Genomic DNA, 115,343 nt, shown 5'->3' with positions numbered 1-115,343 from the left:
ATTCAATATCATAAAACGAAATAATTTAATTGTATGGCTTTGGGGCAGTATATATTATCGATATGTTAGGCGTGATATCAGAAAATAATAAAATTTAAATCATTGATTAAAAATAAAATTGTAAAGGTTATAATAAGGATTTTTTAGAATGAAAGATAACACGATAAATATTGCCTTTTGTACAGATAAAAATTATCTTGAATTTGTAACGATATCTATTAAGTCAATTCAATTAAATAATTTGAATAATGATATTCAATTTCATGTGTTTTTGTATGATGTACCTGTTAATGATATAGAAAAATTTAAAAAATTAAATATTCCAATTAAAACTTATTTTATTGAAAAAGAACAATTGGAACAATATCAGACTGAGCATAAATTAAAGCATATTAATCGATCAATGTATATTAGACTTCTTGTTCCACGTTTATTGAGACATGAAGTTGATCGATTCATTTATTTGGATGCAGATGTATTATGTTTTAAAGATATTTCGTCGATCAATAGCATTAATATTGATTCAGTTGTTTGTGCGGTTGTTTCAGACTCTTTAAATAATAATAACCTGAAAAAAAACATTAATCGTTTGAAGTTAAATTCAACAAACTATTTTAACTCAGGATTTCTATATATTAATACTAAAAATTGGTGTGATTATGATATTGAAAGTAAAGTCAATCAGGTTTTATTAAACTCTGATAATACTCAACTTATCTATCCTGATCAAGATGCTTTAAACATAGTTTTAAATAATAAAGTTCTCTACATTGATAGTAAATGGAATTATCTTTTTACTTGGATGAATGAGGAAGAAAAACAAAATTTTTTTTATGATAGTGAGTTTTTACCATTTATTATACATTTTACAGGCGCTAGAAAACCTTGGTATAAAGAGCATGTTGGACTCGCACAGAACTTATATTTATTTTATAAACATTTTACACCGTGGCATGATACTCCTTTACAAAGTTATTTGCCTAAAATGAGAGTTAATGATTATCGTATATATGCAAAAAATTATTTTAAAAAAGGAAAAATTTTTAAAGGAATAAAATTTTTCACACAATATTTATTACTAAAAAATGTTAAAAAATAATAACAATAGTTAAGTTTTATAGGAAATCTTCAGTATGAGTCGTATTATGTGGGAAATAAAATTTATTCGAAAAAAAATTAAATTATACATTTCAAATTTATTAAATCGAATTGTGATGTTTTCCTTTCCTAAAAGGAAAGAAAAGTTTAATCCTGAAAATATAAAATCAATTTTAATTGCACGTAATGACAAAATTGGTGATATGGTTGTAACTACATCGTTGATTAAAAATCTTGCTCTAGCCGGCTACGATGTCTATGTTTCATCTCAACAATCAAGTTTAGAAATCCTTAAGAAGAATCCTTATGTTAAAGGAACGTTTAGTTATAATGATTATTCATATAAAGATTTATTTGAGTCAATAAAGAAAATAAGGAAGTTTCATTTTGATCTTGTAATTGACACAAGACCCTTCTATTCTTTTGAGATGAAAAAAATTATTTTTTGTGCATTTACTAATTCGACCCATTTAATGGGGTTTAATAAAAGTAATGTGAAATCATATAATATTTCAATTCCTTATTATAACAATGATTCACATATTACCAATCAATTGAATAAAATATACGATTATATAAATATTCAAAACTATGATAAAAGCTATGATTTATATATTGCTGAAGATAATAAAAAGTATATTAATAAATTTATAACAAAATATAATATAGCTAAATTTGTAATTATTAATCCTTTTGGTGGAGCAAAAAAGCGAGAATTATCTCAATGGCAAATGGAATATCTCGTTGAAATATTAAAAAAAATAAAGCCAGATCATACAATTGTTTTTATTGGTGAACAAAATAAACTTAAAAATATTGATCCTAATTTAGGATTAAAATTCCAATCAAACTCTATTTTAGATGTTATTGCTCTAATAAAAGAAGCGTCATATGTTGTAACGGTTGATACTTCCATTGTTCACATAACTTCAGCATTTGGTTTACCATGTTTAACAATTTATTCAGAATCAATATTATTTGAAAAAACAGATGATATTAATTTAACTATGCGGAAAAAGTGGAAGGAATACTATCGTAATGCATGTAATAATTTAGTTGATAAATCCTATTTAAAAAAGAATAATTTATTGGTTGAATTACCATATTGTTACGATCAGCTATGGTCTCCTAATAATCTAAATGCCAAACAAATTGTATTTTACAAATCTTTTTTAAGTAAAGTTGATAATGAAGAATTTAGTCAAAGGATATTATCTTGTATAAAATAGTAATACTATGAAATGATATTTATAATAAGTTGGTAAAATAGTTTCGATATTTGTTAAATAATTTCTATTTCTTATCATTAATAATTATAGTATTTTTTTATTATAAAAATGGTTAATTATCCAATTTCATGACTATTATTTCATGCCAATTTTATGAGGGCGTTATATTTTACTAACGTTAATTATTTCTTTAACAAATTTTCTAAAGTATATAAATAGGGCTTATCTTTTGATTAGGTGTATTTTAAGTGATTGATGATTTTGCAGAAAATGGTTTACTTGCGACGGCTATAGAGGGTTTTGTTGCAAGAGAACCACAAAGGCGTATGGCAAATAAAGTCACTGAAGCAATTAACGCACAACATTCGTTGGTGGTGGAAGCTGGAACGGGAACAGGTAAAACCTTTGCTTATTTAGTTCCAGCATTACGAAGTGAGAAGAAAGTCATCATTTCAACTGGCTCGAAAAATCTACAAGAACAGTTGTATAGTAAAGATTTGCCGATTATCAAAAAAGCGCTGGACTATACGGGTAAAATTTCACTCCTTAAAGGGCGGGCCAACTATCTTTGTTTAGAGCGTATGTATCACCAATATGCGGCAGCTGGCGATTTAGATAAGAGTTTACGCACAGATTTAGTTCGGGTAAAAAATTGGTCAATCAAAACTAAAGATGGTGATATCAGTAAATGTACAACGGTAACCGAAGATAATCCAATTTGGCCAATTTTAACTAGCACTAATGATAATTGTTTAGGAAGTGAATGCGAACACTATAATGATTGTTATGTGGTTAAAGCTCGTAAGCGAGCGTTAAATGCTGATATTGTTGTAGTCAATCATCATCTGTTTTTAGCTGATGTAGTGGTAAAAGATACTGGGTTTGGCGAACTGATTCCTAAAGCGGATGTAATGATATTCGATGAAGCACATCAACTTCCAGACCTAGCATGCCACTATTTTGGGGAACAGTTAACCAGCCGACAACTGTTTGATTTAGCCAAAGAGATAAATTTAGCATATCGAACCGAAGTCAAAGATATGTCTCAGTTACAGCAATGTGCTGATAAACTACAAAAATGTACTCAAGACCTACGATTATTAATCAGTCAGCAAAATAACAAAGGTAATCTTCGTTATCTATTTAATCAAGCTAACATTAAACAAGAATTATCTTATCTATTTGATGCTCTTGATTTTTGCAAAGAAGTACTTTTATTAGCGATAGGACGCTCTACTACCTTAGATAATTGCTTTGATCGCGTTAACCAGTATCAATTATTATTGAAGCGTCTAACAGAAACTCATGTACCTGGTTATAGCTATTGGTATGAAAGCACCTATAGCTCTTTTCTCCTTGCATTAACGCCATTATCGGTAACGGAAAAATTTGAGGAATTACTAATCCAGCGAAAAGGAAGCTGGATCTTTACATCAGCAACCTTATCAGTCGATAATCAATTAGATTATTTCACCAAACGTTTAGGGTTAACTAATTCTGACTCATTGATTTTAGAAAGCCCTTTCGACTATAACAACCAGACAATATTGTGTGTGCCACGTTATATACCATCACCAAATGAGCAAGGTAATGCTGAAAAATTAGTTAATATTCTATTACCTGTTATTGAAGCTAACAAAGGACGCTGCTTTTTCCTCTGTACTTCATATGCCATGATGAATGCTTTAGCGACACAATTTCGAGAATTGACTAAATTACCTGTGTTAGTTCAAGGTGATACCAGTAAAGTAAAATTATTGGAGCAATTTATTCATAGTGGTAACGCTCTATTAATTGCAACTAGCAGTTTTTGGGAAGGAATAGATGTTAGAGGTGACATTCTTTCTTGTGTTATTATTGATAAATTACCTTTTACTTCACCTGATGAGCCTTTAATTAAAGCTCGAATGGAAGATTGCCAAATGCAAGGTGGTGATGCATTTAATGAGGTCCAATTACCTGAAGCTGTTATTACTTTAAAACAAGGAGTAGGGCGATTAATTCGCCATCACAATGATCGTGGAGCAATTATTATTTGCGATAATCGATTAGTCATGCGACCATATGGCGCAACATTTATTAATAGTTTACCGCCATCACCAAGAACCCGAGATGTTAACAAGGTAATCGATTTTTTATTATCTAACAATGAACCTGATAATTTGGAAAGCAAATGAGTACTATTTTAGCCATTGATACTTCAACAGAAGCTTGTTCCGTAGCACTATTTTATCAAAATGAAATCACTCATGATTTCATTATTTCAGAGCGAGATCACACCAAAAAAATCTTACCCATGGTGGATAAAATTTTGCATCAAGCTGGGTGTAGTCTTTCACAACTAGATGCAATTGCTTTTGCTCAAGGCCCTGGTAGCTTTACAGGAGTGCGAATAGGGATCGGAGTGGCTCAAGGTTTAGCTCTCGGTATTGATGTTCCAATGATAGCTGTATCGACATTGCAAACTTTAGCACAAGGTGCTTATAGAACTAAACGTGCAACTAAAGTTATTCCAGCAATAGATGCTAGAATGGGAGAAGTCTATTTAGGACAATACCATTATCAAGATCAACAATGGCAAGCGATCATTCCTGAATGTGTGATTAAACCTGAGGATGTGGTAACTAAAATCCAACATATTGATAATGATGATTATTCGGCTGGCACTGGTTGGCAAACTTATCCTAATATGTTAGCAATGATTAAACCAAGTGAAGTGTTATTACCTGAAGCACAAGATTTGGTGGTTATCGCCCAGCAAAAATGGTTAAGAAAGGAAATGGTAAAAGTTGAAGATGTTGAACCAACTTATTTGCGTAATGAAGTAACATGGCATAAATTACCAGGTCGATAAGAGCAGATAAGCTATGGGAATGCGTTATCTGCTGTAAAATTAAGCTTAATATTTATTCTTGGAATAATCCCAAATTCGCTTTGGCATATGCTTCAAAGTCAGTACAGCCACCAATTGGTTTTTCATCAATGAAAATTTGGGGTACGGTTTCAACTGGTTTACCAACACTTTTTGAAAGATCTTCTTTGGTAATACCTTCAGCATTGATATCAACGTAACGATATGAAAAGTCATCTCGTTCTTGTGATAATTTTTCTGCTAACTCTTTAGCTCGCACACAATATGGACATCCTTGACGTCCGAAAATTACAGCATACATAGTTCACCTCTAATAGTTAAATTTAATTGTTGGATTAACTATACTTCAGTTTTAAATAAAAAAAAGTAGTTAAATCTAGTTGATATAATAGATTATACCTATTGACATTACGCTTGCAAAGTTAGCAAGGTATACGTTTTAATCATTTAGATACTTTATCGAGTATTTTGTCTGTTATGACAAAAAATTTTGAGGAAAGGGGGTTTTAAGCCTCAAAAATAGTGCTAATTTGATATTACTCGCTATAATTTTAATTTCAACCATTAAATGGATGTCAGTATGTTAAAAAAAATGATATTTATTTTGTCATTAACTTTATCGATAGCTACTTTTGCAGCACAAAAAGAGTGCCCTGTAAAACCAAGTTACGATATTGTGATAAATAAAGACAGTATCCATATATATAATAAATCAAATGATTTATCTATTATGAATGATGGCAAGGTGATATTAAATAAAAAAATAATATCACCAAATCCATCATTGCGAAAAAAACTTGATCAGTTTGAGAAAGGTTTACGCTCACAATTACCTCAACTAGAGCAGCAATCATTAAGTTTATTGTCTGAAGTGAAAGTCGCTTTTGATCAGGCAATCACCAAAAAGTTGAGTGATGATCGTGAACTGCATAGCGAGTTAAATAAATTATATAAAAGATTAGTGAAACTATTACATGGCTCTCTTATTGGCGAGAATGGCAGCACAAAATTTTATTATCAAAATTTTAATAAATTGAAAAAAGATGGGCATGATATTGGTGAACGTATTTTTTATAATGTTATTGGTGGTAGTATTTTAGATTTTAATTTGTTTAAAAACATAGCTGCGATTAAAGATATTTCGAAAAATGAATGGAAGGCTCAAAAACCAAAACTTAAAGCCTTTGATGCTCATATTTGCTCGGTTATTACGGATGTGGATCAACAATATCAACAGATTTTAACAGAACTTAATCAATCGGCCGACAAGTAAATAGACAATAATCAAAACTTTTGCGAAAATATCTTATCTACAATCATCAGGTAAAAGAAGTAATCAGCTTATGACAGCGAATATAATTGATGGCAAAGCGTTAGCATTGCAAATACGCAATGAAATTGCTCAAAAAGTAAAAAAACGTACTGAACAAGGTTTATCTGTTCCCGGTTTGGCTGTTATACAAGTTGGTTCGGATCCGGCCTCGAAGATTTATGTAAAAAATAAACAAAAAGCTTGTGATGATGTTGGTTTTGCTTCTTTTGCTTATGATTTTCAAGCGTCAACCACTGATGAATTATTAGCATTAATTGATGAATTGAACCAACGCTCCGATATTCACGGTATCTTAGTTCAATTGCCTTTACCGGATAATATTGATAAAACTAAAGTGCTAGAGCGTATCGATCCTCGTAAGGATGTCGATGGTTTTCATCCTTATAATATTGGTCATTTATTACAACGTGATCCAATACTACGACCATGTACACCATATGGTGTCGTTAAAATGTTGGAATCAACCGGTATTAATTTATCGGGGTTAAATGCAACAGTTGTTGGGGCGTCGAGTATTGTTGGTCGTCCTATGGCATTAGAGCTATTACTTTTAGGATGCACAACCACAATCACCCATAGTCGAACAGTGGATGTAGCAAAGCATGTCAGTAATGCAGATATTGTTGTGGCTGGTGTCGGTATACCTAATTATGTCAAAGGTGAATGGATAAAACCGGGTGCTATAGTGATTGATGTTGGTATTAACCGTTTGCCTGATGGGAAATTAGTTGGTGATGTGGAATTTGATGTTGCTAGCCAACGAGCCGGCTGGATTACACCGGTACCTGGTGGTGTTGGGCCGATGACGGTAGCAATGTTAATGAGTAATACATTAGATGCATGTGAAAGATTTAGTGAGTAAGCATATTAAAAGATATTGCTCACCTTTTAACAATTTTTACGTAATAGAATGAAATTAAGGAACATTTTATGATTATATTTCATACTTCATTAGGCGATATTAAGATTAATACTTTTGAAGATAAAGCTCCAGAGACAGTTAAAAATTTTGTTGAATATTGCCAAGAAGGTTTTTATAACAACACCATTTTCCATCGTGTCATTAATAATTTTATGATTCAAGGTGGTGGTTTTGAACCAGGTATGAAACAGAAAAAAACTAAAGCACCGATTAAGAACGAAGCTGATAATGGTTTAAAAAATAATCGTGGTACATTAGCCATGGCGCGTACCAGTGATCCTCATTCTGCGACAGCACAATTTTTTATCAATGTCGTTGATAATGATTATTTAAATTATCGCTCATCGGATATCAATGGCTATGGTTATTGTGTTTTCGCTGAAGTTGTCGATGGTATGGATGTAGTTGATAAGATTAAAGCGGTTAAAACTGGTCGTAGTGGCATGCATTCTGATGTTCCTGTAGAAGATGTCATAATTAAGAGTGTAACGGTTGAATAATCCGGTTCGCTTTTTTATTGCAGATATTCATCTTGCAGACAATCAGCCTGCTGTAGATCATTTTGATATAACAGCAGGTTTTTTATCTTTTCTTAAACAATTACCTAATCAATGTGAGCTTTATATACTTGGTGATTTGTTCGATTATTGGGTAGGTGATGATGTACAGTCAATATTACATAATCAAATTGCTGATGCCTTAAAAGAACTCTCCTTACGCCATATTAAAAAATTCTTTGTACATGGCAACCGTGATTTTTTAATTGGTAAGCATTACGCTAAACGCTGTGAAATGACTTTGCTAGGCGATATTAATTGTTTGTTGAATCAAAATAAAAATATTGTATTTTTGCATGGTGATTTGCTTTGTATTGATGATCCTCAATATCAAAAATTCCGCAAAATCATGCATAAAAAATGGCTACAAAAATTATTTCTATTACTACCATTAAAAATACGTTTAAAAATTGCCACTAAATTACGTAAAGAGAGCAGCCAACATAATCAAATCAAATCTGAAACTATTATGGATGTAAATCCAAAAGCTGTCATTGATATGATGATTGCCAATAACGCTAGTATTATGGTCCATGGACATACTCATAAACCTGCTACACATCATCTTTATATTAATGGCGAGCCTGCGACTAGAATTGTGTTAGGAGCTTGGCATGATGGCATTTCGTATATAAAACAAGAAAAAAATAGCACCACTTTAGAACTTTATAACCACTCTTTCAAATAATCACTTTGTAGAATTTGTTCAGTATCACCATAGATTTGTAATTTCCCTTGCTCTAAAACTGCTACTTGTTGTGCAATGCGTTTAACTTCATTGATATTGTGCGTTACATAAACAATAGGGATATTGAGATCATTTACTAGTTTATCAATATAGCTTAATAGCTCTTTTTTACGGGGCATATCTAAAGCTGAGAGTGGTTCATCCATTAGTAATAATTTTGGTTCTGCTAATAGCGCTCGACCAATGGCAACACGTTGTTTCTCACCACCCGATAACATTGCTGGATAACGATTGAGAAGTGAATCAATATTGAGCACCGAAACTATTTCGTCAAATTTTTCTGTATTCAATGATTTTGCACCATAAGTTAAGTTTTTTATTACTTTATAATGGGGAAAAAGCAATGCATCTTGAAAAACAGTACCAATTTGTCTTTTTTCTGGTGGAGTAAAAATTCCTTTTTCAGTATCAACCAAAGTAGTTTGATTTAGTTTAATATAACCGATATCTGGTTTAATCAAACCATTAATAAGGTTAATCAGAGTTGATTTTCCTGAACCGGAGACACCTAAAATTGCCGTCACGCCATGACAGGGAATTTCATGTTTAAACTGGAAAACAAACGAGGCGAATTTTTTGCTCACATTTATATTTAACATGATGAACTATCCTGTTAACTTCTTTTTATGCCAACGATTAAGCATTTCTGATAAAAATAAAGCAATTAATGATAATAGTATCGAAACAATGCAAAGCCGTAATGCACCGGATTCGCCATCAGGGATCTGTAATAAAGTATACATAGCTAAAGGAATAGTACGGGTTTCACCTTGAATATTTGAAACGAAGGTAATTGTTGCTCCAAATTCACCTAAACAACGCGCGAAACCAAGTACGGTTCCCATTAAAATGCCTGGAAATGCTAATGGTAATGTAATGGTCATAAAAACACGGAATGGTTTAGCACCGAGGGTTCTTGCGACTTTTTCTAATCTTGAATCAATTGATTCAATCGCTAATCGAATCGATCTGACCATAAGAGGGAATGCCACCACAGCAGAGGCTAAGGCAGCACCTTGCCAATTAAAACTGAAACTGAGATGGAAATAGTTATTTAACCATTCGCCAATAATACCATGACGTCCCATCGTTAAAAGTAGTAGATAGCCTAAAACAACAGGCGGTAAAACTAATGGAAGATGAACAATACTATCAAACAATGATTTACCTATGAATTGACATCTTGCTAAAATCCAAGCAGTTAAGATCCCTAAAGGTAGGCTAAAGATTATCGCTGCTCCAGCTATTTTTAAGCTTAGCAGCAATGTTTGCCATTCAAATTCAGTTAATATCATCTTTTCAGAATACTAATTAGTTAAAAAACCATATTTTTGAAAAATATTTTGTGCTGTTGGTGAATTTAAATATTGATAAAACTCTTTTGCTTCAGGTTTCAATAATGTTATTGGATATTTAATAGCTTTGAATGTATCAGCAGGAAAACTACCAACGACTTTCACTTTATCACTTACTTTTGCATCAGTGCTATACACAATCCCTAATGCAGCTTCATTGCGTTCAACTAACATTAACGCATCACGAACATTACTTGCTGGAGCCATTTGTGGTAACAATTTATCAAATACGCCTAAATTAGTTAAAGACTCTTTAGCATACAGTCCGGCAGGGACATGGTCAGGATCACCGACAGCTAATCTTTCGCCTTTGGGTAAAATTGTTTGCCAGTTAGTCTCTGTATTGATATCTACTTTGTCTAATTTAGATTGTTTTGGCGCTATTAAAACTAAGCCGTTTTTTAACAAATTTTGTTTTTCTGTTGTAATTTTATGTTCAATAAGATAATTCATCCATTTTTGATCTGCTGACATAAAAATATCTGCTGGAGCACCTTGTTCAATTTGTTTAGCTAAAACAGAAGAAGAAGCAAAGGAAAATACGATTTCGGTATCTTTATGCTCTTTTTTATAACTAGTTGCGATATCTTGCATTGCATTAGTCAGCGATGCTGCGGCAAATACTGTGATTTTTTGACTGGCTGTTGCAGATAAACTCACAAATAAAGCTGTTAATATTATTATTAAACAATTTATTTTTTTCATGTTATTTATTGTATTCGTTATATAAAATAATGTATAACGATGCTATCAAACTTTATCTATAATGTACATTTAATCTTTACTTGTTAGCGAAATTTTATTGTTCATAAAGAGATATTATTACAATTTTTGGTGGAAAATAAAAAAACGTCTACAATAGAATAACTTTACCATTAATAATGGTTTATTTAATCTTATAAGGCACAAAATAATGCTGTCACCAGAAATTTTATTAACTTTAAACTTAAATCAGCAATTATTTACTGATCCACGGCGAATTGCCCTACTAAAAGCGATAGATCAAACAGGTTCATTAAGTCAAGCCGCCAAACAAATCGGTATAAGTTATAAAACTGCATGGGATGCGATTAATGAAATCAATAATTTGGCACCAACCCCTTTTTTGATTACCGCTACAGGAGGAAAAAATGGTGGCGGTACCAAACTTAGTGCTTACGCAGTTAGATTTATACAACTTTACGATCTATTAACTCAGCTACAATATAATGCATTTAATATTTTAAATGATGACAATATTGCGCTGGATGATATTTTAAAAATCACAGCTAGATTATCATTGCAAACCAGTGCTCGTAATCAAATTTATGGTAGTGTTGCAAATATTGAAACTAGTAATATTGCCGGATTTGTAAAGGTTAAATTAAATGATAATCAAACGGAACTAAAAGCTTATATAACTCAGCAAAGTATTGAACATTTAAAAATAGATGTTAATAAAACCGTGCTTTTACTTATTAAAGCCCCTTTGATTGAATTGAATAATTTAAATGAAAATCAATTAACGGTTAAAGTTGAAAAAATAATCACTGATGGTCAGTTATCTGAAATTTCATTTTCATTGCCATCAGGTATGATACTTTACGCAAGCAAATTAACCAGCGAAGTTAATCATGTAAAGTTAATCGAAGGTCAGCAAACAACCATATCTATCGATCCTCAACATATTATCATTGCTACATTAGTTTAGTCATTTGAGGTATTTATGTTACAAATTGAAAATACAATATATAAAATTAGTGATTTCCGCGTTTTTACTATCGAGTCTTTGACGATTAATGCTGGTGATATTGTTGCTTTTGTCGGCCGAAATGGATCGGGTAAGTCAGTATTAGCTAAAGCATTAGCTGGTGATCAAACAGTATTATCAGGGAAGGTAATTAATCATTTTAAATCTGTTGCGCATATATCCTTTGAGCACTTACAGAAAATAATCGATGATGAATGGAAACGAAATAATACCGACATGCTAAGCGATAAAGAAGATGATACTGGATTAACTACGGCTGAGATTATCCAAGAACATAATCAAAACCAAGCACTTTGTGAAAGTTTAGCACTACAATTTGGTATAGCAGATCTTTTAAATCGTCGTTTTAAATATCTTTCCACCGGAGAAACTCGTAAAACCTTAATTTGTCGCACATTAATGAGTAAACCTGAACTATTAATTTTAGATGAGCCATTTGATGGTTTAGATGTTGCATCTCGAGCTAATTTAGCTGAAACACTCAGTCAACTATCAAAACAAAATATTACTATTGTAATGGTATTAAATCGTTTTAATGAGATTCCGCCATTTGTTAAATATATTGGATTACTGGCTAATTGTCAGCTATTGAAATATGGCACAAAAGACACCATATTAGATGACGTAACCGTTAAACAACTTGCTAATTTAGAACATTTATCTAATTTTACTTTACCAGAGCCTGATGAAGTTTCTGTGCCATTACCCAACGATTTAGATCGGATTATTTTAAATAATGGTTTTGTTCAATATGATGGTAAAGCAATTATTAATGGATTAAATTGGTTAGTAAAAGCTAATGAAAATTGGCAAATAGTTGGGCCAAATGGGGCAGGAAAATCGACATTATTGAGTCTAATAACGGGTGATCATCCTCAGGGATATAGTAACGATTTGACACTGTTTGGACGTAAACGAGGATCTGGTGAAACTATATGGGACATCAAGCGTCATATTGGCTATGTAAGTAGTAGTTTTCATCTAGATTACCGAGTTAGTTTAAGTGTGGAAAATGTATTAGTATCAGGCTATTTTGATTCAATTGGCGTATATCAAACAGCTAGTGATAAACAATTAAAATTAGTTAAACAGTGGTTGCAATTATTAGATTTAACCGAATTAGCTGAGAAACCGTTTCAATCGCTTTCATGGGGGCAGCAACGTTTAGTCCTAATTGCTAGGGCTTTAGTGAAACACCCAACGTTACTGATTCTAGACGAACCATTACAGGGACTTGATTATTTGAATCGTGAATTGGTCAAAAGTTGGATTGATAATTTAATTGATAGAGGTAATACACAATTATTGTTTGTTTCCCATCATACAGAAGATGCGCCAAAATGCATCACTCATCGATTAACTTTTGTGCCTAATGAGACTGTTGGCTATCAATATAAAATAGAAGGTATTAAAAAATTGTTTAGATAAAAACTATTAAATTAAGTTTTAAAAATAGGAATAATCAATAAAAAAAGTTTTTTAAATAGCTCAAAATTTAGTCAAAATTTGGAAAAAAGTTTATATTGATTATACTTAGCAAGTTATCCCCTATGCCTGTGGATAAGTCTGTGAATAGTTGATTGAAAAGTGTGTTAACCTCAATGCTCATCAGGTTTTTGTTTGATTTGATTACAACTTAATCATGATTTTGAATATTTATATATATCAATTAGTTATCATAAATCAAGGGTTGTTTGTTAAGGCGGCTTTACATTCTTTTAGCTTAACTGAACAAAAAATATAACATTTCTAAAGGTCAAGTGTTTTTTGGGGATAATTTTTATTAATAGGTAAAATTTTAGGTTGCGAGTAATGAGAAAATTTAAATTATGTTCTGATTTTAAACCTGCTGGCGATCAGCCCGCGGCAATTGATCGGATAAATCAAAATCTTGATGATGGGATAGCGCATCAAACATTATTAGGTGTTACAGGTTCAGGTAAAACATTTACTATGGCCAATGTCATTGCCAAGCATAATCGTCCAACTATTATTTTAGCACCTAATAAAACTTTGGCGGCGCAGTTATATGGTGAAATGAAAGCATTCTTTCCTGATAATGCGGTGGAATATTTTGTTTCTTATTATGATTATTATCAACCAGAATCATATGTGCCTTCTACTGACACATTTATTGAGAAAGATGCCTCAATTAACGAGCATATTGAGCAAATGCGTTTATCGGCTACTAAATCGTTATTAGAACGCCGTGATGTAGTGATTGTGGCTTCAGTATCAGCCATATATGGTTTAGGTGCACCTGAAACTTATATGTCCATGATTTTACATTTAGCAAGAGGTACCATCACTGATCAGCGTTCAATCTTAACGCGTTTAGCTGAATTACAATATACCCGTAATGAAATTGGTTTTAGTCGTGGTACGTTTCGGGTACGAGGTGATGTTATTGATATATTCCCTGCTGATTCAGATGAACTAGCTGTACGTGTTGAGCTTTTTGATGATGAAGTTGAACGGATAGTTATGTTTGATCCATTAACTGGCAATGCGATTAATGAAGTACCTCGTATTACAATTTATCCCAAAACGCACTATGTAACCCCAAGAAATATTATGGACAATGCGATTGCTGAAATTAAGCAAGAGCTTCAAGAACGCCAGAAAGTTTTGTTGGATAATAATCGACTTTTAGAAGAACAACGATTAACTCAGCGGACTCTATTTGATATAGAGATGATGACCGAACTTGGTTACTGTTCTGGAATTGAAAATTATTCAAGATATTTAGCTCAACGTAAAGCCGGAGATCCACCCGCAACATTGTTTGATTATTTGCCTGCTGACGGCTTATTATTTATCGATGAATCTCATGTGGCAATTCCGCAATTGGGGGCGATGTATAATGGTGATAGATCACGTAAACTTAATTTAGTTGAATATGGTTTTCGTTTACCATCAGCATTAGATAACCGACCGCTAAAATTTTCAGAATTTGAAAACATAATGCCACAAACAATTTATGTTTCAGCAACACCAGCTAAATATGAAATTGAAAAATCGGGTGGTGAAATTATCGAGCAGGTTGTTAGACCTACAGGTTTATTAGATCCGATTATTGAAGTTAGACCGGTTGCTACTCAAGTTGATGATCTATTATCTGAAATTAAAGTGAGAATAAATCAAGATGAGCGAGTATTAGTCACTACTTTAACTAAACGTATGGCTGAAAACTTAACTGATTATTTATCTGAACATAATGTTAATGTTAAATATTTGCATTCGGATATTAATACTGTAGAACGAATGGAAATTATTCGCGATCTTCGTCTCGGTAAGGTTGATGTGTTAGTCGGTATCAACTTATTACGAGAAGGATTAGATATCCCTGAAGTATCATTAATTGCAATTTTAGATGCTGATCGCGAAGGCTTTTTGCGTTCAGAAAGTTCATTAATTCAAACGGTTGGTCGTGCAGCTCGAAACGTGAATGGTAAAGCGATTTTATACGCCGACAAAATCACACCTGCTATGCAGAAAACGATCGACGAAACAGCGCGCCGTCGTAAAAAACAGGAAGATTTTAATGAAGCTCATGGTATTACGCCAAAATCAGTACGTAAAGAAATTAAGGATGTTTTAGATGCTGGTTTAAGCACGAAAAAAGCTACGGCTAAAGTACAAGCTTTTGAACCTGGTGGACAGTATAATTATGTTTCGGTCAAAGAAGTTCAAGCAAGAGTCAAAGAGCTTGAAGCCATGATGTATGAAGCTGCCCAAAATCTAGAATTTGAAAAAGCAGGTGTTTTACGTGATGAGATCAAAAAATTACGAGCTGATTTCATCAAAGTATCTTAATAAAAAATTTTTAAGGAAAATATAATGACAATTACTCGTATAGATCCCGAAGATAGATGGTCGGAAGCGGTGATTCATAATAATGTGATCTATTATACAAGCGTGCCAACAGATTTGCGTGATGATGCTTATACGCAAACCCAAAGTGCATTAGCGCAAATAGATAAAATTTTAGCGAGAGTGAATAGTGATAAAAGTCGCATTTTAGATGCGACCCTTTTTTTGGTAAATAAAAGTGATTTTCCAGCCATGGACAAAGCGTGGGATGAATGGGTAGCGAAAGGGAAAGCTCCAGTTCGTTGTACTGTTCAGGCAGGATTAATGAAAAAAGAGTATTTGATTGAAATTAAAATCGTTGCTGCGGTTAATCCATAAATTTATATGATTATCCGCCATATATTGGCGGATTTAATAACGTTATATTATGAGATTAATTTTTTTATTTATGCATTAGCTTAAATTGTTCGAATATTCAGTTTAACTTATTGATAAGAAGTCATACTTCTTGCTATCCCATTTATCAAATTTTAGTGTATACTTTCGACATTTAATATTTAAATCTCCTTATAATCATCTATGCATACTCAACCAAAAATTGCCATTGTAATGGGGTCGAAAAGTGATTGGGCTACTATGCAGCATGCTGCTGATATTTTAGATACTTTAGCCATTACTTATCATGTTGAAATTGTTTCTGCCCACCGTACTCCAGATAAATTATTCGAATTTGCTGAAAATGCTAAAATAAAAGGCTTCGATGTTATCATCGCTGGTGCGGGCGGTGCAGCTCATTTACCGGGTATGTTAGCAGCAAAAACCTTAGTACCTGTTTTAGGTGTGCCTGTTCAGAGTGCTGCATTAAGTGGTGTGGATAGCCTTTATTCAATCGTACAAATGCCAAAAGGCATTCCTGTAGGAACTTTAGCTATTGGTAAAGCTGGAGCCGCAAATGCAGCCTTATTAGCTGCGCAAATTCTAGCATTACATAACCAAGAAATTTATCAACGTTTATCGAATTGGCGATTAAGTCAAACTGATGAAGTTTTAAATAATCCTGATCCGAGGGTAGCAATATAATATGACAATTGGAGCTGTTTGTGTGTTAGGAAATGGCCAGTTAGGGCGTATGCTTCGACAGGCAGGTGAACCATTAGGTATTCATGTTTATCCGGTAGGACTAGATGTTGAACCTGTATCGATCCCTTATCAAGATTCTGTTATTACTGCTGAAATTGAACGTTGGCCTGAAACGCAACTTACGCAAATTTTAGCTAGTCATCCTCAGTTTGTTAATCGAGATGTATTTCCTATTATTGCGGACCGTTTAACTCAAAAACAGTTACTTGATGAACTGAATTTACCAACAGCTAAATGGTTTGCTGTTAATAATCAGCATGATTGGCCGAATTTTTATGAAAAATTAGGTGATTTACTAATTGTTAAGCGTCGAACCGGTGGTTATGATGGGCGTGGGCAATGGCGACTTTCTATAGATGATGACATCACTGTACCGAATGATATTTATAAAAATGCTATTGTTGAACAAGCGATTCCTTTTGAAAAAGAGCTGTCGCTGGTTGGGGCTCGAAATGCCAAAGGGGAAACTGTTTTTTATCCTTTGACTAATAATTTGCATCAAGATGGCATATTAAAAATGAGTGTTGCTATCCCATGTGAAAATGAGACATTACAGGCAAGCGCTGAGCAGATGCTAGCAAAGATTATGCATAAACTTAATTATGTTGGTGTTATGGCAATGGAATGTTTTGTCATTGGCGATAGCTTATTAATTAACGAATTGGCTCCAAGGGTACATAATAGTGGTCATTGGACACAAAACGGTGCTTCTATTAGCCAGTTTGAATTACATTTACGGGCTATTTTAGATTTACCATTACCTAAGCCAGATGTTTTTTGTCCATCAGTGATGGTGAATTTAATTGGTACCGAATTCAACATTAATTGGTTAGCGGTAGATTTAGTTCATTTGCATTGGTATGAAAAAGAAGTAAGAGTAGGGCGTAAAGTTGGCCATATCAATTTAAGCCATCAACATCGTCAAAAATTGATCGACGCTTTAAATCAACTTGCTTCTATGCTACCAGCAGAATATGGTTCACCAATCGAGTGGGCAAAACAGAAATTATAGCTGATTGAACCTCAGGTTGCGATATGATCGATTTTAATAAAAAAATTAATTATCAACGATATGCCAGTAAACAACGTCAAGCGTCGGATGAATATTCTGTCTTGCGCTTTTTTGAAAGTGATCGGGGTCGCATTCTTAATTCAGCAGCTATACGGCGTTTACAGCAAAAAACACAAGTATTTCCTTTAGAGCGTAATTCTGTTGTGCGAACTCGGCTTACTCATTCAATGGAAGTACAACAAGTTGGTCGTTATATCGTCAAGGAGATTGTCAATCGTCTTAGTCTCTCTGGAAAGTTAAAGACGTTTGGCTTAGATAAATCCGTCATGTCGGTAGAAAGCTTAGTTGAAATGGCTTGTTTAATGCATGATATTGGTAATCCACCATTCGGCCATTTTGGTGAAGCAGCAATCAATCAGTGGTTTAGTGCGCGTTTGGGAATTGATAATGATTCAATCTATCCAATACTTAATATCAATGAGAACGAAGAGCAATCACTCAAATCATTAAAATTAAAAATTCGCCAAGATCTTGCAAACTTTGAAGGTAATGCTCAAGCAATTCGATTGGTGCATACAATTCTTCGACTTAACTTAACTTATTCACAAATCGCTTCAATTCTAAAATATTCCAAACCTGCTTATTGGTCTAATGATATTCCAGATGAATTCAGCTATTTGATGAAAAAACCTGGATACTATCTGTCTGAAGAATCTTTTGTTAATGAATTATCACAGCAACTGGATATCCAACCATTTCATCGCTATCCACTTACTTATATTATGGAAGCGGCGGATGATATTTCCTACTGTATTGCCGATCTGGAAGATGCAGTAGAAAAGAAAATATTAACGGTACAACAGCTTTACCACTATTTAAAAGAAGCATGGGGCCCAGTTAAAAAAGGTGATTTATTTGATGAAGTTGTTAATAAACCTTATGACAATTTGAAAAAAAATGAATTTGAAGCGATAGGCATTGACCAATTCTTTATGTATTTACGGGTAAATACTATTGCTAAATTGGTACCTCATGCGGCAGAACGATTCATTGAAAATATTGAAACAATCTATCATGGTTCATTTAATCACGCTTTACTTGAAGATCATGAAGCTGAATATAAATTACTGAATATATTTAAAACAGTTGGATTTGAACATATCTTTAATCATGAGATGGTTGAAAATATTGAATTACAGGGTTATCGAATAATCACTGGTTTATTAGATATTTATAGTCCACTGCTAAATATGGCAACAGATGATTTTATTAACTTAGCCAAAACAAGTAATCATAAAAACTATCCTATCGAAACACGGTTATATCATAAATTATCGGCAAAACATTGTGTCGCTTATCAACAAGCTATTGCATTATTGGACAAAGAGCATTCTAGCTTTAAATGTTGGGAATTCTATTATCGTTGCAGATTAATTCAAGACTATATTAGTGGTATGACTGATCATTTTGCTTATGACGAATATCGAAAACTAATGGTAACATTCTGATTATTAATATCTATCGGCACCAAAAATAGGCATAAGCACCAAATTGGTGCGCTAGAAAGCCTATTTTTGTCTTTAAAAACCCTTTTCCTCAAAATTTTTTACATAACAATAATCATCAACCAATTTTAAAAATAACAAATATTTCAATGGTTAATCATTCTAGACTAATTTTGGCATGCTCCTTGCATTAACTTAAATAACATTAATAGTAATAAGGAGTAATGAATGAAATTTGTCACCGTAGTTATAAAACCTTTCAAATTAGAAGAGGTCAGAGAATCACTATCCAATATTGGAATTACTGGTTTAACTGTTACTGAAGTTAAGGGATTTGGGCGACAAAAAGGTCATGCCGAGCTGTACCGTGGAGCAGAATATAATGTCAACTTTCTACCTAAAGTTAAAATTGAGCTAGCAATTAGTGATGAATTGCTTGATGAAGTAATTAGTACCATCAGTAAAGCTGCTTATACGGGAAAAATAGGGGATGGGAAAATTTTTGTTACTCCGCTAGAACATGTCGTTCGTATTCGTACTGGTGAAACTGATGAGTCAGCACTGTAATTATCAATAAGGATATCATTATGTTGAAAAAATTTATTCTTTGTTTCGGATTGGCTTTAGCTAGTCCAGTGTTTGCCGATGAAATAGTAGTTGCAGATAAAGCTGATAATGGTTTTATGATGATTTGTACCGCATTAGTTTTATTTATGTCAGTACCAGGTATTGCACTTTTTTACGGTGGGTTATTAAGATCTAAAAACGTTTTATCCATGTTATCGCAAGTATTAGTGACATTTTCGTTGATTGCTGTGTTATGGATAGCTTATGGCTACTCTTTAGCCTTTGGTGAAGGTAACTGGTTTTTTGGTAATTTTGACCATTTTTTATTGGCTAATGTCGGTATTACTGATGTTTCTGGTTCGATCTATGAAATGATCTGGATTGCATTTCAAGGTTCTTTTGCTTGCATCACTTGCTGTTTAATCTTGGGGGCCTTTGCAGAAAGAATTCGTTTTTCGGCAGTTCTTATTTTTATGGTGTTATGGTTCACTTTCTCATATATTCCGATGGCTCATATGGTTTGGGGGGGGGGAATTCTTGGTGATGAAGGCGCATTGGATTTTGCTGGTGGTACTGTGGTACATATCAATGCCGCTGTTGCTGGTTTACTCGGTGCCTATATGCTTAAAAATCGTATTGGTTACAATCGAGAACCATTAAAACCGTTTAACTTACCTTATGTTTATTTAGGTGCAGCTATATTATATATCGGTTGGTTTGGTTTCAATGCCGGATCGTCAACACATGCTGATGAAATTGCTGGTTTAGCATTTATTAATACCGTTGCCGCAACTGCTGCCGCTGTTTTAGCGTGGTCATTTGCCGAATGGATATTACGTGGTAAACCATCATGTTTGGGGGCAGCATCAGGTGTGATTGCTGGATTAGTTGGTATCACTCCAGCTGCAGGATTTGTTGGTGTTGGCGGTGCAATGTTAATTGGTCTTATTTGTGGGGTTGCCGGTGTTTGGGGTGTGTCATCTTTAAAAAGGATATTAAAAGTTGATGATACCTGTGATGTATTTGGTGTACATGGTGTATGTGGTATTGTTGGTTGTCTATTAACTGGAGTTTTTGCTTCTGAGTCATTAGGCGGAACAGGTTATGCCGATGGCATCACTATGACAAGTCAAGTTGGTATACAGTTAATGAGTGTTATCACTTGTGTAATTTGGACGGCAATCATTGCTTATATTGCCTATAAAATTGCTGATTTTAGTGTTGGTTTACGGGTATCTGAAGAGCATGAACGTGAAGGACTTGATATCAATAGTCATGGTGAAAGTGCATTTAATAGTTAAAATTATTTAGAAGGTTAAAATAAAAAATCTACAGTATGTCAATACTGTAGATTTTGCCTTATTAATTATTGTTAAGTTTTTTTAGTCATCCCAAAGCATAATAGTATTATCTTCAGTTAAGACTAAGGGTGGAGCAAAAAGGTAATCTTTAAATCTGGTTGGTAGAGATTGAACATTATTCAAGTTAAATTGTATTTCAGGGTAAAACTTCGCAAATTCCTTTAAACGATCATTCAGCAATTTCTTTACTCTATTTGATTCTTTGGCAATTAAGAGCTCATCTTTCAACATACCAATTTGTTTTTTATGATGTTCTGATTCAAATATTTCTTGAAAAATAAAAGAAAAACCTGACTTATTATTTTGTTTATCATCATGATATTCCCTATATTCAGAATGGTGAAGTTTCAATTCCTTAATACGTAAACCAATAATTTCATCAATATGATCTGTATAATCATTTAATGTTGGGTCAAGATACGCTAAGGTTTTATGCTCAGGTATAGCATCATTGCTATGCACTAAGGTGAATAATGGTTTTTTATATGTCTTCATTCTGTAACTTCCTTTTAATTCAGGGTAAAAATAGAACAATAAATTTGACAATAAAACAGTGTTAATACTCATTATTGTCAAGGCATATCTGTTTAACTTTATGTTTACACATACAAAACAACTAAGACTGTTACTATACTGCTATTTACTACTGACTATTAAAACCAATGATTTAAGAAAAAATCATCTTGTTACGATATAAATAAGACTAACATGCTATTTAATAGCTTGTTTTAAACCTACTATTTTGCTGAGCCTCCTGTTATTTAAATGTTATTAAAATACAAGCCTTGGCTAATATTTACTATATCTATAATACATATAGTAATAACTATGTAGCTTTTATTAATTGGTTTAAGATAAATTAGATAAATCTTAATATGCTTGTTTATCAAGTTATTAATCTATAATAATAAACTGCATGTCTTAGGATGATGATTTAGATTTGAGATATATTGATACCTCGAATGCCAATCACTGGTTGATATAAGTCCATTTTAGAAGTATCAAACCTTCTGGAAAACGTTCACTAAAAAAGGATAGACTTTATTAAATTATCATATTGGACTTAATTTTATGTTATTACGCTACTAAAAATATCTTTTGAAAAACAACTTATTCTTATCAAAGAAACGCTAATCATTCTTAATTTAGAATATCAATAATGATATTGAGACGATCAATAAACTTTTCAATACCTACAGATAACATTACTTCATTTGTGTCATTTTACTAAATGTACTAAATAACAAAATATATCAACCACGGTAAAGACTTTATTTTATAGATATTAAAACTTATAAAAAATATAGATTACTTTTATCTAGTATCCTAGATAATACTACACTTTTTACAATAATAAATACTAGTATTTTTTGTTTTTTTTGTCTAGTATTTGACAAATGATCTATTGTTAACTTTGCATGAGCTAAATTGTTGCAACATAGACATCACATTAACCGGATAAAAAATAGTGGCTTTCCGAACGGTAATAGATTAGATTAGTAGAATGATCTTTTATAGTGTTCTTTGGGATCACTGCAAATGCATAGTGAAGATAAAGTATCAAATAGTAGCCGTTTTATTAATCGTTATCAGTTATCAAAGTTACATACATTTGAGTCTGCTGCTCGCCATTTATCTTTTGCTTCTGCCGCTGAAGAACTCTGTATTAGTCCAAGTGCTGTAAGTCATCAAATCAACAAACTGGAAGAAGAACTCAACTTTAAATTATTTAACCGATTTCATCGAAGGATAACTTTGACCAATGATGGTAAGAATTTATTTGCTGTGGTTAAAAAATCATTAAGTATTTTAAATCAAGAAATTGTCGATATTAAAAATAAGGAAGTTACCGGTGCTATCACTATCTACTCTTGCCCCTCTTTTATTCAAGAATATTTGCTCCCTAAATTATCGCAATTTACAGAACTTTATCCGCATATCAATTTGAATATGATATCAGGAAATGCACCTATTAATTTCAACCAATATCCAGTTGATTTAGCAATCTATTATGATTCTTTGCATTATGATGAATTAGATTGTGAACATTTAATTAGTGAAACACTTATTCCGGTATGTACCCCTGATTATGCTAAGCAATTTAATCTACTTTGCAATATCGAAAATTTAAAAAAATGTATTTTATTACATTATAATTCAGGTGATATGCTAGATTTTAGTTTTGATGAATGGTGCACATGGGCAAATTACTTTTCGTTATCTTTTGATTTTATTAAAATGCAAAATTTGTTATTCGATCGTTCAGACCATGTCATTGCTGCTGCAATCAATAATGCAGGAATTGCCATTGGTAGAAAGCAGACTATCAAAAAATATCTTGAATCGGGTCAGCTGATAGCCCCTTTTTTAGATATGGAAGCACCATGTGCACAGCGTTATTATATTTGCCGCTCACATGAAAGATATAATCCTAAAATAGATGTTTTTGTACAATGGCTTAAAAGCCATGTACAAGAGTAATTATGATACAGACAATTAAGTGCAGTAATTTTATTACTACACTTAATACATTGCAGGATTATTATTTTTTCAGGTGTTTTAAATTAGGTAAGGCAATTGCCAACAAAATAATGATCACCCCAATCCATTGGTTTAAATATACCGATTCTCTCAAATAGAAATAAGAGCATGTTACCGCAACGGGAAGTTCTGCCGCTGATAAAATAGCACTTAATGAGATGCCAATTTTTGGAATACCTACCGAGAATAAAAAAGGTGGTAAGACAGTACCTAATAATGCCAGTAAGAAACCTAATTGGTAAATTTTATCATCAATATTTAATTCAAAGAAAAATAGTGGTGGAAAAATAATAAAGGTGACAATACAAGCTCCGGTTATCATGAGTGCACTTTTTTCTAATTTTGGCAATTCGTTACCAATATTGCTACTAGTGGTAATAAAAAGCGAATACATTAAAGCAGCTAAAAAGCCAAATAAACACCCCGTTAAATTCAACTTAATGGTCTGATTGAATATACCTGCTGCTAAACAGCTTCCAATGATAATTGTAATGATAGTCACTAACTGAATAGGTGTTGGTTTATTTTTAAAAATAACAAAATCAATAATTACACTTATCCATAAATATTGCATAAGCAAAATAATAGCAATAGATGCAGGAACCAATTGCACGCATTGATAATAACAAATCCCAACTAAACCGGGAAATATACCAACGGCACATACATGCCATTTTTTAGTTGAGCTTTTTTTGTGTTTATTCGTTACTTTATTTTTATTGGTAGCTTTTACTATAAAATGGATCCCCCATAATATCAGCATACCTAAGAAACATTGAACTCCAGTCACTTGGCCAAGTGTATAACCTGATTTATAAGCGGTCTTGACAATAGAAGACAGAACGCCGAAGCTACAAGCGCCTAAAAAAACTAATAAACCACCTAAAAATTTTTCTTTCATAACTAAATCTCATTACTTTTAAAACTATATGTGTCGTCAATTATTGGCACATAAAAATTATAACCAACAAGAAATATCTTGTGGCTTTATGTCACTATTTTTACGGTATGGGAATACTCAAAAAAACAGAGGATAAATAAGGGATGGGTTATCCCTTATTTATATTGATAAGTTATTACTTCGCAGATTCGGTTTTATGTTGATCATAATTAAAGGTAAAATAAAATACTATACCTAAAACTAATGCGTAAGCAGCAAAACTTAACCATATTGAGTGCCAATCTTTTAATCCATCATGTGTATTGATATCAACCACAATACCACTAATAAATGAACCTATAATCGCACCGATACCATTAACCATGGTCATAAATAACCCTTGGGCACTAGCACGTATATTAGCATTAACTTCTTTTTCAATAAAGATGGAGCCTGAGATATTAAAGAAGTCAAATGCACAACCATATACAATCATTGATAGCATCAATAATACAAAACCAAATGGTGTTGGATCACCATAGGCAAAGAAGCCAAATCTAAGTGTCCAGGCAATTAAGCTGATCATTATGACTTTCTTTATGCCAAATTTCTTAAGAAAATACGGAATAGTCAAAATAAAAGCAACTTCAGCCATTTGCGATACAGATAATAATATCGCTGGATGTTGAACAATTATGCTGTCTTGAAATTCGGCAATTCTGCCAAAATCTTTTAAAAACGCACCACCAAAGGTATTAGTAATTTGTAATATAGCGCCTAACAACATCGAAAACAGAAAAAATATCAACATTACTGGTTTTTTAAATAACACAAATGCATCTAAACCTAAACGTGAAATCCATGATTGTTGTTGGTTTTTGGTGATTCCAATATTGGGTAATGTCGCACTATAGATAACTAAAATAATGGAAGCCCCACAAGCAATATAGAGCTGAGCATTGCTTATATCGAATTTCAGTAAACTGATGGTCCACATTGCGATAATAAAACCTACAGTTCCAAAAACACGGATTTTTGGGAATACCGTAACAGTGTCTAAATTACTTTTATCTAAACAGTGATAACTTAATGAATTAGATAATGCTATAGTTGGCATAAAAGCCATTGCATTAACCAGCATCACCCAATACAGTTGATTGGGTGTTGTTACTGAGGCTGCATAAAATAATGCAATAGCACAAATAGTATGACAAAGCATAAATAAGTATTTAGGTGGAATAAATTTATCGGCAATAATACCAATAATAAATGGCATAATTAATGCAGCAAAGCCTTTAGTACTGTAAACCAAACCAACGTCATAACCAGAAAAATTCAACGTATTGATCAAATAAATACCAAAAGTTGTTAACCAACTTCCCCAAATAAAATATTGGAAAAACATCATGACTTGTAATCTATGTTTTATGTTCATTATTTATATCCAAAATAAAGTGAACTGCTAATATAAAATTATAAAAAATTACTTTTTAGAATGACTTATTAAAAACTAAAAACGAGCAATTGTTTTAGTAATCAATTGTAAGAAAGTTGATTTAACTCGTTCAGCGGTTTCAATAACTTCTTCATGACCTAAAGGTTGATCTAAAATGCCACAAGCCATATTGGTTAAACATGAGATTCCGATGGTTTTAATACCTGAATGATGAGCAATGATTGCTTCTGGTACGGTTGACATACCAACAGCATCAGCACCTAATACTCTAATCATTCTAATTTCAGCTGGTGTTTCATAAGTCGGACCAGTCCACCATGCATAAACACCTTGTTGTAACGTGATATTAAGTTCTTTAGCAACTTCGCTAACAGTTGCGCGTAATTGTTTATTGTATACTTCGCTTACATCAAGAAAACGTACACCTAATTCAGGATTATTCGGCCCCATTAATGGGTTATTAGCGGTTAGATTAATGTGATCTGTAATTATCATTAAATCACCCGGTTTAAAGCTGGTATTAACCGCACCACAGGCATTGGTAATGATAAGTTTTTCTACGCCAAGCATTTTCATTACCCGAACAGGGAAGGTAACTTGATCCAATGAAAAGCCTTCGTAGTAATGAAAACGCCCTTTCATGGCAACAATGGTTTTATCGCCACAGTTACCAATAACTAATTCATTAGCATGACCGACAGCAGCAGATTTGGCAAAATGAGGGATATTGTCATAAGGAATATGTACTGCATCTTCAAGAGTATCGGCAAAAGGGCCTAAACCAGATCCAAGTATAATTCCAATTGTAGGTTTTTTATCTGTTTGTTGTTGAATATAGTTTACTGCTTGTTGTATATCTGCTGTTTGATGCATGACTCTATCCTTTCAAATTTAAGTATACGCTTAATTGATAACACGATTAAAAATCATTATTTAAGAAACTTTTTTACTAATGCTTTAATTTTAAATTCAAGAAAATCATTATGATTATTAATCAGTTATGTAAAATTATTTATAATATCAATAACTGACAATTGATTAAAATTAGAACAATCATTTAAAAAAGAATATATAATAAAAACAAAGTTGTTCTTATTTTCGGCGTATATTATGATGATCTTCGATAAATAAAGAAAGATGTGAAATAATATATATTGAACTAAATTTATTTTTATATTAAAAATCAATAAATTGAATGGTTAATTATTTTATTGGTTATGTAAAATAATTGTTTAGTCTGAATTTATTATTGATAGCTTATTTCTCAGTGATTCGTTCACTATCGGTATAAATTACTCCTTGGGTGTTTCTAAAAAAACCAACTAAAGTTAAATTACTTTGTTTGGCTAGTTCAATTGCCATTGTCGTTGCTGCTGATACGGCAAATAGAATTTCTACACCACAACGAGCTGTTTTTTGTACCATTTCATAACTAGCTCGGCTTGAAACAAGAATTATTCCTTGTATGTTTTGCTTAGTTTCTTGTTGTATTTTTGCTCGATAACCTAACAATTTATCTAATGCAACATGTCTGCCGATATCTTCAAATCCAGCAATAAAATTACCGGTTAAATCCAACCATACAGCCGCATGCGTACAACCGGTTTGTCCCCCAACAGTTTGAACTTGCGTTAGATAATCAAGGGCATGATGAAAATCAGATAAACGGATTTTATCGTTTGATAATAGAGGCTGAGTAAATTGACAGACTTGCTCTATTTGTTCTGTGCCACAAATACCACAACCAGTACGACCGGCTAAATTGCGACGCTTTTCTTTTAATTGCATAAAACGTCTTGACGATAGTTCAATATGGACTTCAATACCTTGTACTGTTTCAATAATATCAATGCCATAAATTTCACTAACTGATTCTATAATTTTTTCAGTTAATGAAAAACCAATAGCAAAATAATTGAGATCTTTTGGGGTTGCCATCATGACGACATGAGAAATACCATTATAAATTAGCGCCACTGGCTTTTCTGTGGCTACAGTATCATCTTCAGACGGCTGTAATTGACCATGTTTAAATTTATTTACATTAAAGCTTTTAATGCCCACTGTCATGGTTTATCTCGAAATAATTGTTTGACTAAATCTAGCTATCATTTTAAATATAATAACTTAGCTTAGCAGCAATAAAAAGGCCAATATTTAGGTTAGTTGATTTTGTAAGATTCTACCAATGATTAGTCCGATTAGAACTATCATATATTTGTTGTGTTAAAATAAAGTCTATCTAAAATAATTATGGTTGACAACTTTATGTCATTAAATGAAATTACGCATACGATTATGCAGTTTATTGAAAATCATCAAGTGTGGTCGCTGCCAATTATTTTTTTATTAGCATTTGGTGAATCACTAGCTATCATCTCTTTACTTGTTCCTGCTACCGCAATTTTATTAGGAGCCGGAGCTTTGATTGGAACTGGGGTGATTTCGTTTGTTCCTGTTTTGATTGCTGCATCATGCGGGGCTATTATCGGCGATCTAATATCTTATTGGTTAGGCAAACATTATCATCAACAGGTAATTGCTTCATGGCCATTGAATAAATATCCGAAAATGGTATTTCGTGCTGAACAGTTTTTTCAGCGTTATGGAACTTTTGGGGTGTTTATTGGCCGATTTTTTGGTCCTTTGCGAGCAGTCGTTCCTTTGATAGCTGGCACCATGCATATGCCAGCAACAAAATTCAATATTGCTAATGTGGCTTCTGCTCCTATCTGGGCATTTGTCCTATTGGCACCCGGAGCTTTTGGGGTGCCATGGTTAGAAACAATTTTTGGCTAAACTGTGCCAATAGTATAATTTCGGCGACCACTTTTACGACCAAGCGCTTCTAAGTTTGTTTGCAATGGTGGGAATGGTAAGGTCAGGTTATGACGTCGATAAGCATCCAGAATGAGTTTATGTATTGCACTGCGTAATTTCATTCGATGTCCCATTTCTGCCGCAAATACCCGTAATTCAAACAGTTGGATTCCTTCTTGAATATCAACTAAAAAGACTTGTGGTTCTGGATCGTTAAGTACAAATTCACATTCTTCAGAAGCTTGTTGTAAAAGCTTCATAACCAGTTCACTATCTGCATCAATGGTTGCAGGTATGGTTAATACTATACGAGTGATTGAATCGGATAATGACCAATTGACTAATTGTTCGGTGATAAACGCCTTATTAGGCATGACAATTTCTTTACGATCCCAATCGACTATAGTAATAGCTCGTGTACTAATTTTAGTGATATTACCAGTTAAATCTCGAATCGTAACGGTATCCCCAATCCTTACCGGTTTTTCAAACAAAATAATTAAACCGGAAATAAAATTAGCAAAGATTTCTTGTAGACCAAAACCTAAACCAACACCAAGTGCAGCAATTAACCACTGAATTTTAGCCCAATCTATACCAATGAATGAAAAAGCAATCATACAACCTATCATCAGAATAATGTATTTCGATACCGTGGTAATCGCATATCCAGTGCCTGGCGCTAAATCTAAATGCTGTAAAATGCCTAACTCAAGTAAGGCAGGTAAATTTTTAACTAATTGAACAGTAATGGTCATGACTAAAATAGCGATACACACTGCACCAAGTGTAATATGTTGTTCGATCTCATTACCATTGATAATGGTACTTGTGCCCCAAAGCTTTATATTATTCATAAAGGCAAAAGCCGAATGAAGTTCCGACCAAAGTAAGATCATACTAATTAAGGCTATTAGCATAATAATCGATCTGACTAATTGTAATGACTGAGCACTAATCGCATCTAAATCAATAATAGGTTCATCAACATTATCATTGATTGCAGTTATATCTTCTTCTATGCCTTTGGCGCGTTGCATTCGCTCTAATCGGCGCTGTTTAGTCCGTTCGAATTCAATACGACGTTTTTGTATCCACATCCAACGACGAATCATAAAATAAATAACTAATAAGCCAAACCAGATTATGACTGAGGCTTCTAATCTGCCCAGTAAAACTTCTGCTGTCGACAAATAACCTAAACAAGCAGCAATGATGGCTAGCCAAGGTGCACTTAATAGCATAAACCACAAAATATGACTTAATAAGTTATCCCCTGAACCTTTTTTATCAATATAAAGAGGGACGCCAGCTCTATGAATTGAATTAGTCATAAATACTAAAGCAAAACAGAGAATAATAAAGGCTATACGACCAATAGTTGCAGCAAATTGGCGATTACTAAACTGATCAAAACTCATCACAATGACAACTAATGGGATCACGACCCAAACAGATAGTTGATAGTATTTCATTGCGTGACGAACATTTTGTTTTGCCCAACCAAAGTGAGTGATAAACAATCCATTTGGGGAAGCAAAGTGTGCCGTAATAATGAATACCCACAAAATAGGTGCTGCGGCATTGACACCATAGCCTAAAGCAACAGCAACAGGGTAATCCCAATTAATTTGTAGTGCATAACCTAATGCGGCCCATAAAATAGGTACAGGTAATGCCATTATCAATGAAAAAATAATTACTTTTAAAGTCAGAGAATAACTATCTTGGGTGACTTTACCGACTCGAGTAGCTGATTTATTTAAAAATGTGTTGTATTTGCCACGCATTTTAAAATGCACATATACAAACATTATTGATAATACTAAAAAGAATAGTGGTTTTGGTGCGCTAAGCACTTCTAAACTAGCATTGTAGAGTTGTGATAGTGTATCAATTGAAACCGTGACATAAACCACATCTTTGGCTAAGTCTAAAGGAAAACTAAGTGAAATAGTGTTAACATCAGCAACCCAAAAGAAGTAACGATGAGCGGCATCATTAACTTCATCAATGGCATTGGTTAATTGTTTATTGGAAATTTTTAATTTAGTTAATTCAAGGATCGTGGTATCGGTCCCTGAAATTAATGTTTTAAGTAGTTCGCTTTGTTCGCGTAATAATCGTCGATATTGGCTGGCAGATTTAAGATTATTAAGAGGAATACTTAATGTTGGGTAATTCTCTAATCCGTTTAAGGTATTTGAATAATTAAGTTGTTGAACTTTTGCTTCAGCGATTTCAGCATCAAGTGGTTGTGACTTAGGTTTTTCTGGTAATCGCAATAGTTGTTGGCGCAGAGTTTCACCTAACGCCGTTGAAAAACTTAACCATTCACCTTGTTCTGCAAGGGTTGCAAGGGTATTTTGAACATGTGAAATTTGGGTATTAATATTATTTTGTTCATTAATAATGCTGGTTAAATGTGTTTTTTGGTACTCCATATTCTGACGAAGATCTTCATTCTTTTCATCGAGTTTAGTAATCACTTCTGCAAGTTGATCTTCATTATCAATAACAGGTATTGATTCTTCAGCTACAGCAAAGCATGAAATAGCCAGTAATATCCAACACAAAAAACCACGCATCAACATAGATTAGATCCTTTCGGCTAGTTTTTGACCTACTCGGGTAATATCACCATGTTTTAAATGGCTATCAAATTCAATAGCGTTGGAGGCAAATAAGGTGATAACGGTTGAGCCTAATTTAAAGCATCCCATATCTTGGCCTTTTGCTAATTTAACTTCACCAGCATAAGTCCAACGTTTCATCACTCCATCACGAGGTGGTGTAATTATACCAGCCCAATTTAATTCAATACTACCAACGATAGTCGCGCCCACCATAATTTGTGCCATTGGTCCAAATTCAGTTTCAAATAAACAAATTACTCGTTCATTTCGGGCAAAAATATTTGGAATACTTTCAGTTGTAGCTTGGTTAACTGAAAATAGAGAGCCTGGTACATAAATCATTTCACGTAATATACCATCACAAGGCATATGAAAACGATGATAGTTTTTAGGTGATAAATATGTGGTAGCAAAAGAGCCATTTTTAAAAAACTTTATCATATCTGGATGACAAGCAAGCAGAGATTCTAATGAGTAAAAATGACCTTTAGCTTGTAACAATAAATTATCTTGAATATTACCGAATTGACTAATTACACCATCTGCCGGCATGACAATTGAACTTTCTGAAGGATCAATAGGTCTCGCATCTTCATTGAGTTCACGAGCAAAAAAGTCATTAAATGTTGGATAATCTTTAGCATCAGTTAACTTCGCTTCACTTAGATCAATTTTGTATAGCTTACAAAAGCCAATAATCATCCATGTGGTGACTTTACCTAAACGTTTATTAGCTAACCAACCAAATATAACGGTTAATAACTGTTTAGGTAAAAGATACTGAATTATTGCTTTTAATTGATTTAACATAAATAGCTCTCAATTTATTTACTAAATGAACCATTATATCAATATTTGTTATGAAAGTATAAAAACACCACCTTTATTCTTATTTTGTGGTACAGATCACAAGCGTTTTAAAAATTTTGCCAAACTTATTTAACAATGGCCATCGATTAAAAGTGTAAATCAAAATAGTTCACTAGACTGTCTTCATTAGTAAAAATGAGGGTAGTTATAATGGCAAATAGATATATTGCTGCAATCGATCTAGGCGCATCAAGTGGCAGAGTCATGTTGTCGAGTTATCGATCTCAAACAGGAAAATTAACACTAACTGAGATACATCGATTTAGTAATGGATATAAGAGTGATGGTAAAAATTTTTGTTGGGATTTGACGTACTTAGAACAAGAAATTATAACCGGATTAAACAAAATTATTCAACAAGATATCAAACTCGATAGTATCGGTATTGATACATGGGGGGTTGATTATGTGTTGCTTGATAAACAAGGTCAAATTGTCGGCCCTACTTACTCTTATCGAGATCATCGTACTGACAACATTATGTCAAAAGTACAAGATGACATTGGTCTAGAAAATATTTATCAAAAAACGGGAATTCAGTTTTTAACCTTTAACACACTTTATCAACTTAGGGCAATGATGCTTGAATCACCAGAATGGTTATCACGAGTAACCGATTTTGTCATGATTCCTGATTATCTGATTTACCGATTAACCGGTGTATTAAATCGAGAATACACCAATGCAACCACCACACAACTTGTCAATGTGACGACTCAAGATTGGGATAAAGATTTACTTGATTATCTTGGTATACCACGTAAATGGTTTGGTGATATCAGTAAGCCTGGAAATCAAGTTGGATATTGGCAAAGTACCAAGGGAGATCATATCCCTGTAATTGCAGTCGCAAGTCACGATACTGCTAGTGCGGTTATTGCTGCACCAATCATCAATTTACATAGTGCTTATTTATGTTCGGGTACTTGGTCATTAATGGGATTGGAATCAAAACAACCACTGATAAGCAAACAAGCATTAAAAGCCAACATTACCAATGAAGGTGGTGTAGATGGTAATTATCGAGTATTAAAAAACATCATGGGATTATGGTTATTTCAACGGGTTTGTGCTGAAAATAATGTTAAAGATATTATTGAGTTAATCGCATCGGCAAAACAAGAACAACCTTTTACGTTTCTTATAAATCCCAATGATCCAAGGTTTTTAAATCCGGACTCCATGACAGAAACCATCAAACAGGTTTGTTTAGAAAGCAGTGGTCAAATTCCTGAAAACCTTCCTCAATTAGTCAGATGTATTTTTGACAGTCTAGCTCATTTATATCGAGATGTATTACACGAATTATCGACACTGAGTGGTAATCCTATTAAGACATTACACATTGTCGGTGGAGGTTGTCAAAATGCTTTTTTAAACCAGTTATGTGCTGACTTATGCAATGTTAATGTCACCGCTGGGCCTATTGAATCTTCGGCATTAGGAAATGTTGGCTATCAGTTAATTTCATTAGGTGAAATTGCGGATATTGATGCATTAAGACAGTTAATTTCACAGAATTTTGACACTAAATTTTATCAACCAAATTTTATTGAAAATTTTTATATTAATTAAGGAGTGCTACATGAACACTATTGAAAATGCTTATCAGATCGCTAAAGCAAGATTTGCTGAAATTGGGGTAGATACAGATGCTGCAATAGCAGCAATGGCAAAATTACCGATTTCAGTTCATTGCTGGCAAGGGGATGATGTTGGTGGTTTTGAAAAGCAAGAAGGTGAATTAACTGGTGGTATTCAAGCAACTGGTAATTATCCTGGTAAGGCTCGTACAGCTGATGAATTAAGAGCAGATTTAGATAAAGCCTTTAGCCTTATACCAGGCCCTAAACGACTAAATCTACATGCTTCTTATTTAGAATCAGATCAAAAAGTCGATCGTAATGAAGTTAAACCGGAACACTTTGCCAATTGGGTCAAATGGGCTAAAAAACATCAAATCGGTTTAGATTTTAATCCAACTTATTTTTCACATCCTTTAAGTAATGAAGGCACTTTAACCCATGTTAATCCAGAAATTCGACAATTCTGGATAGAACACGGCAAAGCATGTCGTAAAGTATCAGAATATTTTGGTAAAGAATTAGGTACACCTTCTGTTATGAATATCTGGCTACCTGATGGTATGAAAGATATTACTGTCGACAAATTTAGTCCTAGACAACATTTAGTTGAATCATTGGATGAAATTATTCGTGAAAAAATTGACCCAAAATATCATATTGATGCGGTTGAAAGTAAATTGTTTGGTATTGGTCTCGAATCTTATACCGCTGGTTCAAATGAATTTTATCTAGCTTATGCGACATCACGTAAAACTGCATTATGTCTAGACGCAGGGCATTTCCATCCAACGGAAGTGATTTCCGACAAAATTTCTGCAGTTATGCCGTTTGTTGAACATCTATTACTTCATGTCAGCCGCCCTGTTCGTTGGGATAGTGATCACGTGGTGCTTTTTGATGATGAAACACAAAATATTGCAAGTGAAATCATTCGAAACAAACTATTTGACCGTGTGCATATTGGTCTAGATTTCTTTGACGCTTCTATTAACCGTATTGCAGCATGGGTAATTGGTACTCGTAATATGAAAAAATGCTTATTAAAAGCATTATTAGAACCAACAGAAAGATTAAAAAAATATGAACATGATCGTGATTTTACCTCACGACTCGCATTACTAGAAGAACAAAAATCATTACCTTGGCAAGCAGTTTGGGATCAGTACTGTTTATTAAATGAAGTTCCAGTTGGTGGTCAATGGCTAGATGAGGTTCGTCAATATGAAACAACTGTCTTAACTAAACGATCATAAGGAACATAAAATGCAACAGATTCTTTCTTCTTGGTTTGTAAAAGGAATGATCAAAGCCACTTATGATATGTGGCTAAAAGGCTGGGATGAGCGTAATGGTGGTAATGTCAGTTTAAGGTTACTTGAAAGTGATGTGATCTCTTTTCAAAATGATTTTTATGAAAAACCACGTCATGTATCTTTGACGCAAGATGTCACTAAACTTGCTAACCAGTACTTTATTGTCACTGGATCTGGTAAGTATTTCCGCAATGTCATATTAGATCCTGCTGACACGTTAGCTATTGTTAAAATCGATGAACAGGGCAAAGGTTATTACATTATGTGGGGATTGATAAATGGTGGTTTACCAACGTCTGAACTAGCTGCTCATCTTCAATCTCATATCGTAAGAATTGAGCAAAGCCAAGGAAAAGATAGAGTCATCATGCACTGTCATGCAACTAATTTAATTGCTTTAACATATGTCCTAGAGCTTGATACTGCGGTAATAACCAGATGGCTGTGGGAAATGAGCACTGAATGTTTAGTTGTATTTCCGGATGGTGTAGGTGTGGTGCCTTGGATGGTTCCGGGTAAAGACGAGATTGGTTATGCCACTGCAAAACAGATGGCAAAACATAGTTTAGTTTTATGGGCTTTTCACGGTGTATTTGGAACAGGTCCAACCTTAGATGAAGCTTTTGGCTTAATTGATACAGCTGAAAAATCGGCAGAAGTTTTAGTCAAAGTGTTATCAATGGGAGGAAAACGTCAAACTATCACCTCGGAAGAGTTCAGATTGTTAGCTGAGCGTTTTGGTGTCACTCCAATGGAAGATGCTATAAACAGTAAAAATTGCTAATAAAAATATAAGGATATGGATATGGGTAGTTCAATTATTTTAGGCATATTCTGGCACTTTGTTGGTGCTGCTTCTGCTGCTTGTTTTTACGCACCACTTAAAAAAGTAAAAAACTGGTCATGGGAAACCATGTGGTCAATCGCAGGGTTATTTTCTTGGATTATATTACCATGGTCAATAAGTTATTTTTTATTACCAGACTTTTGGGCTTATTATGGTTCGTTTGGTTCAGACATATTAATTCCGGTCTTCTTATTTGGCGCAATGTGGGGAGTCGGTAACATTGGTTATGGCTTAACAATGCGTTATTTAGGTATGTCGATGGGAATAGGTATCGCTATTGGGATAACCTTAATCGTCGGCACTCTCATGACTCCAATATTACAAGGTAAATTTGGTGAATTATTGGCCTCGACAGGCGGTAAAATGACATTATTAGGCGTAGTCGTTGCTGTTATTGGGGTTGCTATAGTAACTTACGCTGGCTTATTGAAAGAAAAAACCTTAGGTGTACAAGTTGAAGATTTTAACTTAAAGAAAGGTCTTCTTCTTGCCATCATGTGTGGTATTTTCTCGGCTGGTATGTCATTTGCTATGAGCGCAGCAGTACCTATGCATGAAAAAGCGGCTGAGCTTGGTGTGGATCATTTATACGTGGCACTTCCAAGTTATGTCATTATCATGGGTGGAGGGGCAATTATTAATCTCGGTTTCTGTATAAGTCGACTCTGCGTTAAAAAAGACTTATCCTTCAAAAAAGATATCTCTGTTGCCAAAGCCTTATTAATTAGCAATATTCTTTTTGCTATCTTAGGTGGTGCAATGTGGTATTTCCAATTCTTCTTCTATGCTTGGGGGCATGCAAATATTCCAACAGAATATGGCTTTATGAGTTGGATGTTACATATGAGTTTCTATGTACTTTGTGGTGGGATTGTTGGTTTAGCACTAAAAGAGTGGTTTGGTACCGGTAAAAAACCAGTACGTATTCTTTGTATTGGTTGTTTAGTAATCATTGTTGCTGCCAATATTGTCGGTTTAGGAATGACTAGTTAATTAAAAGGAAAACATTATGGCTTATAGAATGATTTTAAATGAAACATCTTATTTTGGTGCAGGCTCAATCAGTCAAATCGTAGATGAAGTTAAAAAACGTGGTTTTAAAAAAGCGTTAGTGGTTACGGATAAAGATCTAATCAAATTCAAAGTAGCAACTAAAGTAACACAATTACTAGATAACAATGGTTTTTCTTATCAAGTATTTGATGAAGTCATGCCAAATCCAACCATTAGTATTGTTCAAAAAGGGGTTGAAGTTTTCAAACAATCTGGTGCAGATTATTTGATTGCGATTGGTGGTGGGTCACCCCAAGATACCGCAAAAGCTATCGGTATTATCATCAATAATCCAGAATTTGCGGATGTTCGTAGTCTTGAAGGCGTTGCGCCAACTCAAAAACCAGCAGTACCTACGATCGCAATTCCTACGACAGCAGGTACAGCTGCTGAAGTGACCATTAATTACGTAATCACAGATGAAGAAAATAAACGTAAATTTGTCTGTGTTGATCCACACGATATACCGGCTGTTGCAATTATTGATTCAGATATGATGACAAGTATGCCTGCTAGTTTAAAAGCAGCAACTGGTGTTGATGCCTTAACTCACGCGATCGAAGGTTATATAACTAAAGGGGCGTGGGAATTATCAGACATGTTCCACTTGAAAGCGATTGAAATTATTTCTCGCTCATTACGTGACTCGGTAAGAGGGATCGCAAAGGGTAGTGAAGACATGGCATTAGGGCAATATATCGCAGGTATGGGTTTTTCAAATGTGGGCTTAGGATTAGTTCATGGAATGGCACATCCACTCGGTGCTTTTTATGGTACACCTCATGGTGTGGCTAATGCCGTCCTTTTACCTCATATAATGGCTTACAATGCTGAATTTACTGGTGATAAATATCGCGATATCGCTAAAGCAATGGGAGTAGCTGCGACGGAAAACATGACTATCGAACAAGTTAGAAAAGCCGCTGTTAATGCAGTTAAACAACTTAACATTGATGTCGGTATTCCTGCAACATTAAAAGAGATCGGCGTAAAATTAGATGATATTCCTGCGCTAGCCCAGGCTGCTTTTGATGATGTTTGTACCGGAGGTAATCCTCGCGATACTAACGTAAGAGAAATTGAGCAACTATATCATTCTATTTACCAATAAAAATGACACAATGAAAGTGAAATAGGTTAAACACAAAGTTAACCTATTTCAAATAAAAAGGAATTATTATGATAAGAAAAGCGAGTATTATGCAGGTTCATCCTGATAAACATGCAGAGTATAAGAAGCGGCATGATGAAATATTTCCTGACTTAGTGAAGGAACTTAAAGCTCATGGAGCTCACAATTACTCAATCTTTTTAGACAGCAAAAGAAATCTACTTTTTGCCTATGTCGAAATTGAATCTGAGGAACGTTGGGATGCTGTAGCTAAAACAGCAGCTTGTCAAAAATGGTGGGCATTTATGAAAGATATCATGCCAAGCAATTCTGATAACAGCCCGATTAGTGAATCATTAACTGAAGTTTTTTATTTATTATAAAATATTCCTCTCTTTAATACACATAAAAGAGAGGAAACTAAATATATAATCATTTCTATACACTCAATTATCACTTCTTATCGTTAAATTGGGCTCGATATTCGGAAGGAGTCTGATTGGTCAGCTTTTTAAACACAGATGAAAAATAGTTACTATCATCATAACCACATTCTGCCGCAATCATACTAATCGAATAATCAGTAGTTCTAAGTAAAGACATTGCATCACATAGACGTCTTTTTTGTAAGTAGCCAGTAATAGTCATCCCTGTTTGACTTTTAAATAAGCGACTAAGTGAACGGCTTGCGATATGATTTTCTTTGCAAAAAACATCAATATTAAATGGCGTCGCAATACTGTTATGAAGAGCCGTGAACAATAAATCCAATTGATGAGTAGCAGTAGGTAGAGCTACCGTTGGAGCTTGTTTAATCCGATCTAACAAAATAACCAACTGTAAAAAAAGAGCCTCAGATAAATGAACGGAGGCTAAATTGTTTTTCTTAGACTCAACATCTAACTGTTCAATAAGTGGTGATAAAAGTTTAAGGGATGAAGGTTGAATACGCCAAGAACGTTCATTATGTCTAGCAGTCACTTTAGGTAAATAAGACTCAATAGTGGATGATAAAAATAGTGATTCTCTCAAATATAAAATATTATCCAATCTAAGGTCATTAACAGATTCATAGCCATGCACATCTTTCGGATTAATATATAAAATATCACCACTGGTAATAGGATAAACATATTCATTCCAATGATGCAGCCCATTACCAGAACAGACAATCACAATTTCATTAAAATCGTGGTTATGCAAAGGAAAGGGTTGTTGATGATCACGTCTTTCGACAGTAACAGTATTTATCTCCGAAATAAAATAGTCTTGTTTATATAAACGTAAACATTTTTCCATAGACTGTTCCTGATTGATTAATGATAACGTTTATCTGGATTATTACGTAATGTTTGTGGCGAAAACGTAAATTCTTGTTTAAAACAGGTTGAAAAATAAGCACTGTCATTAAAACCACACTCTTGTGCAATAGTTGTGATGGATTTATTGCTGTAAATTAACTGTGTGTAAGCATTAGCCAACCGTAGCTTTATTAAATATTTTTGTGGTGTGATACCAATTTCATTCTTTATATGTCGATGAAAAGAGCGTAATGATAATGAAAATTGCTCAGTTAATTGTGCCCAATTAATTGGCTCCTTAAAATTGATTTGTAACCAACGTAGAAGTTGTTTAACGCGATTATCATAGGAACCAGAACCCTGATTAACATAAAGATTATTATTAAAAATCAAAAGTAATTGTAAAAATAAACTCTCCTGAATAGCATTTGATTGATTTGGCGTTAATTGCTTAATAATCGATTGAATATTTTCATCAGTTTTTTTATCAAAAAAGTAATGCGATTGAATTGGATCAGGATTGGGGATTAATTGATTTATTCCATTGATAAAATGAAAATTTTTAGGATCTCTAAACAAAATATTGGTCAAATGCAAATCATGAACGCTTTCGTACAAATGACAGTCGGAAGCCTTAATATAAAACATCATGCCTGGATATAAATCAAAAAGTCGCCCATTCAATATGTGTTTACCGTATCCGCTAGTTACAATAACGATCTCATTGAAATTATGGGTATGTTCAGGATAAACAGGTTGTGGTGTTCGAGGCTCAATGGCGATATTTTGATCGCTAGACGAGAAAAAATCTTTATCAAGTAACATCTCAATCATTCTGAACCTCACTTCTTTTTAAAACTTACCACCACATTCTAAAAAGTAAATCGAAATCTCACCTTTAATATTTGGACAGCTAACCTAATATTTTGGCTATAAATTATAGCTATGCAGGACTTTTTATTAAAATTGTGCGAAACTTCACATTTTTAAAATTTTTCCGTTTAAAAGTTCATCAGAACGCGACTGAATACCAAGCAGTTGAAGTTTTTTATAGAATAAAATTCTAAAATTTTTATTTGTTTCGATAACGTTAGTTATAATATTTTTTGTTTTTCTGACTTGGTGAGGGTGTTTTTTTATACAAAATAGCAGAGCATTTTTAATTATCATCAAAACTTTCAGGTATATCTGTTTCCTTCAAAGTTCAAAAAAATAATTAACCGTGAACTAAAAAACTACTCCAGTTAATCTGACTTATTATGGAAGCGCGTATTTTTTTAGTTATAGTTTATATAGCGATATTAGCAAAGATGATAAAAGAGAAAAAATAACGTTTGTGCAATGCTTAAGGGGGGCACAAAGAAAGTGTTTTTAAATGTTAGCCTATCATTGTTACCCACACAAATTCATAGATGTTGCAATTGAAATTTATCTTAATGTTTCATAACGAACAATGGAACATTTACAATACAAAAAATACCAAATTATCAATAATAAATATTGGAATTAAAATCCCTATTGACCATTTCATATAGCCAAAAAAGCTTGGCATATTAATTTTATGTTGTGTGGCAATACTTTTAACCATAAAGTTAGGTGCATTACCAATGTAACTTAATGCCCCCATAAATACGGAACCCATTGAAATTGCCAATAGTGTGTCTGCATAAGTGGTCATTAAAGTAGTTGCATTACCGGATGCTAAATTAAAAAACACCAGATAAGTTGGTGCATTATCTAAAAATCCTGACAATGAACCCGATAACCAAAAATACATACTGTTTATTGGTGTGGCTTGTTCACTGGTGACCAATGATACTATTGAACTTAACGTGCCATCATTGCCGGCACGTAAAATTGCCAGAACGGGTACTATAGTAATAAAGATACCAATAAACAATTTGGCAACTTCTTTGATTGGATCCCAATTAAATTCATTGCCAGCTCGTACTTGCTTTGGCGTGATCAGTATTGAAAGAATCGTTATAGCAATAAAAAGGCCATCACGAACTAGATTTTCTAATTCAATTTGCGATCCTAATAGCGTGAAGTTTATCGCTGGATGCCAAATGCCAGATAAAAGCACACTAGCAATTATCGCCATTAGCAAACCGATATTTTTTAGACCGTATAATTTAACTACTTCTGATCTATAAGAAAGGGAAATATTGCCATATTGCTTAACATAATAATATCTATCGATAAAATAATAGATGATAAGTAATAAACCTGATGTAAAAATAACTGGCAATAACATATGTTTAACAGTCCAGAAAAAATCCACACCTTTTAAAAAACCAATGAATAATGGTGGATCACCTAAAGGCGTCAAACCACCGCCAATATTAGCGACTAAAAAGATAAAGAAAATTACTGTGTGAACTGAATGGTGTCGTTGCCGATTAGCTCGCAGTAATGGCCGAATCATTAACATCGCTGCGCCAGTTGTTCCCATAATTGAAGCGAATACCACACCAATGGCTAATAAAATAACATTTGATTTTGGCGTACTTATTTTATCGCTTTTGATAAGGATACCACCAGAAACAGTGAACAATGCCAACAGTAATAATATAAAAGGGATATACTCTTCAATAATGGCATGGGCTGTTAATTGAATTGTGGTAGATAAGCCGAAAGAAAATAATGCAGACCCTAGAAATAGTAACGTCCAAACCAAAACAATTTTGCCATAATGATGATGCCACAGCCGTGCTAAAAATAGAGGGCATAATGCGATAGAAAGCAAAATTCCAACAAATGGGATAGCCCAAAATAACGATAACGCCTGCCCATTAAACTCGCTTGCATGCAGTTGAAAAGAGATTAACATTAAACTAATAAATGGTATTATTGATAATTTGGATAGACGTTTCATTGCGTTATTATGTGAATCGAAAGTGGCAGATTATAACAAATCCACAATTAATTTTCGAATTAGTTACACTTAAATAAAATTTAGTTTAACAGTAATAAAAAATTTGAGGAGAGGGGTTTTTTTAACCTAAAAGCTTTGGCTATTTTCGCATATTTGCGTAAAAAGGCTATAATAGCCGGCAATTTTTCATATCGGATTATTCATGCAGACAACATCGCCAATGATTAATAAAGATGTTTTACATCGACGTAATAAGCATATTAATGGTTACCCATTTGATTTACTTATTAAAACGTTACCAGCATTATCTAACTTTGTTAAACCTAACCAATATGGTCGGGTAACGATTGATTTTTCTAATCCTGTTGCTGTTAAGATGCTAAATAAAGCACTTTTATTGCACTATTATCGACTCTCTTATTGGGATATTCCAGACGATTACCTATGCCCTCCAATTCCAGGACGAGCAGATTATATCCACTATTTGGCTGATTTATTAGCGCAAGATAATCAGAATAAGATCCCAACAGGTAAGAGAATTAGCATGTTAGATATTGGGGTTGGTGCCAATGCCATTTATCCAATTATTGGTTGTGCTGAATATGATTGGTCATTTGTAGGTAGTGATATCAATCCAACATCAATCAAGGTTGCGTCGTTAATAGCAAAATCTAATGAATTATTAAAAAATAACCTACAATGTCGTTTACAACCCAACAGCGATGCTATTTTTGCAAATATCATTAAGCCAAAAGAATTTTACTTGGCAACTTTATGCAATCCTCCTTTTCATAATTCAAAGCAACAGGCTCAAGCGAGTGCTCATACAAAACTACAAAAATTGGGTAAATTAAGTTCAGAAAAAGATCAAGTTGTGCTTAATTTTGGAGGACAACATGCTGAACTTTGGTGCAAAGGAGGAGAAAGTGCATTTATAGCCAAAATGATTGCCGAAAGTGTTAACTATAAAACACAATGTCTATGGTTTACTTCGTTAGTGTCGAAAAAAGAATCGCTGACAAGGATAAAACAACAATTAAAAAAAGCATCCGTAACTGAATACCAAATTATACCCATGGCTCAAGGTAAAAAAATTAGCCGTTTTGTTGCATGGACATTTTTCGATCGAGAACAACGACAAAAACAGGTCAAAAATTTTGAGGAAAGGCGAGAACTGTAATAAGAGTTTTTTAATTGTAAAATGAATAAATTGTCCATCAATGTAAAGTATTTCATTAACAAATTTTTACATAAAAAGTTATTACAAATCTAATATTTTACTTTACTATGTAACAGATGTATTTTTTTACATTCACCATTTAGAATAATATTATTTTTTTTATGATATTTAATGTATGTGTTTGAAAATTATATGTAAATTATAGCAAGGATTAGCGAAAATATGTTAAAATATGGTCTTAATCGGGCATCGGGCATCGGGCATCGGGCATCGGGCATCGGGCATCGGGCATCGGGCATCGGGCATCGGGCATCGGGCATCGGGCATATAAACACTTATCAATAAAAAATTTTAGTCAATTACGTATAAAGATACGTTATTCATATAAATCATCCAATTTAATTTATTCATTATATTTATTCTCCTTATTATTGAGCTTTAATATTAATGCTTTAACCGTTCAAACTGTTAACGTTATTCACGGGAATAACCCTGAAGTTATAAATACACAAATAGCTGCAGATAAACATGGTTTTATGGTAAACGGTGTATTTTATAGTGAATTTAGCGGTAATATCAAAGAAAACGAAATTAAAGAGTTTGATGCTAATTTAACTTTTAATCAATTTGCCATACAGCGATTTAATTATCAATCATTAGACAATCGAATGAATTATCAAGATCTAGACGGTGATGATATCGATCCTATTCAACCATTTCTAACCACGGAAACCACTTGGCAATGGTTTGATGCTAATGGCAATAAAATTTCTACTAGCGATAAAAATAAGATAATTGGTTGTGGAAGTGGTTATCCAATGCCATTAATGTTAGAAATAACTAATCAAGTACAAACTTTCTCGCAATATGGTCAACCGAGAAAAAGTGATTTTGTAACAATAAAAAAGGTCTACAAAATTGCAGTAAAATCTGAATTGTGTTATGCCAAACCTTATGCGACAGAACTAGTGCCTGAATATCAATGGGATGGTATCAACCCAGATGATAGTTATAGTTGGAATGATCCTAATTTTACGCAAAGGGATCCAAAGAATGGCGGTGGTTATTCAAGTGATTATATCCCTAATATGGGCTATAAAGTTAATCCGACTGAGTCATCAGGGAGAAAATTTCCAACTACAGGATTTTCTGGGGCAAAATTTCAGCTAGTTATGACGGGGTCTCAAACGGATTATCAATTTAGTATTCCAGTTAATCCTGATAATAAGGTCAGTATAGATAGTAGGGGTTATATTACATTAAATGATAAACCTACAGGACCAGTTACTGTACGTGCAACACTGATTCGAAATAATAATGTCATCCATGAGTATACTTTTAATCCTACTGATATATGGGTTATTCCACATATTGGGCAGATCACTATTGAGCAAGCAGTGCAGATTTGTGGCGGTCGTAATAATATGCTATCTATAACAGAACTTTCAGATTCACCTAGAGCTTATGATTTTTATAACCTAACCTCTTTAGATCATCTTAGTAATAGTGCTACCAGACAAATCGGGAAATCTGTATTTGGTGAGTGGGGATGGGTTACTAAGGATGGTTATCCTGATTCAAATTGGCAAAAAATGAGCGTTGATGTAAGTTCATTTGTTGGAAATTATTGGGCTAAGGAAATTAATAAGGATAATCCTAGATTGGGATTTGTAGTTCATAGTCATGATGGTTTTGTCGGTATACAACCATATGATTTTTTTGTTGGGCCAACATATCGTACTCACTATGCGAATGCTCTTTGTAGAAAATAAATTAGGTTATTACTTATTAGACAAGAATCATTATGAATATGTTACAAAAATTTTATCAACAAGATCAATTCAAAGGTATATTACTATTTAAAGAAGGTATGTTTTTGCGTGCTTATAATCAAGGCGCTTTTCTTTTAACTGAGCATTTAGGCTGTTGCCTAAATCTACGTTTTATGCAGTTTAAAAAATATCCTAATCGTCAGATTGTGGTGTGTGGTTTTCCCGAATCAAAGTTGACCGAGCGATTGCCAAAAGCGGTGAAAACCGTTTTTGGCGCTGAGCTTAGAATGGATTACGATACTGAACAATATCATCAGTGGTTAAAGCGACGTTGGCATGAAGAGAGAGTAGCGAACGAAATGTCAAAAGCCGACATCGAGCCGTTGAAAACGAGCAAGGCGTCGGCGTCGGAGCCAGCGGATATAGATAAAAAATTATACAAAATAGAATTAAAATTAAGTAAACAACAACTCATTTATTTAAAATATTGGCAAAGCGATAGTCATATAATCGATACAGATAAAGAGTTCATCAAAAATATAAAAAAACAATTATTCAAAACATGATCTAGTTACTTTCTGAAATTATTATTAAGTAGGTTATTTTTCGTATAATTTCAGATAAGTATGATATATAGGCACTATATATCAAATAGTTAGATTTATTAATAATTGGGTAATCCTCAAATTTTGAGGAAAGGGGTTTTTCAGTGACAGCTTAATAACGATATCGTTAATTAACTATAAATTAACTTATATTTTCATAGTCAAAATTAATAGTATTAGCTATTTTTTGTTGTATGATGTTTCTGTTATATCAGCAATATAAGGATCATCATATGCAAGAGAAGCCAAGAAAAGCAATTATTAATGCGTTATTAACAGTTATTAAAGTTGAACAGTTATCCCATAGTTTTTTACGTTTGCATTTTAGCTGTGATAAGCCGTTGATGGTCAACCCTAATTGGATTTGTCCTCATTTAAAATTACTCTTTGCTGATCCTTTGACTGATGAAATTACTTTTCCGCAATTAGACGAAAATAATAAAATCATGGTAAGTGATCGAATTTGTCAATTAGCGCGTAGTTATAGCATTCGTGGTTATGATGAATCCACCAATCAGTTAATCATTGATTTTGCTATTCATTCTCATGGATTAGCGACGTGTTGGGCTCAAAAGGCTAAAGTAGGCGATCAAGTTGGTATTGTTGGTACTGCAGGTAAATTAGAATTTGATAATCAATTTTTAGTTTTGATGGGCGATATTTCTGCAGCGCCAACTATATGTTATACCGTAGAAAATTTACCTAGTTCTCAAAAAGCATTAGCTTTTATTGAAGTTAATCACAAAACGGATATTGTTGAGCTCCCAATCAACAAAAATGTAACAGTTCAATGGTTCGTTAAGGATGTAAATGCTCCTAATCAATTAATTGAAGCTGTAATGAACATTGATTTGAGTGATCAAGAAAATATATTGTTTTGGGGAGGAATGGAAAGATCATTAGCACAACAATTACGCCATTCAATCAAAGATAAATATCTAAATTTAGAACCTAATGCTATTCAGATCACCAGCTATTGGCGAGAAGGATTTGCTGAAGGCGAATTTAAACATCGTGATTAATAGTTGGTAGAGAGTTGTGAATATTCTTGCTCATTTACATTTAGCAACTATTGCCAATAGCTCGCTAATTGGCAATACTGTTGCTGATTTTGTAAAAGGTGATCCTTATCAGCAGTATCCGACAGAGATAGCTGAAGGCATTATGTTGCATCGAAAAGTTGATAATCTTACTGATAGTTTTCCCTCTGTTAAACAAGCAAAAATGTTATTTAGAAATAGTCATCAACGTGTTGCTCCAATTACGCTTGATATTGTTTGGGATCATTTTTTATCAAAGTATTGGCATGATTTTGGTTCAAGTCAAACTTTATCGTCATTTAATATTATGACTAAAAGGCATATTCAGCCATATATTATTGATTATCCTAAAAATTACCAATCTTTTATGAATGCAATGTGGCGAGAATCTTGGCTAGAAAATTACGCTTCAATCGATTTTATTGCGAAAGTATTAAAAGGTATGGCACAGCGAAGACCAAAGCTTTATTTATTGCAAGAAACTATTATTGATATCAAGCAAAATTATAATGCATTAGAAATACTTTTTTTTGATTTATACCCGAAAATATGTACATTTGTAAAATCGGCATAAGTTAATGAGACAATGGTTATCGTATAATTTAGTTATATAAACTCATTCGATAACCATTAAAAAAATCAAATAGTTTTATTAAGGTAAAGCGATTTTTTTATCTTCCAATATTATTAAGTTATTGATATCTGGTTTTTGAGTTATTGGTACTAAGTTTTCAATTGTCGCTTGCGGAGCTTGACCAATGCTGCCTCCTCTTGGCTTAGTACGAATTACCTGGCTTTCAGGTAATGTCGTATTGTTAGTTAGATTAGCCCATAACCACTCAATGGCATCTTCACCGTAATAATCAATAGCCAATAATGTATTATCAAATGGTGATTTGCCGTCGAGATAACTAGCATTTTCAACTTCGATATAACGTAGTTGTGATTCTTTTCCTTCTACTCCACTATTTAAAGCAACATAAGGGCGAGATGTATGATCTATTAACTGTTTGACATTATTTTGTCCATGTACAATAAACGTTTTAATTTTATTTAAATTTCCGGTTGCTTGTACTTGTTTGAGTCCATCAATAACTCGTTTCTCGGTTATTTTTTCTCGTAAACAAATTGCTCCTTTAATACCATAATCTATTTGATTTTCAATTTCAGAACTTGAGTACCATGCTCGTCTTGGTGAAACGATATCTTTATTTACAACAAGATCAATAGCGGTAACATCTTTATCTGCCCAAATAGGTAAATGACCATTAGATAGTGACCATATTTCAGAGAAGTTTACTTCTTTTAACGGCATTACTTCGCCAAAATTATAGAGTCGATCTTGTTGAGTGCTGGCCACAGAATAATCGCACATGTTTTCTGTAACATCAAAACGACCATATGAACTGATATATTGATACGGAAAGGCAATAGACTCTTTATAATAAAAATAGGGTAACTGGATCTCCATCTCTGGTCGCCAACCATAAGCATGTAATTTGTCTAGAGCTTCTTTAGGTGTTCCTGTAGTTAATAATTTAGCCTTTTTTAGTGCATCACAGCGATTTTGTGAATAAAGATATTTCAACGCATAAGGAACATAATTGTCTGACTTATTAGGCTCAATTGCCGGGATGGCACAAGGAATATAAAGTGCTACTAAGGTAGCATAATCAGGAATTGAATTATATTTTAAACTTCTAGCACTAGTTTTATTTTGGATTGAAAGTGAGGTAATATCTGGGTTTGGTTGTATTTGTGGATTAACCGCAACAATACCATCAATGATACCATTTTTATCTAATTCACCAGCCTTCAAAGCTGCACTACCACCATCCTCAGCACCATAGATTAATATCAACGTATTATCCGCGTTAAAATCGCGAGTGTTTGTGGCTGAAAATCTATCATTTATTTCATAAAGTGCAAATTCAATAGAATTTAAAATATATTTGCCCCAATTATGTTCAGGATTTTGTTTTGAATGTAACTGTTTAACGGCATATCTATTTGGATTATTTTCGATAAAAATTTCTCTATTTTTAATCTTAGGATTAAATAATAGATTATCTTTTGCAATTTTTCCTTCTATAGTGAAACCTTGCTGATTTGTAATATCGTAAATACCATTCCCCAATCCTTTATCGTTATAAACTACTGCACAATTGTGTTTTAGTCCCCAAAGCCCACGAATTTGCATATCTTTTGCGTTATATAAACCGTCATAATTGCTAGCAGGAACGGCCACTATACATGGTTTTTTCTTATCAAAATCAACGGGAATTTGTAATAGAATACCGACATTTTCTTCTTTAAGTGTCGCTAAAATTTCGCTACCGGCTATTTTTCCGTCGAACAATGGTGATAAGTTTTTCTGTTTAAAGCCAAATAATTGACCCTCTCCAGTTTTTGTATCAATAAAACGATTTAGTTTGGCTCGACGAAGCTCCTGCGTCGTGGGATTAGCTGGATCAGCAAATTTGAATTTTTGTATCATTGATGATAAAGGTGTAAAGCCAATGCCGGCTGTAACCAGATCGTCGCTATCACCATCATAGTAGTTTGAACTGTGAATAGTAATCCATTGTGGTTTTGGTTTGTAGAGATTGTTTTGATCGGTATAGCCTATATTCGGAATTGTAACTAGTGGTAAAAATAGTAATGATATTAAAGTTTTTTTATTTCTGATTATTAAGGTCATTACAGTAGCTTCCCATTTTTTAATTAGTTTAGTTTTCCATTTTATGATTGATTATATAATTTATTCATTAGACGGTAAATTTTGCTTCCCAAGAGCCCAAAACGCCGAAATAATTTTTTCTGATAATCGTCTTTTTTGAACGCATATACCGACATCAAATGGTTGCATTAAATTGGTTGACCATTCAGTAATTCGCTCGCGTACTCTTTCTGGGCTGTTTTCCATTACCACTTTTGGCAATAATGCCACACCGCATCCTAAAGCAACCATAGATACAATTGCCTCATGTCCTGCAACTGTTGCATAAATTCTAGGACAAGTTATTTTTTGTTGTTTGAACCATAAATCAATTCTTTGTCGGCTGGGGCCATGTTCTGGCAAAATGAAAGGAATGTTATGCCAATCCGGTGTTTTTTGATGTAACTTATCACTAAATGAGCTATTGAGTTTAGGAATTAATAAGACCATTTCAATTTCACCTAATTTTATAAATTCAACACCAGCTGGTAATTGTTTAGGTTTGCCTGCAATGGCAAGATCAGCCTGATTGGATTGAATTTTTTCAACTGCATCAGCGGCATCGCCAGTAGATAGTTTAATTTCAACGAGTGGATAATGCATGCGGAAGCGATCTAATATATCAGGTAAATGGCTATAGGCAGCCGTTACCGAGCAAAATAATGTTAATTCTCCGACCAATTGTTGAGTAGATTGATCTAACTCGTGCTTTAATTGTTGATGTAGATTTACAACTTGTAGAGCAAATCGTTTAACTTTTTCGCCTTCATGAGTAATTTGAACTTGTCGATTGTCGCGAATAAATAATTGATGGCCAAATTGTTCCTCAAGGCGTTGGATTTGCCTTGAAAGCGTAGATGGACTAACATGCATTGCATCAGCGCTCATACCAAAATGGCATGTCTCACACAAATGTAAAAACAATTTTAGGTCACGAATATTCATATTAATGGTTATTTTCAGATATTTCTAATATTAAACACTATTACTAAATAGTGATTATATCATCATCAGTATTAAATGCCGCTATTATGCATAGATATATCAATAAGGCAAATAGCAAAATAGTCTTCTTCAATGGCAATATAGATGTAGACCTGTTAGAATACGCCATTATTTTTGCTTAGCTAAATTGATTAATTTTATGACTGAACAAGCTTATTTAGACGAAGTTAAGGCTCGTCGTACTTTTGCTATTATCTCTCACCCGGATGCGGGTAAAACGACTATCACCGAAAAAGTATTGTTGTTTGGACAAGCGATTCAAACTGCGGGTACGGTTAAAGGGCGTGGTGCAAATGCTCAGCACGCTAAATCAGATTGGATGGAAATGGAAAAACAGCGTGGTATTTCTATCACCACATCGGTTATGCAATTTCCTTATAATGATTGTTTAGTTAACTTACTTGATACTCCTGGGCATGAGGACTTTTCGGAAGATACTTATCGAACATTAACTGCTGTTGATAGTTGTTTAATGGTTATTGATGCCGCAAAAGGTGTCGAAGATAGAACACGTAAATTGATGGAAGTAACACGTTTACGTAATACGCCAATTTTGACTTTTATGAATAAACTTGATCGTGATATACGTGATCCAATGGAGTTGCTTGATGAAGTTGAAAACGAACTTAACATCATGTGCGCACCAATTACCTGGCCAATTGGTTGTGGTAAATTATTTAAAGGCGTCTATCATTTAGCGAAAGATGAGACTTATCTTTATCAAACAGGTAAAGGTCATACTATTCAGGAAGTTCGTATTATTAAAGGTTTAGATAATCCAGATCTCGATAACACAATTGGTGACGATTTAGCACAGCAACTTCGTGATGAGCTTGAATTAGTACAAGGGGCATCAAATGAGTTTGACCTGGAAGCATTTTTATCTGGTGATTTAACCCCAGTATTTTTTGGTACAGCGCTTGGGAATTTTGGTGTTGATCATATGCTTGATGGATTGACTGCTTGGGCTCCGACGCCTCAACCTCGCCAGAGTGATAAACGAGAAGTTGCCGCTACTGAAGAAAAATTTACTGGTTTTGTATTTAAGATTCAGGCCAACATGGATCCTAAACATCGTGACCGAGTAGCCTTTATGCGTATTGTATCGGGTAAATACGAGAAAGGCATGAAGTTGCGTCATGTTCGTATCGCAAAAGATGTGAATATTTCTGATGCGTTAACCTTTATGGCTGGTGATCGAGATCATGTTGAACAAGCTTATGCTGGTGATATTATTGGTTTACATAATCATGGCACTATACAGATTGGTGATACTTTCACTCAGGGTGAAGATCTTAAATTTACCGGTATACCTAATTTCGCCCCTGAGCTGTTTCGTCGTATTCGTTTAAAAGATCCTCTTAAACAGAAACAATTATTAAAAGGTTTAGTTCAGCTTTCAGAAGAAGGTGCTGTACAAGTATTCCGTCCAATTGCCAACAATGATTTAATTGTTGGAGCGGTAGGGGTGTTGCAATTTGACGTAGTTGTTGCGCGTTTAAAATCTGAATACAACGTAGAAGCGATTTATGAGCCAGTAAATGTAACAACAGCTCGTTGGGTTGAATGTAGTGATGCTAAGAAACTTGATGATTTTAAACGAAAATGTGAGCAAAATTTGGCACTAGATGGTGGTGATAATCTATCTTATATTGCGCCGAGTATGGTTAATTTGAATTTAACCCAAGAGCGGTATCCTGATGTTGAATTTAGAAAGACACGTGAGCATTAATCATTTTTTGAGCATGTATACTGATAATTAAAGAGCTGGTTTGCCAGCTCTTTTGCTTTATTTAAAAGGCGTTTATCGTTATAAAGCAAGACCATGTAGAGCAATGCCGTCAAAAGATCGCCATTGAGCTAAGTCATTTTCCAGTAACCTTACCGTTTCAAATAACTTTTCTTCATCCCCCATAAAACTAATTTCATTATTTCCTATTCTTGCTGATAAGTGCGAGGAGTCAGTATAAACATCATTATCACCACAAGGGTTATCTTTTTGGCGTAAAATAACATTGCTATCATTGGATGCGAGTTTTTCAATCTCGTTATTAGTTATAATCGGAATGTAAATACTCTGAACTTCTTCATAAAGTAGATTATTTTCGAGCGCAATAATAATTTTTTTTTCGTTTTGAACACCCCAAGTTAACCAATCCTTACTAATATTATAAATATCTGTGTAATTAGTACGGTAAGCCATAATAATATATTTTGAGATATAGGAGGATTGAATGTTTTTTACAATTCGTTCGTCAATATCTTTATTGAGTAACCAGAAAGGGATGACAACATCGATTTTATCACCCCATGACTGACTGAGCATTTCTATGGCATTATTCCAAAGTTGCCAAAAATGGTTGGCATCTTGATTGTATTCTTTTAACACATAAGGTTCGATATCATACTGAATACCAGCAAGACAAGGCTTATTTTCACGCATAGAACAAAACTGTTTAATTATTTTATTACGCCTGATGGCATTTTTTAAGCCAGAGTCTATGACCATATAGGGTGAACCTTCTACCGCAATGATTTTTATTTGATTTTCATAGGCAATATCAAGGAGTTGATTTAACTGTTCTTTAAATTTTATTGTTCCATTTTCAATTGCTAATTGTAGATATATCTGATTGATCCCTTTCGACTTAATTTTTGTTATAAATTGTTCTGGAGAAGTATCCCAAGTACGAGTTTCCCAGTTCCACATTCCAAGTTTAATTGATTTCTTTGTAACTTGTTGATTATTAGTGACAGGAGGTTGGGTAGTAATTGTTTGATTCTCAGAGAGAGTATTATTATTTTGTATCGAATCAAACATTTCAGTCGCAGTGGTGGATTTAACTTTATCGTTGTCAACGTAGCTAGATGAAATTAAATTGTTATTTTGTTCTTTTTGCGAGGAAATTGAGGTAAAGATCAGGTTTTGGGTTTTACTTGAAAATGCTATTTTTTTATACTGATATGAATCTTCATTTGATTGCTCCTCTAACACATTATAAGTACCGTTTGGAGTTTTACATAAAAAAAGATCGACAGCAAAAGAAGGAGTTATATTAAAAGCTACTATAAGTAATAGGATAGATCTTATTGTAATTACATTATTTGTCAAATTTGACTCTCTCCATTTTTCCCCAAGATATTTTACCTTTTTTTAATCGAAGAAAACCTTTAAGTTTCCAGTACAAACAAATTTGCCGATAACCAAAATTTTCCAACAAAGATATTAAAAAAAGTGATAATAAATATTTTACTTTATCAAGTCCCTTTAGCAATAATCCATCTATGGCAATGGCTACTGAAGTAATTAATATATTGTAACAAATGACTAGCAAAAAGTAGGATAAGACTAGATTACCATTTACAACCTCAAGATACCAAAAGAGCGGTAGTAATATGTAACCTAAAAATTCAGATAATGGCCCTATAATATCGGTTAATATTGAAAAGGGTAAAATTAAAAAACTAATTCTGCGGTATTTTATATCAAAAGTTAAATTTTGGAAATGAAAAAATGTTTGTAATGCGCCAATATGCCAACGAATACGTTGATTCCGTAAAACACTCCATTTTTCAGGAACTTGTGTCCAGCAAATGGCTGTTGGGACATATTTAATTTTATAATCAACCTTTGAATCATAAATATATTTATGTAATTTAACTGTAAAGTCATAATCTTCACCTACCGAACCAACGGAAAATCCACCAATGCGAATAGCAAAATCACGACGAAACAAGCCAAAAGCCCCTGATATAATTGGTAACGCGCTAATATGATTCCAAGCAACTTTTGCCATTAAAAAAGACCGCATATACTCGACAATTTGTAATTGAACAATGTATTTTTTAGATAACTTGATTTTTTTCACTACCCCATTTTTGATCAAACAACTATTGGCAACACGTACTGTTCCGCCAACTGCAATCGTTTTTGGATCGTCAATGAAGGGAACCATAGCATTTGTAAGAGCATCGGGCGCTAAAATTGAATCAGCATCTAAAAGACAAATAATCGGTGAACGACTTAAATTAATCGCAGCGTTATGTGCATCTGCTTTGCCACCATTCACTTTATCGATAACACGTAATCGGCTATCTTTACGCGAAACATAAACCCCTTTTATTTGAGCGTGTGAAAGATGATTTGGATTATTAGTATTGAGATTGTGTAAAGTTTTTTCTAAATTAAAAAATTGATTAATTAACTCAAAAGTATCATCAGTTGAGCCATCATTGACAACTATCACATCTGCATTAGGATATTCAGTAGCAAGTATAGACTTGATACTTTCAATTATGGTTACACTTTCATTATAAGCAGGTATAATAATTGTAATTGGGTGTAACATACCGTCATTTTTTTGTATACTTTGTATTTTTCTTTCCTTATGTGGATTATCAAAAAACACATATAACGCTATGATAAGTTGTATAAAGTAAATGAAAAGTTGTAACAGTCCAATAAACATAATAATAAAAACTGTTGCTTGCATTGAAACAACTAAAGAGTTGTATATATAACTATTCATAATGTTGCCCATACTTTATTTTTATAAAAACCGTTATTAATATCATCCCAATAAACAAATAATTTAGTATCAAAATTAAAATTTTTTGTTATAAGTTCTTGAATATTACATATCCTATCTTGATAACAAAGTTCATTAATGAAATTTAAAATATAACAACTGTGAATGATTCCTGAGGCTTTACATTGCAAACCAAGTAAAGTTTCAAATAATTGTTGCATGTAATCTCGTTGATCTTCTCTGGCAAACATAACATAAGGCGTTATGTAGTTATTGGAAATTTCTCTTAACATGGTAAGTAACGTACTATTGAAATTACTTGATTCTTCGTCAATTACTTGTGATTCAAATTGTAATAAGTTATACGATGGAATAAGACGTAAAAAACAAAATAACCCTTTTTGTGGTATTGAATTGAACAGCTTAGTAATGAGTTCGACTAAGGATACATCGGGATTACTGATTACCAAACTTAATGCAGCAGCGATAGCAACTTCTTGCCTAGGGTCTGAACAAGCTTTTTCTAAAGCAATAAATGATTTTTGGCATGGGTAATAAGACAACATATTAGCAGCGTCAACTCGTTGTTGAACAGTTCCTTTATGTAAGAGTGCACGTAATTTTGTTTGGAATGTTTCTTCTGCAAAAAAAGGTAGAAATTCTTGCACTTCATAGCGTTGCTTTTTAGCAAAAAAAGCGACAATCAGTATTAGTGATCCCGATGATAATGTTTTATCAATGGCATTTTTAAAAATAATTTTATTGTTTTGTTTAATGCTTTGGTTGTAGGCCGTAATTAAGGTTACTTTTAATTTATTGAAGTGTCGCCGTTGGTTTCTTCTTTTAAAGTAAATTATCGAAGTTATGATTATTACAATGAAACCAAACAGCACAAAACTACCATTATAGATATTGATATAACGTATTAGAATTTCCATTTTATTCCGCACCCTATAGTATTTTTGTTATACAACTTACGGTTATGGGTTGTTTCTTTACGATCTTCGTTCGTATAGTTGATATTTATGGTAACGATTTCAGATATGTCATAAGAAAAGCCAACAAAAAGAGCAGACACTTTAATTAATGAACGGGTAAAATTACTTGACCGATCCGATGTTTCTTGAGAATTAGAATAACCAGCAAATAAGTGTAGTTTTTCGGTAGGCGAACCGGTTATTTTAACTAAAAAACCGCTCATATGTTTATTATCTTGATCAAAGGTATTATTCCATTTTCCTGATAAAGACAGTCGTTCACCAAAAAAATATTGGATTATACCTGGATCGATACTTTTAATGTTCCCATCATCGTAATGATCTAACTTCATATCCAAAGTAACATGAAAAGAGTTAACATTCTGATTTATTGAGTTAAATAGGGCGTAATCGATTCCATTAATTAGCGTATATTTGGCAAATAATTTATTTGAGGAAGAGATAAATCCTGTTAAATAACCATACGCTCTGTCGTTAAAAGTGTGCCAAAGTGTTCCCCCATATTTTTGATCGTTCATATGAAAACGGTGTGATTGTGCAAAATATCCCGTAATCGTATCTGTTTTAGATAATTTATAAGATAGAGCCATTTCCATTTCGTTCCAATCGGCATAAGACTTTGATAAATGGCTATGGGTACCTCCTAAATTAAAATCCCAATTATGAATAGAATTTTTTATGGCTTCGATGGTTTTGCTAATTGTTAACAATTGAACATCATTAGGTGATTGTTCTATATATTGATTTAGCAATTTTTCCGCTTCATCTGGATTATCAGGATTTTGCGCTAAAATAACGCTCACTAGACCATATTGTGCATCAACATAGTTAGGTGAAATGGATAAAGCCTTTTGAAATGATTGTTTGGCTTGGTCTAATTTGCCTAATGCATAATAATTGAAACCCAATTGAACTAAGACATCAGAATTAGTTGGTGATAGTTGATTTGCAATTTGCAGTTTTGACAATGCGAGTTCAAAATTCTGAAACTTTTTAGCCTCTATACTCTCTTTAAGCAGTTGATCGGCTTTAATAGCGTTATCAAAATCGTTGTTGTCGGCTATAGCGGTGGAGCTATAAGTTAAGATACTAATAATTAAGACGATTCTATAGAACATATAAATCCTTAATCCATTATATTTTTGTTTGGTATTTTTTATGTACTTAATTTACCAATCACAAAGCTGCTATTCCGACCATAATATTGGCGGAATCAATATAGGGAGTGCTAGAAATATAGTCGAACGAAGTACTCCCTTCCTTTTTAAATCAATGCATTTTCGATAAAAATCTAAACTACTTTAAATCAATTGGAGCTACTGCATAATTGTGTTAATTTGTATTGATTTTGATGCTGATAAGATAGCATCATTTTTGTGACATAAAATTGTAAACAATTTATAAAGTTACTAAACAGACCGTATAATTGTAAGACAGCTTCTTTAACGGTAGTGATTGAATTATAGTGCAATTTTTATGCAAAAGATATTTATGATCAGTTATTTTTTGTAAAGAAATTTTAGCATTCAAACAATGTTTGTTTTTCTCCCTAATTTATCAAAAAAAGACTATAATATTATCTTTTTACTAGGCGAAGAATATATGGATAAGATAAAAATTATTTTTTTTATAGTATCAGTGTTTTTTATTTTTAATTCATGTTTTGCAATTGAAAACAAAATTTCCTTCCCTGTGCTTTTGAAAAAGATACAACAAAGTGATCGCGATAATCGCCAATATGAGGTAATTGAATTGGCAAATCAAATGCGCGTACTATTGGTTTCTGATCCTAAAGCGGCAAAATCGTTAGGATCATTAGCATTACCTGTAGGTTCACTTCAAGATCCCAAAGATCAGCAAGGATTAGCTCACTACACAGAACATATGGTACTGATGGGATCGAAAAAGTATCCTCAACCGTCAAGTTTTACAGAATTTTTGGCGCGACATGCTGGTAACTATAACGCGTCTACTAGCGGTAATCGCACCGCATTTTTCTTTGAAGTTGAAAATGGTGTAATTAACACTGCGTTAGATTATTTAGCTGATGCGATTGCTGAGCCAATTTTTGATCCTAAATTTGCAGATAAAGAACGAAATGCCGTCAATGCAGAAATGACGATGTATCGCTCAAGTGATGGTTTTCGTATTCAGCAAGTTGATTCTGAAACAATTAACCCTGATCACCCAGCAGCACAATTTTCGGGAGGAAATTTAGAAACTTTAAGTGATAAAGATAATAGTAAATTACAAGATGAACTAGTTAACTTTCATGATAAATACTATTCAGCTAATATTATGGTGGGGGTTATTTACAGTAATCAATCCATTGAAAAATTGGAAACTTTAGCTGAATCTACTTACGGTCAAATTCCTAATAAAAATATAATCGTTCCGCCAATTACCAAACCAGCGATTACTCAGGAGTTTACTGGTAAAGAAATTACCATGTTACCGGCTCAACCTAGAAAAATGTTGTCTTTAAAATTTCCGATTGAAAATGATATCGATAAATTTACTGATAAAACCAATGAGTACCTTATCTATTTAATTAGTAATAATAGTAAAAATACCTTAGCTGATCAGCTACAAAAACAAGGTTTGATTGAAGCTATTCAAGCAACTTGTGATAGTAAATATTATGGTAATAGTGGAACATTTAATATTAATGTCATTTTAACTGATGAAGGCTTGGCGCAAAAAGACAAGGTGATTGCAGCTATATTCAATTATTTACAATTAATTGAAAAACAGGGCGTTTCAGAAGCTTATTATGATGAGATAAAAAAAGTTTTTGCTTTATCTTTTAAGTATAAAGATGTTAACCGTGATATGTCTTATGTCGAATGGTTATCAGATCAGATGCTACTTTATCCGGTTAAAAATGTATTAGATGCGGATTATGTTGCGGAACATTTGAATAAAGAAGCTATCATCAATCGAATCAAAAGTTTTACTCCTGACAATGCTAGAGTGTGGTTGATTGCCCCAAATCAAACTACCGATAAAACTGCATATTTTCTCAATGCGCCTTATAAAGTAGATAATATCAGTGATGAATTAAAAACAACGTGGACTAATTTAGCTAAAGATTTTTCGTTTACTTTGCCGGAATTAAATCCTTATATCCCAGATAATTTTAATATAATTCGTCAAAATAGCGATCAAATTCAACCAGCTACATTTAGCAAACGTGGTAATCATATTCATTTTGTTAGTCGTCATTTTAATAATGATCCTAAGGCTGTGATTGCAGTTTCTTTACGTAATAATCAGGCTTTTAAAGACGCAAAAACGTCGATTGCTTTTGAGTTACTTGATTACATCGTTAGTCGTGATTTAACGCAATTACAATTTCAAGCAGGTAATGCCGGAATGTCATTATCCACTGGTCCTGATAATGGTTTAATGATAACTGCTGCTGGTTTTAATCAACATTTACCAGAAATGGTATTGGCTATTCTTAATAGCTATCGTCAAGTGGCTATTGATGAACAAAGTTTAGCATTAGCTAAATCATGGTATCTGCAACGACTTGATGGGGCAGATCATTTTGAAAGTATTCGATTAGCGTCAGAGCCAGTTCTTGCATTATCTAAGTTGCCACACTATTTTGAACGAGATGAAAGACGACAAATTACAAATACTATCACTATTAGTGATGTTGAAGCTTATCGTGATAACTTGATGACCCAATCTATACCTTATATGATTAGTTTAGGTAATATTTCAAATGAAGATTCTTTGGATCTTTATCATGCAGTGCAAAAGACATTAAAACGCGATGTTGAATTTACTCCTTTGGATGATATAGCAATTAAAACTTCGTTTACAGCGAGAATCACCCAACAAGCGAAAAGTACCGATAGCGCGTTGTTAATGACTTATTTCCCAACTAATTATGATCCGACTAAAAGTCAAGTGGTTGGCTATACATTAACTAGTATTATGTCACCATGGTTTTTTGATCAATTGCGGAGTCATGAACAATTGGGTTATCTTGTAGGTATTTTTCCATTTTTCATCGGTGAATCAGTCGGGCTGGGTTTTGCTGTGCAAACTAACCAGTGGGATCCTGCTTATCTATTACAACGTTATCAAGCTTTTTACCCAACAATGTTAAATAAATTAGATGCGTTAACTGATAAGGATATTGAAGAGTATAAAAGAAGCATCATTGATGAACAGACAATGCCGCCTCAATCATTAGATGAAGAGTTTGAACGTTTAATTTCAGATTATCGTTTATCACGTTTCCAATTTGATTCGCGTGATAAAAAAATAGAACTTCTTAAGAAAATCACTAAACAAGATTTAATTGATTTTTATAAAAGTACTGTTATTGACCAAAAAGGTTTAGTAATAGCATCACAAGTGATAGGAAAAACGGAAAAAGGAGAAAAAGAACCTGAAGCTATCACTGACTATACTGAATTTAAAAATGCATCATCATTACAAAATGAATTATTAAAATAAAAGACTCAAACACGCATTTAATCTGAAATATCATTACATTAAATTGGCATTGTACCTACCATATGGTACACTGCCAAAATTCCAATAGTTTGAGTGTATTATGATTACTGGATCGATTGATTATTGTGCTATCGGACAGCGGTTGCGGGCTTACCGTATCGCTGCTTCTCTCAGAGCTGAAGATGTTGCAGAAAGTCTTAAAATTTCTAGAGCTGCGGTTTACCGTTTAGAAAAAGGCGAAATTGTTAAAATAGAAACACTTGAACGGTTAGCCTCATTATTAGATACTTCATTTGCTAGTTTGCTAGGTATTGATACCGAATACTATTCTAGCGGTGATGGTTTTTTTGAACGTATGCGTCAATTAGAAGAACAATCTACGCACATCTATTCTCATTTTGATCCTTTTTCTTTTCTATTAACTTCACCCGATTACCTTTCCCATTTAGGTATGATGTTAAATGAGTCGAGTGAATCCATTGCCGCGCAACGATATGCAACATCATTATCGATTTTAAATGAGCGTAAGACACAATTTTATCAATCTATACCTAAAGTGATTAATCTAATCAGTTTACGAAATGTTGAACGATTTTTGCATATTGGTTTGGTTGGTAATTTAACCATTTCCCCAGGTAAAAAGTCTGAAAGAATGTTGTTGGCTCGTAAAGAAATTTATCATTTGATCAAATTGATAGAAGACCAAGCTTATGCACCAACAATTGCGATTACAGAACAAGCTATCCCATCCATCGCTTTTCAAATATTTTATCAAAATGAAGAGGCATTAGCATTGGCAATGAGTCCTTTCCGATTAGGTGAACTACCTAATATAACCACAGGGATTGCCTCAATAACATCTTCAGAAGATGCAATTAAACGTTATCGCAACTTATTTGATAAGTTATGGCAAAATAGTGCGAAAGATCATAAAGCAATCGATCTATTAAAAACCACCTTAGAAAATTTTTAAAGAATATTAAAATTACTAAAGAGAGTCATTATGTTATCTTTGACATTACAACCGATAAAAAAATTTAGTGGTACTATTAATTTACCAGGTTCTAAAAGTGTATCAAATCGTGCACTATTATTATCTGCACTTAGTCAAGGCAAAACAAGATTAACTAATTTACTTGATAGTGATGATGTTCGCTATATGCTTGACGCTTTAAAAGCGTTGAATATCAAATATCATCTGTCAGATGACCGAACAATTTGTGATATAGAAGGGGTTGGCGGTAAATTACATTCTGCTCATCCATTAGAACTATTTTTAGGAAATGCAGGGACAGCTATGCGTCCTTTAGCTGCAGCACTTTGTTTAGCCGATAATAATATTGTATTAACAGGTGAACCTCGTATGAAAGAGCGTCCAATTGGTCATTTGGTGGATGCATTACGTCAAGGTGGCGCTAAAATTGATTATCTTGAAAATGAAGGTTATCCGCCGCTTCATATCCATGGTGGTTTTACTGGAGGTAAGATTGCTGTAAATGGCTCAGTATCAAGTCAATTCTTAACTGCACTATTGATGGCAGCCCCTTTAGCTAGCAATGATACTGAAATTACTATTATTGGCGATCTAGTTTCTAAACCATATATTGATATTACAATAAAAATGATGGCAATATTTGGTGTATCGGTTATCAATAATCAATATCAGACATTTGTCATTAAAGCTAATCAAACTTATCAATCTCCTGGTAGCTATTTGGTAGAAGGTGATGCCTCTTCAGCATCTTATTTCTTAGCGGCAGCAGCAATTAAAGGCGGCACTGTTCGTGTTACTGGAGTTGGTAAAAAAAGTTTACAAGGTGATACTCAATTTGCTCATGTGCTGGAAAAAATGGGTGCCAAAATAACTTGGGCTGATGATTATATTGAGTGTTCTCGCGGTGAATTAAATGGTGTGGATATGGATATGAACCATATTCCTGATGCAGCGATGACAATTGCAACAACTGCACTCTTTGCTGATGGAACAACGACAATTCGAAATATTTACAATTGGCGAGTAAAAGAGACCGATCGCTTATCGGCTATGGCTAACGAATTGCGTAAAGTTGGTGCTACTGTTGAAGAAGGAGAGGATTATATTTCTATAACTCCTCCTGCAAAACTCAACCATGCAGAAATCAAAACTTATAATGATCATCGTATGGCTATGTGTTTCTCATTAGTTGCACTTTCTGATACGCCGGTAACTATTTTAGATCCGAAGTGTACAATGAAAACATTCCCTGATTATTTTGAACAATTTAAACGATTAAGTGAAATATAACATGACAAAAAATATTCCTGTTATTGCTGTTGATGGGCCGAGTGGTGTAGGTAAGGGTACATTATGTCAAGCGTTAGCAAATCACTTCAACTGGCATCTTTTGGATTCAGGTGCTATCTATCGAGTGTTAGCGCTAGCAGCATTAAATAAAAATATTGCTTTAGATGATATTAATCAGCTAACTGAGCTCGCATTGAATTTGCCGTTAACATTTGATAGCAGTCATGATGAAGTCAAAGCATTGTTGGCAGGGGTTGATGTTTCAAAAGAGATTCGTACCGAACAAACTGGTGGAGCAGCTTCAAAAGTAGCTGCAATAAATGAAGTAAGAACAGCTTTATTACAGCGTCAACGTGATTTTCGACAATTGCCTGGATTAATTGCCGATGGCCGTGATATGGGTACAGTCGTGTTTAGCGATGCTCCCGTTAAAATATTTCTTGATGCCAGCGCTCAATCAAGAGCAGAAAGAAGAATGAAACAGTTGCAAGATAAACAAATTCATGCTAAATTCCCCGAAATTTTGCAGGAGATAACTGCGCGTGATGAGCGAGATCGAAATCGAGCAGTTGCGCCCTTAAAGCCTGCGGTTGACGCATTAATAATTGATACCACATCTCTCTCTATCGAAGATGTTTTTAATCAAGCTATTATGTATATAAAAGAAAAACTTTCGCTATAAGTTTATATTGTAAGTAAACTTATTGTGTGAACGAAGCTCCATTATAAGGATATAAGTGGAGTAACATAAACAACCCCACAAGACAGGATGTAATGTGGACGTTAATATTAATTTAAGTATATAAAATATGACTGAATCTTTTGCTCAACTCTTTGAAGAGTCTTTAAATCAACTAGACACTCGTTCTGGTAATATGATCCGTGGTACTGTCGTTGCAATCGACAAAGATGTTGTTTTAGTTGATGCTGGTTTAAAATCTGAATCAGCAATTCCAGTAGAGCAGTTTAAAAATGCCCAAGGTGAATTAGAAGTTCAAGTTGGCGACGTTGTTGACGTTGTTCTTGATTCTATTGAAGATGGCTTTGGCGAAACAATCTTATCTCGTGAAAAAGCTAAACGTCATGAAGCGTGGCTAACATTAGAAAAAGCAGTTGAAGATGCTGCAACAGTTTTAGGTGTTATCAATGGTAAAGTTAAAGGTGGCTTTACGGTTGATCTTAATGGCGTTCGTGCGTTCCTACCTGGTTCGCTTGTTGATGTTCGTCCATTACGCGATACTTCTCATATTGAAAATAGAGAGATCGAATTAAAAGTTATTAAATTAGATCAAAAACGCAACAACGTAGTTGTTTCACGTCGTGCAGTAATTGAATCTGAAAATAGCGCAGAAAGAGAACAACTTCTTGAAAACCTACAAGAAGGTTCTGAAGTTAAAGGTATTATCAAAAATCTTACTGATTACGGTGCATTCGTTGATCTTGGTGGGGTTGATGGTTTACTACATATCACTGATATGGCTTGGAAACGTGTTAAACACCCAAGTGAAGTGGTTGAAGTTGGTCAAGAACTACTTGTTAAAGTTCTTAAATTCGATAAAGACCGTTCACGCGTTTCTCTTGGCTTAAAACAATTAGGCGAAGATCCTTGGGTTTCAATTGCTAAACGTTACCCAGAAGGTACTAAAGTAACTGGTAAAGTAACTAACTTAACTGATTACGGTTGTTTCGTTGAAATCGAAACTGGTGTTGAAGGTTTAGTACACGTTTCTGAAATGGATTGGACTAACAAAAACATTCATCCATCTAAGGTAGTTAGCTTAGGTGATGAAGTTGAAGTTGTAGTTCTTGAAATTGATGAAGAACGTCGTCGTATTTCTCTTGGTCTTAAACAATGTAAACCAAATCCATGGTTACAATTTGCTGAATCACACAATAAAGGTGATAAAGTTAGCGGTAAGATTAAATCAATTACTGATTTCGGTATCTTCATCGGCTTAGATGGTGGTATTGATGGTCTAGTACATCTTTCTGATATTTCTTGGAATATGCCAGGTGAAGAAGCTGTTAAAGCTTATAAGAAAGGTGACGATATTGAAGCTGTTGTTCTACAAGTTGATGCTGACCGTGAACGTATCTCATTAGGTATCAAACAACTTGAAGACGATCCATTCAGCAGCTTTGCATCTAACTTCAAAAAAGGCGCAATTGTTAAAGGTAAAGTTACTGCAGTTGATGCTAAGGGTGCAACAGTTGAAATCGCTGACGGTATCGAAGGTTACTTAAAAGCACAAGATATTGCTCGTGAACGTGTTGAAGATGCAACTACTGCATTAAATGTTGGTGATGAAGTAGAAGCGAAAATCGTAAATATCGATCGTAAAACTCGTGCAATTTCACTATCTGTACGTGCTAAAGATGAAGCTGATGAAAAAGAAGCATTAGCAGCTGTAAATAATACTGCAACTCAAGAAGATGCATCATTTACTAACGCAATGGCTGAAGCATTTAAAGCAGCATCAAAAACTGAGTAAAAAATATTTATTCAAAGAGTAAAGAGGGCTTGCCCTCTTTTTCTTTTGTGGTATAAAATGAATAAAATATATACCACATAAAATAAATTAGGAGTGACCATGAACAGATCCGATTTAGCAGAAAGAATAGTCAACTGGCGGGCACACCTTCCTGTGCAACTTGTTGATGATGCTGTTAGAGACATTATTGAACAAATTGCTTTAGCGATGGAAAGTAATGATCGCGTTGAAATACGCGGTTTTGGTAGTTTTAGTCTTAACTACCGTGCACCACGTAAAGCTAGAAACCCTAGAACAGGAGGAAATGTTGAGGTTAAACACAAATATATTCCTCACTTTAAACCTGGGAAAGAGTTACGTGAACGTGTAAATAATGCAGCTAAAGCATAATTCCAATATAATTAATAAAATAGCCTTTGAGTAAAATCAAAGGCTTTTTTTATTTGTTAATTAGATGAATGATTCTCAATAGAAACAGAAATAGTAATCTTTAAACTGGGATGTAGCTCTAAAATTAAAGATAAAATAATTCGTAGAAAGTTCGAACATATTAGATTGATTATTTAAACAATAATAATATGTAGAAATTGATGCGGCACTACGGTTCAATAGATTTAATGGCAATTGTATTTACCTTAGGATGTGTGCCATTAATGTTTTTGCCATCATTGCCATCTGAAACGATTTGGTTTGTTTTGGCTGGAGTATTCATTGTTATTATTTTAGTATGGCCAATACGACGTCATTACTATCTTTGTTTGATTGCTGTGTTTATATTAAGCTTTCTCTGGTCTACAGCAAATGCAAAACAATACTTAAGTCTAATTGAACCATATATTGACCAGACATTAGTCGTTACTGCAAAAGTTGAAACTATTAATACTCAAATTTACTCCCAAAAACAAACCAATCCATATTATGCAAAATTTTCCATTTTAAAAATTTCAGATCAGATTTTATCATCACCAGTACCTGTTATTATTTATTGGCAACAATCTGATTTAATTAAAGCAGGGCAAATTTGGCAATTAACCATAAAAACTAAAGTGACGCATAGTAATTTAAATGAAGGATCATTTGATAAACAACGTTTTGCGATTGCTAATCATACTTTGTTAAAAGCTAAAGTTATTAAATCAGTTCTACTCGAAAAAAAGTTTAATATTCGACAAAGTATTGCTGATAAATGTCTAGCTTATATTAATTTGTTTAGTTATCGAGGAATTTTATTAGCATTAGGATTTGGTGACCGTTCACAGATTTCTGATCATAATCGTTTAACTATGATGCAAACCGGTGTTGCTCATTTAATGGCAATTTCAGGAATGCATATTCTGTTAGTATTCTATATTAGTTATTTTTTGCTAAAAGGATTAGTGTTTTTTTTACCTCAACGCTATAGCCCTTTATTGTTACCCATATTAATTGGTTGGTTAATGACGTTATGTTATACATGGTTGATTGGTTTTAATCCTCCAGCATTACGTGCTATTTTAGCTTTATCAATTTGGATATATTTGCGCTATAAAAATAATCACATTAGCGCATGGCAGAAAACTAACCGTATTATAGCGTTATTATTAATTTTTGATCCGCTAATGATACTATCTGAAAGTTTTTGGATGTCCTGTTATGCTGTGGTTAGCTTGATTTTTTTATTTGAATGGTTGCCACTAGCTAGCACGTTAAAAAATAAAAAACGATGGTACTTCATTAGATTATTACATTTACAATTTGGTTTAATATTATTATTGCTTCCTATCCAATTATTTATTTTCCATGGTATAAGTGTTGTTGCGTTGTTAACTAACTTAATTGCCATTCCTATTGTTTCGTTAATCACCTTTCCTGCGATTTTATTGGCATTATTATTTAGTTTAATGGACTGTTTTTACCTTGCTTTATGGTTATGGTTTGTTGCGCAAACTTCACTAGAATGGCTTTTTTATTGCTTAGAATATTTAAATATTTTATGGCTAAATATACCGGCGGATTTTTATTTGTTTAGTGGTATTGGTTGGATAACTATAATCATTATTCGGATAGAATTTTGGCGTCGATTTAGCTTTACTATTGTGATTATTATAATAATGTTATTTTCACCAATTTATAAACAACCCGATTATCTATGGAGAGTTGATATGTTGGATGTTGGGCATGGATTGGCGATTGTGATTCACAATGGTAAATCAGCTATTTTGTATGATACTGGCGCAAAATGGGAAGATAGTTCAGCAGCAGAGCAAGTAATTATCCCTTTTTTACAATGGCATAATCTGAACGTTGAAGGAATTATTATAAGCCATAGTCATAATGATCATATCGGTGGCTTAAGCTATTTACAACAACGTTATCCTAATGCATGGTTAATGAGTTCATCTACTAGTTTGAGTAATGATTATAACTGTTTAGCTGATCATAATTTTAATTGGAAACATTTACGCTTTAATGTGTTATGGCCGACCCAATTAGTGAGCGATCCTAATAACGGCGATTCATGTGTAATACAAATTACTGATGGTCAATTTTCAGTGTTATTGACTGGCGATTTAGAACGTAAACAAGAATATGATTTAGTGGTTAAATATAAACGCAGTCTACACTCAACCATTCTACAAACTCCTCATCATGGTAGTACTACTTCATCAAGTTATCCATTCTTAAATTATGTTAATCCCTCTAATGCGCTAACTTCAACATCACGTTATAACCCATGGCGATTGCCTTCAAATAAGATAACTAATCGTTATAAAGCGCTAAATATTAATTATTATATTACAGGCAAGGAAGGGCAGATTAGTCTATTTTTTTATCCAACATCATGGCAACAGAAAACGATGCGACAAGATATCAATCCAAGATGGTATCATGATTGGTTTGGTAGTTTATCATTTTATGAGTAAAATAGAATTATTGTTAATATGGTGTACAAATTATATATTTATTCACTATATAAAATAAAATTATTGGAACTAGCGAGCATAATAAAGTTATGATTGAGAAATTATGGTATGGTAAAAATAAATCATTTTGGTTGTTGTTGCCATTTTCATTATTATATGGATGTATTAGCTTTATTCGTCGTCAATTATACAAGTTTGGTATATTCAAAGCATGGCAATCGCCAGTTCCCATTATTGTCATTGGTAATTTATCAGCAGGAGGTAATGGTAAAACACCTCTGGCAATTAGTTTAATTGAAGCTTTAAAGGCTAAAGGTCTGAAGGTTGGATTAGTCTCTCGTGGTTATGGTGGAAAATCCGACCATTATCCATTAATTTTAGATGAAAATACTACCACTGCGCAGGCTGGTGACGAACCAATTTTAATTTATCAAAGAACTCAAGTACCAATTGCGGTCGCACCTAAGCGAGTCGAGGCAGTTAAAGAATTATTAAAATCATATCAATTGGATGTTGTTTTAACTGATGATGGTTTACAGCATTATGCATTAGCTCGTGATATTGAGATCGTAGTCGTTGATGGTAAGAGACTATTCGGAAACGGTTGGTGGATCCCAGCTGGCCCGATGAGAGAACGAACAAATCGGTTGAAATCAGTAGACTTAATTATGATAAATGGTGACAGTTCAGGCGATATATCAAATCAGTATCCAGATAAAACTTATACTATGCAATTAACCCCTAGTTACGCGGTAAATCTACTAACTAATGAAAAAAGCCAATTATCGGCATTACATCACATTTGTGCCATTGCCGGTATTAGTAATCCAAAGCGATTCTTTGATATGTTAATAAAAATGAATGCAGATTTGTTACATACTGAATCTTTTGCTGATCATCAAAATTTTAGCCTGCCATTATTAGAGAAAATAGCTACAAATAATCAAACACTTTTAATGACTGAAAAAGATGCAGTGAAATGTCGACAATTTGCATTACCTAATTGGTGGTATTTACCAATTGATGCTACGATACCCGATCAGGCTATTGAAAAGATTTACTCACTATTTGTAGAAAGAAAATTACAAAGAGAAAAAAAATGAAACAACTGTTATTAAGTGCTATTGCTTGTCCTAAATGCCATGGACAATTAGAATACGATAAGCAACACCAACAATTAGTTTGCCAAAATGATAGGTTAGTTTACTCAATAAAAGAAGGGATTCCGGTATTATTAGCAAGCGAAGCAAATTCATTAAATCAATCTAATTGTGATAAAGAATAATTAAAGTTTTGAGGTAATTTTATGAGTTTTACAGTAATTATTCCTGCTAGATATGCTTCCAGCCGTTTACCGGGAAAACCCCTTGCTGATATCCATGGCAAACCGATGATAATTCGAGTGATGGAACAAGCACAAAAATCATCGGCTAGTCGAGTCATCATTGCGACTGATAACCAACAAGTTTTTGATGTAGTGCAAAGCTATGGTGGTGAAGTCGTTTTAACGAGTGATAAGCATAACTCAGGAACTGAACGTTTAGCTGAAGTCATTAATACTTTTCAACTGGCTGACGATGAAGTTATTGTAAACGTTCAAGGTGATGAACCATTAATTCCACCGATTATTATTGATCAAGTTGCTGATAATTTAGTGAATTATAAAACCGGCATGGCAACTTTAGCTGTACCGATTGATTCTGTTGAAGAAGCATTTAATCCAGGTGCAGTAAAAGTGGTTATGGATAAAGATGGTTATGCACTCTATTTTTCACGGGCGACTATTCCGTGGGAGCGTGATCGTTTTGCTAAATTGAGTGAACAAAATAAACTAGATTCGATTGGTGATTTTTACCTACGTCACATTGGTATTTATGCATATCGTGCGGGTTTTATTCGTCAATATATTCAATGGGCACCTTCTGCTTTAGAACAGATAGAAATGTTAGAACAATTAAGAGTTCTTTGGTATGGTGAGAAAATACATGTAGCGGTGGCCAAACAAGCTCCAGCTATTGGGGTTGATACCCAAGAGGACTTAGATAAAGTTAGAGCATTATATCAGGAGTAATATATGGCAAATTTTACTGGCTTTACTCAAGAAGGGTTAAATTTTTTACAAGATGCTTGGATTAACAATAGTAGAGTTTGGTTTGAAGAGCATAGATCAATTTATGACAATGATTTGATCAAACCTTTTCGATTATTGGTTGAGCAACTAACACCAACCATGCTTAAAATTGATGAATGGTTTGAAACGCGTCCAGCTATAGGTAAAACAATTTCACGAATTCATCGTGATACGCGATTTTCGAAAGATAAGTCATTATACCGTAGTCGTTTATGGTTGACGTTTAAACGCCCTAATCGTGATTGGAAAGAAGCTCCAGCCTATTTTTTTGAAATTGGTCCAGATAGCTATAGATATGGTTTAGGTTATTATTGTGCTTCAAAACCTACTATGGATATCTTTAGAGAAGAAATATTAAATGACCCCTCTAAATTTTTGGCGGTAGTTAATTGTGTAAAGAAACCATTTGAATTAGTAGGGGAAATGTATAAAAGACCATTAATCAAAGATCAAGATGAAAAATTATCGACATGGTACAATCGAAAGAATATTGCTGTAATGGTAACCAATAATCATATTGAAGATGTCCTAAATGGTGATTTACCGAATAAACTTGCTAAAGGTTTTAAACAGCTTTTACCTCTATATGATTATTTGATGCGAGTAGAAATGATAAAAAATATCCCAAATCTTTAGTTAACCAATACGGTAGTTAACCAATACGGTAAAAATTCGTAATAAAAAAATAGCCTTCCTCAAATATTTGGGAAGTTTAATATTAATTCTTTAACACCATTTATAATAAATTGTGTACCAACACAGACCAGTAAAAAGCCCATTATTCTTGATGTGGCTTCAATACCACTTTTACCCATAAAGCGCATTATATTACCAGCACTACGCATACATAACCATAAAATAATACATAATAATAAAGGTACAAGTATTGACGAAGTATAAACAACCCAAGTCGATACATTATATCCACCACTTTTTACAGTGGAAGCCATACTGATTATCATAGCAATGGTTCCCGGCCCAGCAGTACTTGGCATTGCAAGTGGTACAAAAGCGATATTATTGGAAACTTCTTTCTTTTTTGCATCTGCTTCTAATGTTTTATGCGAGGGTTGTTGAGGAAAAAGCATTCTAAAACCGATAATGCCAACAATCATGCCTCCAGCTATACGTAAACCAGGGATAGATATACCGAATGTGCTCATGACCAATTGTCCACAATAAAATGAAACAATCATGATGATGAAAACATAAATACAAGTCATTTTTGACTGGTAATTACGTTCCTCATTGGTCATATCGCCTGATAGACCTAATAGCAGTACAACGGTAGTTAACGGATTAGTTAATGGAATAAACAGAATTAAACCAAAACCGACTGTTTGTATAAGTTCCAACATAACTTCAATCCAAATTGTAATAAAAGTTCTAATTAAGTATAGATGAAATATATAAAAAAGATACATTAAGTTAGGTGAAAACTAAATAAATATTAGCGCAGTACTGGTTAGTTATGAATCTTTATCTGAAGCCTTTATTTTAAACAATGGCGCTTTTTAGTTTTGTGCTAATATTACGCCGATAAATGACATACCGCCACCTCTTCGTTTAGGACAAGTGTTAATCGATCAACTCTTAATGGAATCTAACCTTACATTCTATTTGCCAAGTTCGAACGATAAATATTTAGCTCCTATTTTAAAAGAGTTAGAATTAGAACCAGCTAATAATAAGACTCTTGAACAGTGGGCTCAAACAGTATTTACAACTGAACGAACCCTTGCAAGACGTTGCCAACAAAAATTAGGTATGTCATTTAGAATGTGGCGGCAACGGTTAAGATTTTTGTATAGTATCTCGCTTTTAAAACAAGATAAATCGATTCAAGATATCGCATTTTCTGTTGGTTATAGTTCAGTATCCGCTTTTATTACTATGTTTAAAAATATCGCAGGAGTTACACCTGATCTTTACCGTTCTAACACAGGTTTTAAGAAAAGTTAAACATAATAAGTTGTCATTATTTGCGAAAAGTATGAATGAATATGGATTGAAAAAAGGCGTAATTTATACGCCTATATAATATAGAATTGAATAAATAACCATTAAAATGGAATATCGTCATCGAAATCCATTGGTGGTTCAGGAATAGTTGGTTGACTTGCTGCTGGTTCATTTGTTGTTGAAGGACGTGATGTACTAGGAGCAGACGAAGTATTATTAGCACTTTGTCCCCAGTTTTGTGAGCCATCATTAAAACTATCTCCTGAACGAGAGCCTAAAATTTGTAGTGTTCCACCTACAGCATTGATCACTACTTCAGTAGAATAACGATCATTACCCGCTTGGTCTTGCCATTTACGAGTTTGTAATTGTCCTTCTAAATAAACTTGAGTACCTTTTTTAACATATTCGCCAGCAATTTCAGCTAATTTACCAAATACAACAACGCGATGCCATTCGGTACGATCTCGGTTTTCACCAGTTTGTTTATCTTTCCAAGTTTCTGATGTAGCAACACTAAAATTTGCGACAGCGTTACCGTTTGGCATGTACCGAACTTCTGGATCTTGACCTAAATTCCCTACTAAAATGACTTTATTAATACCTCTATTTGCCATTATACACTCCTAACAATTACATAAATATTTGATATGTATTATTGTATCATGAGACTTAATTAACATCACCGAATTTAATTTAAATTTGGAATTAAGTATCCAAAATTTTAAAATACAGAAAGATTCGCTTTATCATAGGAATTTTTTACTATAACGAGTATAATGCCTGCCATTTGTAGATATTATATCTTAAACAATTTTTCTCTTGGAGGCCTTATGATTAATGCGTTTGGATTAAAAAACAAACAATTAGTAAAAATTAATGAAGGCGATATTAAAAATGCGATCTGGATTGACTTAATTGAACCAGAAGAAGCAGATCGTGAAGTCATTTTGACCAATTTAGGCCAAAATCTAGCAACAAGTATTGAACTTGATGATATTGAGGCATCAGCCCGTTTTTTCGAAGATAATGAAGGACTACATGTTCACTCATTCTTCTTTTATGAAGATGCGGAAGACCGAGCCGGTAACTCAACAGTCGCATTTACGGTACACAATGGTCGTTTATTCACATTGCGTGAACGTGATTTACCTGCTTTCCGTCTATACCGAATGCGTTCACGTTATCAAGGCATGAATGATGGTAATCCATACGAAGTATTATTGGATTTATTTGAAGTTAAAGTTGAGCAATTAGCTGATCAGATCGAAAATATTTATAGCGAGCTTGAAGAGTTAAGCTTAATTATTATGGATCGTTCAGCTCAGGAACACTATGATGAGGCTATTACATCTTTAGCTGAACTAGAAGATACAGCTTGGAAAGTACGGCTTTGTTTGATGGATAGTCAACGTGCGGTTAATTATTTAGTGCGTCGAGCAAAAATGCCTACAGATCAGTTAGAGCAAGCACGAGAGGTAATACGAGATATTGAATCATTGGTACCTCACAATGAATCTTTGTTCCAAAAAGTAAACTTTTTGATGCAAGCGGCTACCAGTTTTATCAATATTGAACAAAGCCGAATAATTAAAATTTTCTCAGTTGTTTCGGTAGTATTCTTACCACCAACAGTGGTTGCATCGGCTTATGGAATGAACTTTGAAAACATGCCTGAACTGAAGTGGGAATATGGCTATCCTTTATCCTTATTATTGATGTTACTAGCAGGTATTGCCCCTTACATTTACTTTAAAGTTAAAAAGTGGTTATAGTAGGTTATTTCCTTCAAATTCTAAATATCATCCGCTAACATTTTGTTAGCGGCAATAATTCCATTAGTGAATTCAGTTAAAGCAATCTAGTTAAATCAATCTAAATAGTCCATAATATTACTCATTATGTTATAGCATTAATTGAATTGATTAAATTAGTGTTTATCTAGAAAGATTTTATTTTTTAAAAGGGAATAACATGAGTAAATATGCACTAGTTACTGATATTGGTGGAACCAATGCCCGATTTGCACTTTATAATTTAGATAGTAATGAATTATCAGCGATAACTAAAATCCTCATTTCAAAAGATGATGTATTGCTTAATTTGATTAAGACTTATTTAACATCACAATCTGTAACTATTGAGATGGCTTGTATTGCTATAGCATGTCCAATTAATGAAGGTGATTTAATTGAAATGACGAATAATAATTTGTCATTTTCTCGTTCTGAATTGATTAGAGAATTGAATTTAACTAAGCTTGAAGTTATCAATGATTTCACTGCAGTGTCGTATTCCATCCCTCGATTATCATCAGATGATGTGATAAAAGTTGGTGGTGGTGAAACTAATCTTAATTATCCAATAGCAATTTATGGTGCAGGAACAGGTTTAGGCGTCTCTCATTTAATTAAATTAAACGAACATTGGCTTAGTTTATCCGGTGAAGGTGGACATACTGAATTACCAATGATTAATGAAGAAGAAGATCGAATTTTACAACAGTTACGTAACAAATTTGGTCGGGTATCTTCAGAAAGATTTCTATCTGGTAATGGTATTGTTAATATCTATCAAGCATTATTACAAATCAATAATCAACCGATTGAAGATATTACGCCAGATATAATCGTTAATAAAGCATTGTCGAATAGTTGTCCACTTTGCTTAGCTACTTTAAATTATTTCTGTACTTTTATGGGACGATTTGGTGGCAATTTGGCTTTAACTCTTAATACCCAAGGCGGTGTGTATATTGCGGGCGGTATTGTTCCTCGATTCATCGAATTTTTTAAATCATCACCATTTAGAGAAGCATTTGAACACAAAGGTCGTATGTCTTTTTTAGTTAAAAAAATTCCTGTTTATGTCATAACGCATAAAGATCCAGGATTATTTGGTGCTGGAGTTTATTTACAAAATAGCCTGAAATAATTGAGAGGTAAGATGTAATTTATGATGTGGTGTTATATCTATAGAAGTAGCAAAAAAGAAAACTGTTATTTATATATGGAATGTGAAAATGATTTTTCACATATACCGGAAAAGATAATGTCAATTTTTGGTGCGCCAGTCTTTGTTATGAAAGTATTGCTTGATGGTAAAAGGCGATTTGTTGTTGGAACAGCAAATGAAATTGAAGAAAAGATCAAAGAGGATGGATTTTTTTTACAAATGTTAAATGAAGATGATTTTAAAGTATGATTGAACCTTTTTGGGAACATAAAACCTTAGATCAGATGAGTGATGATGAATGGGAACAACTTTGTGATGGTTGTGGTCAGTGCTGTCTAAATAAATTAATGGACGAAGAAACTGACGAAATCCTATATACGAATGTTGCCTGTAATTTGCTTGATTCAAATACTTGTCAATGTAAGCATTATCATACCCGTTTTGATTATGAACCTGATTGCATAAAATTAACACGGGAAAATTTACTGACTATCGAATGGTTACCAAAAACTTGTGCTTATCGTTATTTTTCCGAAACAGGAGTATTACCAGAATGGCATCCGCTGATTGTCGGTAATAAAAAATTAATGCATAAGTTAAAAATATCGGTTAAAAATAGAATTGTTTATGAAAAGGATGTTATTTTCTGGGAAGATCATATTATTTAAAAGAGAGCATAGGCTCTCTTTTAATTTTTAGAATGCCAGCCACAAATTACCGAGAAGATCGATTGCCAATAAATTCAAAAACATCAATATAAAAACAACTACCATAAATGAAAGATCAATCATGCCAATTGGTGGGATAATTCGGCGAATTGGTGCAATTAAAGGTTCGGTTAGCTGAGCAAGCAATTCATCTGCGACTGATTGGCCTCGACTAACCCAACTTAAGATAGCCCTAAAGAATAATAACCAAAATAATAAATGTCCAAAAGCATGTACCATGGCAGCTAAAGCAAATAAAAGATAATAAGTGCTCCAAATAGGTGCATCAATGCCTTCAAACCGGTAGATAAACATAACTTTAAGTAATGCAATCAGATAAAAAACGAGCCAAGTTGCTGTATCAATACGCCCGATAGATGGAATTAATCTTCGTAACGGACCAATTACCGGTTGGGTAATACGCACAATAAACTGGGTAAATGGATTATAAAAATTGACTCTTGCCTGTTGCATCCATAACCGTAGAATAACGACGTATAAGCAAAGAATTAAAATAGCTCTTCCTAAGAAGATTAACGATATCATTGATTACTCCTAAAATATAACTTACTCGGCAATATATCATACATATTGTCTGGCGCCAAAAATTGCGCTACCAATACGAACCATTGTACTTCCTGCCTCAATAGCAGCTTGCATATCACCAGACATCCCCATAGATAATGTATCTAAAAATGGATAATCAGTTTTTAAAGATTCCAAAAGCTGATTCATCTGTTTAAAAACAGCAAATTGTTTAGCAAAATCATTTTCAATCTCAGGGATAGCCATTAAACCGCGTAGTCTTAAATTCGGTAATGTAATAATCTGTTTTATCAAATCAGCTACTTCATCTATTGCAACGCCAGATTTGGTCTGTTCATTGCTGATATTTACCTGAATAAGAACATTTAATTTATCCATTTCTGTCGGGCGCTGTGAATCAAGACGTTGGGCAATTTTGAAACGATCAATGGTATGCATCCAATCAAAATTTTCAGCTACTAATTTAGTCTTGTTCGATTGTAATGGACCGATAAAATGCCAAACAATAGGGGAATCAGGCATACTTTGTTTAAAGTGTGCAATCTTCTCAACACCTTCTTGAACATAATTTTCCCCAAATGATAATTGACCAGCATTTATCGCTTGTGATATTAATTCTACAGGTTTGGTTTTACTAACTGCAATAAGTTCGATTGATTTGGGATCTCGGCCGCAATCTAGAGCAATTTTGTTAATTTTGTTTTTAATTGTTATTAAATTGTCATGTACTGTGTTCATTTGAATTCCCAATTAAAGAGTGGTTAGTTAAAAATAATGTTAAATTCAATGTTGGCCTTTAGTGTAACGCAAAAAGCCTCTGATTTGCATCTTTCTAGTGGTGAAGTACCGTGCATTCGCATTAATGGAAAATTGAAATTTATCTCAAGTGATAAATTATCACCAGTTAAGCTAAAAATTGAGTTATTACATTTACTCGATGATGATCAAAAAGTAACTTTACAACAACATCAACAGATTGATTTTGCTTATTATCTTGAGAATGTGGGAAGATTTAGGGTAAATATTTTCTATCAACAACGTGGAATTTCGGCTGTATTTAGAATTATTAACCAACAAATCCCAACTTTATGTGAAATTGAGGCACCGGAAATATTGAAAAAACTGGTAAATGTAGAATCAGGAATTATTTTAGTTACTGGTGCAACTGGTAGTGGGAAATCAACAACATTAGCGGCTTTGATTCAATATATTAATCAGATTGCCGCTAAACATATTATTACATTAGAAGATCCCATTGAGTTTATTTATCAAAATGAAAAGTCTCTAATCCAGCAAAGAGAAATCTCACATTTTGGTGAAGCAATTGATAGTTTATTAAGACAAGACCCAGATATTATTATGTTCGGTGAATTACGTAATAAAACCACGATTCAAGCCGCATTAATTGCTGCTGAAACTGGGCATTTAGTTTTTGCTACTCTACATACTAATTCAGCAATTGAAACTATTAATCGTATAATTGATGTATTTGAATACGGATCACGTGAGTTAATACGAACTCAATTATCTAGTAGTTTACAAGCAATTATCTGTCAAAAACTAATCCTATATAATGATACTCGCAAAGCGATATTCGAAGTGCTTATTAATACACCTGCAGTGAGTAATTTAATTAGTGAAGGTAAAATAAAACAAATATTGTCGTTAATACAGACAGGACAACAGTATGGCATGCAATTAATGTCTAATGAAACTATTTAGTTACAATAACAACGATATACTTGATGCTGTTCTACATAAATTTTTAAGTTTTATTTAAAAATTTATTTTATAATCATTATAGTTTTTCACTCATAGAAGGTAGAAATAAATGGAACAGCGCATAGGTTTTATCGGTATAGGTAACATGGGGAATGCTATTTTACAAGGTATTTTGGTAAGTAATATTGTACCTGGCTCGCAAATTTATGTTTATGACCCTCACCTTGAAAAAGGCCAAGCTTTAAATCAGTCTTACTCAATTAATAATTTGGCTTCGGCAAGGGATGTGGCACGAGAATCTGATATTGTTTTTGTTGCCGTTAAACCTAACATTATTGCTGATGTATTAAGTGATATTCAAAAAGAATTAAAAAAGAATACTATTGTTATTTCCATTGCCGCTGGTGTAACAATTAAAACTATTGCTAAATGCGTAGGTTATGAGCAAAAAATAGTGAGGGTGATGCCAAATACTCCAGCATTAGTCAATGCCGCTATGTGTTCAATAACACCTAATACAGAAGTTACTGATGAAGAATTAGCTATTATGCAGAAATTATTAAATTGTATCGGTGAAACAGAAGTCGTACCTGAATATTTAATTGATGCCGTAGTAGGAGCAAGTGGTTCCTCTCCCGCTTTTGTGTTTATGTTTATTGAAGCGCTTGCTGATGGAGCAGTTAAAGGTGGTTTATCTAGAAAACAAGCGTATAAATTTGCCGCACAGGCAGTATTGGGCTCGGCAAAATTGCTACTTGAAACAGGTAAGCATCCTGGCGAGTTAAAAGATATGGTTTGTTCACCCGCTGGTACGACAATTGAAGGTGTACAAATGTTAGAGGCAAAAGGATTTAGGGCTGCCATAATTGAGGCTGTAGATGCAGCTATTAAAAAATCTAAAGAATTAGCAGAAAAATAAAAAAATTAACATGATTAATAACAATTGGTTACTAATCATGTTAGGAAAATTTACAAATTAAAAAAAACATTACTTGTATTGTTCATCTTTTTATGAGTTAATAGTCGCCAGCATATTACATGCAGATTTATTTTGTAACATTTAGATTTATGCAGTTTGTAGTTTACTTTAATCACGTTTGTATTAGTTTTCTTCAGTCTTCTCTTCTCTTTGTTAATAAGTAGTCTAGGTTTTATGTTTTCAAGTATTGCCTTTTATGGTAGAGATTAATTTATTTATAGGAAGATTATTATGTCTAAAAAAACTGGTCAAGTTAAATGGTTCAATGAAAGTAAAGGTTTTGGTTTTATTTCTCCTTCAGACGGAAGTAAAGATGTGTTTGTTCACTTCTCTGCGATTTCTGGTGATGGTTTTAAAACTCTAGGCGAAGGTCAACAAGTAGAATTTTCTATCCAAGATAGTGCTCGTGGTCCAGCTGCTGCTGATGTTACAATCATCTAACTGATTATTTAATCTTGCCAGTAATTTTTTACTGGTAAGATTCTCTTCTATTATAGAACTTACCTTATTCCATTCTTCATTCTTAGATTATCCCGATAACATCAATAAAATTTTAATTTCATAAAATTAGTAATTTAGAAATAAAGATTCAAAAAAATAAGTCCTATTTTTAACTTCATTTGGTTTATCTTCGGTCTGTATGGCTGAATTAATTGAAAATTGTAAAACTTATTTTGATAAAGTGGATAGTATCTGATGATGAACTTAATTAACGACAAACGGCTTTGATTAAGCAAAATTTAGAATTATCCAAATAACTGATTTCGGCGATTCCAGCTGAAAAACAGGGGGAAGGTTATAAACAAACAAAAGAAACATTACAACCATTTGAAGCTATGTTATCTAGTAAAAAATAAAAAATTTAAAATCATTTATTACGATAACGAAATTCCCACGGCGCTATAGGATGTTTATCTTTCCATAGTCCTTTTTTATTTTGTTTAGCTTTTGACTCAAGTTTCAACATATCTTTATTTTTTACGACGCCTTTATAGCGATAAGCCCATGCAAAACCATTTTCTACCATTTTTGCATTAATATTGATTTTTGCTAGGTATATGGTTCCCAGTGTACGCTGATAGATATCTTTATTGCTTTCTTGAACAAAAACATTTTTTCCGGCAATTAATGAAGCTAAATATTTTCTTGACGCATTACCATATGCTTGACGGCTTTCTGGTGCATCAATATCAAGCAAACGAACGCGTATTTTTTGTTTTTTTAGCGTGAGTATATCTACAGTATCACCATCAATAACTTTAACCACTTTACCGTTAAAATCAGCTTGAACTTGACTAATTACAATTAAGGATAATACAAGTGAGAGTAAAAATTTTCGAAAAAAGTACATTATAGGCCAGCTTTAGAATAGCAAATAAAAAAATACTCCCTGCCAATATTCAGTTAATCACTGACACTAAACAAGGAGTTATATTTTCAGGAATTAAAATTCAGAAGTATCTTTAAATAAACCTACTTTAAGATCAGTTGCTTCGTAAATTAATTTACCATCAACATAAACTTCACCATCACCGATACCCATAATTAATTTACGGTTAATAACGCGTTTAAAATTAATTTTATAAGTAACTTTTTTATTATGAGGTAATATTTGGCCTTTTAATTTTAATTCACCAACACCAAGTGCCCGACCTTTACCTTTACCACCAATCCAGCCTAAATAAAATCCGACTAATTGCCATAATGCATCAAGCCCAAGACAACCAGGCATTACTGGATCATTTTTGAAATGACATTTAAAAAACCATAAATCAGGATTAATATCTAATTCAGCTTCAACATAGCCTTTACCAAAACTACCACCGTCTTCGTTCATTTCGATAACACGATCCATCATTAGCATTAAATCAGAAGGTAATGGAGGTCCATCATGACCAAATAATTCACTATTGCCTGATTTAATCAAATCTGCTTTATCATACGAAGATTTACGTTCAAATGTCATAAAAAAACCTTTTATTTTGTTGTCATTACATGATTGCATATAAAATAATTATCAAATATAAAACAAATAATTATTATAATCTGTAAAATTTTACATTAATATTTGATTGATTCCATCAATGGAATTTGGGTTTCAGTTTATTGTGTATTGTTACTTTTTGCAATTTTTTTCCAGCGACTGAGCCAACCATCGTGTTTTCTATCTTGAACTAACATTGATTGCATACGCGCATGGATCAATTTATAAAGACTAATTTGGTTTTCATCCTTAAAAGGAATACCGGTTAATAAATAGAGTGCCTCAGCGACATGTTCTACAGCCCAAATTGAAAATTTATCATTGTTAATAGCCTCAATAACCTCATCACTTAAACTCAAATGACGTTGATTACTAGCAGGAATAATTACACCCTGTTGACCAGTTAAACCTTGATGCTGACAAACAGCAAAAAAGCCTTCGATTTTTTCATTTACACCACCAATTGATTGAACATGACCAAATTGATCAACCGAACCTGTGACCGCTAATTGCTGATCGATAGGTTGATTAGACAGTGCGCTAATAAGAGCGCAAAGACCGGCAAGAGAGGCGCTATCGCCATCAATCTCACTATATGATTGTTCAAACACCAAAGATGTAGAAAATGGCAGTTGATGATTAATGGCAAACTCCGACATAACAAATGCTTGCATAATCATCATTCCTTTCGAATGAATATTACCTGCAAGATCGGTTTTACGTTCGATATCAATCAATTCACCGTCACCAAAATGAACTAAACAGCTTAAACGTGTTGGTTCGCCGATGGCTTTAGGATAGCCCGGGTACTCAATAACCGATAAGCCATTAATCTGGCCAACTACTTGCGATTTAGTATCAATCATGATTTGATTGGTAAAGAATTCATCATGGAATCGTTCGGTTAAATAATTTTCTCGCCATGTTTGCTGTTCTAAAGCTTTGCTGACTGCTAATGTATCAATATTCTCATTTTGCACAAAATAAGATGAATTTAGTAATAATGATTGAATCCACTCAATGCTGAGCGGTAGATAATATTGATCACCGGTATATCTTGTTGCATGCTTGTAAATTTTAGCAAAAGCTGTTTTTTCAATTTTTGGTAATGCTAGTTGGCGACTAATAAATTGTAAGTAATTCATCCAATCATTGATTTGCCGAGGTTCAGTTACTTTTAATTCACTTTCAAATTCAGCATAAATAGAAGATGAATAAAATTCAGGTTCAAATTCCTGTAATTCAGCTAAAGATAATCTATCACCAACTAAGATGATGCGTAGATCTAACGGCATGGCTGGAATCGATAATGGTAATGGGTGCGAATCATCTGCTGAAAACCATTCAAAGGTTTGCGACATAACCATTTGTTTTAATTTAGACCAAACATGTGGTTGAGCAAGCAGAGAACGTAAGCCTAAAATTAAAACGCCACCATTAGCTTGGTGAACTAATCCCGCTTGTAATTTAACTGGACTGTTTTCTGGTTGGCGAACACAACCAAAAAGTTTTTCAATATCAACTACTGTTGCCGTTAAACAATCATCTTGAACTGCAAAATTATCTTGTTTACTTTTCGCTTGCGTTAGTGTGATTTTATTTTCACTAAAATAATAACTATAACCTAGAGTTGTAGTAGTTAAACTTGGTTTTACGGATTGTTTAAGGAGATCGAAAAAAAGTTCGTTTTCGGAAGCTTTTAGTAACATAAAACGCGAACGATAATGTGTATTGCTATTTTTACATAATAGTGACACGGCAGCAGCAACGCGAGGTTGCCATGATAGTACATTTGTTAATCCTTCACTGAATAAATCGGTTTTAATATCGTTATTATTTAAAATGTAATTTATATCAGGTTGGACTTCTTGAGAGTTGAGTTGTTTGATTGCCAAAGTATTGTCTTTTCTATTAGCTATATTATTAAATTAAATTATAACAAGTATCGATTATAACGCCAACAAATAACCAATCCCTTTGTGCTAACAAATAAAAAAATTACAGAAAGATTTTTAAAAATCAGTTAAACTGTGGGGTAAATTTAGTTTAGTTTTTCTTGATTACTACCACTAACAACAATTAAATATGCTCAAACTCAAAAATAATCATATCAAAGACGACCAAACCTCGCAGATAGTCAGTTGGGGGCATTGGTTTACCCTATTTAATATTTTTGTTGTTATTGTCCTTGGTAGTCAATATTTGTTAATTGCTGACTGGCCTCGAACTTTTATGGGTCGTTTTTATGCAATCATTAGTGCTATAGGACATTTTAGTTTTCTCACCTTTATAGCCTATTTAATTTTACTGTTTCCACTAAGCTTTTTTATTCACTCTTCTCGTTGGCAGCGAATCATTGCTACTGTCGTCGCTACAATAGGAATTAGTTTACTTCTGATTGATATTGAAGTGTTTTCTCATTTTAGAATGCACCTTAATCTATCTATATGGCAATTATTTACTTCGGACAAAACGTCTTTTTTAAATAGTGCTTTTATTCTTATTCCTTTTATTCTTTTAATTGAGATATTATTTGCCATTTGGAGTTGGAAAAAGTTACGTAGCTTAAGTAAACGGAAACGTTATGCTAGACCAGTTGTTATTGGTTTTATTCTTTGTTTTGTTTCATCACATTTAATTCATATTTGGGCTGATGCTAATTTCTATCGTCCAATAACTATGCAACGTTCAAGTTTACCGCTCTCTTATCCATTAACTGCCCGTCACCTTTTGGAACGTTATGGATTTATTGCAGAAAATGATTACCGAAATAGAACTATTCAGGAAGGTAATCCATTTGCAATTGCTATTGAGTATCCATTGGATCGAATTAGTTTTGATGAAAAACAAAATAAGCAGAATGTTTTAATAATCAATATTGATGGTTGGAATAATCAATTATTAGCGAACAATATGCCTTGGCTTAAGGAATTTGCTAATCAGAATATTAATTTTATTAATCATTATGCTGCCAGTAGTCAGGCTTATTTAAATAATTTCTCACTATTTTATGGTTTAGATCCTAATTACTATAATAGTATCCTTGCTGGTCATAAGACATCGGTTTTATTCGATACAGTAACCAAACAGCATTATAACCTCGGTTTATTCTCTGCTGACGGCTTTTCTGAACCTCTTTACCGTTATGCATTATTGTCTAACTTCTCAATCCCTGATGGTAAAAAACAAAGCAATAAGCTTACCACTGATTATTGGATGGCATGGCATGACGAACAAAACAAACTTGAGAATCATGCGCCTTTATTTTCAGTCATACAATATTCTCTTGTTACTAAAAATAAAAAAATACCAGTAATGGAATTAGAATCAGAGGCTAAAAAACTCGATCAATATTTAGAATCTTTGATTGCTTATTTAAAATTATCCAATGCATATGAGGACACAATAATAATTATTACTGGTTCAAATGATCTAAAAATAGATGAAGCCAAAAAATTAGTACAGCATAATACTGAAAATAGCTTTAATCGTGAGGCATTGAAAGTGCCATTGATTATTTCATGGCCAGGTAGGGAAATAAAACAAATTAGTACTATTACCTCACAAACAGATATCTTAAGAACATTAATGCAAGATGCATTTAATGTTACCACCCCAGCGCAGCAGTACAGTCAGGGTCGAAATTTATTTAATCAGTCTAATCGGGAATGGATTTTAGCTGGTAGTGAAAATCAAATTGCTGCGCTTTATGATCATAATACTGTGGTTATTGATGCATTTGGGCGGTCTAAAATTTATGATTTAAACGGTAAACAATTGAAAGGCGAAAAAATTAGCTTACCAATCTTCTTACAAATTGTTACCGAAAATCGTCGTTTTATTGTTGTCGATAATTAAATAATAAATTAATAGGAGGTGATATTTATTTCACCTCTTTTCCCATTGCTTGCAAATCGGCATGATAGGAAGAACGGACAAACGGGCCACAAGCAGCATGGGTGAATCCCATTGCTAAAGCAGTCTGTTTTAATTCTTCAAATTCTTGAGGTGAAACATAACGCTCCACTGGTAAATGATATTTACTCGGTTGTAGATACTGACCTAAAGTTAACATAGTCACGCCATTACTGCGTAAATCTTTTAGTACTTGAATGAGTTCTTCATTTGTTTCACCTAATCCAACCATTAAACCTGATTTTGTTGGAATATCTGGATGTCTTTCTTTGAAAGAAGCAAGTAATTTTAGCGATCCTTCATAATTAGCTCCAGGACGAATTTTTTTGTATAAACGAGGAATGTTCTCCAAATTATGGTTAAACACATCTGGTGGATTTTCGCTTAAAACCTCTACCGCTTCATCAATACACCCTCTGAAATCAGGTGTTAATGTTTCAACTTTGATATTCGGACTTAATGCTCGAATTTCTTGAGTACAAGATGCAAAATGGCTAGCCCCTCCATCTTTTAAATCGTCTCGGTCAACAGATGTTATGACTACATAACGTAATTTCATCTCTTGAATCGTTAAGGCAAGTTTATTTGGTTCTTCACGGTCAGGTGGTAATGGACGGCCATGAGCAACATCACAGAAAGGACAACGGCGAGTACAAATATCGCCTAAAATCATAAAAGTAGCGGTACCGTGATTAAAGCATTCGGCCAAATTTGGGCAAGATGCTTCTTCACACACTGAATGTAATCCATGCTTACGCATAGTGTTTTTAATATGGGCAATATTATCGTTATGAGCAGATAATTTAATTCTCATCCAATCAGGTTTTTTTAATGGAGCGACTTCCTCAACCGTAATGGTTGGGATGAGGCGCGTTTTATCAGCGTCACGATATTTTGAACTACGGATTTGATTTTCAGTATTTTGCATATTTAATATCTTAGTTGTTTGGTAACTGATTAATAAAATTATCAGTTAATAACCGGTTAATCTCTTGACGATCAATTTGTGCAATATGATGCTTCATATGAGTCATTTTTAAACCTGCATAGCCACACGGATTAATATAATTAAACGGTGTTAAATCCATATCAATATTCAACGCTAAACCATGTAAAGTGCATCCATGTTTAATATGCAATCCTAGTGAGCAGATTTTTTGTTGATTGATGTAGACACCAGGCGCATCTGATTTTGAATAGGCGGTAATACCAAAGTGTTTTAATGTTTGAATAACACTATTTTCTAGATAATTGACGACATCACGAATACCTATTTTACGCCTTTTTAAATCAAGTAAGATATACATAATTTGCTGTCCGGGGCCATGATAGGTAATTTGACCGCCACGATCAGTTTGCACCACTGGAATGTCAGTAATGGTTAGTAAATGTTCTGGTTTACCTACTTTACCTTGAGTAAAAACCGGTAAATGCTCAACAAGCCAGATTTCATCTATAGTTTGCGCATTACGCTGATTAGTAAAATCATGCATAGCTTGATAAGTCTGTAGATAAGGCAACATACCTAATTGTTTAATAACAACGTCTTTATTTGGCATATCTAACACTGGTTAAGTTGTAATTTATCAATAAATTTACATCTATATAGCAGATTTTACTATAACTTGACAACCATCATACATTCAATGTATAACTCTTAAAACAATATTCTAGCAATTCCCACAAATTAAATTTGATTTATATCAAATAATTATCTTTTTTATGAAATTTATAATTGAAATAGTTGATTAGTTTAATAGGAATTAACATTCTTTTATAACCGTCGGTTTACTTTACTTTTTTTAGGAAAATGGCAGACTTATATTAATAAAGCATCCGTAATGCAAAGTTGGAGCTTATAGAGTTAGTTATGGCGTCTGTTATAGCTAAGGATAGCAAAAACTGCATTTTTTAAAACAAAAAAGAGGTTTTTATATGTCGGACATGCAAATGAATGATATCGATCCAGTTGAAACAAAAGATTGGCTGGAAAGTTTAGATTCTATTATTCGTGAAGAAGGCGTCGAACGTGCCCAATATATTATTGAGCAAATTGTCAATAAAGCTAGAGATGGAGGCGTTCCCTTACTCTTCGGTTCTTCAACCAGTAATTATATAAACACTATCCCGGTAGAAGATCAGCCTGCTTATCCCGGCGATTGGGAAATTGAAAGACGCATCCGTTCCATTGTTCGTTGGAATGCAATGATGATGGTTCTTCGAGCTTCTAAAAAAGATTTAGAACTGGGTGGTCATATGGCATCATTCCAATCTGCAGCGACATTTTATGAAGTCTGTTTTAACCATTTTTTCCGTGCTCGCAATGAAAAAGATGGTGGTGACTTAATTTATTTCCAAGGTCATATCTCTCCAGGTATTTATTCTCGCGCATTTATTGAAGGCCGATTAACCGAAGAACAATTAGATAATTTCCGTCAAGAAGTGCATGGTAAAGGATTATCATCTTATCCTCATCCAAAATTAATGCCTGAGTTTTGGCAATTTCCAACTGTTTCAATGGGATTAGGCCCAGTTAGTGCTATTTACCAAGCTCGCTTTTTAAAATATCTGAATCATCGTGGATTGAAAGATACCACTGAACAAACCGTTTACGCATTTTTAGGTGATGGCGAGATGGATGAGCCAGAATCAAAAGGTGCAATTACAATTGCTACACGAGAAAAACTGGATAACTTAGTATTTGTCATTAACTGTAATTTACAACGCTTAGATGGTCCAGTTACCGGTAATGGCAAAATTGTTAATGAATTAGAAGGCGTATTTGCTGGAGCCGGTTGGAATGTAATCAAAGTGCTTTGGGGTGATCGCTGGGATAAATTATTACAAAAAGATAAATCAGGTAAATTAATTCGCTTAATGAATGAAACACTTGATGGTGATTACCAAACCTTTAAATCTAAAGATGGTGCTTATGTTCGTGAGCATTTCTTTGGTAAATACCCAGAAACTGCAGAATTAGTAAAAGATATGTCTGATGAAGAAATTTTCAGACTTAATCGTGGTGGTCAAGATCCAGAAAAAATGTTTGCTGCATTTGCTAGAGCAAAAGAAACCAAAGATCGTCCAACAGTGATTTTAGCACATACTATTAAAGGTTATGGTATGGGTGCAGCAGCAGAAGCTAAGAACATTGCCCACCAAGTGAAAAAAATGAATATGGATGGTGTTCGTCATGTTCGCGATTTCTTCAATATTCCTGTTACCGATGATGCTTTAGAAAAATTACCATATATTAAATTTGAAGAGCACACACCTGAATATAAATACATTCATGAACGGCGTAATGCTTTACATGGTTATGTACCATCAAGATTAACTCATTTTTCAGGAACTGTATCAATTCCTCCTTTAACTGAATTTGCACCATTACTTGAAGCGCAATCGAAAGAAATTTCAACCACAATTGCCTTTGTTCGTGCACTTAACATTATGTTAAAAGATAAAGAATTAGCGCCTCGTTTAGTGCCGATTCTTGCTGACGAAGCTCGTACTTTTGGTATGGAAGGTCTATTCCGCCAAATCGGTATTTATAATCCGCATGGTCAACAATATACGCCACAAGATAGAGAACAAGTGGCTTATTATCGTGAAGATGAAAAAGGCCAAATCCTTCAAGAAGGCATTAATGAATGTGGCGCAACTGCATCATGGATTGCCGCGGCAACATCGTACAGCACTAATGATTACCCAATGATTCCATTTTACATCTATTACTCAATGTTTGGTTTCCAACGTATTGGTGATTTAATGTGGGCGGCAGGCGATCAACAAGCTCGCGGCTTTATGATCGGTGGTACTTCTGGCCGTACTACATTAAATGGTGAAGGCTTACAACATCAAGATGGTCATAGTCATATTCAAGCGTTAACTATCCCTAACTGTGTATCTTATGATCCGGCTTATGCATATGAAGTTGCCGTTATTATGCAAGATGGTTTACGTCGTATGTATGGCGATCAAGAAAACGTCTACTACTATATTACGACACTAAATGAAAACTATGCTCAACCTGCAATGCCACAAGGCGCTGAAGAGGGGATCCGTCGTGGTATTTATAAGTTAGATACTGTTGAAGGACAACAAGGTAAACCTACTGTTCAATTATTAGGTTCTGGTTCAATATTACGTCATGTTCGTGAAGCTGCAGATATTCTAGCTAAAAATTACGGTATTAGCTCAGAAGTGTATAGTGTAACTTCATTTACCGAATTAGCTAGAGATGGACAAGATTGTGAACGTTACAATATGTTACATCCGAGTGAACCAGCGAAAGTTCCTTATGTTGCTCAAATAATGAATAATAATCCAGCAGTTGTTTCAACTGATTATATGAAACTTTATGCAGAACAAATTCGTGGATTTGTACCCGCAGAAAGCTACAGAGTATTAGGTACTGATGGATTTGGTCGCAGTGACAGCCGAGAAAATTTACGTCATCATTTTGAAGTCGATGCATCTTATGTTGTGATTGCCGCATTAGGAGAACTAGCTAAACGTGGTGATATTCAAACAAGTGTTGTTGAAGACGCGATTAAAAAGTTCGACATCAATGCTGATAAGCTCAATCCACGTAATGCATAAGAGGTAAAAATAATGACTATTGAAATAAAATTACCTGATATCGGAAGTGATGAAGTTGAAGTAACAGAGATTTTAGTTAAAGTTGGCGACAAAGTGGATGTAGATCAATCGCTATTGACCGTCGAAGGTGATAAAGCGTCAATGGAAATTCCTGCTCCACAAGCAGGAATTGTAAAATCAATCATTGTTAAAATCGGCGATAAAGTTACCACTGGTGTAAGTATTATGGAATTTGATGACAGCGAAACAGAGGCTGCAGCAGATAAACAAGAAACGACCGCACCAGTTGCCGCACCATCAGCAGCCCCAAGCGCAAGCCAAGTGGTTGATGTTAATGTACCTGATATTGGTGGTGATGAAGTTGAGGTCACTGAAATTTTAGTTAAAGTTGGTGATTCAGTTTCCGTTGATGATTCACTTATAACAGTAGAAGGCGATAAAGCCTCAATGGAAGTGCCTGCTACTATTGCTGGTGTGGTGAAAAGCATTTCAGTAAAAGTTGGTGATAAAGTTAAAACAGGTTCCAAAATTATGGAATTTGAAACGACTGCAGCTACGGCACCTGCGGCTAATAGTGCAGCGACAACTCCTGCTCCAGCTTCAACACCAACTGAATCAGCATCAACTACATCAGTATCAACCACTGCGGTTGCTGCATCAACTGCTACAGCAACGGTACCAGCCACTTCAGGTAATGATTTTGTTGAAAATGATGCTTATGCCCATGCCACACCATCAGTGCGTCGCTTAGCGCGTGAATTTGGTGTTAATTTGGCTAAAGTCACTCCTACTGGGCCAAAACATCGTATTTTACGTGAAGATATTCAAGCTTACGTAAAAAATGCTGTCAAACAGGTTGAAAATGGTGGCGCTGGCGGTGCATTACCTGGCTTATTACCATGGCCTAAAGTTGATTTTAGTAAATTTGGTGAAGTTGAATCATTACCATTAACTAAAATTCAAAAAGTATCAGGTGCCAACTTACATCGTAATTGGGTAATGATTCCACATGTTACTGAGTTTGATGAAACAGATATCACTGAATTAGAAGTTTTCCGTAAACAACAAAATGCCGAAGCGGAAAAGAAAAAACTGGATCTGAAAATTACGCCACTAGTGTTTATTATGAAAGCAGTAGCCAGCGCTTTAACAGCTTATCCTCGTTTTAACAGTTCGTTGTCTGAAGATGCTCAAACTCTTATTATCAAAAAATACATTAATATCGGTGTAGCCGTTGATACTCCTAATGGTTTAGTTGTGCCGGTATTTAAAGATGTGAATAAAAAAGGTATTGTTGAGCTTTCTCGTGAACTTGCAGAAATTTCCAAAAAAGCTCGTGATGGCAAACTAACCGGTAGTGATATGCAAGGTGGTTGTTTCACCATTTCTAGCCTAGGTGGTATCGGAACGACTTCATTTACACCAATTGTAAATGCACCTGAAGTAGGTATTTTAGGTGTATCTCGTTCTAGTATGAAACCGGTTTGGAATGGTAAAGAATTTACACCACGTCTAATGTTACCTTTATCATTATCATTCGATCACCGAGTAATTGACGGAGCTGATGGTGCACGCTTCTTAAGCCATATTGTTAATGTTTTATCCGACTTACGTCGATTAGTGATGTAGTGGGGGAGAAATTAATTATGAGTCAAGAAGTTAAAACACAAGTTGTAGTCTTAGGAGCTGGTCCAGCGGGGTATTCCGCTGCCTTCCGAGCTGCCGATCTTGGATTAGATGTTACCTTAGTAGAACGTTATTCAACTTTAGGTGGTGTTTGTTTAAATGTTGGTTGTATTCCATCTAAAGCATTACTCCATGTTGCCAAAGTAATGGATGAAGCAAAATCATTGACTGAACATGGTATTCATTTTGGTACGCCTAAACTTGAATTAGATAAAGTTCGTGATTGGAAAGAAAAAGTTATAAACCAACTAACTAATGGACTTGCCGGCATGGCTAAAATGCGTAAAGTCAATGTTATTCAAGGTGAAGCACAATTCACTGGTAGTCATACCATGGATGTTACTTCATCCAAAGGTATAACTAAAATTACTTTTGATAATGCTATCATTGCCGCTGGTTCAAGACCTATAACTTTACCTTTTATCCCACATGAAGACCCTCGCATTTGGGATTCGACAGATGCATTAGCATTAACTACTATTCCTAAAAAACTACTTTTAATGGGTGGTGGTATTATCGGTTTAGAAATGGGGACGGTTTATCATGCATTAGGCTCAGAGGTAGATGTGGTTGAAATGCTTGATCAGGTCATTCCAGCAGCCGATAAAGATGTGGTGAAAATCTTTACTAAACAAATTCAAAAGAAATTTACTTTAAGATTAGAAACTAAAGTAAGTACTGTTGAAGCAAAACATGATGCAATTTATGTCACCATGGAGAAAAAAGACGGAACCATTGAAACTCATACTTATGATGCGGTACTAGTGGCAATAGGTCGTACTCCAAATGGTAAACTGATCAACGCTGAAAAAGCCGGTGTAAATGTGACTGATCGTGGCTTTATCGAAGTCGATAAACAGATGAGAACAAATGTGCCTCATATTTATGCTATTGGTGATATTGTTGGTCAACCGATGCTAGCGCATAAAGGTGTTCATGAAGGTCATGTGGCAGCAGAAGTTATTGCTGGTAAAAAACATTATTTTGATCCAAAAACTATACCATCAATTGCTTATACTGAACCTGAAGTTGCTTGGGTAGGTTTAACTGAAAAAGAAGCAAAAGCAAAAGGTTTAGATTATGAGGTTGCTATATTCCCATGGGCTGCATCAGGTCGAGCGATTGCTTCTGATTGTTCAGAAGGGATGACTAAATTAATCTTTAATAAAGCTGACAATCGTCTTCTTGGTGGTGCTGTAGTTGGGGCAAATGGTGGTGAATTACTTGGTGAAATTACACTAGCAGTTGAAATGGGTTGTGATGCTGAAGATATTGCATTAACTATCCATGCTCACCCAACGTTACATGAATCAATAGGTTTAGCGTCTGAGATTTATGAAGGATCGATAACTGATTTGCCGAATGCGAAAGCAGTTAAAAAATAGAGACTTTTTATTTTATTGTTATCATTGAAATAATGCCGTTAGTTTGCTAACGGCATTTTATTTTTCTAATCAAGATTTTCAAAAATTTAAAATATTCAATACATTGGGTTATGGCTTAAAAAGCATCCAAATCAATAACATAATCAATCATAATGATGTTCATCATAGGGATAAACATTAAAGCCAAATTAAATACTACAGAGTCCTACGAAATTATCTGTACCAAACTCATTTAATCTTAATAGAAAATTTTGAGGAAAGGGGTTTTTTAATCAAAAATAACTCACTAATTTTAAAATAAATATAAAAAATAACCTTATATTAATGATTATTTCACCATTATAAGTAGGAACTGTATTTTAAAGGCAATTAAGTATATAATGCCGGGCTAATTCATTTAATCATTAGCAAAAAATACAGAGTTATGAAACCTTCAATTATCAGTAAGTTGGAAACGCTACAAGAGCGTTACGAAGAGGTTCAAGCATTACTATCTGATGCAGCGGTTATAGCCGATCAAAACCGATTTCGTACCCTTTCAAAAGAATATGCACAGTTAACCGATGTGGTTAAGTGCTTTGCTAATTGGAAGCAAATACAAGAAGATATTGAAACCGCAAAAATGATGCTTTCTGATCCGGAAATGAGTGAAATGGCTCAAGAAGAGTTAAACGAAGCATTAAGCCAAGTAGAGCAGCAAGAAAAACAGTTACAAGTTCTATTGTTACCTAAAGATCCAAACGATGATTACAACTGTTTTGTTGAAGTCCGAGCTGGTACTGGTGGTGATGAAGCGGCTATTTTTGCTGGTGATTTAGCCAGAATGTATACTCGCTATGCTGAATCTCGTAATTGGCGTGTCGAAATCATGAGTTCAAATGATGGAGAACATGGCGGATACAAAGAAGTTATCATGCTAGTGAGTGGTGATGGTGTATATGGACAGTTAAAATTTGAATCTGGTGGCCACCGAGTTCAACGTGTACCAGAGACTGAATCACAAGGACGAATACACACATCGGCCTGTACTGTTGCTGTTTTACCAGAAATTCCAGAAGCTGAAATGCCAGAAATCAATCCTGCAGATTTGAAAATTGATACTTATCGATCATCAGGGGCAGGTGGTCAGCATGTTAATACTACTGATTCAGCAATTCGTATTACCCATATTCCAACTGGCATTGTAGTTGAATGTCAGGATGAACGTTCACAGCACAAAAATAAAGCTAAGGCGATGTCGGTATTGGCTGCTCGTATTCAAGATGCTGAAATGCGTAAACGTCAACAAGAGGAAGCGTCAACCAGACGTAATTTACTTGGTTCAGGTGATCGTTCAGATCGTATTCGAACTTATAACTATCCTCAAGGTCGAGTTACCGACCATCGTATCAATCTTACTATTTATCGTCTAGATGAGGTCATGGAAGGTAAATTGGATATGTTGATTGAACCAATTGTACAAGAATATCAAGCAGATCAACTTGCAGCGTTAGCGGAACAGGATGAATGACCTATTTACAATGGCTTAAATCTGCATCACAAACTTTAACCGACAGCGAAAGTCCAAAACGTGATGCTGAAATTTTATTAAGTTTTGTCACACATAAAACACGAACCTTTTTGATGGCTTTTAGTGAAACATTATTAACTGATGATGAACTAATTGCTTTAGATGGCTATTTAAAAAGACGTCAAGAAGGGGAACCGATTGCCTATATCACTGGAGAAAAGGAATTTTGGTCATTAAAGTTTAATGTTTCAAATTCGACCTTAATTCCAAGACCAGATACCGAAAAAGTTGTTGAATTAGGTTTAGAGTATTTGCCGAAAGTCCCTTGTGAAGTTTTAGATTTGGGAACAGGAACCGGTGCTATCGCGATTGCTATGGCCACTGAGCGACCAGATTGTTTATTTACTGCGATTGAGAAAAATAAAGATGCTTTGATTTTAGCCCAAAAAAATGCTAATCAAATAGGCGTGAACAATGTTTATTTTTTGCAAGGTGATTGGTATAAACCAATTAAAAATCGTAAATTCTCAATGATAACCAGTAATCCTCCATATATTGAGCCAACTGATATTCACCTATCTCAAGGCGATGTTCGCTATGAACCAAGAAGTGCCTTAGTTTCTGAGGATGATGGCCTTGCTGATATTAAAGTAATAATTCAAGGGGCTACCAAGCATTTAAATCAATATGGTTGGCTGCTTATCGAACATGGCTGGAAGCAGGGCTTAGCGGTACAAACTATCTTTAAACAACATGGATTTCAATTAGTTGAAACCATAACCGACTATAGTGGCAATGACAGAGTCACCCTAGGTCGTTGGTTTAAACCTTAACTAGGAATAAATTTATGATTAAACAAAAAAGAGTAAAAGTCGGTAATATTACGGTAGCTAATGATTTACCATTTGTATTATTTGGTGGTATGAATGTGCTTGAATCTCGCGATTTAGCGATGAGAATATGTGAGCACTACGTAACAGTAACCGATAAATTAAATATTCCTTATATCTTTAAGGCTTCTTTTGATAAAGCGAATCGTTCATCGGTTCACTCTTATCGAGGACCAGGATTAGAAGAAGGAATGAAAATATTCCAAGAATTAAAACAGCAGTTAGGGGTTAAAATTATTACTGACGTGCACACTGAAGAACAGTGTCAACCTGTGGCTGATGTTGTTGATGTTATTCAATTACCGGCTTTTTTAGCAAGACAAACTGATTTAGTTGTAGCAATGGCGAAAACTGGTGCAGTAATTAATGTAAAAAAACCTCAATTTGTTAGCCCAGGCCAAATGGGTAATATTGTCGAAAAATTTGAAGAAGCAGGTAATGACCAAGTGATTCTCTGTGATCGTGGTAGCTGCTTTGGTTATGATAACTTAGTGGTTGATATGCTTGGCTTTAATGTCATGAAGAAAGTCAGCCATGGATCGCCAGTGATTTTCGATGTAACTCATGCATTACAATGTCGTGATCCAATGGGGGCAGCATCAGGTGGTCGTCGTGGTCAAGTTACTGAGCTTGCTCGTTCGGGGATGGCCGTTGGTATTGCAGGACTATTTTTAGAGTCTCATCCAGACCCGAGTAGTGCAAAATGCGATGGTCCTTCCGCATTACCATTAGCAAAACTCGAACCATTCTTACAACAGATGAAAGCCATTGATGAACTCGTTAAAAGCTTTGCAGAGCTTGATACTGAAAAATAATTTAACTTCGAAATGACTAATTATTAAGAGAAATGCTATGCATTTCTCTTTTTTATTGCCTGTTTTTATATCAGCGACTTGTTTTTAATTATTACTTTTTGTTAATTTCTTTCTTAATGTCATCGCCATGTCATCACTGCAAAAGTTATAAAAAATAATTAATTTATTCTGTAAAAAAAGCGTGGCGAATTTCACAAAAAAAAGCCAAATTTTTATTTTTTTGGTGATTTAGATCACGAATTTAGATCAATTAATTTGCGAACTAAAATATGTTTATGCATTATAAAAATGCATATTTATCCTATTTCTACCTTAAATATGTTCCAAAAATGTTGTTTAGATAGCAATTCAAAGTAGTAATAAATTCAGTTTGACTTATAAAAACCAATTAGTTATTAGGGAATTTAGTGGTCAGTTACACAGTATAATTTTAGGGAAGCAACTATGAATCATAATAATTTACCGGTTTTACCCTGTCGTTTTAATCTTTTTACTAAACTTTTTTTATCTATAACTGTTTTAACCAGTATATGCCCAGCACAAGCTGAGTATGTCAGTAATTTTGTCGATGATGCATCATTAACTGGAAACATATTTTTCTGGAATCGTGATCGGGAAAGAAAAAATCTTGACGAACATAAATACCAAAAAAACCTCAGACATTCATCATTTAATACCAATTTAGACTTTAGGTCAGGTTATATTGCCGATCGACTTGGTATTGAATTAGGTGGTTATGGCGCTTGGGAAGTCAGTAATGGCGGTAACGGGCATCCAAATGAGATTGGTTTTAGTGGTGCTAATACTCGTTGGAATGAAGATTGGAAAAAAGATGTTAGTGGCTTAAGTTTTTATAAAGCACAACTTAATTTTAAACTTGATGAGTTGTTTTGGATCAAGGCCGGTTATATTCAACCTTCTGGACAAACTTTATTAGCTCCGCATTGGAGTTTATTACCAGGTACTTATCGGGGAGCAGAAGTTGGCACCGTACTTGATTTTGATGCTGCTGGTGCTTTATCCATGTCCTATATGTGGACAGATAAATACAAAGCGCCTTGGTATAAACGCCTCTATGAATTCAAACGTTGGCAAAAGGGTAAAAAAATCGATTTTTTACACTCAGCCGGTATGAAATATGATTTTAAGAATGATCTTGTACTCGAAAGCGCCTTTGGCCAAGCTCAGAATTATATGAATCAATTTTTTGCGAAAGCTTCTTATAAAACAGATGTGTTAAATAATCCATTAACCATGAGTTATCAGTTTTATGGCGCTAAAGACCAATCTCATAAAGGTGCCAATGTTTATGATGGTTTAGCGTGGTTGCAAGCAGCGACTTTAGGTTACCAAGTTGGTCCTGTTGGTTTACGACTTGAAGGTGTGTCTGTAAAAGCAGAAGGTGAACAAGGGTTCTTCTTACAACGTATGACGCCTGATTATGCATCATCTAATGGGCGATTAGATGTTTGGTGGAATTCTCGTTCTGACTTTAATGCCAATGGCGAAAAAGCGGCATTTTTTGAGGTGACATATGATTTAGGCCATCTAAATCATTATTTGACTGGTTGGAAAACCGGTGCATCTTATGCTTATGGTTGGGATGCCAAACCAGATTCAAAAGCAAAAAATCAAAAAAATCGTTTAGTAGAATCGGCTTATAATTTTGATTTAGGTTATACCATTCAAGATACATGGGCTAAGGATACTTCATTCCAATTACACTATACCAAATATAACAACCATGAAAATCATATCAACAGCTGGGGCGGTGGTTATGGCAACATTTTCCAAGATGAACGTGATATTAAATTTATTGTTACTTTCCCTTTCACCATTTTCAATGCTAAACAAAAATAGGTAACCGATATGAAAAAGTTTAAATCAGCTATACTTGCTACTTCGATCACATCATTATTAACTCTAGGAGCCAGTCAATCGGTTAATGCATCACAACAAATAGTTGATACGATGAGTTCACAGCTCCGCTTAAATTATCAAATAGTCGATAACAACGCCGTAAACGCAGGGGTAGATTGTGCAGCATTGGGCGCAGATTGGGCTTCTTGTAACAAAGTGACCTTAACGCTTAACAACAACGGTCCAGCAATAACCAGTAAAGATTGGGCTATCTACTTCCATAATATACGCATGATTTTAGCGGTAAATAATGATCAGTATAAAATTACCCACGTCACCGGTGATTTGCATAAATTAGAACCAACAGAAAAATTTACCAAAATTCCTGCTAACTCACAGGTAACTATCCCAATTATTGGTGAATATTGGCAAATAAGTGAAAGTGATGTGATGCCTCGCTGGTATGTAACTTCAACGAATGCTAAACCTAAAATAATTGCCAACACCAATACTGATTCTGATAATTTATCGGCATTTGTGGCACCATTAGGTGAACAATGGAAGATATCACCTAATGACCATAATATACTGATGACTCCCGAAAACCGCTATCAACGTAATAATGATATTCAAAAAATTGATGCTGATTTATTAAAAGGTCAAATTTTACCAACACCAGTTAAATTAACGGTTGGTAAAGAATCTATTACCCTAAATCAAAGTGGTGTTAATCTCATACTTAATGGCTTAGCAAAACCAAGCCAATTAGTGTTAGAAAAGCATTTCAAACAATTAAATATTGCTGTGACAAAGCAAGGGTTTAAAGTCAATGCATCAATTGATAAAACTGCATTTGAAAAAGGTGTAAATGGCAGTTATAAACTAGATATAACCCCACAAGGTGCAACTATCGTAGCATTTGATGAAAGTGGAATTTTTTATGCTGTAGAATCGATATTATCGTCAATAACAGTTAGTAAACCGCAAATTATTAACACACTTTCAGTTGAAGATGCCCCTCGTTTTGATTATCGAGGTATGATGCTAGATATCGGTCGAAATTTCAAAAGCAAAAAAGCGGTATTACAGTTACTTGATATGATGTCGAAATATAAAATGAATAAATTTCATTTTCATTTAAGTGATGATGAAGGTTGGCGAATTGAGATCCCCGGCTTACCAGAACTCACTGATTTTGGTAGTAAACGTTGTCATGATTTAACTGAAAAACAGTGTCTATTACCGCAACTTGGATCTGGGCCAAACAGTGACAATAATGGCAGTGGCTACTTTACTCGCGCAGATTATATCGAAATCGTTAAATATGCCAATGCGCGATTTATTGAAGTTATTCCAGAAATCGACATGCCAGCCCATGCCAGAGCAGCTATTTTGTCAATGGAAGTGAGATATCAACACTTAATGAAGCAAGGAAAAACCGAAGCTGCGAATGAATATCGATTACTTGATCCTACTGATACTTCGAATACTACTACGGTGCAATTCTACAATCGCCAAAGTTATCTAAATCCATGTTTAGATTCTTCGAAAAAATTTGCTGATAAAGTAATTAGCGAAATAGCCAAAATGCATGTCGAAGCAGGGCAACCGATCACAACATGGCATTTTGGTGGTGATGAAGCTAAAAATATTCACTTCGGCAACGGTTATCAAGATATCCATGCAGCTAAAAAAGAGGCGGGTAAAGGCTTAATAGATCAGAGCGTTGAAGATCATCCATGGGCAAAATCACAAGCGTGCCAAACTTTTGTTAGTAAAGGTGTTGTAGAAAATATCGAGCATTTGCCAAGTTATTTTGCTATTGAAGTAAGTAAAATCATCAAAAATAATGGTATTAATCGCATGCAAGCTTGGCAAGATGGCGTAAAATTTGCTTCCAACGCCAAAGCTTTTGCTACCGATGAAGTGGTGGTCAATTTCTGGGATAACTTATATTGGGGAGGATACGATTCAGTCAATGAGTTTGCCAATAAAGGCTACAAAGTGATAGTTTCAAATCCTGATTATGTCTATTTAGATATGCCTTATGAAGTTAATCCAAAAGAAAGTGGTTACTACTGGGCTGCGCGCTTTAATGATGAACGCAAAATATTCAGTTTTGCACCGGATAATTTACCACAAAATGCGGAAACCTCATTCGATCGTAATGGTGATGCATTTGCCGCTAAAGGTACCATGAATTGGCCAGGCGCCTATGGCTTATCAGCACAAATCTGGACGGAAAATATTCGCACCGACGATAAATTGGCCTACATGGCTTATCCTCGACTATTGAGTGTTGCCGAGCGGGCATGGCATGAAGCTGATTGGGAAACTAATTATCAAAAAGATCGCGAATTTGAAAAAGGTAAAACACAATATGTTGATCAGCAAAAACTGCTAAATGATTGGAATCAATTTGCTAATTTAATTGGCCAACGAGAATTAGCTAAATTAGATCTTGCTTCAATTAACTATCGCCTTCCTGTTCCTGGAGCGAAGATTGAAGATGGCAAATTAGTTGCTAATGTTGTTTTTCCTGGCTTAACTATCGAATATTCAACCGATAAAGGCGAAAATTGGCAGGCTTACAACGGCCCGGTAGCGATAAATAACAACGCTTCGGTTTCGCTTCGTACAGTAACCGCTGATCATAAACGAACTAGCCGTGTTGAACAATTAAATTAAATGTTAACACTATTCTTATCCGTCTGGTGGCGGATAAGAATAGTCATAATTAACCGCTGATTATTTATTAATGAATGGTCTCGCTAACGTCATCTTCATCGAATTGGTCATCACTACCATCTTCAAAATAGGTTCCCCAGCCATCATAATTAACACCAAATTGGTTTGCTAGAGTTATAATTTCGGCGATTTGCGCATTAATTAATTCAGCATTTAATGGACTTTCAGTAATAATATCAAAACCAATTACCGCATTACCTGCATCATCAACATCTTCGTCAGGATCGGTTGCTTCATAGCCTAATTTATAAGCTTCAACAGCGACTTTTTCTAGTTTATCAAAGTTTTGTGATGAAATATGATGTTCAATAATATACAGCGCATGTGGATCACTTCCATCTTCTAAAAGTTCTTGAATAATAGCTAGCGTATCTTGCTGAGCAAGCTGAATTTGATCTTTCATAATATACCTTTTAGTGGTCGTGCAAATTGTGTGGTATATTACACGTTTAAAAATAATTTTCGAGAAAAAAGTGATCGTTGACTTACATTCGCACACAACTGCATCAGATGGAATTTTAACGCCAAGTGAACTGGTCAAAAGAGCTGTTGATAATCAAATCAATATGCTAGCGATTACCGATCACGATACTATCAAAGGATTGCTAGAAGCGAAAGCGACCATAGAACGAGATAATTTGCCAGTTAAATTAATCTATGGGGTTGAAGTGTCAACAATGTGGAAGAATAATGAAATTCATATTGTTGGTTTGAATATCGACATTGAAAATTCCCACTTGCTTGAATTATTAACTGCACAAGAACAAAGTCGTATTGATAGAGCAATCAGTATTAGTGAAAAATTAGCTAAAGTGAGCATAGACAATGCTTATGAGCAAGCCCAACAATTTTCTAAAGGTGATATTGTATCTCGAGCTCATTTTGCCCGCTTTTTAGTCGCTAATAATTATGTTAAAGATATTAAACGCGCATTTAAAAAATATCTGGGTAAAAGTGGTTATGCCTACGTTCCTGCCAAATGGTGTAGTATTGCTGATGCGGTTAATGCGATACATGCAGCAGGTGGACAAGCGGTGTTAGCACACCCGACACGCTATGATTTGACCTTAACTAAACTAAAATTATTAATTAGTGAATTTAAATCATATGGTGGTGATGGTATTGAAGTTTCTCAGAGCCGCCAAACTCAAGATGATTTACAACGATTAGCAAAATTGGCTAATGAATTTGAATTACTTGCGTCACAAGGTTCGGATTTCCACGATTTGCTTAATTACCTTGATCTTGGTAAAACTACGCCATTGCCTGGTAGTGTTACACCTATTTGGCATAACTGGATATAATAAATATATTAAACTAAAATAGTATCAATTAGCGCTATAAACCGTGATGAAAAAGCCCTTTCCTCACATTTTTTTAACCTGCTATCAATAAAGAAGAATATTATGAGCCAAACTTTTTATATTCATCCTGATAACCCACAAACAAGGTTATTAGATCAAGTCGTCAAAATATTAAATGATGGTGGCGTCATTGCATTTCCTACTGATTCAGGTTATTCGCTAGGTTGTTTACTTGATAATAAATATGGTGTAGATCGTATTTGTCAAATCCGTAATCTGGATAAACACCATAACTTTACCTTAATGTGCCGTGATTTATCTGAGCTTTCTTCTTATGCTTTTGTTGATAACACTACTTTTCGATTATTAAAAAATAATACCCCAGGTAAATATGTTTTTATCTTACAAGCGAGCAAGGAAGTACCACGACGTTTGATGAATGAAAAACGCAAAACGATTGGACTGCGTATTCCTGATAATAAAATTGATTTAGCGCTTCTTGAATTATTAGGACAACCTTTAATGACAACTACGCTTATTTTACCTAATGAAAATGAAGCTCAGTCTGATCCCGAAGAAATTGAAGATAAAATTGGTCACCAACTAGATGCTATCGTTCATGGTGGTTATATTAGTGAACAGCCAACAACAGTAATTGATTTAACTAACGATTATCCAGATATTATTCGTCAAGGTAGTGGTGATATCAAACCATTCGAGTAAACAAATTAATAATATATCAATGAGTTATTGAGTTAATAAATGATACCTGAGAAGGTAACAGTGAGGATTATATGAAACAAAATAGATCTGCATTTTCCAAAAAACAACGTGGAGCAGATAAACTAATTGAGCAAGAAAGTGATATCGCTCGTAAAAAAAATACCAAATTAAGCCAAACGTCAAATCGTAAAAGTTCACAACCAGATAATACTGAAAAATTACAAAAAGTATTAGCCAATTTAGGTAATGGTTCACGTCGTGAAATTGAAGCTATGATTGTGGCCGGAAAAATTAGTGTTGATGGCAAAATCGCGACTTTAGGTGATCGCGTAGATGTCAATGCCAGTCCAAAAATTCGTATCAATGGTCATTTAGTTCAGTTAAGAAGTAAAGAAAAAGAGGTTTGTCGTGTTCTAGCTTATTATAAACCTGAAGGCGAAATCTGTTCTCGAAATGATCCGCAAGGGCGAGCAACAGTGTTTGAGCGATTACCTCGCTTAAAAAATGCCCGCTGGATTAACATTGGTCGACTTGATATAAATACATCGGGTTTATTGCTATTTACAACGGATGGCGAATTAGCAAATCGCCTTATGCATCCAAGGCATGAAATTGAACGTGAGTATGCTGTTCGAGTATTTGGTAATATTACCGATCAACAACTTAATCAACTTCGTAAAGGTGTTCAGCTTGAAGATGGTCCCGCTGCATTTAACTCCATCAAACCACAAGGTGGTGATGGACTAAATCAATGGTTTAATGTGGTTATTACTGAAGGTCGTAATCGAGAAGTCCGTCGTATGTGGGAAGCAATTGATGTTCAAGTTAGCCGCTTGCTACGTATTCGTTACGGTAATATTACTTTACCGAAAGGTTTATCTCGTGGCACATGGATGGAATTAGGTATTGATTCTGTTAATTACCTACGTGAGTTAGTTGGCTTACCAGCTGAAATGAAAAGTTTTACAACAAAATCATCGTTTGACAAACGTATTGTTAGACCAAAGCGTATCAAACTCAATCAGTCTAGTCGAACTGCTCGTCAAAAAACGAATAAAAAACCAACACGAATATAAAATTTTGTTAACCCTTAAATAAAAATGATTATTTTATTTAAGGGTAACATCATCCCGCCAATTAATTTTAAACATTTACCAAAACCACTAATAGCATTTATTGTTAATAATTAATAACAAATAGTAAAAAAAGTAGCAATAAAAGTTAATAATTAGCTAAAAGTTTAGCATAAACTCAACCAACAGTTTTTTAATAAACTGATAAAAATAGCCATTTTTATATAAACATAAAAAAATGGATATGAAATAACTAGTAATAAAAAAGAAGTAAAGAAAGGAAGTTTATGCGCACGATTATTGCTATTTTTTGTATATTTTTATTAACGGCATGCCATACGCGAACAGCCGAAGATGCATTTAAGGAAGGTCGCTATATAGAAAGTATCAATCTTTTAGCTGCCAGTTTGGATGAAAAAGGGCCAGCAAAGTTTGATCAACAGGACGCTAAGCGCCTACAAACTATAAACGCAAAGGGATAATAAAAGTTTATTGCTATGCTTCCGAATACTGCTCTGAGGTAAAATTGTTACTAAATAAGGATTATGTCACCTTTGTTTCTTCTCCAGTTGGTGCTGATCTCAAAATTAAAATAACTGTTGATAAAGAATATAACAGTACAAGATCACAGATTGACATACCAAACACCCGAAAAGTATTTGATAAATACATAGAACATATCGATGCTCAAGGGAATAGGATTCAAATCCCAACGTTAAAAGATGAAACTTACTATACGAAATTGGATACTAATAACAATAGTTTAAGTCTAGAGACAGTAGTAAGGATGGAAGGAATTATTGACTTTTCTGACACTATCTATGCAAGAGCTTCAAGCTATTATGAAAATGATGATGATTTACTACCAGTAGCAAAAAGAGAACTGATCACTAAATTAAGATCATTGCTAGAAAGTACTGCTCAAGATCTTTGTTCCCTTTAATGGACAATTTTCAACAAGGAAAAACATGATAAGAATTATTATTGCCGGTTTATTAATGTTTTTATTAATGAGTTGTACTCACGAACGCACATCTCAAGATGCTTATGCTGAAGGGTACTATCTTGAAAGCATCAATCTATTAGCGGCAAAAATAGAGGAAAAAAGTGAAGAAAACTTTAAGCAAACTGATGCAGCCCAGCTGTGTCAGTTAGTCACTGATGTAATGAATAAATATGAGGATGAATTAGCCAGCACCAATAATACTGATTATAAAAAACGCATTGAAATCTATGAAAGACTGTTAGAGATGAATAAGCGCTTAACTAATCGTTTTTACAGTGCGGAATTAGTGAACTTTTTTGATAAATATCCTGCTGAAAGTTTGAGGCAAATTATTGCTAAAGATTTTTATGATTATGGTAATTCAATCACAGGTACTGATTCTGATAGCTATCATACAAAAGCTGAGTTATATAAAAGTGGTTTGTCTTACTACAGTTATAAAAATATTGCTACTTTATATAAAAATGCTAATAGCAAATATATGCAGATTGCCGCTAAAGATTTCTATGATCAAGGTAGAAATTTCGAAAAACAGAAAGATTATAACGCTGCGTCTGAGGCATTTAGTCAAGCATCATCAGTATATCAACCACTAGGTAAATATAAAGACAGTGATAAACGCGCTTATGATAATGCTAAAAAACACGCTACTTTAATGGCCGAAGAGGCTTATCAAAAAGGAAAAAATCTGGCAAAAGGCGCTGACAGACGCTCAACTTTTCGTTCAGTTGGCGAATATTATAGGCAAGCCGCAGACGTATATAGTCGTTTTGGACGTTATAAAGATGCAGCTTCTTTAGCTGAAAAGTATCTTGATAAAGGTTTAATATCGGTTTATTTTCATTCAGACGATCACTGTTCTGATGTAAGCTCAGCTTTTTCTGCTAATTATCTCTCCTTTGTCAGTTCTCCATCTGGTGCAGATATCATAATTAATGTGACTTGTAATAGCCGTTATTACTCCCCTCAACAATCGTATAACATGGAAATAAAACGCGAAAAAGTATTTGATAAATATGTAGAACAGACTGATGCTCAAGGGCATACAACTCAGGTCGAAACTTTTAAAGAAGTGTCTTACAACGAGTCAACCAGAACTTATCGCAATAGCTTAACATTATTGACTGAAATAAGCGTTACAGGACTTATTAATTCAAGTAGCTCATTTACTATAGAAAAATCTTCAGAAAAATATGAGGTTCATTATTGGGGTGGAGATGTACCTTCACATGTACATGACTATAACGAAGGTGTTTTAGAATCTCCAAATGAATTAGAACAAAGAGCTAAAAGCGAACAAAGTGCTGAATTAAGATCAATACTTGATAGTATTGCTCAAGATCTTTCATACCTATAAAGGGAAACTTTATGAAAATTAAAAAATTAATGAAAATTATTTTGGCTTCTTTATCAATATTTTTATTAGTTGCTTGTGCGCACCAACGCACATTTCAAGAAGCATACGCTGAAGGAAGTTATATTGAAAGTATCAATTTATTAGCGACAAAAATAGAGAAAAAAAGTGAAGCAAACTTTAAGCAAACTGATGCCGCACAGCTGCGGCAGTTAGTTACCGATGTGATGAATAAATATGAAAATGAATTAGCTAATACCACGAAGAGCAATGATGAACAACGCCAAGAAATATATGAGAAATTATTAGAGCTTAATCAGCGTTTGAGTGATCACTTTTACAGTTCCGAATTAGCATTCTTTTTGGATAAATATCCTAGTGAACGTCTAAAACAAAATATTGCTAACTTTTATACTCAACAAGCAAATGCTATCCCAACTAATTCTGCTGGTGATTATGAAGAAAGAGCAGCGTTATATAAAAAATCTTTAGATAGATATTACGATAAAAATATCGAAAAAGCCTATATTCATGCGGATACTAAATATAGGCAGCTTGCGGCACAAACATTATACAATCTTGCTAAACAGGAAATACGGAGTGGTGATTATAATGCAGCGCTAGCTTGTTTTAGAACTATTAGTGTTATTTATAAGCCATTAGGTCAATACAAAGATACTGAAAAATTAGCTCGTTACTATGAAAAAAAAGCGAGAAACAAAGAAGCGTTTGATTCTTATTCTCAAGGTGAAAAAATAGCTAAAAATGCGACTCGAAGTTATCAATATCGACAAGCAGCAACAAATTATCAACATGCCGCGAATACTTATGCAAAATATGGTAATTATCGAGATTCGGAACAAAAAGCAATAGAATATACCACCAAGGGTCAAATAAGACTATATGTGACAGGTAATACAAATGCATTTTCTAATTTTGTTGAAGATTATTTCAAAAATGATGATGCTATTATATTAGTTTACAACAGTAGTGGTAGTGACATTACTATTAATCTTAGTGAAGATGAGCGATATTCTGAAGATGGCGGTTCAGTAACAAATGACACTAAAAAGAATGGTGAAAAAGAATATAATTTACAAACTGAAACATTAGTAAATAATTATAGTTTAAACCTTAGCGTAAATATTTCTGGATTAAGTGGTTATTATGACAGATTTTCAGCTGAAAAAAGTTCAAGACAAGTTAAGTATACCTACACTGGTGATAAACCTAGTTACGAATTTGATAGTACAGACGGTAATTACTATTCTCGTAGTGAATTAAGACAACAAGCAGAAGATGATATAAAATCAAGTCTTAGCAATTACCTTTCTAGGCTTTCTTCAGCAATTCATCAATTATAAATAATAATCAATAAATATAATCCCACTCAGTTATTCTCTGGGTGGGATTTTTATTTTTAAAGATGATTAAATCTCAGTTAAATTTTTAATCAGACAATTATTCAATGCCTAATACCATACGCCCATTTTTGGTGGCAACATTTACCACATTATCTAAATCTGTATAACGACAGCCAGTGACTAATAATTTAAGCTCTTCCCACATATTACCGGTTGAAAAAGGTAACATATAATCACTGACGTTATCTGTTCCAATAGCAACAGGTATCCCGGCGGCAGCAAGTTCATCGACTGGCGTTAATGAATTGCGGGTTGGGCCATGTTCTTCACGGCGCGGGCTATCAATCCAAGCAAATGGGCAAGCAATTACCATCATTTTAGCTTCTTTCATTTTTTGGTAGAGTTTTTGACGATATTCCAAACTATGAGCGGTAATTGAAATACTATGAATAGCCACCACGCGACCATGCATACCATGCTCAATGGTTTTATCAGTAAGTTGCTCGGTTTCGATTTCATCTGATGAGTTAAACTGGTCAACATGGACATGTACCATTTTGCCTAATGCTTTACCGGTCTTCATTAACACATCTAAATGTTTTAATCCCATTCCTTCACCATGATCTCGCTCATCTCGACGCGGCAAACCACCAATAATATCTACTAAATCAGCACCTTTATCAAACCAGTATCTGGCTTCTTTATCAATAACTCCTTTAAGAGTTTGATTGACTAATTTAATCGTAATATCGTTTTTATATGTTTCACGAGCTCGTAGCGCACCTCTAATTGCTCGCTCTTCGGCAATCGGATCAATGTCAACAAATGAACCCATGGCCGTAACACCTTGTTCAATCATGCGTTCAACCGCCATGCTAAAATGCCGATAATAATCATCTTCGGTCATTGCTGCTTTCACTTTATCAAGCGTGTCCCATTTTTCAATTAAAGTCTGTTTTTGGTAGACATCAAAACTATCTACAGTGATAGTAAAAGCACGATCAGCATGCATATGTGAATTAACCCAACCACCATTTTGTTTAATTTTGTTCATCAAATATGCTTTCAAGCTCTGATCTCGACTGGTTGATAACATTTGTTTATTATCGGTCATAATGCGCCTCTAAAATTTGGTTACTATTAAGTTTTAATAAAAAATGGATAAAAAAAATCCCCCAAAAAGGAGGATCAAAATAAACCTGTTAGGATATTTCTTATAGCAATGAAAACACAAGTTGTCATGGAAGTTTACACTTTATTATTTTTCCGAAGTGGGAAAGATTTTAATGGATTCATTGTTAAGATCAAGCATTTTAATTTTATAAATATTTAAATAAATGAAAAGGTTAAAGTATTATTTTTTAGATTTTTCAAACTAAAAAAAGTCTATTTATACTCTTAAAGAGTAAACTTTTAAATTACATATGCCTAACTTACTATTTAATAATAAGTATAATGGTCGAAAAAATGAGATTAGCATGATTATTAAAAGCTGTTTATTCTTAACAGTAGGATTTCAAACATTACAAAACAAGTTTACTTATAAGGGTAGAATATGTCACAACTAAACATTATTGCCACCATTACGATAAAACCAGAGTATCATGAAGCATTTAAACCTATATTTAAACGATTAGTTATCGGTAGTCGAGCTGAATACGGTTGTGTTCGCTATGAGCTGAATCAAAGTATTGAGAATCCCAATATTTATATAGTAGTAGAAACATGGCAATCACAGCAGGCGATTGACTTACATAATACAACGCCACATTTTGTTGAATTTGCTAATTTTGCCAAGGAGCATGTTGATGGATTATCGATTTGTATAGCTAAACAGGTTGATGTCTAAGCGGATAACTAAATACCAACAAAACCACCGATATTTAATCATATCGGTGGCAAATAAGCTTACATTTTGTCAACGGTTTTAATGCCAAGCATATCTAAACCCGTTTTAAGCGTTTTGGCTGTTAATGAGGCCAGTTTCAATCTGCTAACTTTCAAACTTTCATTTTCGGCGGCCAAAATAGGGCAGTGTTCATAAAAACTTGAAAATAGGGTAGCGATATCATACAGATACGCGCAAAGAACATGTGGGGTACCTTCGGCGGCAACAGTTGTGATTGTTTCATCAAATTGATTCAAACGAATTGCTAACGCTCGTTCCTTTTCAGTACCTAAATCGATATGACCATCTAGATTTTCTTCATTGATATTTGATTTTTTAAATACTGAAAGTACACGGGTATAGGCATACTGTAAATAAGGTGCTGTATTGCCTTCAAATGACAGCATATTATCCCAATCAAATACATAATCAGTTGTTCTATTTTTGGATAGATCAGCATATTTAACCGCACCAATGGCAACTGCATCAACCACTTGAGCAAGCTCGGCATCAGAAAGATCAGGATTTTTGCTTTTAATTAATGTTGCGGCTCGCTTGGTTGCTTCATCGAGTAGATCATTTAGTTTAACGGTATCACCTGAACGCGTTTTAAAAGGTTTACCATCTTTACCTAACATCATACCAAACATATGATGTTCAAGTTTTAAAGATTCTGGGACATATTTTGCTTTATGTACAATCGCCCAAACTTGTTCTAAATGTTGATGTTGGCGTGAATCGGTATAATATAAAATACGATCCGCGTGTAAGGTTTCATAACGATATTTTGCACAGGCAATATCGGTTGTTGCATAAAGATAACCACCATCTCGTTTTTGGATGATAACACCCATTGGTTCGCCTTCTTTATTTTTATACTCATCTAAAAACACAACAATAGCGCCTTCACTTTCAACGGCTAATTTTTTCTGTTTGAGATCGGCAACAATGCCCGGAAGCATGCTGTTATAGATACTTTCACCCATGGTATCTTCTAATGAAAGTGTGACATTGAGTCGTTTATATGTGGCAATATTTTGCGTCATGGTAATATCTACCAGTTTTCGCCACATTTCACGGCAATACTCATCACCACCTTGAAGCTTAACGACATAATTACGGGCTTTTTCAGCAAAGACTTCATCTTCGTCATAATGTTTTTTGGCTGCACGATAAAAAGATTCTAGATCCGATAGATCCATATCGTTGGCCTGTTCATTTTGCATTTTTTCAAGGTAAGCGATTAACATACCAAATTGAGTTCCCCAATCACCAACGTGATTAGCTCGAATCACATTGTGACCAAGAAAATTTAAGACTCTAACACTCGCATCACCAATAATAGTTGAACGTAAATGACCAACATGCATCTCTTTGGCTACGTTTGGTGCTGAGTAATCAACCACAATAGTTTGTGGTTTAGCTGGTAAAGTGATATTCAATTTATCGCTACTTAACGCTACTTCGTTCTGCTCGGCAATCCAACTATTTTTTAAAAAGATATTAATAAAACCCGGGCCAGCTATTTCTACTTTATCGGCAATATCTTCAATATCCAGATGTTGTAATACTTTTTCTGCCAATGCGCGTGGTGGCATAGCCAATTTTTTAGCGGTAGCCATGATACCATTTGCTTGATAGTCACCAAATTGAACTTTGGCTGATTGCTTGATTAAAGCATCACAGTTTTTATCTGCACCAGCCATAATCATTGCTTGCGAAACTCGTTGCGTTAATAGTTGTTGAATATTCACATTGTACCTAATCAATAATCATAAAATGAGGCATATAATACCGACAAACACAACAATTGTCACTGATTGCCTGTAATCTTACCTTGTTTTAATATGTATAAATTTGTATTTATCAACCCCTCGCCTGTTTACAATTCTATTTGCTACCACTAAACTACTCATCGTTCTCAACGGGGTGCCCTGAATGGCTGAGAGTGTCAGAAAAACTGACATAACTCGTCGAACCTGAACTGGATAATACCAGCGGAGGGATTTGAGTTATTATATCTGCTCAAACCTTTTGTCTTTTACACATTACTTTGGAGGCAAAATGTTTCGTAAAAACTTTTTACTATCTGTTATATTTTCATTTTCACTATTTAGTCATCTAGCAAATGCACAACAACCAACTCTAACCGTTTATAGTTACAACTCATTTATGTCACAATGGGGGCCGGGTGAAGCAATTAAAAAAGGCTTCGAAGCGCAATGTAATTGCCAACTTGATGTTGTCACATTGGGGGATGGCGTATCTGTTTTAAATCGAATTCGCCTTGAAGGCGACAAAACAAATGCTGATGTTATTTTAGGATTAGATAACAACCTATTAGCACAAGCCAAGCAAGCGGATATCTTAATTCCGCATCAAATTAGTAAACCCGATAACCTCAATACCGATTGGTGGGATGATAGTTTTATTCCTTACGATTTTGGCTATTTCGCTTTTATCTATAATCAAGATAAGATCAAAAATCCTCCTCATTCATTACATGAATTGGTCGAAAACCAAGCTAATTGGAAAATCATTTATCAAGATCCTAGAACCAGCACTCCAGGACTAGGTTTATTGTTTTGGATGAAAAAAGTCTATGGTGACAAGGCGGCAAATGCGTGGCAACAAGTGGCTAAACATACGGTCACAGTAACTAAGGGCTGGAGTGAAGCTTATGGTATGTTCCTAAAAGATGAGGCTGATTTGGTATTAAGTTATAGCACATCGCCGATAGCACATATTATTAATGAAAATAACCATAGCTACGCAGCCGCGATTTTTGCTGAAGGTCACTATCGCCAAGTCGAAGTAGCTGGCATCATTAAATATAGCCAAGAAGTCGATTTAGCTCGACAATTTTTACGTTACTTACTAACACCCGAGATACAACGGCAATTTGCTGAAAAAAATGTGATGTATCCAATTATTAAAACCGATCTACCAGATGCTTATAAGCAAATTAATACCATTGATAAATCGCTAGAATTTACACCGGAAGAGATTGAAAAACATCAAAAAGGCTGGATTCGTGAGTGGCAGTCAGCAATAAGTAACTAGTTAAGTATTATTAATGTTAAAATTCAGATCGTTATTACCAGGTATCAGTGCTGCTAGTTTAATTTTAATCATATTAAGTTCAGCACTTCTCGCTATCTGGAAATTTGCCTTGCAGTCAGGAAATTTAACCATCTATTTTGATAGTTACATATTGCATATTATATGGATAACTTTTTACCAAGCTGTATTGTCGACATTATTATCACTAATCGCAGCCATATTAATGGCTAAAGCATTATCTTTAGTCGATTTTAAAGGTAAAAAGTTGTTATTGAAAATGATGCCTATTACCTTTATCTTACCAACACTAGTTGTTGTAACTGGTTTACTATCGGTTTACGGGCGACAAGGTTTATTATCTAGTATCTGCCAAATATTACACATACCATTCTCATTTTCAATTTATGGTTTACACGGCATTTTATTGGCGCATGTATTCCTGAATTTCCCTTATGCCTGCTGTCTATTTTATCAAACCTTACAAAGCGTACCTATTGAACAAAAACACTTAGCTGCGCAATTAAATTTTAGCAATGTAACCTTTTTTAAAATTATTGAATGGCCATTACTTCGTAGACAAATATTACCTATGGCGGCATTAATTTTTATGTTATGTTTTTCAAGTTTTGCTATTGTTTTAGCATTAGGTGGCGGGCCAAAATATACCACGCTTGAAGTTGCTATTTATCAAGCAATTCGTGATTTTGATCTGTTACAAGCAGCATTACTTGCCTGTTTACAATTAGTTTGTTGTATCGCCTTCATTGGATTAATGCAAAAGATAAACAGAATCGATAAAAAATTAACGCTAAAATTTACTCAAACAGACTACCGTTTACCTCTACCCAAAGGATTAAAAATTGTTAGTTCAGTGCTAGTTTTGATTGGTGGATTATTTATACTGTTACCGATGCTGACCATCCTTTTTCAAGGTATCTATTTCTTTCAATTTTCACTGTTGACCTTCTCATTACAGCAAGCTTTATTTTTTTCAATCATTATTGCAATTGGTTCATCAATTATTGCCATGATACTAGGGTTACTATTACTTTGGACCAATAGTCGACTACTGATAAATAGACAACCGCGATTGAGTAATGGACTATTATTAATTGCATCACTGATTCTAGCCATACCAAGTATGGTATTGGCATCAGGATTATTTTTATTACTATTTGACTATAGTAATAATACCGTTTTTATCTGCTTATTGATGATGGTTTGTAATGGATTGATGGCTTTACCATTTATTACAAAAAATCTTACCGTTCCAATGTATGATATTACTGCTCAATATTGGCGACTTACCCAATCACTGAATATTAATGGTATAACTCACTTTTATTTAATTGATTTTAGAGGGTTAAGAAGAATAATATTAATGAGCTTTGCATTTGCTGGCATATTGTCATTGGGCGATTTTGGTGTAATTGCTTTATTTGGTGGGCAGTCAGTCACCACTTTACCTTATTATTTATATCAACAGATATCGCATTATCATTACCAAGAAAGTATAGTAACAGCGGCAATTTTATTAATTTTATCATTTAGCTTATTGGTTGTTATGGATTATGATCGAACTTCAAAAAACTGAGTATCAATATGATAACTTCAACATGCACTTTGTGCTTAATATTGCTGCTAAAGAAAGAGTAGTGATTGTTGGCCCAAGCGGTGCTGGCAAAAGTACATTACTCAGTTTAATTGCCGGATTTATTTTTCCTCATTCAGGGCAAATTATCCTAAATCATCAAAACGTCACCACAACTTTACCGGGTAAACGGCCGGTATCGATGCTATTCCAAAACAATAATTTATTTAGCCATCTCACAGTCGAACAAAATATAGCGTTAGGTATTAAACCATTATTAAAACTTAGCCGAGCTGAACGGACAATAATTGGTGACATATTAGTGCGTGTCGGATTAGAAGGCTTTAACCAACGTTATCCCGAACAGCTCTCAGGTGGTCAACGGCAACGCGTTGCACTGGCACGCTGTTTAATACAACATCGTCCAATTTTACTCCTTGATGAACCATTTTCTGCCCTTGATCAAGCATTACGTTTTGAAATGCTAGCTCTTGTTAATCAAGTATGTAGCGAATTCAACCTTACTTTAATGATGGTCTCGCATTATTTAGATGATTCTCTTCACCACTTCTCACGTTGCCTTGTTATTGATAATGGAAAAATTATTTTTAATGCAGCACCAAAACAGTTATGGCATTCGGAAAATCAAAAAATTGCCAATTTATTAGGCCTTGAAAGTTAGAATTTTAAGTTGAAAAATTTTGCGGAACGGGGTTTTTAAAGCCTAAAAATCCCGCCAATAAATCGCTAACGTTGGTTATAACATCAACTAGTTCCAATAATAAACGTTTATTTTGGCAAATAAGTTTGGTGTATTTAATTTAGCGACATTCGCAACGTGCTGACAACTGCGTGAGGTAAGCATGGCAAACAGGGATGTTTGGCAAGGCGGTGCTTTGTCAGGAACAAATCACAGCCGGTGCGTTAAAAGCGAACGCAGGCGGAAGGCAGTCACATCGTGACCACTTGCGTGGTCGCCGCGGGAGATTGTAAAGAGGGTTCGCGCCAACCCTCTTAACTCGG

General features: G+C 34.0%; 103 protein-coding genes and 1 riboswitch (1 of these 104 running past the window's edge). Of the genes, 71 read left to right on the top strand and 32 right to left on the bottom strand.

Annotation, left to right across the window (positions count from 1 at the left end):
- The 5 genes from H3T56_RS00515 to tsaB all read left to right on the top strand — a co-directional run.
- Nucleotides 1-88 carry the 3' end of a glycosyltransferase family 2 protein gene (locus tag H3T56_RS00515; RefSeq protein ID WP_065579313.1) on the top strand. It extends 902 nt beyond the left edge of the window, so 88 of the gene's 990 nt are visible here — the last part of the coding sequence; the start codon falls outside the window, past its left edge; it ends in the stop codon at nt 86-88.
- A 60-nt stretch (nt 89-148) separates the two neighbouring features.
- On the top strand, nt 149-1,099 hold the full coding sequence (locus H3T56_RS00510) for a glycosyltransferase family 8 protein (RefSeq protein WP_198191761.1): 951 nt from the start codon (nt 149-151) through the stop codon (nt 1,097-1,099).
- 34 nt (nt 1,100-1,133) lie between these two features.
- Entirely contained in the window at nt 1,134-2,327 is a 1,194-nt protein-coding gene (locus H3T56_RS00505) for a glycosyltransferase family 9 protein (protein ID WP_198191760.1), read from the top strand.
- 248 nt (nt 2,328-2,575) lie between these two features.
- Entirely contained in the window at nt 2,576-4,504 is a 1,929-nt protein-coding gene (locus H3T56_RS11705; RefSeq protein ID WP_198191759.1) for an ATP-dependent DNA helicase, read from the top strand.
- Nucleotides 4,501-5,181, top strand: coding sequence for a tRNA (adenosine(37)-N6)-threonylcarbamoyltransferase complex dimerization subunit type 1 TsaB (gene tsaB / locus H3T56_RS00495; protein ID WP_086357369.1), 681 nt, complete (start codon nt 4,501-4,503; stop codon nt 5,179-5,181). The genes H3T56_RS11705 and tsaB overlap by 4 nt, the downstream gene beginning before the upstream one ends.
- Before the next feature lie 52 nt (nt 5,182-5,233).
- Here the strand turns inward: tsaB and H3T56_RS00490 are convergent, their stop codons facing one another.
- Nucleotides 5,234-5,500, bottom strand: coding sequence for a GrxA family glutaredoxin (locus tag H3T56_RS00490; RefSeq protein ID WP_065579308.1), 267 nt, complete (start codon nt 5,498-5,500; stop codon nt 5,234-5,236).
- A gap of 279 nt (nt 5,501-5,779) precedes the next feature.
- Here H3T56_RS00490 and H3T56_RS00485 point away from each other — a divergent pair, with 279 nt between their 5' ends.
- From H3T56_RS00485 to H3T56_RS00470, 4 genes are all read left to right on the top strand, one after another.
- Nucleotides 5,780-6,472: a DUF2884 family protein gene (locus H3T56_RS00485; protein WP_198191758.1), complete on the top strand. Its 693-nt coding sequence runs from the start codon at nt 5,780-5,782 to the stop codon at nt 6,470-6,472.
- 70 nt (nt 6,473-6,542) lie between these two features.
- Nucleotides 6,543-7,394 (top strand): bifunctional methylenetetrahydrofolate dehydrogenase/methenyltetrahydrofolate cyclohydrolase FolD, encoded by an 852-nt coding sequence (folD, locus tag H3T56_RS00480; RefSeq protein ID WP_086360404.1) that lies wholly within the window; start codon nt 6,543-6,545, stop codon nt 7,392-7,394.
- A gap of 68 nt (nt 7,395-7,462) precedes the next feature.
- Nucleotides 7,463-7,954, top strand: coding sequence for a peptidylprolyl isomerase B (ppiB, locus tag H3T56_RS00475; protein ID WP_110447507.1), 492 nt, complete (start codon nt 7,463-7,465; stop codon nt 7,952-7,954).
- Nucleotides 7,947-8,699, top strand: a complete 753-nt coding sequence (locus tag H3T56_RS00470) for a UDP-2,3-diacylglucosamine diphosphatase (RefSeq protein WP_086360406.1) — start codon at nt 7,947-7,949, stop codon at nt 8,697-8,699. The genes ppiB and H3T56_RS00470 overlap by 8 nt, the downstream gene beginning before the upstream one ends.
- Here the strand turns inward: H3T56_RS00470 and modC are convergent.
- From modC to modA, 3 genes are read right to left on the bottom strand one after another with little or no spacing between them, the layout of a single operon-like run.
- Nucleotides 8,678-9,358, bottom strand: a complete 681-nt coding sequence (gene modC, locus H3T56_RS00465; protein WP_086360407.1) for a molybdenum ABC transporter ATP-binding protein — start codon at nt 9,356-9,358, stop codon at nt 8,678-8,680. The two genes, H3T56_RS00470 and modC, sit on opposite strands and share 22 nt — an antisense overlap.
- 6 nt (nt 9,359-9,364) lie before the next feature.
- Nucleotides 9,365-10,054 (bottom strand): molybdate ABC transporter permease subunit, encoded by a 690-nt coding sequence (modB, locus tag H3T56_RS00460; protein WP_065613372.1) that lies wholly within the window; start codon nt 10,052-10,054, stop codon nt 9,365-9,367.
- A 12-nt stretch (nt 10,055-10,066) separates the two neighbouring features.
- Nucleotides 10,067-10,819, bottom strand: a complete 753-nt coding sequence (gene modA, locus H3T56_RS00455) for a molybdate ABC transporter substrate-binding protein (RefSeq protein ID WP_198191757.1) — start codon at nt 10,817-10,819, stop codon at nt 10,067-10,069.
- A 208-nt stretch (nt 10,820-11,027) separates the two neighbouring features.
- Here modA and H3T56_RS00450 point away from each other — a divergent pair, with 208 nt between their 5' ends.
- The 9 genes from H3T56_RS00450 (at nt 11,028) to amtB (ending at nt 21,202) form a co-directional block, all read left to right on the top strand.
- The gene (locus H3T56_RS00450) at nt 11,028-11,804 is read left to right on the top strand and encodes a TOBE domain-containing protein (protein ID WP_198191756.1); all 777 of its coding nucleotides are present in this window, start codon (nt 11,028-11,030) and stop codon (nt 11,802-11,804) included.
- Nucleotides 11,805-11,819: 15 nt separating this feature from the next.
- Nucleotides 11,820-13,292, top strand: a complete 1,473-nt coding sequence (gene modF, locus H3T56_RS00445; RefSeq protein ID WP_086360410.1) for a molybdate ABC transporter ATP-binding protein ModF — start codon at nt 11,820-11,822, stop codon at nt 13,290-13,292.
- A gap of 384 nt (nt 13,293-13,676) precedes the next feature.
- Complete coding sequence (gene uvrB, locus H3T56_RS00440) at nt 13,677-15,680, top strand: excinuclease ABC subunit UvrB (protein ID WP_086364025.1); 2,004 nt, start codon at nt 13,677-13,679, stop codon at nt 15,678-15,680.
- A gap of 24 nt (nt 15,681-15,704) precedes the next feature.
- Nucleotides 15,705-16,055 carry a RidA family protein gene (locus tag H3T56_RS00435; RefSeq protein ID WP_198191755.1) on the top strand — a complete coding sequence of 117 codons (351 nt, stop codon included), beginning with the start codon at nt 15,705-15,707 and terminating at the stop codon, nt 16,053-16,055.
- A gap of 201 nt (nt 16,056-16,256) precedes the next feature.
- Nucleotides 16,257-16,757, top strand: a complete 501-nt coding sequence (gene purE, locus H3T56_RS00430; RefSeq protein ID WP_198191754.1) for a 5-(carboxyamino)imidazole ribonucleotide mutase — start codon at nt 16,257-16,259, stop codon at nt 16,755-16,757.
- Nucleotides 16,758-16,764: 7 nt separating this feature from the next.
- Nucleotides 16,765-17,829 carry a 5-(carboxyamino)imidazole ribonucleotide synthase gene (gene purK / locus H3T56_RS00425; protein WP_198191949.1) on the top strand — a complete coding sequence of 355 codons (1,065 nt, stop codon included), beginning with the start codon at nt 16,765-16,767 and terminating at the stop codon, nt 17,827-17,829.
- A 23-nt stretch (nt 17,830-17,852) separates the two neighbouring features.
- Entirely contained in the window at nt 17,853-19,337 is a 1,485-nt protein-coding gene (gene dgt, locus H3T56_RS00420; protein WP_198191753.1) for a dGTPase, read from the top strand.
- A gap of 225 nt (nt 19,338-19,562) precedes the next feature.
- The gene (gene glnK / locus H3T56_RS00415) at nt 19,563-19,901 is read left to right on the top strand and encodes a P-II family nitrogen regulator (RefSeq protein ID WP_065579294.1); all 339 of its coding nucleotides are present in this window, start codon (nt 19,563-19,565) and stop codon (nt 19,899-19,901) included.
- Between the two features lie 20 nt (nt 19,902-19,921).
- Nucleotides 19,922-21,202, top strand: coding sequence for an ammonium transporter AmtB (amtB, locus tag H3T56_RS00410; RefSeq protein WP_086360413.1), 1,281 nt, complete (start codon nt 19,922-19,924; stop codon nt 21,200-21,202).
- 81 nt (nt 21,203-21,283) lie between these two features.
- On the opposite strand, the gene H3T56_RS00405 is transcribed toward amtB, so the two are convergent.
- Nucleotides 21,284-21,757, bottom strand: coding sequence for a hypothetical protein (locus H3T56_RS00405; protein WP_065579292.1), 474 nt, complete (start codon nt 21,755-21,757; stop codon nt 21,284-21,286).
- Between the two features lie 1,044 nt (nt 21,758-22,801).
- Here H3T56_RS00405 and dsdC point away from each other — a divergent pair.
- Nucleotides 22,802-23,743 carry a DNA-binding transcriptional regulator DsdC gene (gene dsdC, locus H3T56_RS00400; protein WP_198191752.1) on the top strand — a complete coding sequence of 314 codons (942 nt, stop codon included), beginning with the start codon at nt 22,802-22,804 and terminating at the stop codon, nt 23,741-23,743.
- 61 nt (nt 23,744-23,804) lie between these two features.
- On the opposite strand, the gene H3T56_RS00395 is transcribed toward dsdC, so the two are convergent.
- The 4 genes from H3T56_RS00395 to fdhD all read right to left on the bottom strand — a co-directional run bounded on the left by H3T56_RS00395 (nt 23,805) and on the right by fdhD (nt 28,209).
- Nucleotides 23,805-24,704 carry a DMT family transporter gene (locus H3T56_RS00395; protein WP_065579290.1) on the bottom strand — a complete coding sequence of 300 codons (900 nt, stop codon included), beginning with the start codon at nt 24,702-24,704 and terminating at the stop codon, nt 23,805-23,807.
- Nucleotides 24,705-24,879: 175 nt separating this feature from the next.
- A complete protein-coding gene (locus tag H3T56_RS00390) occupies nt 24,880-26,118 on the bottom strand; it encodes a nucleoside permease (RefSeq protein ID WP_110453218.1) in 1,239 nt (412 codons plus the stop codon).
- A 75-nt stretch (nt 26,119-26,193) separates the two neighbouring features.
- Nucleotides 26,194-27,012 (bottom strand): purine-nucleoside phosphorylase, encoded by an 819-nt coding sequence (locus H3T56_RS00385; protein WP_065651819.1) that lies wholly within the window; start codon nt 27,010-27,012, stop codon nt 26,194-26,196.
- A gap of 384 nt (nt 27,013-27,396) precedes the next feature.
- Nucleotides 27,397-28,209: a formate dehydrogenase accessory sulfurtransferase FdhD gene (fdhD, locus tag H3T56_RS00380; protein ID WP_198191751.1), complete on the bottom strand. Its 813-nt coding sequence runs from the start codon at nt 28,207-28,209 to the stop codon at nt 27,397-27,399.
- A gap of 198 nt (nt 28,210-28,407) precedes the next feature.
- On the opposite strand from fdhD, the gene H3T56_RS00375 reads away from it, so the two are divergent.
- Nucleotides 28,408-28,938 carry a DedA family protein gene (locus H3T56_RS00375; RefSeq protein ID WP_086360417.1) on the top strand — a complete coding sequence of 177 codons (531 nt, stop codon included), beginning with the start codon at nt 28,408-28,410 and terminating at the stop codon, nt 28,936-28,938.
- Here the strand turns inward: H3T56_RS00375 and mscM are convergent.
- Nucleotides 28,935-31,553 carry a miniconductance mechanosensitive channel MscM gene (gene mscM, locus H3T56_RS00370; RefSeq protein ID WP_198191750.1) on the bottom strand — a complete coding sequence of 873 codons (2,619 nt, stop codon included), beginning with the start codon at nt 31,551-31,553 and terminating at the stop codon, nt 28,935-28,937. The two genes, H3T56_RS00375 and mscM, sit on opposite strands and share 4 nt — an antisense overlap.
- Before the next feature lie 3 nt (nt 31,554-31,556).
- Entirely contained in the window at nt 31,557-32,405 is an 849-nt protein-coding gene (asd, locus tag H3T56_RS00365) for an archaetidylserine decarboxylase (RefSeq protein WP_198191749.1), read from the bottom strand.
- Between the two features lie 210 nt (nt 32,406-32,615).
- Here asd and rhaB point away from each other — a divergent pair, with 210 nt between their 5' ends.
- The 6 genes from rhaB to rhaM all read left to right on the top strand — a co-directional run bounded on the left by rhaB (nt 32,616) and on the right by rhaM (nt 38,758).
- Nucleotides 32,616-34,040: a rhamnulokinase gene (rhaB, locus tag H3T56_RS00360; protein ID WP_198191748.1), complete on the top strand. Its 1,425-nt coding sequence runs from the start codon at nt 32,616-32,618 to the stop codon at nt 34,038-34,040.
- Between the two features lie 10 nt (nt 34,041-34,050).
- Complete coding sequence (locus H3T56_RS00355; RefSeq protein WP_110447524.1) at nt 34,051-35,304, top strand: L-rhamnose isomerase; 1,254 nt, start codon at nt 34,051-34,053, stop codon at nt 35,302-35,304.
- Between the two features lie 10 nt (nt 35,305-35,314).
- Entirely contained in the window at nt 35,315-36,148 is an 834-nt protein-coding gene (gene rhaD / locus H3T56_RS00350; RefSeq protein WP_065651826.1) for a rhamnulose-1-phosphate aldolase, read from the top strand.
- A gap of 21 nt (nt 36,149-36,169) precedes the next feature.
- Nucleotides 36,170-37,204: an L-rhamnose/proton symporter RhaT gene (gene rhaT, locus H3T56_RS00345; RefSeq protein ID WP_065579280.1), complete on the top strand. Its 1,035-nt coding sequence runs from the start codon at nt 36,170-36,172 to the stop codon at nt 37,202-37,204.
- Between the two features lie 16 nt (nt 37,205-37,220).
- Nucleotides 37,221-38,375 carry a lactaldehyde reductase gene (fucO, locus tag H3T56_RS00340; protein WP_198191747.1) on the top strand — a complete coding sequence of 385 codons (1,155 nt, stop codon included), beginning with the start codon at nt 37,221-37,223 and terminating at the stop codon, nt 38,373-38,375.
- Between the two features lie 68 nt (nt 38,376-38,443).
- Complete coding sequence (rhaM, locus tag H3T56_RS00335) at nt 38,444-38,758, top strand: L-rhamnose mutarotase (protein ID WP_065579278.1); 315 nt, start codon at nt 38,444-38,446, stop codon at nt 38,756-38,758.
- Nucleotides 38,759-38,828: 70 nt separating this feature from the next.
- Here rhaM and H3T56_RS00330 read toward each other — a convergent pair whose 3' ends face one another.
- From H3T56_RS00330 to H3T56_RS00320, 3 genes are all read right to left on the bottom strand, one after another.
- Nucleotides 38,829-39,674: a helix-turn-helix domain-containing protein gene (locus tag H3T56_RS00330; protein WP_034903780.1), complete on the bottom strand. Its 846-nt coding sequence runs from the start codon at nt 39,672-39,674 to the stop codon at nt 38,829-38,831.
- Nucleotides 39,675-39,691: 17 nt separating this feature from the next.
- On the bottom strand, nt 39,692-40,510 hold the full coding sequence (gene rhaS / locus H3T56_RS00325) for an HTH-type transcriptional activator RhaS (protein WP_198191746.1): 819 nt from the start codon (nt 40,508-40,510) through the stop codon (nt 39,692-39,694).
- A 628-nt stretch (nt 40,511-41,138) separates the two neighbouring features.
- A complete protein-coding gene (locus tag H3T56_RS00320; RefSeq protein WP_198191745.1) occupies nt 41,139-42,554 on the bottom strand; it encodes a sodium:proton antiporter in 1,416 nt (471 codons plus the stop codon).
- Between the two features lie 202 nt (nt 42,555-42,756).
- Here H3T56_RS00320 and rlmF point away from each other — a divergent pair, with 202 nt between their 5' ends.
- The 5 genes from rlmF to H3T56_RS00295 all read left to right on the top strand — a co-directional run bounded on the left by rlmF (nt 42,757) and on the right by H3T56_RS00295 (nt 47,725).
- A complete protein-coding gene (gene rlmF, locus H3T56_RS00315) occupies nt 42,757-43,734 on the top strand; it encodes a 23S rRNA (adenine(1618)-N(6))-methyltransferase RlmF (RefSeq protein ID WP_065579276.1) in 978 nt (325 codons plus the stop codon).
- Between the two features lie 536 nt (nt 43,735-44,270).
- Entirely contained in the window at nt 44,271-45,506 is a 1,236-nt protein-coding gene (locus H3T56_RS00310; protein WP_198191744.1) for a hypothetical protein, read from the top strand.
- 32 nt (nt 45,507-45,538) lie between these two features.
- Complete coding sequence (locus H3T56_RS00305) at nt 45,539-46,072, top strand: hypothetical protein (RefSeq protein WP_065613331.1); 534 nt, start codon at nt 45,539-45,541, stop codon at nt 46,070-46,072.
- 272 nt (nt 46,073-46,344) lie between these two features.
- Entirely contained in the window at nt 46,345-47,133 is a 789-nt protein-coding gene (locus tag H3T56_RS00300; RefSeq protein WP_198191743.1) for a siderophore-interacting protein, read from the top strand.
- A gap of 16 nt (nt 47,134-47,149) precedes the next feature.
- Nucleotides 47,150-47,725 (top strand): ACP phosphodiesterase, encoded by a 576-nt coding sequence (locus tag H3T56_RS00295; RefSeq protein ID WP_198191742.1) that lies wholly within the window; start codon nt 47,150-47,152, stop codon nt 47,723-47,725.
- A 78-nt stretch (nt 47,726-47,803) separates the two neighbouring features.
- Here the strand turns inward: H3T56_RS00295 and H3T56_RS00290 are convergent, their stop codons facing one another.
- Both H3T56_RS00290 and ilvY read right to left on the bottom strand, forming a co-directional pair.
- On the bottom strand, nt 47,804-49,852 hold the full coding sequence (locus tag H3T56_RS00290; RefSeq protein WP_198191741.1) for a 3-hydroxybutyrate oligomer hydrolase family protein: 2,049 nt from the start codon (nt 49,850-49,852) through the stop codon (nt 47,804-47,806).
- 60 nt (nt 49,853-49,912) lie between these two features.
- Complete coding sequence (gene ilvY, locus H3T56_RS00285; RefSeq protein WP_198191740.1) at nt 49,913-50,815, bottom strand: HTH-type transcriptional activator IlvY; 903 nt, start codon at nt 50,813-50,815, stop codon at nt 49,913-49,915.
- A 199-nt stretch (nt 50,816-51,014) separates the two neighbouring features.
- On the opposite strand from ilvY, the gene prfC reads away from it, so the two are divergent.
- A complete protein-coding gene (prfC, locus tag H3T56_RS00280) occupies nt 51,015-52,607 on the top strand; it encodes a peptide chain release factor 3 (RefSeq protein ID WP_198191739.1) in 1,593 nt (530 codons plus the stop codon).
- Nucleotides 52,608-52,685: 78 nt separating this feature from the next.
- Here the strand turns inward: prfC and H3T56_RS00275 are convergent, their stop codons facing one another.
- The 4 genes from H3T56_RS00275 to H3T56_RS00260 form a co-directional block, all read right to left on the bottom strand.
- Nucleotides 52,686-53,870, bottom strand: coding sequence for a hypothetical protein (locus H3T56_RS00275; RefSeq protein WP_198191738.1), 1,185 nt, complete (start codon nt 53,868-53,870; stop codon nt 52,686-52,688).
- A 106-nt stretch (nt 53,871-53,976) separates the two neighbouring features.
- Entirely contained in the window at nt 53,977-55,284 is a 1,308-nt protein-coding gene (locus H3T56_RS00270) for a glycosyltransferase family 2 protein (protein WP_165755062.1), read from the bottom strand.
- Between the two features lie 116 nt (nt 55,285-55,400).
- On the bottom strand, nt 55,401-56,342 hold the full coding sequence (locus H3T56_RS00265; protein ID WP_086360433.1) for a hypothetical protein: 942 nt from the start codon (nt 56,340-56,342) through the stop codon (nt 55,401-55,403).
- Entirely contained in the window at nt 56,330-57,520 is a 1,191-nt protein-coding gene (locus H3T56_RS00260) for a YaiO family outer membrane beta-barrel protein (RefSeq protein ID WP_086360434.1), read from the bottom strand. Before H3T56_RS00260 ends, H3T56_RS00265 begins: the two co-directional genes overlap by 13 nt.
- A 484-nt stretch (nt 57,521-58,004) precedes the next feature.
- Between H3T56_RS00260 and ptrA the strand changes: the two genes are divergently transcribed.
- The 11 genes from ptrA to H3T56_RS00205 all read left to right on the top strand — a co-directional run bounded on the left by ptrA (nt 58,005) and on the right by H3T56_RS00205 (nt 71,324).
- Nucleotides 58,005-60,878, top strand: coding sequence for a pitrilysin (gene ptrA, locus H3T56_RS00255; protein ID WP_198191737.1), 2,874 nt, complete (start codon nt 58,005-58,007; stop codon nt 60,876-60,878).
- A gap of 100 nt (nt 60,879-60,978) precedes the next feature.
- Nucleotides 60,979-61,851 carry a helix-turn-helix domain-containing protein gene (locus tag H3T56_RS00250; RefSeq protein ID WP_086357173.1) on the top strand — a complete coding sequence of 291 codons (873 nt, stop codon included), beginning with the start codon at nt 60,979-60,981 and terminating at the stop codon, nt 61,849-61,851.
- A 27-nt stretch (nt 61,852-61,878) separates the two neighbouring features.
- Nucleotides 61,879-63,162 (top strand): 3-phosphoshikimate 1-carboxyvinyltransferase, encoded by a 1,284-nt coding sequence (aroA, locus tag H3T56_RS00245; RefSeq protein WP_086320076.1) that lies wholly within the window; start codon nt 61,879-61,881, stop codon nt 63,160-63,162.
- A gap of 1 nt (nt 63,163) precedes the next feature.
- Nucleotides 63,164-63,844, top strand: a complete 681-nt coding sequence (cmk, locus tag H3T56_RS00240; protein ID WP_198191736.1) for a (d)CMP kinase — start codon at nt 63,164-63,166, stop codon at nt 63,842-63,844.
- A gap of 127 nt (nt 63,845-63,971) precedes the next feature.
- Complete coding sequence (rpsA, locus tag H3T56_RS00235; RefSeq protein WP_034901981.1) at nt 63,972-65,654, top strand: 30S ribosomal protein S1; 1,683 nt, start codon at nt 63,972-63,974, stop codon at nt 65,652-65,654.
- 99 nt (nt 65,655-65,753) lie between these two features.
- The gene (gene ihfB, locus H3T56_RS00230; RefSeq protein ID WP_034901983.1) at nt 65,754-66,044 is read left to right on the top strand and encodes an integration host factor subunit beta; all 291 of its coding nucleotides are present in this window, start codon (nt 65,754-65,756) and stop codon (nt 66,042-66,044) included.
- A 227-nt stretch (nt 66,045-66,271) separates the two neighbouring features.
- Nucleotides 66,272-68,557, top strand: coding sequence for a DNA internalization-related competence protein ComEC/Rec2 (locus tag H3T56_RS00225; RefSeq protein WP_198191735.1), 2,286 nt, complete (start codon nt 66,272-66,274; stop codon nt 68,555-68,557).
- 89 nt (nt 68,558-68,646) lie between these two features.
- Nucleotides 68,647-69,660, top strand: coding sequence for a tetraacyldisaccharide 4'-kinase (lpxK, locus tag H3T56_RS00220; protein WP_198191734.1), 1,014 nt, complete (start codon nt 68,647-68,649; stop codon nt 69,658-69,660).
- Nucleotides 69,657-69,842 carry a Trm112 family protein gene (locus tag H3T56_RS00215; protein WP_034903640.1) on the top strand — a complete coding sequence of 62 codons (186 nt, stop codon included), beginning with the start codon at nt 69,657-69,659 and terminating at the stop codon, nt 69,840-69,842. Before lpxK ends, H3T56_RS00215 begins: the two co-directional genes overlap by 4 nt.
- 21 nt (nt 69,843-69,863) lie before the next feature.
- Nucleotides 69,864-70,628, top strand: a complete 765-nt coding sequence (gene kdsB / locus H3T56_RS00210) for a 3-deoxy-manno-octulosonate cytidylyltransferase (protein WP_198191733.1) — start codon at nt 69,864-69,866, stop codon at nt 70,626-70,628.
- Between the two features lie 3 nt (nt 70,629-70,631).
- Nucleotides 70,632-71,324: a DUF2461 domain-containing protein gene (locus tag H3T56_RS00205; protein WP_198191732.1), complete on the top strand. Its 693-nt coding sequence runs from the start codon at nt 70,632-70,634 to the stop codon at nt 71,322-71,324.
- Between the two features lie 59 nt (nt 71,325-71,383).
- Here the strand turns inward: H3T56_RS00205 and H3T56_RS00200 are convergent, their stop codons facing one another.
- Nucleotides 71,384-72,046, bottom strand: coding sequence for a MarC family NAAT transporter (locus H3T56_RS00200; RefSeq protein ID WP_065579264.1), 663 nt, complete (start codon nt 72,044-72,046; stop codon nt 71,384-71,386).
- Nucleotides 72,047-72,284: 238 nt separating this feature from the next.
- On the opposite strand from H3T56_RS00200, the gene H3T56_RS00195 reads away from it, so the two are divergent.
- Nucleotides 72,285-72,650 carry an AraC family transcriptional regulator gene (locus H3T56_RS00195; protein ID WP_065651843.1) on the top strand — a complete coding sequence of 122 codons (366 nt, stop codon included), beginning with the start codon at nt 72,285-72,287 and terminating at the stop codon, nt 72,648-72,650.
- A gap of 101 nt (nt 72,651-72,751) precedes the next feature.
- Here the strand turns inward: H3T56_RS00195 and H3T56_RS00190 are convergent, their stop codons facing one another.
- Entirely contained in the window at nt 72,752-73,267 is a 516-nt protein-coding gene (locus H3T56_RS00190; protein WP_065651844.1) for a single-stranded DNA-binding protein, read from the bottom strand.
- Between the two features lie 216 nt (nt 73,268-73,483).
- Between H3T56_RS00190 and corA the strand changes: the two genes are divergently transcribed.
- From corA to H3T56_RS00170, 4 genes are all read left to right on the top strand, one after another.
- Nucleotides 73,484-74,425, top strand: a complete 942-nt coding sequence (gene corA / locus H3T56_RS00185; protein WP_065579261.1) for a magnesium/cobalt transporter CorA — start codon at nt 73,484-73,486, stop codon at nt 74,423-74,425.
- Nucleotides 74,426-74,624: 199 nt separating this feature from the next.
- On the top strand, nt 74,625-75,584 hold the full coding sequence (locus tag H3T56_RS00180; RefSeq protein WP_198191731.1) for a glucokinase: 960 nt from the start codon (nt 74,625-74,627) through the stop codon (nt 75,582-75,584).
- 21 nt (nt 75,585-75,605) lie between these two features.
- The gene (locus tag H3T56_RS00175; RefSeq protein ID WP_081298923.1) at nt 75,606-75,854 is read left to right on the top strand and encodes a YcgL domain-containing protein; all 249 of its coding nucleotides are present in this window, start codon (nt 75,606-75,608) and stop codon (nt 75,852-75,854) included.
- Nucleotides 75,851-76,273 (top strand): YcgN family cysteine cluster protein, encoded by a 423-nt coding sequence (locus H3T56_RS00170; RefSeq protein WP_086354248.1) that lies wholly within the window; start codon nt 75,851-75,853, stop codon nt 76,271-76,273. The genes H3T56_RS00175 and H3T56_RS00170 overlap by 4 nt, the downstream gene beginning before the upstream one ends.
- A gap of 27 nt (nt 76,274-76,300) precedes the next feature.
- Here H3T56_RS00170 and H3T56_RS00165 read toward each other — a convergent pair whose 3' ends face one another.
- Together H3T56_RS00165 and H3T56_RS00160 are read right to left on the bottom strand one after the other, a co-directional pair.
- A complete protein-coding gene (locus tag H3T56_RS00165; protein WP_198191730.1) occupies nt 76,301-76,858 on the bottom strand; it encodes a YggT family protein in 558 nt (185 codons plus the stop codon).
- A 36-nt stretch (nt 76,859-76,894) separates the two neighbouring features.
- A complete protein-coding gene (locus tag H3T56_RS00160; RefSeq protein ID WP_065613303.1) occupies nt 76,895-77,596 on the bottom strand; it encodes a YggS family pyridoxal phosphate-dependent enzyme in 702 nt (233 codons plus the stop codon).
- Nucleotides 77,597-77,632: 36 nt separating this feature from the next.
- Between H3T56_RS00160 and H3T56_RS00155 the strand changes: the two genes are divergently transcribed.
- The 3 genes from H3T56_RS00155 to H3T56_RS00145 all read left to right on the top strand — a co-directional run bounded on the left by H3T56_RS00155 (nt 77,633) and on the right by H3T56_RS00145 (nt 80,000).
- Nucleotides 77,633-78,580 (top strand): type IV pilus twitching motility protein PilT, encoded by a 948-nt coding sequence (locus tag H3T56_RS00155; protein ID WP_198191729.1) that lies wholly within the window; start codon nt 77,633-77,635, stop codon nt 78,578-78,580.
- Nucleotides 78,581-78,689: 109 nt separating this feature from the next.
- Entirely contained in the window at nt 78,690-79,499 is an 810-nt protein-coding gene (gene proC, locus H3T56_RS00150) for a pyrroline-5-carboxylate reductase (protein ID WP_198191728.1), read from the top strand.
- Nucleotides 79,500-79,790: 291 nt separating this feature from the next.
- Nucleotides 79,791-80,000: a cold shock domain-containing protein gene (locus tag H3T56_RS00145; protein ID WP_065579252.1), complete on the top strand. Its 210-nt coding sequence runs from the start codon at nt 79,791-79,793 to the stop codon at nt 79,998-80,000.
- Between the two features lie 427 nt (nt 80,001-80,427).
- On the opposite strand, the gene H3T56_RS00140 is transcribed toward H3T56_RS00145, so the two are convergent.
- From H3T56_RS00140 to H3T56_RS00130, 3 genes are all read right to left on the bottom strand, one after another.
- Nucleotides 80,428-80,910 (bottom strand): thermonuclease family protein, encoded by a 483-nt coding sequence (locus H3T56_RS00140; RefSeq protein ID WP_065613298.1) that lies wholly within the window; start codon nt 80,908-80,910, stop codon nt 80,428-80,430.
- 93 nt (nt 80,911-81,003) lie between these two features.
- A complete protein-coding gene (gene fabA / locus H3T56_RS00135; protein ID WP_065579250.1) occupies nt 81,004-81,525 on the bottom strand; it encodes a bifunctional 3-hydroxydecanoyl-ACP dehydratase/trans-2-decenoyl-ACP isomerase in 522 nt (173 codons plus the stop codon).
- Between the two features lie 137 nt (nt 81,526-81,662).
- Entirely contained in the window at nt 81,663-83,438 is a 1,776-nt protein-coding gene (locus H3T56_RS00130; protein ID WP_198191727.1) for a Lon protease family protein, read from the bottom strand.
- A gap of 190 nt (nt 83,439-83,628) precedes the next feature.
- On the opposite strand from H3T56_RS00130, the gene H3T56_RS00125 reads away from it, so the two are divergent.
- On the top strand, nt 83,629-85,401 hold the full coding sequence (locus tag H3T56_RS00125) for a DUF3413 domain-containing protein (protein WP_198191726.1): 1,773 nt from the start codon (nt 83,629-83,631) through the stop codon (nt 85,399-85,401).
- Between the two features lie 25 nt (nt 85,402-85,426).
- On the opposite strand, the gene lipA is transcribed toward H3T56_RS00125, so the two are convergent.
- Entirely contained in the window at nt 85,427-86,386 is a 960-nt protein-coding gene (lipA, locus tag H3T56_RS00120) for a lipoyl synthase (RefSeq protein ID WP_065579248.1), read from the bottom strand.
- A gap of 10 nt (nt 86,387-86,396) precedes the next feature.
- The gene (lipB, locus tag H3T56_RS00115) at nt 86,397-87,017 is read right to left on the bottom strand and encodes a lipoyl(octanoyl) transferase LipB (protein WP_198191725.1); all 621 of its coding nucleotides are present in this window, start codon (nt 87,015-87,017) and stop codon (nt 86,397-86,399) included.
- Nucleotides 87,018-87,393: 376 nt separating this feature from the next.
- Here lipB and aceE point away from each other — a divergent pair, with 376 nt between their 5' ends.
- The 8 genes from aceE (at nt 87,394) to H3T56_RS00075 (ending at nt 100,894) form a co-directional block, all read left to right on the top strand.
- A complete protein-coding gene (aceE, locus tag H3T56_RS00110; protein WP_198191724.1) occupies nt 87,394-90,060 on the top strand; it encodes a pyruvate dehydrogenase (acetyl-transferring), homodimeric type in 2,667 nt (888 codons plus the stop codon).
- A gap of 12 nt (nt 90,061-90,072) precedes the next feature.
- Complete coding sequence (gene aceF, locus H3T56_RS00105) at nt 90,073-91,689, top strand: pyruvate dehydrogenase complex dihydrolipoyllysine-residue acetyltransferase (RefSeq protein WP_198191723.1); 1,617 nt, start codon at nt 90,073-90,075, stop codon at nt 91,687-91,689.
- Between the two features lie 17 nt (nt 91,690-91,706).
- On the top strand, nt 91,707-93,131 hold the full coding sequence (gene lpdA, locus H3T56_RS00100; RefSeq protein ID WP_065613288.1) for a dihydrolipoyl dehydrogenase: 1,425 nt from the start codon (nt 91,707-91,709) through the stop codon (nt 93,129-93,131).
- 424 nt (nt 93,132-93,555) lie between these two features.
- A complete protein-coding gene (prfA, locus tag H3T56_RS00095) occupies nt 93,556-94,641 on the top strand; it encodes a peptide chain release factor 1 (RefSeq protein ID WP_198191722.1) in 1,086 nt (361 codons plus the stop codon).
- Complete coding sequence (gene prmC, locus H3T56_RS00090) at nt 94,638-95,474, top strand: peptide chain release factor N(5)-glutamine methyltransferase (protein ID WP_065579243.1); 837 nt, start codon at nt 94,638-94,640, stop codon at nt 95,472-95,474. The genes prfA and prmC overlap by 4 nt, the downstream gene beginning before the upstream one ends.
- 17 nt (nt 95,475-95,491) lie before the next feature.
- Nucleotides 95,492-96,346: a 3-deoxy-8-phosphooctulonate synthase gene (gene kdsA, locus H3T56_RS00085; protein ID WP_198191948.1), complete on the top strand. Its 855-nt coding sequence runs from the start codon at nt 95,492-95,494 to the stop codon at nt 96,344-96,346.
- A gap of 444 nt (nt 96,347-96,790) precedes the next feature.
- A complete protein-coding gene (locus H3T56_RS00080) occupies nt 96,791-98,206 on the top strand; it encodes an OprD family outer membrane porin (RefSeq protein ID WP_198191721.1) in 1,416 nt (471 codons plus the stop codon).
- A gap of 9 nt (nt 98,207-98,215) precedes the next feature.
- Entirely contained in the window at nt 98,216-100,894 is a 2,679-nt protein-coding gene (locus H3T56_RS00075; protein WP_198191720.1) for a beta-N-acetylhexosaminidase, read from the top strand.
- 67 nt (nt 100,895-100,961) lie between these two features.
- Here H3T56_RS00075 and rraB read toward each other — a convergent pair whose 3' ends face one another.
- Entirely contained in the window at nt 100,962-101,357 is a 396-nt protein-coding gene (gene rraB / locus H3T56_RS00070) for a ribonuclease E inhibitor RraB (protein WP_198191719.1), read from the bottom strand.
- A 70-nt stretch (nt 101,358-101,427) separates the two neighbouring features.
- Here rraB and H3T56_RS00065 point away from each other — a divergent pair, with 70 nt between their 5' ends.
- The 7 genes from H3T56_RS00065 to H3T56_RS00035 all read left to right on the top strand — a co-directional run bounded on the left by H3T56_RS00065 (nt 101,428) and on the right by H3T56_RS00035 (nt 107,778).
- On the top strand, nt 101,428-102,258 hold the full coding sequence (locus H3T56_RS00065; RefSeq protein WP_065651960.1) for a PHP domain-containing protein: 831 nt from the start codon (nt 101,428-101,430) through the stop codon (nt 102,256-102,258).
- A 102-nt stretch (nt 102,259-102,360) separates the two neighbouring features.
- On the top strand, nt 102,361-102,981 hold the full coding sequence (locus tag H3T56_RS00060; RefSeq protein ID WP_086320192.1) for an L-threonylcarbamoyladenylate synthase: 621 nt from the start codon (nt 102,361-102,363) through the stop codon (nt 102,979-102,981).
- 71 nt (nt 102,982-103,052) lie between these two features.
- Nucleotides 103,053-104,057, top strand: coding sequence for a 23S rRNA pseudouridine(2605) synthase RluB (gene rluB, locus H3T56_RS00055; RefSeq protein WP_110453250.1), 1,005 nt, complete (start codon nt 103,053-103,055; stop codon nt 104,055-104,057).
- Nucleotides 104,058-104,341: 284 nt separating this feature from the next.
- Nucleotides 104,342-104,536: a hypothetical protein gene (locus H3T56_RS00050; RefSeq protein WP_198191718.1), complete on the top strand. Its 195-nt coding sequence runs from the start codon at nt 104,342-104,344 to the stop codon at nt 104,534-104,536.
- Nucleotides 104,537-104,580: 44 nt separating this feature from the next.
- Entirely contained in the window at nt 104,581-104,997 is a 417-nt protein-coding gene (locus H3T56_RS00045; protein WP_198191717.1) for a hypothetical protein, read from the top strand.
- A 25-nt stretch (nt 104,998-105,022) separates the two neighbouring features.
- On the top strand, nt 105,023-106,417 hold the full coding sequence (locus tag H3T56_RS00040) for a hypothetical protein (RefSeq protein WP_198191716.1): 1,395 nt from the start codon (nt 105,023-105,025) through the stop codon (nt 106,415-106,417).
- An 11-nt stretch (nt 106,418-106,428) separates the two neighbouring features.
- Entirely contained in the window at nt 106,429-107,778 is a 1,350-nt protein-coding gene (locus H3T56_RS00035; protein ID WP_198191715.1) for a hypothetical protein, read from the top strand.
- 97 nt (nt 107,779-107,875) lie between these two features.
- On the opposite strand, the gene H3T56_RS00030 is transcribed toward H3T56_RS00035, so the two are convergent.
- On the bottom strand, nt 107,876-108,892 hold the full coding sequence (locus H3T56_RS00030) for an amidohydrolase family protein (RefSeq protein WP_198191714.1): 1,017 nt from the start codon (nt 108,890-108,892) through the stop codon (nt 107,876-107,878).
- Between the two features lie 441 nt (nt 108,893-109,333).
- On the opposite strand from H3T56_RS00030, the gene H3T56_RS00025 reads away from it, so the two are divergent.
- A complete protein-coding gene (locus H3T56_RS00025; protein ID WP_198191713.1) occupies nt 109,334-109,627 on the top strand; it encodes a putative quinol monooxygenase in 294 nt (97 codons plus the stop codon).
- 59 nt (nt 109,628-109,686) lie between these two features.
- Here the strand turns inward: H3T56_RS00025 and argS are convergent, their stop codons facing one another.
- Nucleotides 109,687-111,420: an arginine--tRNA ligase gene (gene argS / locus H3T56_RS00020; RefSeq protein WP_198191712.1), complete on the bottom strand. Its 1,734-nt coding sequence runs from the start codon at nt 111,418-111,420 to the stop codon at nt 109,687-109,689.
- 161 nt (nt 111,421-111,581) lie between these two features.
- Nucleotides 111,582-111,690, top strand: a riboswitch (TPP riboswitch).
- A 40-nt stretch (nt 111,691-111,730) separates the two neighbouring features.
- On the opposite strand from argS, the gene thiB reads away from it, so the two are divergent.
- From thiB to thiQ, 3 genes are read left to right on the top strand one after another with little or no spacing between them, the layout of a single operon-like run.
- Nucleotides 111,731-112,729, top strand: coding sequence for a thiamine ABC transporter substrate binding subunit (thiB, locus tag H3T56_RS00015; protein ID WP_086362418.1), 999 nt, complete (start codon nt 111,731-111,733; stop codon nt 112,727-112,729).
- Between the two features lie 13 nt (nt 112,730-112,742).
- Nucleotides 112,743-114,323, top strand: a complete 1,581-nt coding sequence (gene thiP / locus H3T56_RS00010; RefSeq protein WP_198191711.1) for a thiamine/thiamine pyrophosphate ABC transporter permease — start codon at nt 112,743-112,745, stop codon at nt 114,321-114,323.
- Nucleotides 114,301-115,002, top strand: a complete 702-nt coding sequence (thiQ, locus tag H3T56_RS00005) for a thiamine ABC transporter ATP-binding protein ThiQ (RefSeq protein ID WP_198191710.1) — start codon at nt 114,301-114,303, stop codon at nt 115,000-115,002. The genes thiP and thiQ overlap by 23 nt, the downstream gene beginning before the upstream one ends.
- Nucleotides 115,003-115,343: the final 341 nt, after the last annotated feature.

Origin of the sequence: Gilliamella sp. W8123 (assembly GCF_016101085.1) — a bacterium.
Classification (GTDB): Bacteria; Pseudomonadota; Gammaproteobacteria; order Enterobacterales; family Orbaceae; genus Gilliamella; species Gilliamella apis.
The sequence above is the reverse complement of the archived record's forward strand: the minus strand, read 5'-3'. Positions and strand labels throughout refer to the sequence as shown.

What these genes read in the sequence shown, in the direction of transcription:
- H3T56_RS00025 (WP_198191713.1), top strand. Translation starts at nt 109,334, where the DNA reads ATGTCACAACTAAACATTATTGCCACCATTACGATAAAACCAGAGTAT.
- H3T56_RS00180 (WP_198191731.1), top strand. Translation starts at nt 74,625, where the DNA reads ATGAGTAAATATGCACTAGTTACTGATATTGGTGGAACCAATGCCCGA.
- H3T56_RS00205 (WP_198191732.1), top strand. Translation starts at nt 70,632, where the DNA reads ATGGCAAATTTTACTGGCTTTACTCAAGAAGGGTTAAATTTTTTACAA.
- lipA (WP_065579248.1), bottom strand. Translation starts at nt 86,386, where the DNA reads ATGCAAAATACTGAAAATCAAATCCGTAGTTCAAAATATCGTGACGCT.
- fucO (WP_198191747.1), top strand. Translation starts at nt 37,221, where the DNA reads ATGGCTTATAGAATGATTTTAAATGAAACATCTTATTTTGGTGCAGGC.
- ptrA (WP_198191737.1), top strand. Translation starts at nt 58,005, where the DNA reads ATGGATAAGATAAAAATTATTTTTTTTATAGTATCAGTGTTTTTTATT.
- rhaS (WP_198191746.1), bottom strand. Translation starts at nt 40,510, where the DNA reads ATGATTGAGATGTTACTTGATAAAGATTTTTTCTCGTCTAGCGATCAA.
- modF (WP_086360410.1), top strand. Translation starts at nt 11,820, where the DNA reads ATGTTACAAATTGAAAATACAATATATAAAATTAGTGATTTCCGCGTT.
- H3T56_RS00355 (WP_110447524.1), top strand. Translation starts at nt 34,051, where the DNA reads ATGAACACTATTGAAAATGCTTATCAGATCGCTAAAGCAAGATTTGCT.
- H3T56_RS00310 (WP_198191744.1), top strand. Translation starts at nt 44,271, where the DNA reads ATGGTAAACGGTGTATTTTATAGTGAATTTAGCGGTAATATCAAAGAA.
- prfA (WP_198191722.1), top strand. Translation starts at nt 93,556, where the DNA reads ATGAAACCTTCAATTATCAGTAAGTTGGAAACGCTACAAGAGCGTTAC.
- H3T56_RS00195 (WP_065651843.1), top strand. Translation starts at nt 72,285, where the DNA reads ATGGAATCTAACCTTACATTCTATTTGCCAAGTTCGAACGATAAATAT.
- purE (WP_198191754.1), top strand. Translation starts at nt 16,257, where the DNA reads ATGCATACTCAACCAAAAATTGCCATTGTAATGGGGTCGAAAAGTGAT.
- rhaD (WP_065651826.1), top strand. Translation starts at nt 35,315, where the DNA reads ATGCAACAGATTCTTTCTTCTTGGTTTGTAAAAGGAATGATCAAAGCC.
- lpdA (WP_065613288.1), top strand. Translation starts at nt 91,707, where the DNA reads ATGAGTCAAGAAGTTAAAACACAAGTTGTAGTCTTAGGAGCTGGTCCA.
- H3T56_RS00510 (WP_198191761.1), top strand. Translation starts at nt 149, where the DNA reads ATGAAAGATAACACGATAAATATTGCCTTTTGTACAGATAAAAATTAT.
- H3T56_RS00395 (WP_065579290.1), bottom strand. Translation starts at nt 24,704, where the DNA reads ATGAAAGAAAAATTTTTAGGTGGTTTATTAGTTTTTTTAGGCGCTTGT.
- H3T56_RS00330 (WP_034903780.1), bottom strand. Translation starts at nt 39,674, where the DNA reads ATGGAAAAATGTTTACGTTTATATAAACAAGACTATTTTATTTCGGAG.
- H3T56_RS00405 (WP_065579292.1), bottom strand. Translation starts at nt 21,757, where the DNA reads ATGAAGACATATAAAAAACCATTATTCACCTTAGTGCATAGCAATGAT.
- rpsA (WP_034901981.1), top strand. Translation starts at nt 63,972, where the DNA reads ATGACTGAATCTTTTGCTCAACTCTTTGAAGAGTCTTTAAATCAACTA.
- H3T56_RS00485 (WP_198191758.1), top strand. Translation starts at nt 5,780, where the DNA reads ATGTTAAAAAAAATGATATTTATTTTGTCATTAACTTTATCGATAGCT.
- H3T56_RS00250 (WP_086357173.1), top strand. Translation starts at nt 60,979, where the DNA reads ATGATTACTGGATCGATTGATTATTGTGCTATCGGACAGCGGTTGCGG.
- H3T56_RS00080 (WP_198191721.1), top strand. Translation starts at nt 96,791, where the DNA reads ATGAATCATAATAATTTACCGGTTTTACCCTGTCGTTTTAATCTTTTT.
- dgt (WP_198191753.1), top strand. Translation starts at nt 17,853, where the DNA reads ATGATCGATTTTAATAAAAAAATTAATTATCAACGATATGCCAGTAAA.
- rraB (WP_198191719.1), bottom strand. Translation starts at nt 101,357, where the DNA reads ATGAAAGATCAAATTCAGCTTGCTCAGCAAGATACGCTAGCTATTATT.
- rlmF (WP_065579276.1), top strand. Translation starts at nt 42,757, where the DNA reads ATGCAGACAACATCGCCAATGATTAATAAAGATGTTTTACATCGACGT.
- H3T56_RS00030 (WP_198191714.1), bottom strand. Translation starts at nt 108,892, where the DNA reads ATGACCGATAATAAACAAATGTTATCAACCAGTCGAGATCAGAGCTTG.
- thiP (WP_198191711.1), top strand. Translation starts at nt 112,743, where the DNA reads ATGTTAAAATTCAGATCGTTATTACCAGGTATCAGTGCTGCTAGTTTA.
- ppiB (WP_110447507.1), top strand. Translation starts at nt 7,463, where the DNA reads ATGATTATATTTCATACTTCATTAGGCGATATTAAGATTAATACTTTT.
- prfC (WP_198191739.1), top strand. Translation starts at nt 51,015, where the DNA reads ATGACTGAACAAGCTTATTTAGACGAAGTTAAGGCTCGTCGTACTTTT.
- H3T56_RS00490 (WP_065579308.1), bottom strand. Translation starts at nt 5,500, where the DNA reads ATGTATGCTGTAATTTTCGGACGTCAAGGATGTCCATATTGTGTGCGA.
- H3T56_RS00140 (WP_065613298.1), bottom strand. Translation starts at nt 80,910, where the DNA reads ATGTACTTTTTTCGAAAATTTTTACTCTCACTTGTATTATCCTTAATT.
- H3T56_RS00125 (WP_198191726.1), top strand. Translation starts at nt 83,629, where the DNA reads ATGCTCAAACTCAAAAATAATCATATCAAAGACGACCAAACCTCGCAG.
- H3T56_RS00075 (WP_198191720.1), top strand. Translation starts at nt 98,216, where the DNA reads ATGAAAAAGTTTAAATCAGCTATACTTGCTACTTCGATCACATCATTA.
- modB (WP_065613372.1), bottom strand. Translation starts at nt 10,054, where the DNA reads ATGATATTAACTGAATTTGAATGGCAAACATTGCTGCTAAGCTTAAAA.
- H3T56_RS00320 (WP_198191745.1), bottom strand. Translation starts at nt 42,554, where the DNA reads ATGAAACGTCTATCCAAATTATCAATAATACCATTTATTAGTTTAATG.
- mscM (WP_198191750.1), bottom strand. Translation starts at nt 31,553, where the DNA reads ATGTTGATGCGTGGTTTTTTGTGTTGGATATTACTGGCTATTTCATGC.
- H3T56_RS00260 (WP_086360434.1), bottom strand. Translation starts at nt 57,520, where the DNA reads ATGTTCTATAGAATCGTCTTAATTATTAGTATCTTAACTTATAGCTCC.
- thiB (WP_086362418.1), top strand. Translation starts at nt 111,731, where the DNA reads ATGTTTCGTAAAAACTTTTTACTATCTGTTATATTTTCATTTTCACTA.
- tsaB (WP_086357369.1), top strand. Translation starts at nt 4,501, where the DNA reads ATGAGTACTATTTTAGCCATTGATACTTCAACAGAAGCTTGTTCCGTA.
- aceF (WP_198191723.1), top strand. Translation starts at nt 90,073, where the DNA reads ATGACTATTGAAATAAAATTACCTGATATCGGAAGTGATGAAGTTGAA.
- H3T56_RS00225 (WP_198191735.1), top strand. Translation starts at nt 66,272, where the DNA reads ATGGCAATTGTATTTACCTTAGGATGTGTGCCATTAATGTTTTTGCCA.
- rhaT (WP_065579280.1), top strand. Translation starts at nt 36,170, where the DNA reads ATGGGTAGTTCAATTATTTTAGGCATATTCTGGCACTTTGTTGGTGCT.
- dsdC (WP_198191752.1), top strand. Translation starts at nt 22,802, where the DNA reads ATGCATAGTGAAGATAAAGTATCAAATAGTAGCCGTTTTATTAATCGT.
- H3T56_RS00190 (WP_065651844.1), bottom strand. Translation starts at nt 73,267, where the DNA reads ATGGCAAATAGAGGTATTAATAAAGTCATTTTAGTAGGGAATTTAGGT.
- fabA (WP_065579250.1), bottom strand. Translation starts at nt 81,525, where the DNA reads ATGACATTTGAACGTAAATCTTCGTATGATAAAGCAGATTTGATTAAA.
- H3T56_RS00305 (WP_065613331.1), top strand. Translation starts at nt 45,539, where the DNA reads ATGAATATGTTACAAAAATTTTATCAACAAGATCAATTCAAAGGTATA.
- H3T56_RS00145 (WP_065579252.1), top strand. Translation starts at nt 79,791, where the DNA reads ATGTCTAAAAAAACTGGTCAAGTTAAATGGTTCAATGAAAGTAAAGGT.
- H3T56_RS00215 (WP_034903640.1), top strand. Translation starts at nt 69,657, where the DNA reads ATGAAACAACTGTTATTAAGTGCTATTGCTTGTCCTAAATGCCATGGA.
- folD (WP_086360404.1), top strand. Translation starts at nt 6,543, where the DNA reads ATGACAGCGAATATAATTGATGGCAAAGCGTTAGCATTGCAAATACGC.
- H3T56_RS00160 (WP_065613303.1), bottom strand. Translation starts at nt 77,596, where the DNA reads ATGAACACAGTACATGACAATTTAATAACAATTAAAAACAAAATTAAC.
- modA (WP_198191757.1), bottom strand. Translation starts at nt 10,819, where the DNA reads ATGAAAAAAATAAATTGTTTAATAATAATATTAACAGCTTTATTTGTG.
- proC (WP_198191728.1), top strand. Translation starts at nt 78,690, where the DNA reads ATGGAACAGCGCATAGGTTTTATCGGTATAGGTAACATGGGGAATGCT.
- H3T56_RS00300 (WP_198191743.1), top strand. Translation starts at nt 46,345, where the DNA reads ATGCAAGAGAAGCCAAGAAAAGCAATTATTAATGCGTTATTAACAGTT.
- kdsB (WP_198191733.1), top strand. Translation starts at nt 69,864, where the DNA reads ATGAGTTTTACAGTAATTATTCCTGCTAGATATGCTTCCAGCCGTTTA.
- lipB (WP_198191725.1), bottom strand. Translation starts at nt 87,017, where the DNA reads ATGCCAAATAAAGACGTTGTTATTAAACAATTAGGTATGTTGCCTTAT.
- thiQ (WP_198191710.1), top strand. Translation starts at nt 114,301, where the DNA reads ATGATCGAACTTCAAAAAACTGAGTATCAATATGATAACTTCAACATG.
- H3T56_RS00265 (WP_086360433.1), bottom strand. Translation starts at nt 56,342, where the DNA reads ATGGAAATTCTAATACGTTATATCAATATCTATAATGGTAGTTTTGTG.
- aceE (WP_198191724.1), top strand. Translation starts at nt 87,394, where the DNA reads ATGTCGGACATGCAAATGAATGATATCGATCCAGTTGAAACAAAAGAT.
- prmC (WP_065579243.1), top strand. Translation starts at nt 94,638, where the DNA reads ATGACCTATTTACAATGGCTTAAATCTGCATCACAAACTTTAACCGAC.
- H3T56_RS00170 (WP_086354248.1), top strand. Translation starts at nt 75,851, where the DNA reads ATGATTGAACCTTTTTGGGAACATAAAACCTTAGATCAGATGAGTGAT.
- fdhD (WP_198191751.1), bottom strand. Translation starts at nt 28,209, where the DNA reads ATGACAGTGGGCATTAAAAGCTTTAATGTAAATAAATTTAAACATGGT.
- rluB (WP_110453250.1), top strand. Translation starts at nt 103,053, where the DNA reads ATGAAACAAAATAGATCTGCATTTTCCAAAAAACAACGTGGAGCAGAT.
- modC (WP_086360407.1), bottom strand. Translation starts at nt 9,358, where the DNA reads ATGTTAAATATAAATGTGAGCAAAAAATTCGCCTCGTTTGTTTTCCAG.
- H3T56_RS00155 (WP_198191729.1), top strand. Translation starts at nt 77,633, where the DNA reads ATGTTAAATTCAATGTTGGCCTTTAGTGTAACGCAAAAAGCCTCTGAT.
- asd (WP_198191749.1), bottom strand. Translation starts at nt 32,405, where the DNA reads ATGTTAAATCAATTAAAAGCAATAATTCAGTATCTTTTACCTAAACAG.
- lpxK (WP_198191734.1), top strand. Translation starts at nt 68,647, where the DNA reads ATGATTGAGAAATTATGGTATGGTAAAAATAAATCATTTTGGTTGTTG.
- H3T56_RS00060 (WP_086320192.1), top strand. Translation starts at nt 102,361, where the DNA reads ATGAGCCAAACTTTTTATATTCATCCTGATAACCCACAAACAAGGTTA.
- H3T56_RS00505 (WP_198191760.1), top strand. Translation starts at nt 1,134, where the DNA reads ATGAGTCGTATTATGTGGGAAATAAAATTTATTCGAAAAAAAATTAAA.
- corA (WP_065579261.1), top strand. Translation starts at nt 73,484, where the DNA reads ATGATTAATGCGTTTGGATTAAAAAACAAACAATTAGTAAAAATTAAT.
- H3T56_RS00435 (WP_198191755.1), top strand. Translation starts at nt 15,705, where the DNA reads ATGACAATTACTCGTATAGATCCCGAAGATAGATGGTCGGAAGCGGTG.
- H3T56_RS00290 (WP_198191741.1), bottom strand. Translation starts at nt 49,852, where the DNA reads ATGACCTTAATAATCAGAAATAAAAAAACTTTAATATCATTACTATTT.
- H3T56_RS00165 (WP_198191730.1), bottom strand. Translation starts at nt 76,858, where the DNA reads ATGATATCGTTAATCTTCTTAGGAAGAGCTATTTTAATTCTTTGCTTA.
- H3T56_RS00390 (WP_110453218.1), bottom strand. Translation starts at nt 26,118, where the DNA reads ATGAACATAAAACATAGATTACAAGTCATGATGTTTTTCCAATATTTT.
- ilvY (WP_198191740.1), bottom strand. Translation starts at nt 50,815, where the DNA reads ATGAATATTCGTGACCTAAAATTGTTTTTACATTTGTGTGAGACATGC.
- amtB (WP_086360413.1), top strand. Translation starts at nt 19,922, where the DNA reads ATGTTGAAAAAATTTATTCTTTGTTTCGGATTGGCTTTAGCTAGTCCA.
- H3T56_RS00385 (WP_065651819.1), bottom strand. Translation starts at nt 27,012, where the DNA reads ATGCATCAAACAGCAGATATACAACAAGCAGTAAACTATATTCAACAA.
- H3T56_RS00050 (WP_198191718.1), top strand. Translation starts at nt 104,342, where the DNA reads ATGCGCACGATTATTGCTATTTTTTGTATATTTTTATTAACGGCATGC.
- rhaB (WP_198191748.1), top strand. Translation starts at nt 32,616, where the DNA reads ATGGCAAATAGATATATTGCTGCAATCGATCTAGGCGCATCAAGTGGC.
- glnK (WP_065579294.1), top strand. Translation starts at nt 19,563, where the DNA reads ATGAAATTTGTCACCGTAGTTATAAAACCTTTCAAATTAGAAGAGGTC.
- H3T56_RS00450 (WP_198191756.1), top strand. Translation starts at nt 11,028, where the DNA reads ATGCTGTCACCAGAAATTTTATTAACTTTAAACTTAAATCAGCAATTA.
- H3T56_RS00035 (WP_198191715.1), top strand. Translation starts at nt 106,429, where the DNA reads ATGAAAATTAAAAAATTAATGAAAATTATTTTGGCTTCTTTATCAATA.
- H3T56_RS00375 (WP_086360417.1), top strand. Translation starts at nt 28,408, where the DNA reads ATGTCATTAAATGAAATTACGCATACGATTATGCAGTTTATTGAAAAT.
- rhaM (WP_065579278.1), top strand. Translation starts at nt 38,444, where the DNA reads ATGATAAGAAAAGCGAGTATTATGCAGGTTCATCCTGATAAACATGCA.
- ihfB (WP_034901983.1), top strand. Translation starts at nt 65,754, where the DNA reads ATGAACAGATCCGATTTAGCAGAAAGAATAGTCAACTGGCGGGCACAC.
- H3T56_RS00200 (WP_065579264.1), bottom strand. Translation starts at nt 72,046, where the DNA reads ATGTTGGAACTTATACAAACAGTCGGTTTTGGTTTAATTCTGTTTATT.
- H3T56_RS00175 (WP_081298923.1), top strand. Translation starts at nt 75,606, where the DNA reads ATGATGTGGTGTTATATCTATAGAAGTAGCAAAAAAGAAAACTGTTAT.
- H3T56_RS00040 (WP_198191716.1), top strand. Translation starts at nt 105,023, where the DNA reads ATGATAAGAATTATTATTGCCGGTTTATTAATGTTTTTATTAATGAGT.
- cmk (WP_198191736.1), top strand. Translation starts at nt 63,164, where the DNA reads ATGACAAAAAATATTCCTGTTATTGCTGTTGATGGGCCGAGTGGTGTA.
- uvrB (WP_086364025.1), top strand. Translation starts at nt 13,677, where the DNA reads ATGAGAAAATTTAAATTATGTTCTGATTTTAAACCTGCTGGCGATCAG.